89 protein-coding genes, 1 tRNA gene and 5 pseudogenes (1 of these 95 running past the window's edge) are annotated in these 115,343 nt (G+C 41.2%); 48 read left to right on the top strand and 47 right to left on the bottom strand.

Features of this window, described 5'->3' with window-relative positions:
- The 4 genes from H6G96_RS25280 to H6G96_RS25295 all read left to right on the top strand — a co-directional run.
- Positions 1-166, top strand: a 166-nt coding sequence (locus H6G96_RS25280; RefSeq protein ID WP_190914621.1) for an IS1 family transposase, incomplete at its 5' end; no start/stop codon positions are given.
- 869 nt (positions 167-1,035) lie between these two features.
- On the top strand, positions 1,036-1,539 hold the full coding sequence (locus H6G96_RS25285; RefSeq protein ID WP_190914623.1) for a hypothetical protein: 504 nt from the start codon (positions 1,036-1,038) through the stop codon (positions 1,537-1,539).
- A 508-nt stretch (positions 1,540-2,047) separates the two neighbouring features.
- Positions 2,048-2,947, top strand: coding sequence for a hypothetical protein (locus tag H6G96_RS25290; protein WP_190914625.1), 900 nt, complete (start codon positions 2,048-2,050; stop codon positions 2,945-2,947).
- A 98-nt stretch (positions 2,948-3,045) separates the two neighbouring features.
- A complete protein-coding gene (locus tag H6G96_RS25295; RefSeq protein ID WP_190914784.1) occupies positions 3,046-4,299 on the top strand; it encodes a glycoside hydrolase family 10 protein in 1,254 nt (417 codons plus the stop codon).
- A gap of 103 nt (positions 4,300-4,402) precedes the next feature.
- Here H6G96_RS25295 and H6G96_RS25300 read toward each other — a convergent pair whose 3' ends face one another.
- The 11 genes from H6G96_RS25300 to H6G96_RS25350 form a co-directional block, all read right to left on the bottom strand.
- Positions 4,403-5,884, bottom strand: coding sequence for a site-2 protease family protein (locus H6G96_RS25300; protein ID WP_190914627.1), 1,482 nt, complete (start codon positions 5,882-5,884; stop codon positions 4,403-4,405).
- 348 nt (positions 5,885-6,232) lie between these two features.
- Positions 6,233-7,255 (bottom strand): spore photoproduct lyase family protein, encoded by a 1,023-nt coding sequence (locus H6G96_RS25305; protein WP_190914786.1) that lies wholly within the window; start codon positions 7,253-7,255, stop codon positions 6,233-6,235.
- A gap of 103 nt (positions 7,256-7,358) precedes the next feature.
- Positions 7,359-7,715 carry a hypothetical protein gene (locus H6G96_RS25310; protein WP_190914629.1) on the bottom strand — a complete coding sequence of 119 codons (357 nt, stop codon included), beginning with the start codon at positions 7,713-7,715 and terminating at the stop codon, positions 7,359-7,361.
- 399 nt (positions 7,716-8,114) lie between these two features.
- Positions 8,115-11,216 carry an RNaseH domain-containing protein gene (locus tag H6G96_RS25315; RefSeq protein WP_190914631.1) on the bottom strand — a complete coding sequence of 1,034 codons (3,102 nt, stop codon included), beginning with the start codon at positions 11,214-11,216 and terminating at the stop codon, positions 8,115-8,117.
- 98 nt (positions 11,217-11,314) lie between these two features.
- Positions 11,315-14,740 (bottom strand): hypothetical protein, encoded by a 3,426-nt coding sequence (locus H6G96_RS25320; RefSeq protein WP_190914633.1) that lies wholly within the window; start codon positions 14,738-14,740, stop codon positions 11,315-11,317.
- Positions 14,724-16,244: a hypothetical protein gene (locus H6G96_RS25325; RefSeq protein WP_190914635.1), complete on the bottom strand. Its 1,521-nt coding sequence runs from the start codon at positions 16,242-16,244 to the stop codon at positions 14,724-14,726. Before H6G96_RS25325 ends, H6G96_RS25320 begins: the two co-directional genes overlap by 17 nt.
- A 147-nt stretch (positions 16,245-16,391) precedes the next feature.
- On the bottom strand, positions 16,392-17,597 hold the full coding sequence (gene coaBC / locus H6G96_RS25330) for a bifunctional phosphopantothenoylcysteine decarboxylase/phosphopantothenate--cysteine ligase CoaBC (RefSeq protein ID WP_190914637.1): 1,206 nt from the start codon (positions 17,595-17,597) through the stop codon (positions 16,392-16,394).
- 103 nt (positions 17,598-17,700) lie between these two features.
- Complete coding sequence (locus H6G96_RS25335) at positions 17,701-17,913, bottom strand: DUF2555 domain-containing protein (protein WP_100897932.1); 213 nt, start codon at positions 17,911-17,913, stop codon at positions 17,701-17,703.
- A gap of 154 nt (positions 17,914-18,067) precedes the next feature.
- The gene (locus H6G96_RS25340) at positions 18,068-18,688 is read right to left on the bottom strand and encodes an alpha/beta hydrolase (protein WP_190914788.1); all 621 of its coding nucleotides are present in this window, start codon (positions 18,686-18,688) and stop codon (positions 18,068-18,070) included.
- 163 nt (positions 18,689-18,851) lie between these two features.
- Positions 18,852-19,625, bottom strand: coding sequence for a LemA family protein (locus H6G96_RS25345; protein WP_190914790.1), 774 nt, complete (start codon positions 19,623-19,625; stop codon positions 18,852-18,854).
- An 87-nt stretch (positions 19,626-19,712) separates the two neighbouring features.
- Entirely contained in the window at positions 19,713-20,921 is a 1,209-nt protein-coding gene (locus H6G96_RS25350; protein ID WP_190914639.1) for a TPM domain-containing protein, read from the bottom strand.
- Between the two features lie 819 nt (positions 20,922-21,740).
- Here H6G96_RS25350 and H6G96_RS25360 point away from each other — a divergent pair.
- The 4 genes from H6G96_RS25360 (at position 21,741) to H6G96_RS25375 (ending at position 26,662) form a co-directional block, all read left to right on the top strand.
- The gene (locus H6G96_RS25360; protein ID WP_190914643.1) at positions 21,741-22,817 is read left to right on the top strand and encodes an iron ABC transporter substrate-binding protein; all 1,077 of its coding nucleotides are present in this window, start codon (positions 21,741-21,743) and stop codon (positions 22,815-22,817) included.
- 154 nt (positions 22,818-22,971) lie between these two features.
- Positions 22,972-23,982, top strand: coding sequence for an iron ABC transporter substrate-binding protein (locus H6G96_RS25365; RefSeq protein WP_242063389.1), 1,011 nt, complete (start codon positions 22,972-22,974; stop codon positions 23,980-23,982).
- A 3-nt stretch (positions 23,983-23,985) separates the two neighbouring features.
- Positions 23,986-25,602 carry an iron ABC transporter permease gene (locus tag H6G96_RS25370; RefSeq protein WP_190914645.1) on the top strand — a complete coding sequence of 539 codons (1,617 nt, stop codon included), beginning with the start codon at positions 23,986-23,988 and terminating at the stop codon, positions 25,600-25,602.
- Between the two features lie 22 nt (positions 25,603-25,624).
- Entirely contained in the window at positions 25,625-26,662 is a 1,038-nt protein-coding gene (locus H6G96_RS25375) for an ABC transporter ATP-binding protein (RefSeq protein ID WP_190914647.1), read from the top strand.
- Positions 26,663-26,674: 12 nt separating this feature from the next.
- On the opposite strand, the pseudogene H6G96_RS25380 reads toward H6G96_RS25375, so the two are convergent.
- The 5 genes and pseudogenes from H6G96_RS25380 to H6G96_RS25405 all read right to left on the bottom strand — a co-directional run.
- A pseudogene (locus tag H6G96_RS25380) lies at positions 26,675-26,827 on the bottom strand (ABC transporter); the annotation flags it as partial.
- Position 26,828: 1 nt separating this feature from the next.
- Complete coding sequence (locus tag H6G96_RS25385) at positions 26,829-27,905, bottom strand: iron-siderophore ABC transporter substrate-binding protein (protein ID WP_242063390.1); 1,077 nt, start codon at positions 27,903-27,905, stop codon at positions 26,829-26,831.
- Positions 27,906-28,056: 151 nt separating this feature from the next.
- Complete coding sequence (locus H6G96_RS25395) at positions 28,057-30,747, bottom strand: TonB-dependent siderophore receptor (protein WP_190914652.1); 2,691 nt, start codon at positions 30,745-30,747, stop codon at positions 28,057-28,059.
- 142 nt (positions 30,748-30,889) lie between these two features.
- Entirely contained in the window at positions 30,890-31,888 is a 999-nt protein-coding gene (locus H6G96_RS25400; RefSeq protein ID WP_190914654.1) for an AraC family transcriptional regulator, read from the bottom strand.
- Between the two features lie 220 nt (positions 31,889-32,108).
- Positions 32,109-32,312: pseudogene (locus H6G96_RS25405) on the bottom strand (helix-turn-helix transcriptional regulator); the annotation flags it as partial.
- A 222-nt stretch (positions 32,313-32,534) separates the two neighbouring features.
- Here H6G96_RS25405 and purH point away from each other — a divergent pair.
- Complete coding sequence (gene purH, locus H6G96_RS25410; protein ID WP_190914656.1) at positions 32,535-34,055, top strand: bifunctional phosphoribosylaminoimidazolecarboxamide formyltransferase/IMP cyclohydrolase; 1,521 nt, start codon at positions 32,535-32,537, stop codon at positions 34,053-34,055.
- Between the two features lie 561 nt (positions 34,056-34,616).
- Positions 34,617-35,249 carry an HD domain-containing protein gene (locus H6G96_RS25415; protein WP_190914658.1) on the top strand — a complete coding sequence of 211 codons (633 nt, stop codon included), beginning with the start codon at positions 34,617-34,619 and terminating at the stop codon, positions 35,247-35,249.
- Here the strand turns inward: H6G96_RS25415 and H6G96_RS25420 are convergent.
- The 3 genes from H6G96_RS25420 to H6G96_RS25430 all read right to left on the bottom strand — a co-directional run bounded on the left by H6G96_RS25420 (position 35,246) and on the right by H6G96_RS25430 (position 37,311).
- The gene (locus tag H6G96_RS25420; RefSeq protein ID WP_190914660.1) at positions 35,246-35,965 is read right to left on the bottom strand and encodes a peptidase E; all 720 of its coding nucleotides are present in this window, start codon (positions 35,963-35,965) and stop codon (positions 35,246-35,248) included. The genes H6G96_RS25415 and H6G96_RS25420 overlap by 4 nt on opposite strands.
- Positions 35,966-35,992: 27 nt before the next feature.
- On the bottom strand, positions 35,993-36,745 hold the full coding sequence (locus H6G96_RS25425) for a biotin/lipoate A/B protein ligase family protein (RefSeq protein ID WP_190914662.1): 753 nt from the start codon (positions 36,743-36,745) through the stop codon (positions 35,993-35,995).
- 86 nt (positions 36,746-36,831) lie between these two features.
- The gene (locus H6G96_RS25430; protein WP_190914664.1) at positions 36,832-37,311 is read right to left on the bottom strand and encodes a YbjN domain-containing protein; all 480 of its coding nucleotides are present in this window, start codon (positions 37,309-37,311) and stop codon (positions 36,832-36,834) included.
- A 370-nt stretch (positions 37,312-37,681) separates the two neighbouring features.
- Here H6G96_RS25430 and H6G96_RS25435 point away from each other — a divergent pair, with 370 nt between their 5' ends.
- Positions 37,682-38,722, top strand: a complete 1,041-nt coding sequence (locus H6G96_RS25435; RefSeq protein ID WP_190914667.1) for a J domain-containing protein — start codon at positions 37,682-37,684, stop codon at positions 38,720-38,722.
- Positions 38,723-38,902: 180 nt separating this feature from the next.
- On the opposite strand, the gene H6G96_RS25440 is transcribed toward H6G96_RS25435, so the two are convergent.
- The 4 genes from H6G96_RS25440 to H6G96_RS25455 all read right to left on the bottom strand — a co-directional run bounded on the left by H6G96_RS25440 (position 38,903) and on the right by H6G96_RS25455 (position 47,766).
- Entirely contained in the window at positions 38,903-40,027 is a 1,125-nt protein-coding gene (locus H6G96_RS25440; RefSeq protein ID WP_190914669.1) for a THUMP domain-containing protein, read from the bottom strand.
- Between the two features lie 293 nt (positions 40,028-40,320).
- Positions 40,321-42,036, bottom strand: a complete 1,716-nt coding sequence (locus H6G96_RS25445; protein ID WP_190914672.1) for a fasciclin domain-containing protein — start codon at positions 42,034-42,036, stop codon at positions 40,321-40,323.
- 987 nt (positions 42,037-43,023) lie between these two features.
- Complete coding sequence (locus H6G96_RS25450; protein WP_190914674.1) at positions 43,024-46,374, bottom strand: PAS domain-containing protein; 3,351 nt, start codon at positions 46,372-46,374, stop codon at positions 43,024-43,026.
- Between the two features lie 222 nt (positions 46,375-46,596).
- The gene (locus tag H6G96_RS25455; RefSeq protein ID WP_190914796.1) at positions 46,597-47,766 is read right to left on the bottom strand and encodes a TPR domain-containing glycosyltransferase; all 1,170 of its coding nucleotides are present in this window, start codon (positions 47,764-47,766) and stop codon (positions 46,597-46,599) included.
- Positions 47,767-48,067: 301 nt separating this feature from the next.
- On the opposite strand from H6G96_RS25455, the gene H6G96_RS25460 reads away from it, so the two are divergent.
- From H6G96_RS25460 to H6G96_RS25485, 6 genes and pseudogenes are all read left to right on the top strand, one after another.
- Positions 48,068-49,330 carry a proton extrusion protein PcxA gene (locus H6G96_RS25460; RefSeq protein ID WP_190914676.1) on the top strand — a complete coding sequence of 421 codons (1,263 nt, stop codon included), beginning with the start codon at positions 48,068-48,070 and terminating at the stop codon, positions 49,328-49,330.
- 163 nt (positions 49,331-49,493) lie between these two features.
- Positions 49,494-49,970 (top strand): hypothetical protein, encoded by a 477-nt coding sequence (locus H6G96_RS25465; RefSeq protein ID WP_190914678.1) that lies wholly within the window; start codon positions 49,494-49,496, stop codon positions 49,968-49,970.
- Positions 49,971-50,219: 249 nt separating this feature from the next.
- Positions 50,220-50,837: pseudogene (locus H6G96_RS25470) on the top strand (chemotaxis protein CheB).
- 528 nt (positions 50,838-51,365) lie between these two features.
- Positions 51,366-52,900: pseudogene (locus H6G96_RS25475) on the top strand (CheR family methyltransferase); the annotation flags it as partial.
- Between the two features lie 93 nt (positions 52,901-52,993).
- Positions 52,994-53,632 (top strand): tRNA isopentenyl-2-thiomethyl-A-37 hydroxylase MiaE, encoded by a 639-nt coding sequence (gene miaE / locus H6G96_RS25480; RefSeq protein ID WP_190914681.1) that lies wholly within the window; start codon positions 52,994-52,996, stop codon positions 53,630-53,632.
- Positions 53,633-53,650: 18 nt separating this feature from the next.
- Entirely contained in the window at positions 53,651-54,055 is a 405-nt protein-coding gene (locus H6G96_RS25485; protein ID WP_190914683.1) for a VOC family protein, read from the top strand.
- 213 nt (positions 54,056-54,268) lie between these two features.
- Here H6G96_RS25485 and H6G96_RS25490 read toward each other — a convergent pair whose 3' ends face one another.
- Positions 54,269-54,883: a PEP-CTERM sorting domain-containing protein gene (locus H6G96_RS25490; RefSeq protein WP_190914685.1), complete on the bottom strand. Its 615-nt coding sequence runs from the start codon at positions 54,881-54,883 to the stop codon at positions 54,269-54,271.
- 598 nt (positions 54,884-55,481) lie between these two features.
- On the opposite strand from H6G96_RS25490, the gene H6G96_RS25495 reads away from it, so the two are divergent.
- The 4 genes from H6G96_RS25495 (at position 55,482) to H6G96_RS25510 (ending at position 58,801) form a co-directional block, all read left to right on the top strand.
- Positions 55,482-56,792, top strand: coding sequence for an alkaline phosphatase PhoX (locus tag H6G96_RS25495; RefSeq protein WP_190914687.1), 1,311 nt, complete (start codon positions 55,482-55,484; stop codon positions 56,790-56,792).
- Positions 56,793-57,059: 267 nt separating this feature from the next.
- Positions 57,060-57,551 carry a GNAT family N-acetyltransferase gene (locus tag H6G96_RS25500; protein WP_190914689.1) on the top strand — a complete coding sequence of 164 codons (492 nt, stop codon included), beginning with the start codon at positions 57,060-57,062 and terminating at the stop codon, positions 57,549-57,551.
- Positions 57,552-57,581: 30 nt separating this feature from the next.
- Positions 57,582-58,259, top strand: coding sequence for a ComF family protein (locus H6G96_RS25505; RefSeq protein ID WP_190914691.1), 678 nt, complete (start codon positions 57,582-57,584; stop codon positions 58,257-58,259).
- A gap of 86 nt (positions 58,260-58,345) precedes the next feature.
- Entirely contained in the window at positions 58,346-58,801 is a 456-nt protein-coding gene (locus H6G96_RS25510) for a PPC domain-containing protein (RefSeq protein ID WP_190732592.1), read from the top strand.
- A 50-nt stretch (positions 58,802-58,851) separates the two neighbouring features.
- On the opposite strand, the gene cobS is transcribed toward H6G96_RS25510, so the two are convergent.
- Positions 58,852-59,625 carry an adenosylcobinamide-GDP ribazoletransferase gene (gene cobS, locus H6G96_RS25515; protein WP_190914693.1) on the bottom strand — a complete coding sequence of 258 codons (774 nt, stop codon included), beginning with the start codon at positions 59,623-59,625 and terminating at the stop codon, positions 58,852-58,854.
- Positions 59,626-60,000: 375 nt separating this feature from the next.
- Between cobS and H6G96_RS25520 the strand changes: the two genes are divergently transcribed.
- The 5 genes from H6G96_RS25520 to psbM all read left to right on the top strand — a co-directional run bounded on the left by H6G96_RS25520 (position 60,001) and on the right by psbM (position 62,714).
- Positions 60,001-60,453, top strand: a complete 453-nt coding sequence (locus tag H6G96_RS25520) for a hypothetical protein (RefSeq protein ID WP_190914695.1) — start codon at positions 60,001-60,003, stop codon at positions 60,451-60,453.
- A 130-nt stretch (positions 60,454-60,583) separates the two neighbouring features.
- Positions 60,584-61,729, top strand: a complete 1,146-nt coding sequence (gene tgt / locus H6G96_RS25525) for a tRNA guanosine(34) transglycosylase Tgt (RefSeq protein WP_190914697.1) — start codon at positions 60,584-60,586, stop codon at positions 61,727-61,729.
- Positions 61,730-61,817: 88 nt separating this feature from the next.
- A complete protein-coding gene (locus tag H6G96_RS25530) occupies positions 61,818-61,955 on the top strand; it encodes a photosystem II reaction center protein K (protein ID WP_006195022.1) in 138 nt (45 codons plus the stop codon).
- A gap of 185 nt (positions 61,956-62,140) precedes the next feature.
- Positions 62,141-62,437, top strand: coding sequence for a 2Fe-2S iron-sulfur cluster-binding protein (locus H6G96_RS25535; RefSeq protein ID WP_190732583.1), 297 nt, complete (start codon positions 62,141-62,143; stop codon positions 62,435-62,437).
- 160 nt (positions 62,438-62,597) lie between these two features.
- Complete coding sequence (psbM, locus tag H6G96_RS25540) at positions 62,598-62,714, top strand: photosystem II reaction center protein PsbM (RefSeq protein ID WP_096540882.1); 117 nt, start codon at positions 62,598-62,600, stop codon at positions 62,712-62,714.
- A 190-nt stretch (positions 62,715-62,904) separates the two neighbouring features.
- Here the strand turns inward: psbM and H6G96_RS25545 are convergent, their stop codons facing one another.
- The 7 genes from H6G96_RS25545 to psbZ all read right to left on the bottom strand — a co-directional run bounded on the left by H6G96_RS25545 (position 62,905) and on the right by psbZ (position 69,857).
- Positions 62,905-63,756, bottom strand: coding sequence for a universal stress protein (locus H6G96_RS25545; RefSeq protein ID WP_190914699.1), 852 nt, complete (start codon positions 63,754-63,756; stop codon positions 62,905-62,907).
- A gap of 522 nt (positions 63,757-64,278) precedes the next feature.
- Positions 64,279-65,850: an alkaline phosphatase gene (locus H6G96_RS25550; RefSeq protein WP_190914701.1), complete on the bottom strand. Its 1,572-nt coding sequence runs from the start codon at positions 65,848-65,850 to the stop codon at positions 64,279-64,281.
- Between the two features lie 479 nt (positions 65,851-66,329).
- Entirely contained in the window at positions 66,330-67,595 is a 1,266-nt protein-coding gene (locus H6G96_RS25555; RefSeq protein ID WP_190914703.1) for a glutamate-5-semialdehyde dehydrogenase, read from the bottom strand.
- Between the two features lie 4 nt (positions 67,596-67,599).
- Complete coding sequence (locus H6G96_RS25560) at positions 67,600-68,007, bottom strand: hypothetical protein (protein ID WP_094348002.1); 408 nt, start codon at positions 68,005-68,007, stop codon at positions 67,600-67,602.
- Positions 68,008-68,713: 706 nt separating this feature from the next.
- A tRNA-Gly gene (locus H6G96_RS25565) sits at positions 68,714-68,785 on the bottom strand.
- 115 nt (positions 68,786-68,900) lie between these two features.
- Entirely contained in the window at positions 68,901-69,479 is a 579-nt protein-coding gene (gene ribH / locus H6G96_RS25570; protein ID WP_094346524.1) for a 6,7-dimethyl-8-ribityllumazine synthase, read from the bottom strand.
- Positions 69,480-69,668: 189 nt separating this feature from the next.
- Positions 69,669-69,857 (bottom strand): photosystem II reaction center protein PsbZ, encoded by a 189-nt coding sequence (psbZ, locus tag H6G96_RS25575; protein ID WP_100901500.1) that lies wholly within the window; start codon positions 69,855-69,857, stop codon positions 69,669-69,671.
- A gap of 584 nt (positions 69,858-70,441) precedes the next feature.
- Between psbZ and H6G96_RS25580 the strand changes: the two genes are divergently transcribed.
- On the top strand, positions 70,442-73,168 hold the full coding sequence (locus H6G96_RS25580; RefSeq protein WP_190914712.1) for a CBS domain-containing protein: 2,727 nt from the start codon (positions 70,442-70,444) through the stop codon (positions 73,166-73,168).
- Positions 73,169-73,191: 23 nt separating this feature from the next.
- On the opposite strand, the gene H6G96_RS25585 is transcribed toward H6G96_RS25580, so the two are convergent.
- Both H6G96_RS25585 and H6G96_RS25590 read right to left on the bottom strand, forming a co-directional pair.
- Positions 73,192-73,893 carry a Uma2 family endonuclease gene (locus tag H6G96_RS25585; RefSeq protein ID WP_190914714.1) on the bottom strand — a complete coding sequence of 234 codons (702 nt, stop codon included), beginning with the start codon at positions 73,891-73,893 and terminating at the stop codon, positions 73,192-73,194.
- 99 nt (positions 73,894-73,992) lie between these two features.
- Positions 73,993-74,706 (bottom strand): annotated as a pseudogene (locus H6G96_RS25590) (Uma2 family endonuclease).
- Between the two features lie 571 nt (positions 74,707-75,277).
- On the opposite strand from H6G96_RS25590, the gene H6G96_RS25595 reads away from it, so the two are divergent.
- The 4 genes from H6G96_RS25595 to H6G96_RS25610 all read left to right on the top strand — a co-directional run bounded on the left by H6G96_RS25595 (position 75,278) and on the right by H6G96_RS25610 (position 79,026).
- The gene (locus H6G96_RS25595; protein WP_190914716.1) at positions 75,278-75,604 is read left to right on the top strand and encodes a DUF6825 family protein; all 327 of its coding nucleotides are present in this window, start codon (positions 75,278-75,280) and stop codon (positions 75,602-75,604) included.
- Positions 75,605-75,742: 138 nt separating this feature from the next.
- A complete protein-coding gene (locus H6G96_RS25600; protein WP_190914718.1) occupies positions 75,743-77,431 on the top strand; it encodes an AarF/ABC1/UbiB kinase family protein in 1,689 nt (562 codons plus the stop codon).
- A gap of 18 nt (positions 77,432-77,449) precedes the next feature.
- The gene (locus H6G96_RS25605) at positions 77,450-78,187 is read left to right on the top strand and encodes a Stp1/IreP family PP2C-type Ser/Thr phosphatase (RefSeq protein ID WP_190914720.1); all 738 of its coding nucleotides are present in this window, start codon (positions 77,450-77,452) and stop codon (positions 78,185-78,187) included.
- A 641-nt stretch (positions 78,188-78,828) separates the two neighbouring features.
- Entirely contained in the window at positions 78,829-79,026 is a 198-nt protein-coding gene (locus tag H6G96_RS25610) for an NblA/ycf18 family protein (RefSeq protein WP_190732564.1), read from the top strand.
- A gap of 474 nt (positions 79,027-79,500) precedes the next feature.
- Here the strand turns inward: H6G96_RS25610 and H6G96_RS25615 are convergent, their stop codons facing one another.
- The 4 genes from H6G96_RS25615 to H6G96_RS25630 all read right to left on the bottom strand — a co-directional run bounded on the left by H6G96_RS25615 (position 79,501) and on the right by H6G96_RS25630 (position 85,025).
- Positions 79,501-81,054 carry a serine/threonine-protein kinase gene (locus H6G96_RS25615; RefSeq protein WP_190914722.1) on the bottom strand — a complete coding sequence of 518 codons (1,554 nt, stop codon included), beginning with the start codon at positions 81,052-81,054 and terminating at the stop codon, positions 79,501-79,503.
- An 889-nt stretch (positions 81,055-81,943) separates the two neighbouring features.
- Positions 81,944-82,957 carry a glycosyltransferase family 2 protein gene (locus H6G96_RS25620; RefSeq protein WP_190914726.1) on the bottom strand — a complete coding sequence of 338 codons (1,014 nt, stop codon included), beginning with the start codon at positions 82,955-82,957 and terminating at the stop codon, positions 81,944-81,946.
- Positions 82,958-83,167: 210 nt separating this feature from the next.
- Positions 83,168-83,620: a hypothetical protein gene (locus H6G96_RS25625; protein ID WP_190914728.1), complete on the bottom strand. Its 453-nt coding sequence runs from the start codon at positions 83,618-83,620 to the stop codon at positions 83,168-83,170.
- A gap of 205 nt (positions 83,621-83,825) precedes the next feature.
- Positions 83,826-85,025, bottom strand: a complete 1,200-nt coding sequence (locus H6G96_RS25630; RefSeq protein WP_190914730.1) for an anhydro-N-acetylmuramic acid kinase — start codon at positions 85,023-85,025, stop codon at positions 83,826-83,828.
- 656 nt (positions 85,026-85,681) lie between these two features.
- Between H6G96_RS25630 and H6G96_RS25635 the strand changes: the two genes are divergently transcribed.
- From H6G96_RS25635 to H6G96_RS25655, 5 genes are all read left to right on the top strand, one after another.
- On the top strand, positions 85,682-86,485 hold the full coding sequence (locus H6G96_RS25635; protein ID WP_190914732.1) for a hypothetical protein: 804 nt from the start codon (positions 85,682-85,684) through the stop codon (positions 86,483-86,485).
- 594 nt (positions 86,486-87,079) lie between these two features.
- Positions 87,080-88,495: a folate/biopterin family MFS transporter gene (locus tag H6G96_RS25640; RefSeq protein ID WP_190914734.1), complete on the top strand. Its 1,416-nt coding sequence runs from the start codon at positions 87,080-87,082 to the stop codon at positions 88,493-88,495.
- Between the two features lie 196 nt (positions 88,496-88,691).
- A complete protein-coding gene (locus H6G96_RS25645) occupies positions 88,692-90,191 on the top strand; it encodes a carotenoid oxygenase family protein (protein ID WP_190914736.1) in 1,500 nt (499 codons plus the stop codon).
- Between the two features lie 595 nt (positions 90,192-90,786).
- The gene (locus tag H6G96_RS25650; protein ID WP_190914738.1) at positions 90,787-92,577 is read left to right on the top strand and encodes an FAD-dependent oxidoreductase; all 1,791 of its coding nucleotides are present in this window, start codon (positions 90,787-90,789) and stop codon (positions 92,575-92,577) included.
- 107 nt (positions 92,578-92,684) lie between these two features.
- Positions 92,685-92,912: a hypothetical protein gene (locus H6G96_RS25655; protein WP_190914740.1), complete on the top strand. Its 228-nt coding sequence runs from the start codon at positions 92,685-92,687 to the stop codon at positions 92,910-92,912.
- Between the two features lie 776 nt (positions 92,913-93,688).
- Here H6G96_RS25655 and H6G96_RS25660 read toward each other — a convergent pair.
- Positions 93,689-94,747, bottom strand: coding sequence for a class I SAM-dependent methyltransferase (locus H6G96_RS25660; RefSeq protein ID WP_190914742.1), 1,059 nt, complete (start codon positions 94,745-94,747; stop codon positions 93,689-93,691).
- A 289-nt stretch (positions 94,748-95,036) separates the two neighbouring features.
- On the opposite strand from H6G96_RS25660, the gene H6G96_RS25665 reads away from it, so the two are divergent.
- Positions 95,037-95,237: a hypothetical protein gene (locus H6G96_RS25665; RefSeq protein ID WP_190727574.1), complete on the top strand. Its 201-nt coding sequence runs from the start codon at positions 95,037-95,039 to the stop codon at positions 95,235-95,237.
- Between the two features lie 115 nt (positions 95,238-95,352).
- Here H6G96_RS25665 and glnA read toward each other — a convergent pair whose 3' ends face one another.
- Entirely contained in the window at positions 95,353-96,777 is a 1,425-nt protein-coding gene (glnA, locus tag H6G96_RS25670; protein WP_190914744.1) for a type I glutamate--ammonia ligase, read from the bottom strand.
- A 365-nt stretch (positions 96,778-97,142) separates the two neighbouring features.
- On the opposite strand from glnA, the gene apcB reads away from it, so the two are divergent.
- The 4 genes from apcB to H6G96_RS25690 all read left to right on the top strand — a co-directional run bounded on the left by apcB (position 97,143) and on the right by H6G96_RS25690 (position 99,683).
- Positions 97,143-97,652: an allophycocyanin subunit beta gene (apcB, locus tag H6G96_RS25675; RefSeq protein ID WP_190727572.1), complete on the top strand. Its 510-nt coding sequence runs from the start codon at positions 97,143-97,145 to the stop codon at positions 97,650-97,652.
- Positions 97,653-97,793: 141 nt separating this feature from the next.
- Positions 97,794-98,213: a XisH family protein gene (locus tag H6G96_RS25680; RefSeq protein WP_190914746.1), complete on the top strand. Its 420-nt coding sequence runs from the start codon at positions 97,794-97,796 to the stop codon at positions 98,211-98,213.
- Positions 98,201-98,536, top strand: coding sequence for a XisI protein (locus H6G96_RS25685; protein WP_190914749.1), 336 nt, complete (start codon positions 98,201-98,203; stop codon positions 98,534-98,536). Before H6G96_RS25680 ends, H6G96_RS25685 begins: the two co-directional genes overlap by 13 nt.
- A gap of 328 nt (positions 98,537-98,864) precedes the next feature.
- Complete coding sequence (locus H6G96_RS25690) at positions 98,865-99,683, top strand: TlyA family RNA methyltransferase (protein ID WP_190914751.1); 819 nt, start codon at positions 98,865-98,867, stop codon at positions 99,681-99,683.
- Here the strand turns inward: H6G96_RS25690 and H6G96_RS25695 are convergent.
- Both H6G96_RS25695 and H6G96_RS25700 read right to left on the bottom strand, forming a co-directional pair.
- Positions 99,680-99,940 carry a Calvin cycle protein CP12 gene (locus H6G96_RS25695; protein ID WP_190914752.1) on the bottom strand — a complete coding sequence of 87 codons (261 nt, stop codon included), beginning with the start codon at positions 99,938-99,940 and terminating at the stop codon, positions 99,680-99,682. The two genes, H6G96_RS25690 and H6G96_RS25695, sit on opposite strands and share 4 nt — an antisense overlap.
- A gap of 385 nt (positions 99,941-100,325) precedes the next feature.
- Positions 100,326-101,672 (bottom strand): DUF697 domain-containing protein, encoded by a 1,347-nt coding sequence (locus H6G96_RS25700; protein WP_190914798.1) that lies wholly within the window; start codon positions 101,670-101,672, stop codon positions 100,326-100,328.
- 112 nt (positions 101,673-101,784) lie between these two features.
- Between H6G96_RS25700 and H6G96_RS25705 the strand changes: the two genes are divergently transcribed.
- The gene (locus H6G96_RS25705; RefSeq protein WP_190914755.1) at positions 101,785-102,024 is read left to right on the top strand and encodes a hypothetical protein; all 240 of its coding nucleotides are present in this window, start codon (positions 101,785-101,787) and stop codon (positions 102,022-102,024) included.
- Positions 102,025-102,797: 773 nt separating this feature from the next.
- Here H6G96_RS25705 and H6G96_RS25710 read toward each other — a convergent pair.
- The 3 genes from H6G96_RS25710 to H6G96_RS25720 all read right to left on the bottom strand — a co-directional run bounded on the left by H6G96_RS25710 (position 102,798) and on the right by H6G96_RS25720 (position 104,462).
- On the bottom strand, positions 102,798-103,034 hold the full coding sequence (locus H6G96_RS25710; protein ID WP_190914757.1) for a hypothetical protein: 237 nt from the start codon (positions 103,032-103,034) through the stop codon (positions 102,798-102,800).
- A gap of 41 nt (positions 103,035-103,075) precedes the next feature.
- The gene (locus tag H6G96_RS25715; protein WP_190914759.1) at positions 103,076-103,411 is read right to left on the bottom strand and encodes a hypothetical protein; all 336 of its coding nucleotides are present in this window, start codon (positions 103,409-103,411) and stop codon (positions 103,076-103,078) included.
- Positions 103,412-103,541: 130 nt separating this feature from the next.
- Entirely contained in the window at positions 103,542-104,462 is a 921-nt protein-coding gene (locus H6G96_RS25720) for a metal ABC transporter substrate-binding protein (RefSeq protein ID WP_242063392.1), read from the bottom strand.
- Positions 104,463-104,647: 185 nt separating this feature from the next.
- Here H6G96_RS25720 and H6G96_RS25725 point away from each other — a divergent pair, with 185 nt between their 5' ends.
- Positions 104,648-105,475 (top strand): metal ABC transporter ATP-binding protein, encoded by an 828-nt coding sequence (locus H6G96_RS25725; protein ID WP_190914763.1) that lies wholly within the window; start codon positions 104,648-104,650, stop codon positions 105,473-105,475.
- A gap of 25 nt (positions 105,476-105,500) precedes the next feature.
- On the top strand, positions 105,501-106,352 hold the full coding sequence (locus H6G96_RS25730; RefSeq protein ID WP_190727565.1) for a metal ABC transporter permease: 852 nt from the start codon (positions 105,501-105,503) through the stop codon (positions 106,350-106,352).
- 125 nt (positions 106,353-106,477) lie between these two features.
- Here H6G96_RS25730 and H6G96_RS25735 read toward each other — a convergent pair whose 3' ends face one another.
- On the bottom strand, positions 106,478-108,148 hold the full coding sequence (locus tag H6G96_RS25735; protein ID WP_190914765.1) for a heme peroxidase family protein: 1,671 nt from the start codon (positions 108,146-108,148) through the stop codon (positions 106,478-106,480).
- A 406-nt stretch (positions 108,149-108,554) separates the two neighbouring features.
- Here H6G96_RS25735 and H6G96_RS25740 point away from each other — a divergent pair, with 406 nt between their 5' ends.
- On the top strand, positions 108,555-109,340 hold the full coding sequence (locus tag H6G96_RS25740; protein WP_190914767.1) for an HAD family hydrolase: 786 nt from the start codon (positions 108,555-108,557) through the stop codon (positions 109,338-109,340).
- A gap of 218 nt (positions 109,341-109,558) precedes the next feature.
- Here the strand turns inward: H6G96_RS25740 and H6G96_RS25745 are convergent, their stop codons facing one another.
- Complete coding sequence (locus H6G96_RS25745) at positions 109,559-109,807, bottom strand: hypothetical protein (protein WP_190914770.1); 249 nt, start codon at positions 109,805-109,807, stop codon at positions 109,559-109,561.
- A gap of 728 nt (positions 109,808-110,535) precedes the next feature.
- Between H6G96_RS25745 and H6G96_RS25750 the strand changes: the two genes are divergently transcribed.
- From H6G96_RS25750 to H6G96_RS25760, 3 genes are all read left to right on the top strand, one after another.
- Entirely contained in the window at positions 110,536-111,711 is a 1,176-nt protein-coding gene (locus tag H6G96_RS25750) for a DNA double-strand break repair nuclease NurA (RefSeq protein WP_190914772.1), read from the top strand.
- Positions 111,712-112,197: 486 nt separating this feature from the next.
- Complete coding sequence (locus H6G96_RS25755; protein WP_190914774.1) at positions 112,198-114,891, top strand: PAS domain S-box protein; 2,694 nt, start codon at positions 112,198-112,200, stop codon at positions 114,889-114,891.
- Positions 114,892-115,099: 208 nt separating this feature from the next.
- Positions 115,100-115,343, top strand: the 5' portion of a protein-coding gene (locus H6G96_RS25760) for a transposase family protein (protein WP_190914776.1). It continues 104 nt past the right edge of the window; only the first 244 of its 348 coding nucleotides appear in the window; the start codon lies at positions 115,100-115,102; the stop codon falls past the right edge of the window.

The following is a 115,343-nucleotide window of genomic DNA, read 5'->3' on the forward strand; positions in this document are numbered from 1 at the left end:
AACATATATGACCAGAGTAGAAGGTGAAAATACACGTTTACGTCATTATCTGGCACGCCTACATCGCAAAACATTATGCTATTCCAAGTCAGTAGATATGCTTAAATACTCAATTCGCTTGTTACTCCATTACTTGAAGTATAGAGAAATACCTGTATTTAGTTAATTCATCCCGCATTTATGCAACGCCAAAATTCGATGTCCTCTGACTAACGAGACGATATCTTCGTTCTACAGTTCTATCAAACGGATGAGTTATATCATGTCCGCTTAAAGACTGATCATGAAGATCACAGGAAGCAGGGAAATGACCCCATCAATAACGGACTTCCAAATAAAAAAATAATCAATCGCTTTGGTGAGCAAGTAAAGCAGAGGAAGTAGAGGAAGCAGGGCAAAAAGAAATCGGACAGTCCTATTGGACGCAGGAATTGAGTAATTTAATTTTTGGATGTCCCTAACGACTGTGGAATGAAGGGGGGGACATAACTTTGAGTTCCCCGATCCACTTGGGGTACGTTCACTGACCATCTGCTTTCTTGGCTCTTTTTCAATACTCTACACCCGTCCCGAAACGGTTTGGCAAGGGAAAATGATTTTTAGCTAGCTTCCTGTAGGCGGTGGGAAACCACTGGCCAGGTAAGTTTTCTCCCATTTCTCAATGTTTATTGATAAACTTAATACTGAGCATTTTTTTAACATTATATTAAGAAATAGCTACTTAAAGAATGGTAGATGCCAAAATCTATGAAAATAGCGTTTAATTAAATTGCTAATTTCTTACTTGCTTCCTTATGCTTGCATTATCTTTTGTTTACATGATTTTGTTACTACCTTTACATTATCCCTTAATTGTAAGTGTGGCATAATACACGATATATATACTTCTTAGTTAAAAATGCGTAGTATTATGCTTGGTATTTAGAGAAAAACTTCATCAAAATTACCTATTTAACACTTTTAAGTAAAAATTTATAGAGTAGAATAACTGAAATATTACTCAAATATTTTTAAAATTCAAACCAGGATTTTTTAATGATCAGCTTAAGTAATTCGGAAAACGGCACAGCTAGAAGCACAACAGCCACTAACAGGCTGGCAAGAGCGATGATGGTTTCTGCTGGGGAATTCTCGCTGATATTAGCCTGTTGTAACTGTGTTGAAAGGCAGCAGCACGTGCTGAATGTGCTAACAGAATTTTCATCAGCAGACATACACGAAATTATACTCTCACCTGCGGCAGACACTTTGTATACAGCTATTACAAATGGAATTGGTGCTACTCAACCCGAAGCTTTGATGGTACGAGGTTTAGAATCTGTAGCCGACATCAACCAACTCATCATCAGTACCAATATCATGCGAAATGAGTTTCGGAAACAGTTTCGGTTTCCGTTGGTATTGTGGGTAAATGATGAAATTCTGTGCAAACTAGTCTGGCTAGCACCCGATTTTAAAGACTGGGCAGCCACTACCATTAGATTTGATGTACCTAACAATCAGTTAGTTGAAGCTGAACAGCAAGCCATCAGCGCTTAATATTGGCTGAAATTACTTGCAAAATCTTGTACATACTAGGTTGAGTCAAGCAAAATTTAAGCTACATTCTGTCACATTATTTTATAAAATTTCTTTTATTGAACCCTCACTTACCAGAGTTACGCAAAAGCATTGTAAGCTTTCCTGGCAAGTTATTTTTCTAAACAGGGGTGTGGATTCTCTTCTCCAACAAACTGTTCATAATAATGAATTCTGATGAGCTTCTGAGTTCTTGCTTGATTGCCGTTGGGCTATAAAACGTTTTGATTGAGTGCATTTTCATCCAAAATTTCTATATAACGGTTCCCGCATAGGTAAAGTACAGAAAAAATCGCTATAAGGAACAAAAAATCACTACGTTAGCGTCTTGTCTTTATATCTGTGTCAGAAGACAAGTACTAAGTTAATTACAACCGGCCAATTTCTGGAATTATATACTTTATTGTCTATTAGTGACTAGATACTATTTATGAGTTATATAACTCTTAGCAAAGATTCCTATCTTACTATGAAATTCATGCTGAAAAACTACTTTAACGTTAATCAAACGCGAATTTTCGCTGCTTTGATTCTGACTGGAATTTTGTCTGTAGCTAGCGGTTTAACACTTGTCAAAGGTGCTACGGGCGCTTCTGCGAAATTATCGCTAGAAACAAGCAATGAAGTTCTCAAAGAGAGTATTAAACCAAACGGCTTACTACGTCCAGTAGCTAATGCGGTGTCAGATACATTACCCGCATCTGTAAAAAATGCTGTTTTACAAGCCGCCTCTAAACGTTTACAACAGCCAATTTCTCAGCTAACAATCATTGAGGCTCAACAGCAGACTTGGAGAGATGGCTGTTTAGAATTAGCTAATGCTGATGAATTCTGTACCCAAGCTTTGGTACCGGGTTGGCGGGTGGTTGTAGGAATTGGTGACCAAACCCTGGTTTATCATACCAATCAAACAGGTTCCGCACTCAGGCTGAATGAAAAGGCTAGCTCAAGTCCACTGTCCCCTGTGCAAATTCCAGTCAGTGAGTTACCACCACCGTTACCTGGATATATAGTATTTCGAGAAATTTCCAGTGGTGGTTTTATTGGCAGAACTTACGAGACTGTTTTGCTCAAAGATGGACAATTAATTCGGGTACGGATTGGTGATGCCAATGATTCTGAACGTAGTGTTCGCCGCGTTCCTGTGCAACAGGTGCAAAAATTTGTGCGATCGCTAAAACGTTCTCAATTTAGTCAATTCAAAAATCTGAGGTACCCAGCCCCCAGTGGTTCTGCTGATTTTATTACTTACACTCTTACTAGCCTTGAGGGTACGGTTGAGTATAACGATATTTCTCAAAATAACCTGCCAAAGAATTTACAAGCAGCAGTCAAAGCCTGGAATCAACTCATAGCCAGCGCCAAATAATAAACCTCAGCATGAATAGCGATTGTTTTAGCGCTTACAATCGAAACGATCGCTATTTATGCTGATTGTTCATACTTTGATGATGTTTGTAGCAAATGATGAAAAGGTTTGTAAAGTGGTGTGTTGAGTTTCCTTTTTGGTGGAATACTCCCCAAAGCAGAAAGTCTCTTTTGTTTGCCGTTATAGCTACCTTGAGTGTGGTAGCTACGGTGATGCTATCGTTCCCATTGAACGCTCAGATTACCCTGCCGCAAACGCCAGCATCTGAGTTAAGAGGAGTATGGTTAACAAATATTGATAGTGATGTACTATTTGAGCGCGATCGCCTCAAGGCATCTTTGCAACGACTTGACGAACTTAATTTTAACACCATATATCCGGCGGTTTGGAATTGGGGATATACATTGTATCCCAGCAAGGTTGCACAAAAAGTTATTGGGCGATCGCTTGATCCTACACCCGGTTTAAAAGGGCGAGATATCCTCAAAGAAATTGTTGATGTGGGACATCAAAAAGGGTTAACAGTGATTCCCTGGTTTGAATTTGGCTTCATGGCACCAGCAGATTCTCTATTAGCTAAAAATCGCCCCCAATGGCTCACCAGTCGCAGCGACGGGACTCGGATTGTTAAAGAAGGGACGCATAATCGTGTTTGGCTAAATCCTTTCCGTCCAGAAGTACAACAATTTATTCAAGATTTAATTGTTGAAATTGTCAGAAACTACAATATTGATGGTATTCAATTTGATGACCATTTTGGCTTACCATCAGAATTAGGGTACGATGCCTATACAGTGGCACTTTACAAAAAAGAACACCGTGGTAAAGCTCCCTCCAAAAACTCTAAAGATCCAGAATGGGTGCGCTGGAGAGCTAATAAAATTACTGAGTTTATGAAGCGGGTATTTACAACCATCAAAGCTACTAAAAAAAATTGCATAGTTTCTGTTGCTCCTAATCCTCAGCGTTTTTCCTACGAATACTTTTTAGCAGACTGGCAGAAGTGGGAACGGATGGGAATCATTGAAGACTTAGTTTTGCAGATATATCGGGATGATTTAAATGTTTTTGTTAGCGAATTGGAATATCCAGAAGTGAAAGCGGCAAAGGCCCATATTCCAGTGAGTGTGGGTATTCTGGCTGGGTTGAAAAATCGATCTGTACCGATGCAACAGATTCAGACACAAGTGCAAAAAGTACGCGATCGCAATTTTGCCGGAGTCTCTTTCTTTTTTTATGAAACCCTTTGGAACATGAGCAAAGAAAAGCCTCAAGAGCGTCAAACTGCCTTCCAGAAAATTTTCCCCACACCAACGGCTTACCCAAATTTGCTTGCAGGTTGGAAACCATAGAAATGTAGGAAGTAGAGAGTGGGGAGATGGGGAGAATTCTTCAAACTCTTGTAGAGACGCGATTAATCGCGTCTCTACTCCAAATGCGATTAATCGCGTCTCTCTATCCTATTCCCAAACGCCCAGCCAAGCCAGGAGTTAAGGGTAGAAGGGTACTAATCATCAAGAATAGAGCCAAAAGACCCAAAGCGGCTCTAGCGTCATCGGGTTCAGTGATTTCATTTAAGCTGGGGCGTTCTTGATCTCGTTGCAAGAAGAAAATCACGATCGCCCAGTACATAGCAAGAGTATTACCGAGAGACACTAGCGCCAGTAAAATTAAAGTTGCTACTGTTGCTCGTCCTGCGGTTTTGCGTCCATAAATCGCCTGAACAATACGCCCACCATCGAGTTGTCCTGCTGGCATTAAGTTCAAAGCGTTAATTACTAACCCCAGCCAACCAATTATCACTAAGGGATGAACACTTACCAGGGATGACTGCAACGCCGAACCAAGGACAACTCGCGCCAAACTTCCCACCAAAATCGACCCTTGGAAAAACTGATTGGGCAATTGAAATAAACTACCTGGGTGGGAAAGCAGCAAGCCCGTTACCAGCATTAACAAAGAGACAATACCACCTGCGGCTGGCCCTGCCAAGGCGATATCAAATAGTACCTTGCGGTTGGGTAACAAAGATTCAAAGCGGGTAATTGCACCAAAAGAACCAATTTGCACAGCTGGTAAAAAGAAGGGCCAGCTAAGGCGGATTTTGTGACGCTGGGCAAGTAACCAATGACCGATTTCGTGAACTACTAAAATCGCAAATATCCCAGCGCCTATGGGCAAAGCTTCTTGAAATCGCTCTGGATTGGCAAAGAAATCAAAATTCAGTAGTAATCCCGCAGCTTCTAAACTTGTGGCAATGGTCGCTATCAACAGAATACCTGCAAAAGCTTTTTGCGATAACAACATTGGCCGGGGATCATTGCGACTCGGCAGGACAATCACCACTGGTTTGCCGTCTGTATTTTCCACTAAAAACAAGCGATATTGATCGCCAAGGCGTTGCCGCAAACTTGCAGTTAGACGGTTGTGAGTCTCTTCTGGTTCGCCCCGCAAATTGCCTTTAAAAATGGCTCCATCTTGGTAAGCGATCGTTTCTGTAGCAAAAAACGTATCGATACCGAAAATACCTTTAACTACATTTAAGTCTTCTTCTGGTATCGGCGGTATCTCTGGTTTCAATTCTGCTGCTGTTGGTTGTGGGGATTTCGCTTCAAGTAAAGAATCAGCGGCGATTCTGTCTGTTGCGCGTTGCTTAAGGATGGCATCTTGCCCAGCTGCGCGTAACTGGCTGCCTAAGTAGATGTACAATCCTGCGGAAGTCACTACTAAGAACAATATACCCGCTATATTGATGTAAATCCCTGCGGCAAACAATCCAAAAAATAGGAGCCAGGGAGTCATCAACACCACAGACTGTAACCAGGCTAAGATTCCCAGTTTACCAAAAGGTCTGGCGCGATAAAAGCCCCAGCCCAAAATGCCTAAAGCTAACAGTAGGATTGCCGCCAGGATAGAAGTTTCTGATAAAGTAAACATCTCCAAACCTTTGCTATTGAGACTAAGCCAGAACAAGTCCGGTATTGCAGATACACTTATTAATGTATAACGCCGCCTGTAGTCTGCCCAAATTATCCCCCTTTGAGTGGACGTAGCCCAACCCAGGTATCGGGCAAGTCGAACTTGCAATAGCTCTTACAGTAGATTTTGACTTAATGCATTAGTAGGTTTCAAAGGTAAGAAAGTAAATCAAAAGTTAGGGTGTGTTATGGCTTTCCTAACGCACCAGCTTTTGAGCAATTGTAAAAAGAGCGATCGCATAATATATCAATCGCTCTCTTGCCCAATAATTAATTTGTTAAAACTGTTTTTGAGCGAAGTAGTCTTCTAAGTCCAATACAGAATTTCAGCATTTGGAAAGCGCCTACTAATCTCATTCTCAAAAAAGCTACGCAACGCCTTCATTGTGTCCTTCTCATAAACGTACTTCGTCCCACCAAACTTATTACGCTTGACGCTGCGTTTTGCCTCATCCATCTCTAATTTTGATTGTGGATACCAAGTTTGTAACACTTCTTTTGACCCAGGTGTGAACCGATGCGAGATTAACTCAAAGGTAAGGTCACACTCAAAATCCAGTGCCTCGTTTATCTGGTCAAACAAACGACTATAGTGCATCTGCCAATCGTCTATCGGCATAATTGGCGCGATCACCAAGCCTACTGGATAACCGCCACCGCCGCGCTCTTGTGGTAACGCCAGCCGTCGTAACGCATTCAGTCTGGATGCTACGGATGCTGTGCCACCTTCAAACTTACCAGAAATCGGTGCGGCATTAACACTTGTCCGACAGCGAGTATGCCCATTGTGTGGTAAATCGAGTAATCCATCCACAGCATCAAACTTCGATACCCAACGTAGATGTGCATCGCTACGAGTGCCAAAGTAACGGATACATTCAGCAAGACTTCCAGTTAAATGCTCAATACCCAATGGGTCTGTGTAACAGCTAACTTCAAAACTTGTGTTTTTACCCTGTTGCTCGTAGTTCGCTAAGTTCTCTAATATCTGCGGTAAGTTAGCAAAAGCGCGGATGACAGGTGGCCCCGATAAGCTACCTGCTAGGTAGCAGTATTGACAGTGAGCCGGACAACCTTCGGCAAGGTGAAACTGCCAATCCGCAGAAGGTGGAATGGGACTCAGTTTAAAAGAACTGGGTGGTGCAGTAACCACCGCTAAGGTACGCTTGGCGATGTTGTAAGTATCCCGCTCAGACTCACCACGTAGTCCCTTCAGACGGTTCTGTGATAGTTCTTCTATTGGTAAGTTGAGTGACTGCACACGTGTAAGAATCTGCTGCCCCCAATCTTCATCTAGGGCAGCAGGTGTAAACAGTACCCGTTCAGGTATCCACAACCTTGGCGATCTTGTTTGTGTCTCTGATACTGAAACTTGGTCTGTAATGGTATTCAGCAATATCTTTCTCCGTTATTTAGTTTGCTGACTTCTGCAATTAATTTTCAAGGACTTGCTTAATTCGTCGCTCTAACAAATCAAGATCCAAACTACCTTCATCACGGTTAATTCGGCGCACAGTCGAATTAACATTAGCTAAATTGACCAATAAATCTTGAAGAATTTCTTGCTGCTGACGGGCTTGGGTAACTTCGCGTGGTTCCTGTACCAAATCACGTATGATAGTATCTTCAGCGCGAGAGGCGATAATTGGATCACTTTGCCCTTGAATGTGAACAAAGGTTCGCCGTCCTGGGCCTCGCTCCTCTTCTATTGGTATAACTGCTGTTACTTGGTCAGAACGCACATATTTGCCAAATCCCAAATGGACTAGCTCTGATGAGAGTATTTTCATATAATTGAAGCGTTATTTTTATGTCTTACTTAATATTGTAAAATCTAGAAAAGTGACTTGAAGCCATAGAGCATACGGGTTATACCCAATTCAAGGTAGTAGTTTCCTTTCCCAGCTTTTGGGCTTGTTCTAAGGTTTCACCAAGCTCAATAGACTCAAGTTTTAGGTTAGAGTCCTAACTTTGGCTTGTTAAGTACAGCATTTTATTAATTTGTAGCAAATTAAATTTGGTAATACCTTACAATGCCAATGTATTGACCGCATTGTTAATGCATCCCCTTACAATTTCAATGCTTCGGGATGCATTCTAACAGTCATGTTTCTGCAAGTTTGATTGTGAATAATACCTGCTTCAAGTTGTAAATTTATTAGTAGCCTCTTTCTACACTGGCAGCATATTTAATCTTGCTCTGATTCAATGTCCTCATCTGCGATCGCAAAATCACTAATGTAGTCTCGCGCAACGCGTTCAAAAAATAACGGAGCAGGCAAAGCTGTCCAATCGCTGTAGTGACCAAAGCCGTAGCGCAGTGACTCCACAAAAGCTGCTAAGTCATCAGGATTATCTTCTGGCTGTCTCAAGGTAACAACAATCTCAAGGGGGTTGGGAGTAGGCCAGCGACCAGTAAAAGGAGCTTTTTTAGTGAGTTGATGTACCTTTAACCCAGCTTTGTTAGAAATTTGCTTTTTAGAATCATCCGTTTTTTTAACTAAAGTGTCGGTTGAGCGATAGCAACTTTGTCCACGAGTATATTGATGTGGTAATTCACGCGCCACAGATAGATAAGCTACGCATCCAGTTTGCTTAGTTGCACTGAGTCGGAATAACCCTTTTGCACTAGATGCTGAGGGAATTTCTAGCGCAGGTGGCAGGTTTTTTAGCTCCTCTTTAGTTCTGGTATCTTCTACAGAGGTTTCTATTAAGTGTCTGGCTTTTTTCTCAATAAAACCAGGGGCAAATCCTTGGCGAATGCGAATTATACGTGCGCCTTGCCAGTTAACCTGCATATCTTGATACGAACCAAGGTTAATTTGATTAGCATTAATTCTGCTATCAGCTAACCAAGGCCATAGCTGAACGCAGTTGGTATAATCAATCATCACTAACGGTTGCTTACCTGCTTCCACAGATTCAGAAATAATCTGTTTCACAAATTTCATGAATCGAGTCTGGCACACCTTTTTATCATTACCTAGTTTAATAGGCGTAAGTTGAGCAATAAAAGCTCGTGCATTAGCAAAACTTTCCCACGGACTGGTTTCTAAACTGTTCCCTTTCTCATAAGCACAGCGAAATTCACATTTTCCTGTATCTACATTGAGGCGCATTGCTATGGTTAAAAATGTATTTTCAATTTTGCCACGAACGCGACCTTTTTGTTTACGTTCGATTGTAATTGAAATAATTTCTTTTGGTCTAGCCTCTGGTGAAATATTTTGCAGATACTTATCAACTTTTTCTTTGATATCATCAATGCGACCAGAATGTGCAAAAATTAAATCTTTCAGTGCTGACTGCATCCGATGGAAAAAGTCTGCAAGTTTAAGACGCTTTGTTTTTCGTGTTTTGGCGATGGGTAATAGAAACTGGACACCAAAACCAGCCATTGCTAATGCTTTGCGGGTTGAGGGTTTATTAACCTTATCATCAGGTTTAACAGTGTTTTGACCATTAGGATTTGGATAAAACTGTCGCGCCATTATTAAGCATAAAGTTGGCTGATTGAGCTTTTTAATCTTTTGTGCAGTAGATTCCCATGCTTTAATTCGCTCAGTTGAACGCTCTTTAGCATTCAACTGTTTTCCTGGTAAACCTTCTCTTGGCCCGTGGGTATCTTTTGGCAAGCGACTAATTTTTATGTCAAGAGTATTTCCCCACAAAACTTGAGTAACCTTTTGCAACAGTTTCGCTTCTGTTTGTAAATGAGCTTCATAAAAGATAAATAATAAAGGCCGTTCATTGGGATACAATCGTTGCATCGCTGTTTGATTTGCTTGAATGATAACTTGAAGGTCATCAGTTTGATTCTTTGTGTAGTCGCTAAATTGAAGTGCTTTTCTTCCGCGATCAATTCCTTCTAAACGAATGTCAAAGTGTTTACTTAGCAAATCATCAATTTGTTTGTCGTTGACTTGATCGAGATATTTCGGGGTAAATTCCAAGTTAGTATCTGTTTCCAGAGCTTCCAAAACACCACCAAGCAGTGTAGGAAGATTAATCATGCGTGATGCTGTATCATCTGGTTTATGCTTAGATTTTACTTCTGTATAATCCTGAAATATTTCGATTCCTAATGGTTGAAGAATTTTAGCGATCGCCTCAAAAGCATCTAATTTATCAATCTCTGGTACACCTGTTTCGATACCATATTTTTCAGAAGTTTCTTCTTCGTCTTCTGAATTATCTTGAAGTCCATTACGGTAAGTTAGAAGTACCTTACAGCTATTAGTAGAAGCTGAACCTAAAGCAATTTCTTGACCATTACAAGATGTCCCCAGATTTAATTTACTCCGCAGTATTTCAAAAGCTGTATCTGTTTTCCAAACCGATTTTACTTTATCTTCTTTGTTACTTTCATCATTTTTGCTGTTTTTATCTCGCTCGCATTTGACTTGATAGCTAAAGGCTCTATCAGTATGCTCTTGAGAAAAGATGAAACCGTTAATATTATTGCGGTCATATTTAGGAGCCTTTAACTGAGTCAGCCAGCGACGTTTGGAAACTTCAATTTGTAATAAAGGTTGATGCAAAGATGGGTAATTAATAATTTTCAAACTTACTACAAAACTAAATTTTCCTTTTGTATCCTCCAAGCTAATCGGATCAGTAATTAGTTCTGCAACACCAGAAGTAAACGTACCATTGCTGAAAATAGTGCGTTTTATCGGCCCTAAACCTGGAAAAATAACTTTTCCAGCAATTTGTCGAGCTACATAATCTGCAAGCATTCGATAAGCATATTTATTGTTTGGGTCTTTTGGTTGAGTTGTACCTGTCTGTTTAGACCAACTCCAAGGTAATACTTGAGATTTGAGTTGAGAAATTTGTAATAACTCTCTCCTTGCGTGCAAATCTTCTAAGCGGTCAATAATGCCTACTGGTATATCTTCTTCTTCAGCAAAAGGTCTGAGATGATTTGTGAACCAATCGTTAATAATTGGGCGAAGTGCTTTATTTATTTTTTCTTCATTGCTACCAGTCAAGTAAACAAAAGGTTCTGGCACAGCATCAGATTTAAGATAATTCAAGTCATACTTGCTAAGACCCACATCCGGTTCAATTCGCGTAGCATCTTCTAATACTACTTGTAGAAAACCTCGCAATGATGCATAGGGGAGGTTTTTGACATTAGCTCCTTTTTGAATTTCTTTAAAACATTGCAAACCTAATTTTGTCCAACTAAGAGTATAACCCTCTACCATGATTGGAGAAAGATTATCTGGTACTGTGAAAGCTAAAGGAAATTCTTCAATTGATTTGAAGAATTGCTGAATATACAATGTATCTCATACGCAATCACCTTCAGTTTCTTCGTCTTCCTCTTCTGCTAATAAATCTTCTTCCAATTCAGTTTCATCAACAAAGTTATTAGTCATTTTTACATCTCCAATAGTGGTGAAAACTCGTCAAAACCTGCTTCTTCATCCGCCGATTCTTCTAAGGAATGTAATTCATCAGGATAAATTACTCCTTGAATGCGCTGTAAAGGTTCTAGAAATGCGCCATACAGTTCTTGATAAATTTCTCGAATCACGGGGTCTTCATGGTTCACACATTCTTCTAAAATAATTCGCATCTGAACTAGCATACTATCTCGTCCAGAGTCGGGTTTATCTTCTGTTGATTTTTTAGCCCAAGCTGCATCAACAAAGTAAACTGATACTGGGCATCCATTCCGCATTCCTCGACCAATTGTTTGCAGAATAGCTACCATTTGATTAGCCGTAAATGATTTGAATAGTTCAGGCCCCAAACGGCTTGCCATTAAGGGTTCACGTAACAATCTATTGGCAGTTAACCAGAGGTCTTTTCTTGATTGTCGCCAAGCTGTTGCTATGGCATTCAAATCTTCTGTTTCACTAAAAACTCGACTATCAAATTCTTGTGTTGCTCGTCCTGCCAAGCTGTACAAAAGCTGCATATCATTTTTGGTAGGGTGAGGACGAGTGAGGAAGTAAATAGAGCCAATTGCTGCATCTAGTTTTCTTTCTCCTTTGGTGAAAACTATGTTGACACCTCTACCAATTGCCAGCATGGGAAAGATTAAAATATCACAGTTTTCATCATCTCCTAATGCTTCACACTGAGCAGAAGTGACAAAATCCCTTGGTTGTTCCCCTTCTCTTAAGGAGTTAACAACTGCTTTTGTATATCTACCAATGTCAGGATAATAGTTATTGATGTATTTCTTAATCTGACGAGCTTGATCATAACTGTTCACAACTAAAGCGGCTTTGCGACGAATATCAGACTTGACATCAAATTTATTCATAGCTTTATAGATTTCAGATTTAGTAGTTCCTCCTTTGACAAGAGCATCTACCATCAGTTGAAGATTACGTTTTTGCAGTTCGGGATCGCCTGCGCCACTGTATAGTAGAGGTTGATCACCACGTTGACTATCTGGAAACCATTTGAAACGATAAATGCTTTTTGCTGATGTATGATTTTTTGGCTGACGTGCTTTGAGTAAATAATGTGGCCCGGCGTTAATATGATAGGCTGGACTGGCTTGTAAAAATGATGTAGCTGAGGTAATTAAAATAGCTGGGCTGGCTTGTCCATTATCTGCTTCTAACAACCGATGAAAGCGGTGCATTAACATTCGAGGCGCACCTACAAATGTAATGTAAGATAACTCCACATTTCTAGCAGCAGTGCGTGTTGTTTGTGCTTTGAAAAAACTGTATTGCACACCAGAAAATGAACCTAAAATGCTTTCTGGAATAAATTTTCTTAGTTCTGGTGATGCAGTGGATTCTACAATGGGTTCACGAATGAAGCCTTCTGCAACCATTGTTCTTGTTCCTGGGACAATTCGCTGATAACCCAAAATTACAAATGTAACAGTTATCAGTAATTTAATTAAATCCTCTGCTTCGATAGTTAATTGATGCTTGGGAAAACAGAGTTTGAAAAATAATTCGATAATTTTTTGGACAATCGCATCACGTTGTTTAATCAGATTTTCAGCTAAGTAGCGGCGAAAATGATAAATAAGATTTTTCCATTGCTGTTCTAAGGTTTCCTTGTTTATGCCTATGTAATGAGGCCAAAAATCTGCTTTAAAATCTTGAGGGTTATTAACACCTGTGCGGTCATAAAAAGCGTTGTATGCTGCTTTTTCCCAAAATTCAGCTAACGCTCTACTTCTGGTAACTTCTGTTTTTACCTCTTGTTCATCAATTTCATCTTGCTTAGTAGATTTTTTCACACTATTCAAGAGTTCGCTAACAATTCGTAATACAGTCAACAATTGATTTTCGTAGCGTTCTTTTACCCGCGACCCTGACATATTATGGATGGTGGTAATCAAAGAGGTATTGTGATTGCCAAATTCCGCTAAGTCGCGACTGTAAAGTTCTATATCCCGATCAAATAGTCGATAGTTTTCACCACGAGCAAAGCGGTGATGGATTTGTTCGAGAATGACTCTATGAATTGAGTGTTCTGAGCCAGAAATACTTAAAGTTGCAGCGCCATAATCATCTAAGACTTTCTGCACCATGTCGCCTTCATCGAAAACAACTAGGTCAAAGGTACGGGCAATTAATTCAAAATATCGTAATTGTTCATAAGTGGCATGGGGTGATATTTGAGTATCGAGCGATCGCACATGACCAACCCAAATATTCGCATCCAATAAATCTCGCTGTGCTTTATTACGACCACACATTGTCCAGAGGGGACACAGGCATTTTTTCATCTTTCCCTGTTTGCCTCCTCCTTGCAATATCTCGTTGCAAGGTGCGTAACCAAAGCCCCACAAAGACATATCCGCAGTTGAAAAGGCTGGTAGAACGCAGTTCAGTCCAAAAACTTCTGCCTGTTCTAAGGTGTAAGCAAAACCACCATTGTTTCCTGTAGCGGCGATCGCTTCTGCAATATTGTCTGCATGGCGACGACGAGTTTCATCACCTTGACCGACAAGCATTCCCACTTTAACTTGATGAAATGCCAAATCAGCCATGTACTGTCTAGCAACTTCAATAGAGGGAAAGACAAACATTGCTTTATAGTCATGTTGCCCCAACCAGACAGCTATCAACACCAGTAAAGTAGTTTTACCCGACCCTGGCAAACCAATCAAGTGTTTGATATCCTCTAATTCCAGCACATCATCTTCTTTCCGCAGTCCTTTTCCAGCCTTCGATACCATTAGGTCAAAGCGTTCAAAGCGCTCCGCCCAGTTCCCAGTCCGTCGTTCAGGATATTGCTGTTCACGCTCGTCCATTTCACGAGCCAAATCACGCAGTTCTTTTAGGGGAATGCGAATCTTTCCTCTTGGTTGGCGGTTGAGGGAATGGGTGCGATGTACAGCAATCGGGGCAGAGATACGCGGAATGTCTAACTTCACAGAGGTTGAGTCTTCACCTAACGCCACAGCCATTGGCTGACGAGGATCGGCAACTGTAAAACCATAGTTATCGTAGGGCAAAGGGGAACTGAGAATTTGCCGCGCCTTTGTAATTAACGAATCTTCTAAAGCGTCAGTCCTGTGAAAGTGAAGTGTTTCAATATCAATTTCATACGTTCCTTGAGTATTGTTGCAGTAATGATAATTGTTATAGAGAGCAATTGCGTGCTTAACTGACTGGTGCGTTACATAAGCCAGTGACATCTGCCGCATATTAAAAATAGCTTGACGAGCTTGTGCAAATGTAGGTGCATTTAAAATGCTGGCCATACCAGACATGACTACTGGGGTATGCTCCAATGAATTAGTGCCGATAAATTCTTCCATGAAGACGCAAAGCCAACAAATTCGCTCTGCACCTTTCCAAAAATCAGGTTTGGTTCGCATAGGGCATCTTCTTTAAAAACTCAATGACTGAGGAAACTGACATAATTTCTAGACTGGCTGGATCGCCTTTTTTATCAAGTGTTGATTTGAGCGTGGAAATGTAGCTTGGGTTATCCTCAATTAAGCGATCGCTCACAGCCAAAACCCGACGACGATAATAAATCAGTCCCCCAATACTACGATTGAGACGCAAAGCCAGAGTCACTGGACTTGTGTAAGATTTAGCATCAATGCCAATTGCTCGTTCATTAATCGCTATATCGCATAAATCCGACTCTGGATAAAGTTCAGCGTCTAGTCCGTTTTCTTTGGCTGTATCAAATATGGCTAATTCGTCAATTGCTGGGCCTGTCCAGTAGGTGAGAATTTGCGGCTTGGCAATGCGTAAAATGTCTTCGTTGGGATCTAGTTTCTCGGATACTTTTGGCAATTCATGACCAATACACTGGCGAATAGGACAGCACCCTTGTGCAAAAAGTTTATTGTTAGGATGAGGTCGCATGAGTGTGCCGCAGTATGCACAACAGTTTGCTAAACCATCAATTAGCCAGATATCCGGTACTAAATCGAAAAATCTATCAATAATCATTCCCTGTAAAGGAGTTAAGTCTTTTTCAACCAAGTAATCTAATAGTTGGCGTTGTCCTATCAGAGAATACCTACCAAAAAACTCTCGTAATGCAGTGTAAGCCTTATGTTGACGACGACCGCCCAACCTTTGAGTTGCGTCGCATAACTCAGTATAAAGACGATGTTCAATAACATTATTTTCTCCAAAACCCCCACTGAGGTTGGCAATCTCTGCACAGTCTGATGTGGGAACTCGCAAATCTGGATCGATGATGGTTGCGTTAGAAAAGCGAAAGTCTGATTTGTTAAAAATTCCTAACCCCCAAAGATTAGAACTAAGAGGGTAGCGTGCGTTATCCAAAACAGTGTGTACACAAGCCGCGCGATCGCTTTGTCCTTCTTCAATATATAGACGACCCAATTTGCACATTGCTTGATACAGTTCTGGTGGCAATGTACTATCCTCTTGACGGACAATTTGTTGCCCTGGCAGTACTCGTTCATATTGGCGAATAATTCCTTGCGCTAACAACACTACTGCATCTTCAGCCAGATCCATTGCTGGTCTGTGTCCAGTCGGTAACGGCAAAGCAGTTGCGGTGATTGCGGGTAGCCACGTGGGGTCTTGACCTTGTCCTTCTGCCAGAATTTGCATCTCCAAAGTATCGTCAGGGAAAGAAGGCAATACTTGAGTAATTGCTGCAAGTGTCCAACCTTTCTTCAATAGGAGAGCAGTTGCCAATCCCTCCAAAATCTGCCGAAAGCCAAATTCTTGTCCTTTGGGTTGTGATAAAAGTTGTTTCGTTCTCCACGACCGAACGGTACGCAAGGCAGGTGGTTCTATAGACAGTTCAAGCTGTTCAATCTGGCGTTTTAGCTCCTTTGCCAGAGCCTCCGCAGTTCCCTGCCACTGACGCACGTCCTCAAAGTACATAAGTGTAATCGAATATTTTTTACATCAATTGTTGTTTACATTAAATGATGTATTTTAGAATGTCAATATATCAACAAGACGCAAAAAGGAATTTTTGTGTCTTGGCGCGGTACTAATGATTTGAGAATTAGGGATTAGGGAACTTGGTCAAAAGAGGATAAAATCAAATAATTGATGTGCCATTTCCAATTTAGAACAAGGTGCGATCGCTAGCTGATTACCTTGACTATCTAAAAATATCGCTTGATTATTATCGCTCCCAAAACCACTATCAGGTTGATCGATAGGATTGGCAACAATAGCATCAAGTTTTTTACTCTGTAATTTTTCTAATGCAGGCTTGACAATATTTCCAGTTTGTGCTGCAAAACCAATTAATATCTGATGCGGCTGTTTGAGTTTTGCTAATTGGGCGACTATATCCGTTACTGGTTCCAGGGGTAAGGCTTGGGGGAGCGATCGCTTGGGTAATTTCTGTGTACTATAATCTTTTGGCTTCACATCTGCCACAGCTGCTGACATCACAATTAGATCAGCGTTGGGTAAATATTCCAACATGGCCTGCTGCATTTGCTCGGCACTAATGACGGGAATTGCTTGCACTCCTAATGGTACATCCCAATTGGCTGGGCCATGTACTAGGGTGACACTTGCGCCTCGGTGAAGTGCGGCTTGCGCTAAAGCTAATCCCATTTTACCTGTTGAAGGATTGCCGATAAATCTAACTGGGTCAAGATACTCTCGCGTTCCCCCAGCACTAATTAACACTCGTTTACCAGATAAATCTCGTTTACCTTGAGTGTGTAACAGCGATTGGATATGAGCCAAAATTTCTGGAGGTTCTGCTAATCTACCAGCACCGATGCGATCGCACGCTAATAAACCCGATCCTGTATTCATTCCATGATATCGGCTATCTATCAATAGCTGTTGCCAATTTCGTTGCACCGATAGCTGTTCCCACATATCTGTATTCATTGCAGGTGCCAACAGCACGGGACAAGTAGAAGCCAGCACGGTATTGGTGAGTAAATTATCAGCCATGCCGTAGGCTAACTTTGCTAATGTATTAGCCGTCAAGGGGGCAATTACCATGACATCTGCCCATTCACCCAACTCAATGTGTAAAGGACGAGAGTGGGTTGGTTTCCAGAAATCATCATCTGTGTAGGCGGGATGACGAGATAAGGTGGCTATTGTTAGAGGCGTAATAAATTCTTGCGCTGAACGGGTGAGAATAACTCGGATTTCCACCCCAGTTTTAAACAGCGTCGAAACCAACTCACAGATTTTGTAGGCGGCGATACCGCCACCTACACCAATTAGAACTTTGTTCGATTTTGGATTAGTCATGGTAAAAAGTTAGAAGTAAGTAGGAATTTAGGAGCAAGTAGTTACGAATATTAATTTCCAACTCCTAACTCCTAACTCCTAACTCCTAACTCCTAACTCTCAACTACGCTTCATCGTAAGGTTCCAAGTCTAAGAGATAGATATAGGGTTCAACTAACTCTGGACGCTGAAATGCGATCGCTCGCAATAAATGCCAATCATTTAAACCCTCAAAAGCATTACTATAATTATCTAGCTCCAGACGTGTAGCCAGTTCTTCTACTTCTGCCACAGTCATGGCAGCAATTTCTTTCCTGGAAATGCTTAGAGTTGTCATAATGCTTGCCCCTCCCTTATGCAGCACTCGCCTTCAGCATGGGTTAAGTTGCGCCCAACGCAGCCACCCTATATATATTACTCATTAGAGAGCATTGATTTCGTGAAAATTTTCAGCATTTATACCAGAATTTATAAAAAATTCGTAATTCTGACTAGCCAATTACATTTACAACAAAATTCCGTAGCACCTCTAACGTTTGTGGATTTATTTCATGCCCCATGTCAAATTCGTGGTATTTTACCGCCACTCCTAGAGACTCTACAGTTTCTCGTACCTTCCAGGCAGCTTGTATTGGAACAACTTCATCATATTTACCGTGGGTAATTAAAGTTGGCGGAATCCCTTTTTGATCAGCCGTTACCGCGTCAGGGTGTAAATACCCACTCATGACAGCTAAACCTGCTAAGGGCAATTTTGAGCCAACATCTAAAGTCATTGCCCCGCCTTGAGAAAATCCACTTAAGATGGTACGTGATAAAGGTACGCCAGTGGTACTTTCTAAAGATTGCAAAAAGTCTATTAACAGTTGCCGACTTTCTGCTAATCCTTGATACATATTTTCCACCCGCAGGTCATACCATGCCTTCCCTACAGGGGAATAAGGATAAGGATAAGGTGCGTTGGGTAATACAAACTGATAATCAGGTAAGTTGAGCAAGGGTAACAAAGATGCTACATCCTCAGCATTAGCCCCCCAACCATGCAAAGTGACAATTAAGCCTGCGGGGGATTGATAAGTTTCAGGGGGAACGGTAATAAATTGTAAAGACAGAGGTTTACTCCTAAAATTTTATTTTTCTAAATAGATCCTATCTCTTCAAGCAGACTTATTATCCAGCAATGGTTTCAGAAATCCCGTGCGTTTGCCTTGCCCCAAGTTTTTTTAATTGGTAAGCTTCATTATCAAAAGAGAAAGGAGCCGATAGAACCGCTATTTATTCTCTTGGAATCTTGGGAACATCAGTATTTGTAGCTTGGAAGAATTCCTTTTTCTGAAATCCAAAAATATTAGTTACAAGCGAGTTGGGAAAACTGGAAATTTTTTGGTTATGAGCTTGCACCGCTTGGTTGTAACGCATTCGCTCTACAGCTAGGCGATTTTCAGTACCCGCTAGCTCATACTGAAGATTGATAAACATTTGGCTAGATTGCAATTGGGGATTAGCGGCTGCATAATTGCGGAAGCCGTTGATTGCTTGATTGATTTGTACCGTAGCAACAGCTTTTTCATTGGGAGTAACTGCTTGCAAATAAGCTTCACGCGATCGCACCAACAAAGAGACTAACTCTTTTTCTTGTTTGGCATAAGCTTGTGTCACATTCACAAGGTTGGGGATTAAATCGGCACGTCGCTGGAGTTGATTTTCTAGTTGCGCCCGAGCTGCTTCAGTTCTGATGCTACTGCTTTGTATAGAGTTATAAGTCCAGCTAGTCCAGATAGCCAATGCAGTTACTATACCTGCACCAAAAAACAGTAATCTTTGGTGCAGATGCTTTAAGTGGTTTTGTTCGTCAAGTTGTTGCTTGTGCCTTGCCTCTACATCTCGGATGGCTTGCTGAATAAACTCAGCCGGAATATCAACTTCCTCTGCTGCTGCCACCAACTCAGAAGCCGAGTAACTTTGGGTGTGATTGGCATAGTAGCGCGATGCTAACTCTAGCACCTCTGGAGCAATCTCTTCTGGAATTCTCTTTTCTTGATTATTCATAGTATTCATAAGTTACAAATTGCAGCCAAGCAAATGCTGAAAAACTAGATAGGATAAGGCTCTCCCCTTATGCCCTCTGTCTTTTGCTTACCAGCTACCGCCAGCACCACCACCACCACTACTGCCACCGCCAAAGTCACCACCGCTACTACCGCCACCGCTACCGCCACCCCACGAACTACTGGGAGGAGGAGGTGGGGGAGGCGGTGGCAAGCGAGGAATTATTTCTTCACTCTGGTGGTGATAAGAACAACTGTGACACTCATCAATAATTAGTCGTCTACCCGAACTATATTCAGTAGCTGATTGGACAGTCTTCTCAGTATGAATGACAGTCAATTCTTGACAGTGAGGGCATTCCCGAAATTTAGATTCATGGGACTGTTGAGCGACAATGTGGAAACCACTACCAGTTAGCTTCTGGCTGCAATTGGCACATCTCCAGCCTTCAAATTTAACACTACCTATATTTTGTGCTGTTTTTTGCGATTTGCTCAGAGATGAATCAACTGTGGCTTCGTCTACTTTTTCCATCGGTTGTTGGCAATCAGCACACAAAAAAGTGTAATTGCCCTGACTTCGGCGCGTATACCCTTCCGGTTCAATGAAAATTTTCCGAGGACGTGCCAGATAAACACCACCTCCGATCACCACTGCCAATATTCCACCCGCAGTTACAAACCATAATGTAGCGTTATCTTTATTTGTTTCTACATTTGGGGAAGCTAACTGGTTTGGAGTTGTTATCGGGTTTGCAGACGATACACCATCAGACTCTAAGACAAATATTACTGCTTTGGTTCCCGCCAGCGTACCACCTTCAAAGTCTCCTTTTTTGAATCGCGGGATGATTTCAGTATCAATAATGTTGCCCACTTTGGCATCGGGCAAAATTGCTTCCACACGGTAACCAGTCTCAATTTCTACGCGGCGATCGCCTACTGAAATTAAAAACAATATGCCATTATCTTTTCCTTTCTTGCCAATTCCCCAATAATTAAATAGTTCCGTTGCAAATTTTTTGACAGAATCAGCAGGGGCAGTTGCTGGAACAGTTACTACCGCTATCTCTGTGCCATTTTTCGCCTCTAACTGAGAAATTCTTTGATTGATTTGAGTTTCTGTTTCTTCGCTGAGGATACCTGCCATATCAGTTACCCATCCACCGTATTCCTTTCGGGGGTTAGGAACTTCTTGGACAGTCAAAGCCAGCGCAGAAACCGGAAAAAGAAATATAGTATAGGAAAATAAACTCACCCAAAAAACGTTTTTTGGTTTACTAAAACTTAATTTCATAATGTTTTGTGTAGGCGTAAAGTAAGATAACCCTCTTTCGTCACTTTCGGCAACGGAAAATTTGAAATTTTTATTTAACAAGGTTTTTAGCGATTTATTAAGTTTTCAAAATATTCGCTATATTTTGTTAGTCATCAAATATTCAAATTTTTAACATATCTGGATTTGAAAATTAGGAAATTATTGTTATAATTCCCCATTTGACGGAAGAGGGTGAAAGCGATTGTCAAAATCCCATTCGTCACAGCCCAAAAATTCACCCTAAGCTGCCCTGCGGGTTAGACATGAGGCAACTTATTGTTTTAGCTAAAATCTGAAAGTTGTCCGCACAACTCCTACCCAAAAGGCGTTGTTACTATTATCGTGTTCTAAATTTAAAATGACCAGTAAATCGGGAGTAAGATCAATGTTGTTTGCGGCTCGATAGCGATAGAAACCTTTCAAATTATAAGAAGGTTAATTTTTTTAACGTAGATGCAAAGTGGTGAAGCAGCGCTAGCTTCTCCCAAAGGGAGACAACTCGCAGCCACGCTACGCGAACGTAGAGAAGGACGGAAAGAGAAGAAAGAAATACTTAGTTAGGTAGTGTTATTTTATATTTAACTTTACAGCTACTTTGCGGGTTAGGCTATTTATGACTTTGACTTCAATGGCCTTTGCTGTTTGTCCGTAAAGATTCAGTTCACAGAAGGTAATAGCCAAAAAAAATGTCGTTTGACAACAGAGTGGCAATAGCAGTTTATGATGTTATTGAAATATTTAATCAATAAAATTATTGATTATTCCGAGTAATAGTTTTATTTCTGGTGGATGAAAATTATGAAGCGCCGTAAATTTGTCTATATAGTGGGGCTAGCAACTGTTAGCGGGGGATTAGCGATCGCTTGTAATGCTAATCAAACTCCCACCGATACTGCTCAATCGCCATCAGGGCAGGCTACACCGACTACGGCTGCTAGCGGTACATTAGAAAAAGAGCTAGTAGTCTACTCAGGACGTAACGAAAAGCTCATTGGCGATCTGATCAAACAATTTGAGCAACAAACTAATACTAAGGTAAAAGTCCGCTACGGCGATACTGCTGAGTTAGCATCAGCAATTTTGGAAGAAGGGACAAACAGCCCCGCAGATGTCTTCTTTGCCCAAGATGCTAGCGCCCTTGGAGCTATGCAAAAAGCAAATAGAGCAGTACAACTACCAACATCTCTTCTCAATCAGGTAGATAGTACCTACCGTTCACCAGAGGGGAAATGGCTAGGTATTTCGGGAAGAGTACGTACAGTAGATTACAACACTAAATTAGTAAAACCTGGGGAATTACCATCGTCTATTTTTGGCTTTACTGAACCGAAGTGGAAAGGTAAAATTGGCTGGGCACCCACAAATGGTTCCTTTCAATCTTTTGTCACCGCCTTGCGAGTTGCAGAAGGAGAAGACAAAGCTAGGCAATGGTTAGAAGGTATTAAAGCTAACAATCCTAAAGTTTATCCTAATAATAGTGCGATCGTGGAAGCCTTATCTCGCGGCGAAATTGCTGTGGGATTTGTCAATCATTATTATCTAGAACGAGTCAAACAAGATAATCCTCAAGTTCCAGTGGAGCATCATTTTACCGATGATGTGGGTTCCTTGGTAAATGTTGCAGGCGTAGCAATTCTTAACAGCGCCAAACATCCCAATATTGCTCAAAAGTTTGTCGAATTCATGTTGAATGAAAATGCCCAAAACTATTTTGCTAATCAAACCTATGAGTATCCTCTAACTTCGGCTGTTTCGCCCAAAGGTAAACTGAAATCTCTCCAAGAAATTAAAAAAGAAGCTCAAAAAATCGACTTGAGTAATCTTAACGATTTAGAGGCAACACTCAAACTGATGCAGCAAGTACAAGTCATATAACCTGCAATAGATTGGAATGCATCTGGCAAAAGTAGGAAAAGTCTAAATTTCCGATAAACTTTCTTGCTTATCAGCATAGGTTAATGGTAAAGGTTGAGAATACCAAAATTATTGCAAAAACTTCCTGGTAAGTATTAGGGTGGAGGATTAGAGATTGAAAACTTTAACATTGCTGAAAGTTACAGGATTAGCTCTAGCTGTAACGCTCGGTTGGGGAATTGGGGTAGCTGTAGATGCTCAAACAAAAACCCTCGTGATTTACTCAGGCAGAGACGAGAAATTAATTGGCCCCTTAATTGAGAAAGCAAAAAAAGATTTAAATAAGGATATTCAAGTGCGTTATGGCGATACTGCTGAGTTAGCGATCGCACTTTTGGAAGAAGGCAAAAATAGCCGTGCAGACTTGTTTTTCGCTCAAGACGCTGGTGCTTTAGGTACTTTGGAGAAAAAACAGGTAACACAGCCGATTGCCTCGAAATTACTCAACAAGGTTGATTCTCGCTTTCGTTCTGCTAAAGGGCATTGGCTAGGAATCTCTGGACGCGCTCGTGTAATTGACTACAATACTAAATTAGTTAAGCCAGGGGAACTACCGAAATCAATTTCGCAATTAACAGATCCGAAATGGCGCGGTAAAGTCGGCTGGGCACCAACTAACGGCTCATTTCAGTCATTTATCACCGCAATGCGAGTCTTAGATGGAGATGAAAAAACTCTCCAATGGCTCAAAGCAATGAAAGCTAATGGTGTCAAAGATTACGGTAAAAACTCTGCGATTGTTGAAGCTTTAGGACGCGGAGAAGTTCATCTTGGTTTAGTGAATAATTACTACTTGTATCGCTTCAAAAAAGATGATCCTAACTTTCCTGTTGCCCACCATTACACAAACAAAGACGCAGGATCAATGATTAACGTGGCAGGAGTAGCAATTACGAATACCACAGATCAAAAAGCTGATGTGGAGGCTTTAATTAATTATCTGCTCAACCAGAGTTCACAAAATTACTTTGCTAAAGAAACTAATGAGTATCCTTTAGTAAAAGGAATTCCAGCGCCATCAAAACAAATACCAATCAGTAAGCTTAATCCACCCAATGTTAACTTGACAGACTTAGATGATTTGCCAGCAACTTTGAATTTACTACAGCAGGCAGGAGTTTTGTAACAGTTGAAAGCGGTTCGCCCTCCATTATTTCTTACATTAGCGGCAGGGGTAGTGGCAGTTGCCATTGCCCTGCCATTACTATATTTAGTGATTCGCACCGCAGGTATTGGCGGGGAAGAGTTACAAAAATTGATTTCTCGTCCCCGCAATATCATGGTTTTTTTCAATAGTGCGGCGATGGCGGCAACGGTGACGTTATTTTCCACATTAATTGCTGTACCGTTGGCATTTTTAACTGTGCGGACAGACTTACCAGGAAGACGTTTTTGGTTAGTGGCGACAACATTACCCTTAGCGGTTCCTAGCTACGTAGGCAGTTTTGCGCTGATTGCAACTTTGGCTCCACGCGGTAGTTTTTTGCAACTGTTGCTTCAACCATTAGGAGTAGAAGAATTACCTTCCATTTATGGTTTTCCTGGGACAGTTTTGGCAATTACTTTGTTTACCTATCCTTATATGCTGCTGAGTGTGCGTTCTGGATTACAAGGTATTGATCCATCTCTAGAAGAAGCATCTCGCAGTTTGGGTTATGGCAGCAGAGAAACCTTTTTTAAAGTAGTTTTGCCACAGTTGAAACCATCATTAATTGCTGGGGGATTATTAGTAGCTTTGTATGCTTTACGCGACTTTGGTACACCTTCACTGATGCAATTTGATGCTTTTACACGGGCAATTTTTTTACAATATAAAACTAGCTTTAATCGGAACTCAGCCGCAGCTTTGTCTTTGATGTTGGTGACATTGGTGCTGCTGATTTTGTGGTTGGAATATCGAATGCGATCGCGTGCAGCTTATTATAGTCGTGGTTCTGCTTCTCTACGTCCACCGAAAATTGTCAAGTTGGGTATTTGGAAATGGCCCGCTTTCGGCTTTTGTCTGCTAATTACTAGCTTCGGTGTAGTTTTGCCCGTAGGTATCACATTATTTTGGTTAATTCGTGGACTTAACACTGGCTACACTTTCCCCAACTTATTCCCCACTATTATCAACTCCATTAGCGCGGCTGGACTGGCAGCTTTAGCTACCACCATCTTTGCCCTGCCAGTAGCAATTTTAGCAGTGAGGTTTCCGAGTAAAATCACTGCCATAATTGAACGTTGTTCTTACATCGGTTTTGGAGTTCCCGGAATTGTGGTTGCTTTATCTTTAGTATTTTTTGGTGCCAACTATTTGCCAGCACTGTACCAAACTCTGCCGATGCTGATATTTGCTTATTTAGTTTTATTTTTACCGCAATCGGTGGGAACAGTCCGCAGTTCGCTTTTACAAGTCAATCCCCAGTTAGAAGAATCAGCTCGTAGCTTAGGTAGGAATGCTTGGCAAACTTTAAGAGAAGTTACCCTACCTTTAGTACAATCAGGTGTGTTGAGTGGTGCAGTGCTGGTATTTTTGACAGCGATTAAAGAACTACCCGCCACCATGCTGTTAGCGCCTATTGGCTTTGGAACATTAGCAACGCAAATTTGGCAAGCTACAGAAAATGTAGATTTTGCCGATGCGGCGGCGGCATCATTAGCTATGCTACTAGTTTCTATGGGTTCAACTTTATTGGTGCTATCTCAAGAGAACGTCAAAAAAGATAAAGTCATAAGTAACGCGCAAGTGCAAACAAAGTTCTAACCAGCCTTCTGTTATCTACCTTATGCAACAAGTAATTCTCCACTTACAGAATGTCACCAAGCAGTTTGCAGAAACTACCTTTCCTGCTGTAGATAACGTATCTTTAACGTTGCAACAAGGAGATATCTTGGGATTGCTCGGCCCATCTGGTTGTGGTAAAACTACGCTGTTGCGAATGATTGCTGGTTTTGAGCGATCGCAAGCAGGAGAAATTAAAATTGGTGAACAGGTAGTTTGTGATCGTTCTACTTGCATCCCAGCCGAACAGCGCGACATCGGTGTTGTTTTTCAAGATTATGCACTGTTTCCCCATCTAAATGTGGCAGAAAATGTGGCCTTTGGGTTGAAAAATTTCAGTAAACAGCAAATCCAAAAACGGATAGCCGAAGTCATTACTTTGGTGAGACTTGAAGGCTTAGAAAAACGTTACCCTTACGAACTCTCAGGTGGACAGCAGCAACGGGTTGCACTTGCCCGTGCTTTAGCACCCCAACCCCAACTCATGCTTTTAGATGAACCCTTAAGCAATCTTGATATTCAAGTTAGGTTAAGGTTGCGAGAAGAAATACGAGACATTCTCAAAGCTGCGGGAACTTCAGCAATTTTTGTTACCCACGACCAAGAAGAAGCATTAGCTATTTCAGATATAGTGGGTGTCATGCGCCAAGGATATTTAGAACAAATAGGCACACCAGAAGAAATTTATACTCATCCAGCATCAAGATTCGTCGCCGAATTTGTCACTCAGGCTAATTTCCTTCCTGCGCGTCGTCAAGGTAATTTATGGGAAACAGAAATCGGCAGTTTTGAGTTAACAGCGAATCACACCGAAGATACTGGTGAAATCATGATCCGTCAAGAAGATTTTATCTTAAAGCCTAGTACTGATGCGCCTGTAGTTGTTCGCACCCGACGGTTTTTAGGGCGTGAGTATCAATATTGTTTACAAACTGCCTCTGGTAAAGAAATTCATGCGCGGACATTGAAAGATATGGCGTTACCTATAGGTACAAGGGTGGAGTTATCCATAGCCAATGATACTGTAAAGGTTTTTACGTAGTATATTTTACTATTAAGTCCCAGATTGTACGCACCACAGAAGAGCATAAATACCATTGAGTACGAGTAAATCCTCGTGCTTACCCTGTTCTACAATTTGACCATCATCCATCACATATATGCAATGACTATGGCAAATTGTGGAAAGACGATGAGCGATCGCAAGTTTAAGGTGTGTTGACGAGGTATTTGTAGAGATCATCAAGGACAGCATTTGCCGCAGTTAAACTTGAACCAGTCCAGGTTGAGGGATCAACTAAATAAACATGATTTTTCTGAACTGCATTAAGGCGTTTCCAAAGGGGGTTTTTCTGAATTTTTGCAAAAGCTTCTTTGGCGTTATTTCTAATAATAGAAACAAATACCACGTCTCCATCAGCCTTCTCTAATTCCTCTTCAGAAATACTGATGCTTCCATAGTAAGCATTAATATTCTGTGCTGTTGGACGCTGTAAACCAACAGCATCTAGAATAGAACCAGCAAACGAGTTTTTCACATCACTCTCAACACCACGATTACCAGAATGTATGTGGATAAATGAAATTTTTTGTCCCTGGTAGCCATTCTCCTTTAGAGAAGCCGCGTCAATGCCCAAAGTTATTTTCAAGGTTTCAATTTTTTTGTAGTAATTCTGCCACGCTTCTTTAGCTTCTTTTTCCTTGTCTAAAACCTGAGCGACAAAATCAAAGTGCTTTGACCAATCCAGAGGTTCTTTAAACTTTCCCAACACGGTAGGAGCAATTTTTGAAAGTAAGGGGTAAACACTCTTGTCAATGTTTTCCCAGCCCAAAATTAAATCTGGCTTAAGCAAGGATATCTTCTCTAGATTAGGTTGAGAAGGCCCCAAATATTCTATGCCATTGCTGATAAGTAACTTATGATCGTCTAGAAAATGAGTGCTGCCAAGGGGCTTTACTCCCAGAAGAAGGGCATTATTAAGAGTTAAGGCAGATAATGTAATGATACGTTTCGGGGCAGTAGGAATACAAGTTTCACCCATAACATGCTGAAACGAATGGCACTCTGCAATGCCCGATTCAATAGGTGTTTGAATGTTATGGCGATCTTTAGGAGTACAGGCTGTGACAAGCAAAAGTCCCATCATGCCCAAAGACAGCCAAGTGACGAAACGGCTTATGTATCTTCGTCTCTTCCCTTGGCTGTTAGAATTGCCAAGAAATCGTACCTTGAATGGTAAGGTCTTCTCCAGCAAAAAGCCGATTTCGATTGCAAGAACTTTCAAAGTAGTCTACCCCGAATAGATTCCTGACATTGAGCGATGTTCTCCACTTATCTTGTTTGTAAAATATGGCGGCATCTGTCCGTAAATAGTTAGGTACGTGGCTCTTTCTGGAAACATCCTTCGATGAAAACCATGTCAATTGTCTCAATTATTAAAATTGCCAGGAAACTGTTCCTTGAAGTGTAAAAGGCTGTCCGTAGTAAACACGATTAGAATTAAGCGCACTTTCAAAATAGTTTACGTCAAATAGATTTTTGAAGTTGAGTGCAACTCGGAATCTCTCTCGGTTATAGAAAATCGCTGCATCAGTGCGAACATAACTAGGCACATCATAAGTATTGGTCAAATCTCCAGCGCGATCGCCTACAAAAAACAAGCCTAGTCCCGCCCCTAAACCTTGTAATTGCCCTTGTTGAATTTCGTACCTTGTCCATAAGTTGAAAGAATGCGTTGCGGTATCTGGTAGGCGCTTTCCAACCAATTCAAGATTAGTATCTTCCGTAGTACGTGCATCGATATAACCATAGCCTGCATAAATATTCCAGCCCGGCAAAATTTCACCTGCAATATTCAGTTCAATACCTTGACTATTTTGCTCACCTACTTGGATAAAAAAACCTTCACGATTGGGGTCTGCTGTAGAGACATTAGTACGGGTCAAATCAAAGAATGCGAGTGTTGCCGAAAGTCGATCGCTCAAATCTGCCTTTACCCCAACCTCATACTGATTGCCGCGTTCTGGCTGCAAGGTAGAGTCTATACCGAAAAAGACTGTACCGTCTGGTGGGGTAAATGAACTTGTGTAACTTGCATAGAGTGAGATGGCAGGTATGGGTTGATAGACAATCCCAAAACGAGGACTGAATGCACTATCCGAGCCACTGCTTTCCGTGTTAGTGATGAAATCTGTATATTTACGATCAAAAGTATCAAACCGCACGCCTAACAACAACTTTAAGCCTTCTGAGAGTGTAACTTGGTCTTGAAGATAAATTCCCCATGAGTTGGTGAGCGAGCGATCGCTACTTTCAAAAAGAACGGCCGCTCCCGGTCTTTTTGCTTGACCATAAACAGGATTAAAGATATCAATCGGGTTCGCTTCCCGTTCAGCATATATTGGTGACAAGTTTTCTGAACTATTAAAATCAACTCCAAATAGTAGCTGATGCTGAATTGAACCAGTGGAGAACTTGCCAACCAAATTTGTGGTCAGAGCATAATATGTATTTTCAAGCTCGTATTCTCGATCTACACGATTAAAAGTTCGATTGTCTGCATCCAATCTTCCCGGAAGCGTAATTAAGTCAGTGTAATCACGATACACAAACCGAAATGCATTACGTAACGACCAGTTATCGCTAAACTTGTGTTCTAGTTGGTATCCAAGCCTTGTAATTGCCAGTTCAATTTTGTCAGAAGGTTCACCAAAGTTGCGGTTACGAGACACTTCACCGATGGGGTTAGATAATATACTACCAATAACAGGTACACCAGATGGGTAGGACTCTCTTGCCTTGATGTATTCTCCCTCTAATATGAGGTTAGTTCTTTCGCCAATGTCCACACTGATAACAGGCGATATGTTTAAGCTTTCACCACCATTAAAGAAATCAGCAAAACTATCTGAATTTCTATAGGCTACGTTGAGACGATATAAAGCCGTCTTCGAGTCATCTAACGGCCCTGAGAAATCAATCGCACCTCGATAATAACTATAAGTTCCAACGGTTGCGTCAATAGCATAAAAGGGTTCGCTTAAGGGACGTTTAGATACTAGGTTGATACTTCCCCCTGGACTACCTAAACCAAATAGCACTGATGCAGGCCCTTTGAGAACTTCGACTCGCTCAATACTGGAAAGTTCAGTCACTTGTCCAGCCATTGTGTCAATCAGTCCATCTCTGAGAACATTCGTTTCTGTTACAGTGAATCCGCGAATGGTAAAAGCGGTGATTGGCCCAAAGTTAAAGCTCTGATTAACACCAGGAACATTTCTAACCGCATCTTCTAAGCGAGTCACCTGTTGGTCACGCAACACTTCTTGAGGCACGACCTGAATCGATTGGGGAATATCACGCAAAGGTGTATCGGTTCTTGTCCCAGTTGTAGTATTTGTTACGCGATACCCATCTTGCTCGCCTGTCACCACTAACTCAATCGGCTCATCCGGCTGCGCTGCTGGTTGCTCTTGTGGTGTCTCACTTGCTGGCTGTTGTGCTTGTGGTGTTTGGGGCTGCTGTGATGGCTGCGTCGCTGTTGCCGCAGAATTTATCCCAAAAACCAGCCCTGCATTATCATCAAATAACTCCACAACGGGCAATCCCACCTCACCCGCTACTGTCACTCGGATAGTATTGGCATCCAGATTTATGACAGTTATCTCAGTAATTCCCTCAACTGGTTTTTGGGAACGGAATGTGAAACCATCACCATTGGGTAAACGCAATTGAGCATTAGGGATATCAGCGATAAAGTTATTCTCAGTACTGCGATCGCTAATTTTCAGTTGTTCCCCCTGAGTCGTCTGTAAAATCACCTCCACACCTTTGTCTGTGGGATTAGCTTGCACCCCTGTCACCTGTACAATTTCTGATGAGGGGACTGTTTGGGGTGCTGGCGACTGTACTAGGATAATTGCGCTAGTGCTGGGACGCTCTATTTCACTCAATTGCCGAATTTTTCGAGTCAGCAGAGTTTTATTTTCCTGACTTTGGACTTCCTGCTTCTCACCCGTTGGTTTAATTTCTGCCCATCCCGGCCCAATAGCAACAGCATTCAAGCATCCCGATAGAGTCAGTAAAAACCACAACCGCACACTAACAGACAAACACCAACGCTTCATCACAACTCCTGATACACCAGCTTCTTGCAGAATTGATTGAATTAATCTGCTTTACCAAAACTCGGTGACTGCAAATAGTTCCTAATTCAATGAAGCTGAGTATAGAGAATTAATAGCAACTAAGTCTATGACAAAAATGGCATCATAGCTCTAAAACGGACTTCTTACCCGATAAACATTCACCTGGTGTAATCATAAACCTACGCTTAAAGGTTTCAGCAAAGCGTCCTTGATGGGAATAACCTACTCGGTGAGCAACCTCACCAATAGTTATGTTTCCCTGACGCAATAACTGTTCTGCCCATTCCATCCGTTTCTCTGTCAGGTAGCGAAATACTGTTGTTCCAAACAATTCTTGAAATCCACGCCGGAGAGTGCGATCGCTCACCCCGACAATTTGTGCTAATTCTAATAAAGTCGGCGGATTCTCTAAATGTGCCAATAAAATTTCCCTAGCCAGATGAATCCGGGCGATGGTATCAGGCTTTAGTCGCGGCGATCGCTGTAGTTGATCTTGAGCAGATAAGATGGGAGCTAACTGCAACGCCATTAGTTCTAATACCTTCGCCTGTAAATACATCCGCTTTGTCATTCCCTGAAAAGGACAATTGACAATTTGCTGTGCTACTCCTTGAATAGCCGGTGTAGTTTTCGGGTAGAGTAAAGTTTGCCAATTATTACCCTTTGCCAACAAACGCAACTGCTGGGGAATGTCTCCTGTTTCATCGGGGAAAAAAGTTGCCAGCAAATCAGGAGGCATGTGAATGTCAACGGCCAAACGTGGAGATTTGGGAGATTCTGAAAGCATTTGGCGTTGAACACCACTACCAGAAATACACGTATATCCTTCCCCTAACTGCCCCCCGGATTCGTCTATGACTTTGCCAGAAAGGAGGACACAAAATTGCAGTGGGTGATCCCATTCAGAGATTTTAAGCAACACATCATCGTGATATTCACAATCCCAAATCGTCACCCAGAGATCAGGATGCACCTCAATATCCCGTAGATAGCCTTTACCCAGTTGCTTGGGCATTTCACTGATGATTTCAAATGGCTCTTTTTCTGGTGCTTGGTGGCTATTTTGGTTGGCTTCCGCCCACAGTTCCCAATTCTCTTTTTGGGTCAGGGTGATGGTCATAACTGAATAATAATTTAATAGTATTTATTCTCAATAATGTACCGCGAATGCTTGATAAAAAAGCAAATTACCATAGATTTCCTGATTTGCAGACAAGCTTATTTTCATTAAAATTAAAAGCAAATATTAATGAATCCTAGACTGTACCCGCCACAAACTGGCATAAATTCCATCAAGACGTAATTCATGCTGTTATTTACATGGTTTTAAGATGTTTTTACTAGATATTTGAAAAAGCAAAGGCAAAGTAGCTGCGACTATCAAAACCCAGCCTAAATGCTACTTCTTCAACCTTCATTTCTCCTAATACTAGAAGTTGTCTGGCTTTTTTTAGTCGATAGCCGTGCAAATATTTAAACGCAGATGTTCCAAAAACTTGACGGAACCCATGCTTCAATTTGAAGTTATTTAGCCCTATTTGTCGTCTTCCAGCGAGCTTGTTGTCAAATAGTGAAAGTCATAGCGATCGCTCTGAGGTTAACTAGCTCCCCAAAGTTCACACTCATAATAGTTCACTTCTACTTTTTGCACAAGCAGCATTGAAAAGTTAATTTATTTGCTGGTATTAGCGGTATTGAAGTAAACCAAGGCTTATGTAAAACTTGAGATCCTTTGCTTCACAACCTAACATCTGAGGAATTGATCAATGGCGCGTCTAGCCCTGCTGAGTGTATCTAATAAAACTGGTTTAATTGACCTAGCCCGTAGCTTGGTTGAAGAATTCGACTTTGATTTAATCAGCAGTGGGGGAACAGCCCAAGCCCTCAAAGATGCGGGACTCCCAGTTACTAAAGTTGCAGATTACACAGGTTCACCAGAAATTTTAGGTGGTCGAGTCAAAACGCTACATCCCCGAATTCATGGCGGGATTTTGGCGCGGCGAGATGTTCCCCAAGATATTATAGACTTAGAAAATAACCAAATTCGCCCGATTGATTTAGTGGTGGTGAATTTATATCCCTTTGAGGAAACGATCGCTAAATCAGGGGTGACATTAGCTGAAGCGGTTGAACAGATTGATATCGGTGGGCCAGCAATGCTACGGGCATCATCGAAAAACTTCGCCCATCTGGCTGTATTATGCGATCCAGCGCAATATGACGAGTATTTACAGGAATTGCGGCAAAATAACGGCGTAGCATCCCTAGAGTTTCGGCAAAAGGCGGCATTAAAAGGATTTTCGCACACTGCTAGTTACGATCAAGTGATCGCATCTTACCTCGCAGAAGCACAACAGTACACTCTTAGCGGCACACAATTGCAATCTCTGCGTTACGGTGAAAATCCACATCAACCCGCTACATGGTATCAAACTGGTACTACCCCAACAGGATGGACAGCCGCGACGAAACTGCAAGGCAAAGAACTTAGTTACAATAACTTAGTTGATTTAGAAGCCGCACGCCGAATCATTGCTGAATTCACCGATACCCCAGCAGCAACGATTATCAAACATACAAATCCCTGTGGTACTGCACTAGGAAGCACTATTTCAGAAGCCTATCAAAAAGCTTTCAATGCTGATTCTACTTCTGCTTTCGGTGGAATTGTCGCACTCAACCGCCCGATTGATGCGGCTACAGCTAGCGAGTTAACTAAAACATTTTTAGAATGTGTGGTTGCACCAAGTTGTGATGCGGAAGCTCAAGAAATCCTGGCAAAGAAATCTAACGTGCGGGTTTTGACTCTAGCTGATTTGAGTAGCGGCCCCAAGGATACAGTGAAAGCGATCGCAGGTGGTTTTCTTGTCCAAACCGCCGATGATATTGTTGCAGACACCACTCAATGGCAAATAGTCACCGAACGTCAACCCACCGACAGCGAATTAGCCGAATTGCTGTTTGCTTGGAAAGTTTGCAAACATGTTAAATCTAATGCAATTGTTGTAACTAGCGATCGCACTACACTAGGAGTAGGTGCTGGTCAAATGAACCGCGTCGGCTCGGTTAAAATTGCCCTAGAACAAGCTGGAGATAAAGCCAAAGGTGCAACTCTAGCCAGCGATGGATTCTTCCCCTTCGATGATTCAGTCAAAACAGCCGCAGCCGCAGGAATTACAGCCATTGTCCAACCAGGGGGAAGTGTACGTGATAAGGATTCAATCAAAGCTGCCAACGAACTGGGTTTACTGATGGTCTTAACTGGTGTACGTCACTTTTTACACTAAATCATTGCTTCTTAGGTGTGCAGTTTACAAAGTGTCACACTAAATACTTTCTTTATAATTGAAGCAATGATATTATCTAATCGTGTGTGAGGAGCAAGTTAAAAATAAAAAGCGTTTGGGGTGGAAACACGGCAACACTCCCAAGCGCTTTTTAATTTATCAAAAATTGGATTGCTTGTGCAGTTTTGAAAATGTCACTCAATATACTTGCCATTTAATAGAAGTAGTGATATTGTCTATTTGTGTGTGAGGAGCAAGTTGAGAATAAAAAATGTCTGGGGTGGAAACACGGCAACACTCCCAGGCATTTTTTAATTTGTATATAAGAATTGGATTACTGGTGCAGTTTTGAAAGTGTCACTCACTATAATCGCCTTTTAATTGAATCAGTGATAGTATTTAGCTGTGTGAGGAGCAAGTTAAAAATAAAGAGCGTCTGGGGTGGAAACACGGCAACACTCCCAGGCGCTTTTTAATTGGTATGCAGAAACAAGACCTCGCAAATGTCTTAGAGTTCAAAATCGAAAATCCAGTAAAATTTATTCACAATTAGAAATTCAGGTGCAAATCAATCGACTGACTCAACAAATTCAATTCATCATTGAAATTGATCGATTGAAACACGTGATGCGCCAAACCCTACTCACTGATGGGTCACGGCGGGAAAATAGTGCTGAACACTCTTGGCATTTAGCGGTGATGGCAAGTGTATTAGCAGAATATGCCCCAGAGGGTGTTGATATATTCCATGCCATCAAAATGCTGCTAATTCACGATTTGGTAGAAATTGATGCAGGTGACACCTTTTGTTACGATGTGCAGGGTAATGACAGCAAAGCAGAACGAGAAGCACAAGCAGCATTGCGCTTATTCGGACTTTTACCAGCAGACCAAGGTAGCGAATTGCGTTTACTTTGGGATGAGTTTGAAGCAGGAAAAACACCCACCGCCAAATTTGCCGCAGCCCTAGACCGTATACAGCCCTTGTTGCATAATCAGCAAACTCAGGGCGGGACTTGGCGGATTTATGGCATTAGGCGTGACCAGGTGATGAAACGGGTAGCGCCAGTAGAAACAGGTGCGCCGGAACTGTGGCCCTTTGTTTTGCAATTGATTGATGATTGTGTGACAGCAGGGTATCTTAAAGATGATACTGCCTTAATTACTCAAGAGTTTCGCACTGAAAATTCTTAGCTATTTCCCAAGTATATAGGTTCTAAAATCGTTTCTTTAACTGTCTTATCTACTCTTTCTAAACAATAAGCTTTGGGTTGCAGACGTGAACTCACAACTTTTTTCAACTGTTCGCCAACAAAATGGAGAGCAACCCCATCGTCTACAGCATATCCAGAGCTAATAAGTCCTTCTGATAAAAGTTGATGGTAAGCAGGTTTTCTTCTTGGCTCACCGTCGTAATGAGGACAGTTACTACCTTTTAGAAAGCCAAGGCACTGTAATACGCTCATTTTCCCAGGAATAGAGTCTGTCAGACCCTCTTCAAACCAACAAATAGAGCCTGCACTTAAGCCAGAAAGAATAACGCCACTTTCCCAAGCTTCTCTCAAAACATGGTCAATTCCCCACTCTTTCCAAAGAGCAATTAGGTTTTTAGTGTTTCCACCTCCTACATAAATAATGTCCTGCTCAAGAACAAAAGACCGAAAGTCCGATGTAAATGGGTTAAACAAGGATAAATGAGATGGTTGACATAGAAGTTGCACAAAAGCTGAGTAGAATTTAACAATATATTTGTCAGAATCACCACTTGCTGTAGGGATAAAACAAATCTTCGGTCTTTCCTTTTTACATAATCCCAAAATATATCGATCAAGTAGAGGATTTTCAGGTTCCATTGAAAAGCCTCCACCGCCCATTGCAATGATTTGTTTAGGAACTGAATTTGTACTCATTTTAAATCTTGTTCTATTTCTATCCCATCAAATTACCTGAGAACCAGCCTCCGAAATCGGTTTCGCCAAAATTTCTTCCCACTCAGACTGCGAGAGTGGTTTCAACTCTATCTGCATATCAAAACAATTACTAGCTGCGGCAACTAAATCTGCAATAATCTTTTCCATACTCAGACTTTGAGGCAGTTGTACAGTCGTAAAAGATTCTGCACCAAATACTTGAGCAAACAGTTCAGCATCCGGTTGCAAACGGATGGAACCATGTTGCAAAATTACCCCACCACGTCGCAATTGAGCGCTACCAATGAGTTTGGTAGCATCTGGTAAAACTAAATCTGCACTGGTTGCTGTACCAAAACAGTTAGGATTGTGGATGTAACCTCGCCCTTCTGTACCGTAATATAATTCTACGCCGAGCGATCGCCACCCTTGAATCAAAAACTCACAAATTTTTTCGTACACTTGGAAGCGACTACCCGTAAATCCAGATGTGACTACAGCGTAAGTTAAATCACCTTGGTGTAACACAGCCCGTCCACCGGTAGGACGCCGCACTAAATCCAGTTTTTGCCCTTGCCAAATTAAATGTTGCCAATGCTCAGGGAATTGGCGTTGATGATAGCCGAGAGAAATGGCAGGTGGCGACCAAGTATAAAAGCGCAGAGTTGGCGGATGCTTTCTTGAATAGTGCTGTTCTAGCAACCATCGGTCAATCGCCATCTGCACATTGCCGTCTGCCTCTAGCAAAGGAATTAGTCGCCAAACCTGATTACTATGCATCCTATACAGCAAAAGCCCAATCTAAAATCCAAGTTGCGCTAGAAGCACACCAAAGGTACGACCTAAAATCCAAAATCCAAAATTCCTTAAGTTGCACCAAATTCGGTTTGTAAAGCTTCATCATTATTATCAGCGATCGTTGCCACAATGGTAATCAGCCGAGATACTTCACCAGGAGATAACTCCGCTAAAGTGCGTGTTGATATCACAACCACCCGGTTTTCAATAATACCGAAACGCGCTTCAAAAGTACTAGAGCAGTTTAACTCCAAAAGATACCGCATTAACTTAGGTTCATCTTTGGCAGGTAAATTTAGCACCGCAGACCAAACCGTAATGGTGTCTTCATCGGTTGTCCCGTTGAGTTGGACAAATACTTGCACACTTCCGTACTTAAACTTCCAGAGATAACCACCCTCTGGAGTGTGGCTAACCATCGCACTGTCATCTTGTTCCAAGGAATCGATGACATTCTCAATTACCTCTACATGATTAATGCTTGCCGTTTCGGCGATTAGCTCATTAATGGATTCGTTACTAGGTATGGTTTCTTGGTAGCTTGTCATAGAGATTTTTCCTCAACATATTTGCTGTCTTATCTACACATACTTTATAACTTGTGGACGCAATTGGTTTGAGCTTGCTTTTGCGTTTACTTTCCAAATGCTCAAAGTGTGGGGCTGCGATCGCATCTGGAGAGATTGCCTGCACTTGACCATTGAGAGTATCATAATCGTCTCGCAGGAGTATAATTAATGGCGATGTCTACGACGGGCTACGCCTACGCGAAAACATTTCCTTAGTATGGTTAAACCGTACTCACCTGCGCCCACAGTGAAATTTGTGGATGAATACTATCTGTTGTATTAAAACCTATTTCCAGAAGTTAGAAGCATTGAAATTATATTCTAAACCTTAAACTTATATACGTATTTCATGCCTAGAACCACCTCATCTCCATCCCACTCTCCTCTTGAAACTCCACTCGCTCTCTCCGAATTACATATCCGCTTAGAATTTTTAGAAAAAGAACACAAATCGCTACTTAAACAAATTAAGAGAAAGCGAACGGAATTAAATAATTTTGTTGAACAGATGCGAACTTTGTCCACAGAAATATTTCATCAAGCTAATCCCCACTTCCAAAAAATGGCTGAGTTAGACCGGGATATTCATGCTTTATTTGATGAAATCTTTACTACCAGAAAGTTTGGTAAACAAACCATCAAAAATATAGAAGCAGTTTACCTTAACCTCCAGTTGACAGGTGTCATTAGTCGGAAACAATTTAATCTAGAGTTAGACGAAGTATTTAATAATTCCGAACCCAAATCAAATTTTTCAGAGGAAGCTGCTGAAGATCGGCATCAACATTGGCAAGCACAACAGTCTGTAGAATCTCCGTCTGTAGTTAGAACAGAGGATAAGAGAAAAATTCGGGAAACATTTCTCAGATTAGCTGAAATTTTTCACCCTGATAAGGTAAAAGACAGCGAGACACAGAGATATCATACAGAAGTTATGAAATCAATCAATAAAGCCTACCAAGAAGGAGATTTGGCAAGACTTTTAGAAATTGAGCGAGTTCAGCAAGTAGGAGAAGTTATTGATTATAATAGCGAGGATGATTTAACTAGAAAATGCCGAACTATAGAACAGCAGAATCAAATTCTCCTCGCTCAGTATGAAAACTTGAAACAGGAACTGCGTTTAGTAAAAAATACTCCAGAAGGAACTATGGTTTCTGATTCTCGCAAAGCTGCTAAAAAAGGCATTGACTCTATGGCTTTGATGGTAGAAACGATAGAATCTCAAATTAAGGTTATTGTTCAGATCCGGGATTTTGTCAAGGACTTTAGAGAGCAGAAAATCACTATCAAAGAGTTCCTCGGTGGGCCACCAACTCTGCACTCTTTAGATGAGGAAATCATGGAAGATTTGCTTGAGCAAATGTTGTCAGAATTAATGAGATATTAATTGATTATTAAAAATTGGGTTGTTTCGGAAATGGCTAAGGGACTTCCAAATATAAAAATATACCATCGCTATAGAGGCAGGGAGCAGGAGCAGGGGAAGGGAAAGCGATGTCTACGATGGGCTACGCCTACGCTAAACCATAACACAAACCGGAAATCACAAAATCTGATCGATTCGGTCTTAGTACAGCTCGTATTTCATTAACTGACAGGGCAACGTTCCGTTGTACACTGCAATTCGCTTAGATGATTTCAATCCAATCGATTGAGACAGTTCCTTGTTGCCACTCAGCACAAACGCAGTCCAGCCTTTAAAGCGTTGTTTCAACACATCACCCAAAAGTTTGTAAAATGCCCCCAAGTCACTATCTCGCCCCAGCCGTTCGCCATAGGGCGGATTGCACAATAAGATTCCACTGTCTGCGGGGGCGACAACATCAGCAAGCTCCATTTGAGAAAACCATACATGGTTATCAACACCACAGTTTTGAGCATTGTTAATCGCCTGCTCAATCACATTTTCATCGCGATCACTTCCCCAAATCGGCGCGGGAAGGGTATCTAGTTGGCTATCCTTAGCTTCTTGGAGCAACTTTTCTAAAAGGGACAGATCAAAATCGAGCCAAGTTTCAAATCCAAAGCGCTCGCGAAATAGCCCTGGTGCTATATTAAGTGCCTTTAAGCTAGCTTCTAGAGGTAAGGTGCCAGACCCGCACAGAGGGTCGTAGAACATCTGGTCTGGCTGCCAGCCGGAAAGTTGAATGAGGGCAGCAGCTAGAGATTCCTTTAGTGGGGCTGCTCCAACCGCAGGGCGGTAGCCTCGGCGATGTAGACTATTTCCAGAACTGTCGAGCTTAACGGTACAAAAGTCGCGCTCAATATGAACATTGATCCGCACATCTGGTTCATAAAGCTCTACATTTGAACGCTCACCCAGATTTTCTTGCTGTTGGTCAACAATCGCATTTTTGATTTGCAGAGATGTGAAGTGGCTGTGGTTGAGGTGATCATTTTTGCCTGTGGTATTCACCGCCAGCGTCATGTCTGGCGTGAGATAGTTTACCCAATCGATAGTCTGAATGCCGCGATAGAGATCCTTTGCATCTTGACAAGGAAACTCATGGATGTTCATCAAAATTCGGAACGGCAGCCTAGCCCAGAGGTTGACGCGATAAAGCAAAGTGCGATCGCCCTCAAAGGCTACACCGCAAAACCCTGGCTCCACGGAATGGGCACCCAGCTCCTCTAACTCTTGAGCGGCGAGGGTTTCTAATCCACGAGCAACCGTTGCAAAATACTGATTCATTCTCTAATCCAAAGCATTGTCTTTATTGCTGACCCATTGACATTCTCTCTCGTTATACCAATTCACGAAAACCCTGATATATAAAGATTTATCGTAGGGGCATCAAAACCTGTTTGGATTAGTTAAAACAAGGCGTAAGCGCCATCGACTGATTGACGCTTACACCCAACAAATTTGGGCTTTATCTTCTTAAGTTAACACCTATGAGCAATGCTATGCTCTTATGAAAGATTAGGAGCAATACCCTGTGGGAAGCCTTCGGCTACATGAATTACCCCTACTTCTATCTTCAATTAGAAGTTGTAGCCAAGTCCTAATTGTAGCCCTACATCAGTTTCGTCCATAAAAGCAGCATTAACAGCACCATTTAACGTAAATCGAGTACCGAGAGGAACGTCTACACCACCAGTTAGCAGTAATCCAAAATCAGTGTCGAGATTAGCTTCTATGGCTACGCCAGCACCTATATAAGGAGATATAGAGAAGGTTCTTGCACCCACTTCAGCAGCTCGACGAGGAGCAAAATCCAAAGTTAAAGGAACCATAAACAATGTATCATCCCCAAAGATCACTGATGGTCGCACTGAGATATTGCGTGTCAGACCAATTTTGCTGAACACTGAAAAGTTACTGTCGCCCAAAGCTGTGTCGTTGCCGCTCAAACCAATGTTACCACCACCCCCGATATAGCTAGGGCCACCAAGAGTAGTTCTACCTGCGTTAACATTAGGCGTTGTGCCATCTGTATTTCCTGTTGGCGGCTGATTTAACTGGCTGATATTAACATCAGGCGGAACGAGGACTTGGTTAACTGCATGGATAACACCATTGCTAGCTTGGACATCGGCTTGGATAACTCTGGCATTATTCACCGAGACTTGATTATTAGCGCGATCAATTTGAATATTTACAGCGCTTTCTTCATAGGTTTTCAGTTCTCCAGCTGAGAGCTGACTAGCGGTTACTGCACCAGGAACCACATGATATCTCAAAATCTTAATCAATGTTTCTCTGTTCTCTGGTTGCTGTAACTGCTGTAGGGTAGCAGCAGGCAAAGCAGCAAACGCTTGATCGGTGGGAGCGAAGACTGTATAAGGGCCAGGCTGTTGAAGAATATCTGCTAAACCAGCTGTCTTTAATAAAGAAGTCAGAGTTGTAAAAGAATTACTGGATGCAGCAAGAGAAACAATATCAGTACCGGTTTGAGTACCGCCAGCAGTTCCACCAACAATATATTGAGCAGCTGGAAGATTGCTAGCAATGGGTTGCACTCTTCCCTGTCTAGCCAAAGCTTGATATAAGAGTGCCGCAGCTTCAGCACGAGTCAGAGGCTGTTGTGGATTGAGTTGTTTTACATCTGGATAATTAACAACAATATTAGATTGTGTTGCTGCTACCACACTATTAACAGCATACTGCGGGATAGCTGAGGCATCGGTGTAGTAGGTGCTGAGGTCAGTACTGGTTCCAGTGGTGCTACCAGCTATACCCAAACCATTTGTTAAAGCAACGATCGCCTGTACCTTGGGTATTTGTTGATTTGGCGAAAACACGTTCCCAGGATAGCCTGCCACAAATCCAGTTTCGTAGGCGTACTGAATTGCAGAAGCCGCCCAATAGCCAGCAGGAACATCACCAAATCCACCTGCGCTTAATTGCCGAACTCGATTTTGGTTAGGAAAAGCTTTTTGAATTAGGGCAGCAAACTCGGCACGAGTCACAGCTTGGTTCGGTCTAAAGCTGCCATCAGGAAAGCCAGTAATTACGTTGTTGTCAGCTAGGACTTGAATGAAGGGACGCGCCCAATAATCTGAAGAAACATCAGACAAGTTAACTGATGAAGCAGGTGATGGTGTTGCAGATGGTGTTGCAGGCGATGGTGTCGTCGATGGAACAGTATTTTGAGATGAAGCTGGGGTAGAAATTACGATGGGAGTTATTGTAGCAGCTGTCATTCCCAGAACTAGTAAAGCAACCCTTGCTGATGACCCACGGAAAAAACTAAACATGGAAATATCCTCTTTTCAAATTCTTGGATTGACTATTGGAAAATACTAGATGCAAGGTTCGGTGAATACAAATATCGAGATGATTGCTTGGTTTGCCTCGATATGGAAACCACAAATACAACCACTAACTCTGAAAAATTAAAATGTTAGATTTAGATATTAAAAGCATCTATCTTGACATTTCATAACAATTATTCAAATGTTCCCCACACATAGTACAGAATCCCTATTTGATTTTTAAAGAACCGCAGATAACAATAAGTGGCGATACTGTAGCATATGGTATGTTGCAACAATATAAGGCACTTAATGCAAATAGGCGATTTTATCAGTTATAAAATCGCAGCCAAGCAGTAGGATAATTGGCTTTTAATTAGCCATTTCTTTATAATTGCTGAAGATGGTTCATGCCGTCAAGCTAAATGCATCATCATCTTGAGCAATATTTAAGAAATAGAAGGTATCTTGGTGATATCCCGTATTATTCACCTTTTGGCCAAGTTATACAACTAACTAATGGCTGGGTTTCGAGACAAAACTTTCTCTCTTTAGATAGTTGTCTGTAATGGTGAATTTTCAAATACTAGGCTGAGAATTAGCGATCGCAATCAAAATTTTGGGGCATGATTGCACCAATATTTTTTACTAGGAATTATTTTTTTTCAAAAGAGAATTTTATAAAAATGAGCTACGGAGAAACTAGAGTTTTTGAAAGGTGTCTAATTTATAACAATCTTGCTGATAATTTCTCTGGAGGTGGGGCAAGAAATCCGGTTTCACTCCACCAATAAAAGGGACTGGGGATTAGGTTATAAAACGAAAAATTATGATGGTTGCTCTGACCCCTTCCAAATTTTGGGATGTTTCCCAGTCCCCATTCCCCAGTTCCCAGTACCGGAGTGGCGAGGAGTTGAACCCAGCGTTTTCATATAAGTGCAACGCTTTTTCACGTTTTGAGTCAGCCAGAAGCATTACTATAAAAAAGTTTTAGTTATACCTTTGCCTTAGCAAATCTGCAATTGAGGTTAGTAATTCAGTTGGTTGTACTGGTTTGGCAACGTGTTTTTGAAACCCAGCCGCTAAGACTCGATCGCGATCGCTGTCTCTAGCATAGGCTGTAAGGGCAATGGCAGGAATTTCCCCTCCCATTGCTCTGAGTACTCTAATCAGGCTATAGCCATCCATCTCTGGCATTCCTAAATCACTGATTAATAAATCAGGTACAGTCTTTACTATGACAGCCAGTGCCTCAGTTGCTGATGCTGCAAGAGTTGTCAGCGCCCCATTCTGTTGTAGCAAAAAGTGTAAAAACTCCCGTGTATCTGCATCATCATCAACAATCAATACCCGTAGTCCAAACAGAAGTGACGAGTCAAATTCCTCCCCTGCCTCCTCTGCTTCCTCTGCTCCCCCTGCCTCCCCTACTCCCTCACTCTCCTTCATCACGGGCAGCTTGACAGTAAAAGTTGCTCCCTGTCCAATTCCTGGGCTAGCTGCTGTTATAGTTCCACCATGCAACTCTACCAGGTGGCGAACTATTGCCAATCCCAACCCCAGCCCGCCAAATTTTCTGGTTGTGCTGCTATCGGCTTGACGAAAATATTCAAATATATAGGGTAGAAATTCAGGGGAAATACCTTGACCTGTGTCTTTAACTTGAATCAGTGCCGAGTTGGAATTCAATTCCCAACTCAATGATAGCCTGACTTCCACAGATCCATTACGGGGAGTGAACTTGACTGCGTTCGATAGTAAATTCCCCACAACTTGCTGTAAGCGATAATAATCGCCTAACACTCTACCAACATTGGGGTCAAGCTGTACGCTTATTTGGATGGATTTGCTTTGGGCGATTAACCTGACTGTTTCTAATGCAGCATCAATTACAGCTACCAGATTAACAGTGGCAAAAGTCAGGTTTAACTTACCGCGAATAATTCGGGATACATCCAGCAACTCATCAATTAATTCAATCTGCAATTGAGCATTTCTTTCGATGGTTTCCAAAGCACGATTTGTAGTAGCTTCATCAAATTTGCGGCTTTTGAGTAGCGATGACCAGCCTAAAATGGGGTTGAGGGGCGATCGCAATTCATGGGAAAGAATAGCGAGAAACTCATCTTTGTTCCGGTTTGCCTGTTTGAGTTCCTCTGCTTGTTGCCTAAGTGCCTGTTCTAATTGCTTCCTGGGGGTTAGGTCAAGAATAAAACAGATCCAAGACACTGGATCTTGCTCCACTAAAGCACCACCGATTAGTATGGGAATACGGGAACCATCTTTGCGGATGTATTCTTTTTCATAGGGAGTACATACTCCAACCGTTAAAAGTTGCTCTAGCCCCAGATCATCAAAAGTGTGATATTCAGGCGGGGTGATGTGTTGTCTGCATATCTTACCTGCCAAGAGTTCCTCTCGGCTATAACCCACCATTTCTAAAAAAGCCTCGTTTGCCTCAGTAATGCAGTCAGGAGTGGCGAAGATAATGCCAATAATATTGGAATCAACTAACCGCCTTAATTGAGTTTCGCGCTGGCGCAAATCATTTTCTGCTTGTTTGCGCTGGGTAATATCCTGGGTAGTACCCATCATTCGGACTGGCTTCTCAGTATCGTAAAAGACACGACCTTTGGTAGCAATCCAATGAATGCTACCATCAGGCCAAACGCTGCGGTATTCAATGTCACACTCAACCTTTTCCTGAAAAGAGCGGGCGATCGCTTCATTAATGCGTTGACAGTCATCTGGATGTATGCAGTTAAGGAAAAGCTCATAGTCCATTTCGACTTCTGGAGCCAGTCCAAACAACTGTTTACATTTCTCTGTCCAAATTAACTCGTTGGTGGTGATATTCCAAAACCACATACCCAGTTCAGCAGCCGTAGTGGCTAACCGAATCCGTTCTTCGCTCTCGCGCAAGTTTGCTTCAACTCGCTGGCGTTCGCGCAACGCAACTTGCTGTTCAGTAATATCAGTACTAGCACCAACTACCCTAACTACTTGACCATTTGCATCCCGGACAGCAAACCCCTGGTCTATCACCCACAAATAGCGGCCATCTTTGTGACGAACTCGGTACTCGATGTTATAACGGTTACTACTGCCCATACTAGCGATGAACTGGTCATGAACTCTTTGTTGGTCATCAGGGTGAATGAGTTGTTGCCACCACTCGAAGGTAGGTTCAGCTTCTTGTTGTGTGTAGCCAAAAACCTCGGTTAGACCCTGGGTTCTTTCCACACTACCTCTGTGAATCTCCCAGTCGTAAATTAGACAATTAACCGCCGCTGCTGCTAGCTCAAACCTTTCGTTACTTTGCCGCAAAGAAATTTCTATGTGTCGTCGCTCTGTAATATCACAAGCGATCCCCAAAAGATATTGCGGCAATCCTTCAGCAGTTTTGCTGTACACAGTGTCATAGCTACAAAACCAGCGCCACTCTCCATTACCATGTCGAATTCGGTACTCAAAGGTGAGGACTTCGCCCTGAGCAGCAGAATTAAATTTTTCAAAATAGCTAGAAAGTCTAGCCAAATCTTCAGGGTGTAGAAGTTGGGTAAATAAATCTTTTCCCATTGCCTGGATTTCTGCTGGTGTGTAGCCCCAACCTTGAGCAATTTCGTAATTAACATAAGAATTTCGCTGCTCAATTAGGTCATAAATGTAGAGTATCCCCGGAAGAGTGCCAGCAATTTTTTGAAACAGACGTTGAGCATCCCACTGTGGCTTAAATTCATCTGTATCAACGAAGAGGCAGGGGGAAGGAAGCAGGGGGATAGAATTCTTCCCTTTTCTCTCTGCTCCACTTCGGCTACGCTCAGTGATCACCTGCTCCCTTGCCTCTTTTTCAACTCGTTGAGTATCTTGATCGCAGGTAGAGTTTTCCTCAAGCTGTGCGTGCTTAGATTCAGTAATATCCGAAAAAGTTGTAACGATCGCGTAGGGAGTGCTGACTCCAGCTTGGAATAGAGGTTGTGAAGACAACAATAACCAAACTAGCTCACCATTTGGTTTATGGAAGCCACAGACAACATTCAAACAAGGTTTACCTGTTTTACGGGCAGCGATCGCTGGGTGAGACTCGCTGGGCAAAAAAGAGCCATCTTCATGAATAAATTGCCACTTGGGATTGAGCCAATTTTGCCCTACAAGCTGCTCTGTGGTCAGTCCCAAAATCCGATCGCAAGCCGCATTACAAGCCTGGATAGTGCCATCAGCCAACTGAAGCACCATTCCCTCTTCTTTACAAGCTACCAGCAAATAATTTGCTTTTTTACTAGCTTGTGAGTGCAGCAGCTTCTCATTAGCCAGTTGGTTTTGGAAATTTTCCGCGTCTGGCATTCTAAAAAGTTAAATAAGTTTAAAGTTAATCTCAGATTTAGTGGCTCATATTTACATAAATTTTAGGGCAATTTGTTCCAAAATATTATCGGTCTTTTAATCTTTCTCTTAATCAGCGATCGCCTAAAATTTTTCTCATTCGTACCTATCCACTTATTGCCTACTTTGTCAATACGTAAGTTTAAATTTATTTGCATTTTCAATCCCCAATGCCCCAGACATTTACATTAACTCCATCTCTTGTAAACCCTGGCGTAGTCTCTTCGCCTCTTCGGGATTATACCTTTCATGAAGGGCGATCGCTTTTCTAAAAGCTGTTAAACTATCTTGATGATTGCCAACTTTGAGCAACACTACCCCTAGATTTTGATACGCTTCGGCATAGTTGGGATTTAACGCGATTGCATTTTGATAATATGCGATCGCATCTGTAAATAAACCCAAAGCTTTAAATATCATCGCCAAATTATAATGTCCAAAAACAAAATTAGGGTCAATTTTTAAAGTTGTGGCGTAAGCAGTTTTCGCACCGTTAAAATCTCCTGCTGCTTTGAGTAAATTACCTAAGTTGTTGTATGCGCCTAGTTTGAGTATGGGATAAATTGGCAATTTGATGGCAGCTTGATAATGAGAAATAGCCTGTGGAAGTTTTTGCAAGCGACTGTAAGCAATGCCTAAATGATAATGGAGTTCATATAAAATATCGTAGTTTTCTTCAGCACTAATAACTCCTCGTCTAAGCAACTCCATACCTTGGGTAATCTTCCCGGTTTCCACATACAATGCCCCTAATTTACTGCAAACATAGGGGTCATCAGGATGAGTAGCAAGAAACCCTTCCATCGCTGTAGCTGCTTTGGCATGTTTGTTATTTTGAGCGATCACACTTTTTTGATATCCTACGTGTAAAAGTGCCACTCCTGGTAAATAGCCTACTTGCCAATGGGGTTCTTTGGTTAAAATTGCTGACACGCTATCATCCACTAAGGCATGGTAAGGACGGTCAAAATGGATGTCTGGATGATTGCGAAACAGTCTGGAAACCAGAGAATAAGGAGATTGTTCTGCACCAACTTCCTGGCGGACAAGGTTGATGAGCAAGTATTCGTCTCTTGCGATCGCCTCTCGCAACTGCGGTACAATTGCTGGAGTCAGAGTTTCATCAGCATCTAATACCAGAATCCAATCACTAGTGACATATTTTAGAGCTGCATTGCGAGCAGCGCTGAAATCATTACACCATTTGAAATGATGGACTTTTGCACCGAGTTGTTGGGCAATATAGGGAGTGCGATCAATTGAGCCTGTATCCAAGACTACCATTTCATCCACCACTTTTCTGACACTGTCTAGGCATCTAGGCAGTGTTGCGGCTTCATTTTTCACAATCATGCACAGACTTAAACTCATAAGGGATTTTCAGTTAAAAAAACATCTAATTCTAAGGACGCAAGGTCTTGCACTCTTACAAATATACAAATAATTTAAGCTCATCCCACCCCTAAAAGGGGATGGAATAACATGAAAGACTCTACCCGGATTTCTCACCAAATTTATGAAACCCAAGTCCAGAGGCTGTAGGGGCGGGTTCACGAGATATTCGTGAATGATTGAAGCATATTTGTGAACCCGCCCCTACCGTTTTGTGAGAAATGTGGGTCTAGACTACACATTATATAGAGAGTCATATGCAATGAAAAATCCATTTGTTAAAACCGCAAATTTACTTCGCAGAAATATCAAAAAATATTTGCGATCGCTGAACGTTTGGTTTTTAGATACACCAGAAAGGGCACTCTTAGAAGCTCAACAAGCGGCTCAGAGAATTAAAAGCATTGAGAGAGAACATTTTAACGGCAAGAAAATTTCTTCAAAATCAGTAGATTATACTGAAAACGTGATGTCTTATTGGCAAGTATATCTTGATAAAAATTTAACTATTATTAAAGTAAGACTGATAGAGTTTCGGCTTAGTCGTAAAATTTTTAATTTATCTAATTCTGATTTATTAGAAAAATTGAAGGTGATTGATGAAGTTTTAGAGAAGTACCTTATCAAGGATGAACTAATTCAGAACAGCGCGTTAGTCTCAAATTCTCAATCACTACAAATTAACCAGAGCGAAATTAACAAACAGCCAGATTCATATAAGGTTAATGATATTCCCGCCACACCTAAATCTAGGTCTATTGGTAAAAGACTTAATAGAATTAAAACAGAATTTTCCCCGCAGGCAGAAGAAGAATTTATAAGAAATTACCGAATTTCTCGAAATAAAACAAGGATTGCTTTGAGATTTTTAATATCTCTAATCATTATACCCATTTTAACTCAGCGTTTCTTTAAAGAAATTTTAATAATTCCTATATTAGAAAAAAATATAAAAGAAAATTCAACTCAAGTTTTTATCAACTCTGATGTAGAAAAAGAAGCTCTTCATGAATTATATAATTTTCAAGCAGAGATGAGATTTGAATATTTACTTAATCAAGCGCCTCCACTTTCTTCAAATGTAGCCAAAGACAAAATAAGAAATAAAGCAATTGAAATAGCTCAAAAATCTCATATTCAAACTATTAATGATATTAGCAATATTGTTGCAGATTTAATTTCACTAATTTCTTTTAGCATAATCATCGTTCTAAGCAAAAGAGAAATTGTAATTGTGAAGTCTTTTATGGATACTATTGTCTTTGGCCTTAGTGATAGTGCCAAAGCTTTTTTAATTATTCTCTTGACAGATATTTTCGTAGGGTTTCACTCACCACATGGGTGGGAAATTATTCTTGAAGGTTTGGCAGGACATTTGGGTTTGCCAGCTACTAGAAATGCAATATTTTTATTTATTGCGACATTCCCTGTAATTTTAAACACTATCTTCAAATACTGGATATTCCGCTATCTCAGCCGCTTGTCTCCGTCGGCATTAGCTACATTAAAAGAAATGGACGAGTAATTTGTAATTTAGGAAACTCCAAAAATTGAAGGAGACAGGGCCTCACTGAGCATCTGGTCCCTAAATGCGATAGGATATTTTTTTAGTTGGAAGTCTCTTATTTTGCTGCATTTGTCTCCTGATTCGCTAGGCTATGTATATCCTGGTTCTTCCAAAGCGTACTATGGATTTTGAAAGCAAAGCTAATGCCCCAACTCCCACAGACAACATAGAGTTTGCTCAACCAACTACTACTCGTAAGCCATTAGAATTGCTGCGAGATACAGAGGCTTTACTACGCCGCCCAACCGTAGCTGTACTGTCGCCGATTTTACCACCAAAATTGAGCAATAGATTCCAAGCAACCTCAGTTTTGGCAGATGATTCTTTTCAGGAATTAGCAGAAATTGACCTAGACACTATTAATGATTTTGAACTGCAACCTGCACGAATTTGTGTTGGCTTAACCTTTGTTGGTTTTGGGGCGCTGATGATATTAGTGCTGCTGCTGTACTTAAACACGTTGCGTCCAGAACTCAGTACGGGTGAGCAGATTCGGCAATACTGGTATCAATATGTTTGGTTTGTCAGTTTGGGTGTTACGGGGATGTTTATGCTGGGTCGTGAAGCGATGCGTCCTATCCCAAAGCGAAGGAAATAATTCGTAATTCAGTTTTATAAGGTAAGGGAGATTTAAAAATAGCCACAAAACTTTCCGATGCAGGCAAAACGCATTCTAGAGTAGGGAGATTAGCCTATATAACTTAATAAATAAAAGTAAAAGAATGCTGGAGTAGTTCAAATATACTGTATAATTTATTTAAATAAAGATAAAAATTGTAACTTGAATTAATGTTATTCGTAACGAAAGAGATTACGTAGATATTTAAAGCTGCAAAATATTATTAAAATGGCAAAAAATGCCAACGTTCATCTCCCTCACTTTACTAATGCTGCCTTTGATATTGTCGCGATCGCAGCCTCAGCAGGCGGTGTACCTGCTTTAATTAAAGTACTATCGACTCTACCTCCAGAATTTACAGCTGCGATCGCCATTGTGCAACATCTCGCTCCCAAATATCCGTCCCTGATGGCAGAAATTCTCACACGGCACACAGCTTTTACTGTCAAAAAGGCAAAGGAAGGAGATTGCCTTACCCCAGGGATGGCTTACATCGCTCCACCTAATCATCACTTGTTGGTTAAGAGTGACGGCACTCTTTCCTTATCACAGTCAAAATTAGTAAATTTTTTACGTCCTTTAGCTGACCTGTTATTTGAATCGGTTGGAGCCAATTACAAAGATAGAGCGATCGGCCTTGTGCTAACTGGAACGGGTAGTGATGGTGCGATGGGAGTATAAGCAATTAAAAAAATGGGCAGTATCATCATTGTCCAAGACATAAAAACTGCCGAATTTTCCGGGATGCCCTCTGCTGCAATTCAAACTGGTAATGTAGATTTTATTCTTCCCCTCTATGAAATCTCCAACGCTCTGGTAAATTTAGTTATGAGAAAATCTTACTAAGCTGAGGGGCTGAGGAAATATATTTTAAAATGCAACTTAGTCTCAACATGGTTTAAATTATATCTTTCACCTGCCCACTTTCCTTCCAGAGAATAAATTCTCTGGCTAATAGCATAAGTCTACTAAGCGTGGACTTCAATGCTTCCTAATACGGTTTTAATAAGACTTGATCTCCCCAACCCCCCTTAAAAAGGCTTACTCATAATGGCTCTATTTCCCCCTTTTTAAGGGTGACTAAGGGGGATCTTTAAGGACTATGCACCTAAACCGAACCGTATTGCAATCCTTCCTTATTCAGTCTTCAATAGATAGACTTTAGCTATAAGCCTTAGAATTCATTCTGAGGCGGTTGTTGGACTGGTGCAAGTTCTGAGTTAACGTCATTAATGAGGCTTAGAACTTCTTTAATCAGCCTTTGATACTCATTAATGAAGCTTAGAACTCCTTTAATGAGTCTTTTTTACTCGTGGACGAGTCTTTGATACTCGCAGACACAGTTTATAACTCCACTCCTTTGCCCCCAGCCTTATGACTTCCCCAGAAAAAGACCCCGAATTTGAAAATTTACTAGTTTATCTCAGACAAAGCCGGGGATTTGATTTCACAGGCTATAAGCGCTCAACTTTGATGCGTCGCGTATGCAAGCGAATGCAGTCATTGAACATAGAGAGCTTTGGAGATTATTTAGACTATCTAGAAGTTGATCCAGAAGAATTTAATTATCTTTTTAACACTATCCTAATTAACGTCACCGATTTTTTTCGAGATTCATCAGCTTGGGAATATCTAGCAGAGCAAGTGTTGCCTAATCTGATTAAAAATAAAAAAAGTTCTGACCAAATTCGTATTTGGAGCGCTGGATGTGCTTCTGGAGAAGAAGCTTATACGCTGGTAATATTGATGGCTGAAATATTGGGAGCAGAAGAATTTCGTCAACGAGTGAAAATCTACGCCACAGATGTAGATGAAGAAGCTCTCAATCAGGCACGTCTTGCTGTATATTCAGCAAAACAAATCCAGACTGTACCAGACGAACTGCGGCAGAAATACTTTGAGATTGTCGGGAACCGCTATATCTTCCGCCAAGACTTACGCCGCTCAGTAATTTTTGGTCGTCACGATTTGCTTCAAGATGCACCCATTTCGCGCTTAGACTTACTGGTTAGTCGCAATGCGATAATGTATTTTAATTCTGAGACTCAAGGGCTAATTCTGGCCCGGTTTCATTTTGCACTCAACGATGCAGGCTATCTGTTTTTAGGAAAAGCAGAGATGTTATCGATGCATTCAAGTCTGTTTACGCCACTGGACTTGAAAAATCGGATATTTACTAAGGTATCCCCGATAAATACCCGCAATCGCCTCTTAGTTATGGCAAATTCAGTAGATGATAAATCTAGCAGCCGACTGTCTCGAAACCTCCGGTTGCGAGATATGGGTTTTGACACAGCACCAATCGCCCAAGTAGTTATTGATAACAATGGAACTCTAGTGCTGGTGAACGAGCAGGCGCGGAATTTGTTTGCCCTTTCCCCCAAAGATTTGGCTCGTCCCTTCCAGGATTTGGAACTTTCCTATCGACCAATTGAGTTGCGATCGCTAATTGAACGGGCTTATACTGAACGCCGTCCCATCACCTTGACAAATGTAGAGCGCTATTTGTCCAATAGAGAAATCCAATATCTAGATGTGCGAATTACGCCTTTGCAAGACACCGACACCAGTTTCTTAGGTGTAAGCATCGCTTTTCATGATGTCACCCGTTACATTCAACTCCAAGAGGCACTGCAACGCTCCCGACAGGAATTAGAAACTACCAACGAAGAACTCCAATCCACCAACGAAGAATTAGAAATTACCAATGAAGAACTCCAATCCACCAACGAAGAATTAGAAACTATCAACGAAGAACTCCAATCGACTAACGAAGAATTGGAGACGATGAATGAAGAATTACAATCTACTAATGAAGAATTACAAACAATTAATAGCGAGTTGAGCGATCGCACCACAGAACTTAATCGCACTAAGTTTTCCTAATCTCTATTCTCAGAAGTCTAGAGGAACAGCAGCGGCAGGGGGCAGGGGGAGAAAGAAATTTGATTTTCTGACGATAAACTCCGCAAAGTTTCTTTGGTGGACTATTATTTTAAACTATGGAAAAATCCAAAATTCAAAATCCAAAATTGATTGACTCTGTGCTTACTTATTTACCGACTATTAACGCCCTGAAACAACCCACTAGCTATGCTTGGGTTGAACAAGCGATCGCTAATTTAGACATTATCTTACTTGACCACTCACACTGTGAACGTAAAGCAGCAGGCGTAGCCTTGAACATGATGTTTCGCTACCCTTCTAATACTAAAATGGTTCGGGAACTAACTGCGATCGCCCGCGAAGAACTAGAACACTTTGAGCTAGTTAATCAATGGTTAGAACGCCGGAATATTCCCCTAGCTCCCCTACCACCGCCACCCTACGGCGCAGGTTTGAAAGCTCAAGTCCGCCCCAAAGAACCTGAGCGATTCCTAGATTCCTTACTAGTCACTGGTTTAATAGAAGCTCGCTCTCACGAACGCCTGGGACTATTAGCTGCTCACTGTCCAGAGCCAGAATTAGCAAAATTTTATCGTGGGCTAATGGCATCCGAAGCGCGTCACTACGGTATATATTGGGTATTAGCTGCTACTTACTTCGACAAAGAAATTGTCATGCAACGGCTTGATGAATTGGCAATTGTCGAAAGTGAGTTACTGGCGACTTTACACCCAGAACCTAGAATTCACAGTTAGTAGACTAACCCAACAGATATGAAGCTTCAGTTAACACACCTGAGACTGCTTGTATCCAACTACAAAGATTCTTTTCTGTTCTATCGGGATCTGCTGAAATTTGATGTCGATTGGGGCGATGAAGATAGCGGATATGCTGAGTTTAATACCGGATATCTCAAGCTGGGTTTGTTCAAAAAAGAATTAATGGCAGAAGTAGTCCCAAGAATTGAACAGCCTTCGTATGTTGTCAATCGAGATAAAATTGTCTTAATTTTCGCAGTCGATAACGTGGATGAGGTCTATGAGCAAGTAAAAGATCAGAATGCGATCGTTGTGACTCCACCACAAGATCGCCCAGACTGGGGAATCCGCACGGCTCATTTTCGCGATCCTGATGGCAATCTCATCGAAGTCTATAACAATCTCGGAATTGTTAGTTAAAAATTTGCTGCCAATACAACTATCCAATATCTGAATTACAAACTTAGCTCTAATACCAAGCTCGTATAAACTACAAATAGGGGACATATTTGCAATATGTCCTCCTAAAAATTTTATGTATTTCTAGCCTGACAAATGTCTTGGTCATTAAAGCTAGAATAATATTTAATTACTGTTCTAATCAGCCTAGCTTAGACTATTTAAGTTCACTGTCTATATAGATGCTGGCTTTTTCTTGAGAACTTTATTCATCAAACCAAGTACCAACAGACCAAAAATTGCGCTAGGTTCAGGAATAGCAGTTGCTGTCAACTCACCACCAAGATCCAATCTACAGTTTGGGTATGTGTCACACACTTCTGGTGAGAGATCATCCTTCAAGAATATCTTAGCCGTTGGCAATCCTTGCTCGGTATTTAGGTAAGTATAAAAATTTAACCCTGTCACATCTCTTGCAAAGTCAATTCCCAAATCAAAACCATTAGATGTGTCAAAATTGCCAGTTTGTAGAATAGTCTCTGTTACTGTATCAAAATTGAAATTGAAAGTACTGTCCGATTGGGGAAAATCGTAGTTAAAGTTTTGCAATAAACTTCCCTCTGGATTGAAGAAAGAAATTGCAAAATCAGTCAGTTGATCCTTTGTGACGATGCTTCCAAGAAAATTATCATCATAGCTGAACTGCCCCTTAGCTGAATAACCTTGATCTCCTAGCCAATCAATCTGATAAGAAGCAGCATCAGCACTGGAAACGTTTATTAAAGTAGCTATAGAACTGAAAGCAGCAACAGCTACAGTAGCTTTGATTTGGTTACGAATGCTTTTCATTTTCTTGATAAAAGTAATAGATTCTGATGTTGTGTTCGTCTGCAAACTTTTCATTAGTATGGAACTCAATACTGATTATTCTTTAAAAGATGAACTATATAAAGTGAATTCATCTACCTAAATAGTGAGATTAAACACAGCATTAATCACTGTAATTAGGTTAGAAAGATTGTATCACTTACAGTCAAAAATCTGCTCACATCTGTTGATTGTTTTTTGTAAGATAAGCCATAAATATATAATTTATATTAATAGTATTAAATAATAAAATTTAAGAAACTCTTTAACTCGTCTTAAACAAATAATGTTTCATTTACGCTGAGTTTCATTACATTATTCCAATAATTACTTGTGCTGAATTAAGATATTAAAACTCAACAAGTCATAAAGTCTATTCTTTGTATTTACTTGTTTGTATATAGCCCTAAACCTTAGATAGCTGGTTTTTTGAATACATCAATTTGCCAAAAATCAGGCAGATTTCATATAAATTTACCTTTTATTTACTAACCCTAAATTAAATAAAGCATTACCCAAATTTAATCAAGATCAAATATTTTTGCTTCAGCATTCTTTTTTAAGTAACCAAACCATCCTCATGACATTCTCAAGACGTAAATTCTTTGCAGTAGCAGGTACAACTGCTGTCGGCACCTTGATGGTGTCTCCTATGGAAGGTCTTCTAGCCAGACAAGGCTTTGGTCGAAAACTTGGTAAAGGATATGGACCACTTGTACCAGATCCCAATGGTTTGTTAGATTTACCAGCCGGATTTCAGTATCGAACTTTCTCTCTAACAGGCGAACTCATGAGCGATGGCAATTTAGTGCCTGGCGGTCATGATGGCATGGCGGCTTTTCCCGGCCCCAGAAACACAGTTATTCTGGTTCGCAATCATGAACTTAGCCCTGATTCAGATACACAAGTTATCGGGCCAAGGCCCTATGATCCACTTTGTAAAGGTGGTACAACAAACTTAGTTGTTGGGTCTAATTGTCAGTTAATCAAACACTTCACTTCCATAAGTGGAACCTATCGTAACTGTGCAGGTGGGCCAACTCCTTGGGGTTCATGGATTACCTGTGAAGAAAACACCTCCACTGTGGCTACAAATGATCCAAAAGATCCCGCCAATAATGTCTCAACTTCCCACGGTTATAATTTTGAAGTTCCAGCCAGTACCACTACTCCTGTGAAGCCTGAGCCTCTAATAGCTATGGGAAGATTTAACCATGAAGCTGTTGCCGTAGACCCCAAAACGGGAATTGTCTATGAGACAGAAGACCGGGGAGATAGTCTCTTTTACCGTTTCATTCCAAAAGAACGTGGCAAGTTAGAAAAAGGAGGCACTCTTCAAGCTTTAAAATTCAAAGATATTTTTCAAGCACAAACCTTTGCTGGTTTCCCCAAACGGAAGCCCATGAAAGTAGAATGGGTGACCATTACTGATCCCAATCCGCCTGAAGATACTGTACGAGAAGAAGGTTTCGCAAAAGGAGCAGCTCAGTTTGCTCGTGGGGAAGGTATCTGGTATGGTAACGGTGAAATTTACTTTTGCTGTACAAGTGGCGGTGCTTTAGAGCTTGGTCAAGTCTGGCGCTATATTCCCGCTAAAGAGACAATTGAACTGTTTGTAGAGTCTACATCTGCTGCCGAACTTGAAAATCCAGATAACATAGTTGTTTCACCTTATGGTGATCTCATTCTTTGTGAAGATGGAGATGATCAGCAATTCTTAGTAGGTGTTACTCCAAAGGGTGAACTCTATCAATTCGCCCGTAATGCTATCAATGACAAAGAGTTTGCTGGTGCTTGCTTCTCACCTGATGGTAAGACTTTGTTTGTCAACATCCAAACACCTGGTATTACTTTCGCAATTTGGGGTCCTTGGACAAGTCATAGAGGCTAATATCAAGTTGTAATATCAATGCCAGCGACGTTGAATAGCCCGCACTTCTACTTAGCTCAGTGACCACCGTAGGCATCGCTACTATATCGTGAATTATCTTAGGCAAGCAAACAAGGGGAGGAGAAGACAAATTCTCCTCCCCTTGTCTTTTGATTGACACCTTGAGAGTAGCGCCTGAAGTCAACTCTGCAAGAATTGCTATTTGCTGAGTAAATTGGGATATAGAACCAGAAAAATTTTCTGTGTAAACTTGACCAGCAAATGGTAATGAAAAACTATTATCAAGATTTTGTAATTCGTGATTGGGTGCAAAGCGATCGCACCAGAGCCGCCCAAGTCATCAGCTATGTATTATCAGAATACGGTCTGGGTTGGGAACCGAAGGGCGCTGACCGAGATGTGCTGGGAGTAGAGGAATATTACTTAGCTACTGGGGGAGAGTTTTGGGTAATTGAACACCAAAGTCAGTTGGTAGGTACTGGGGCATACTACCCCATACACCGAGGTCAAAAAGCCGTAGAAATCCGCAAAATGTATCTTTTACCCAGCATTAGGGGTTTAGGATTAGGGAAATATTTGTTACAACAGCTAGAAGCAGCGATCGCAGAGCGTGGTTTTGAGCAAATTTGGATTGAAACTGCCAGCGTTTTAGTGGAAGCAGTCAAGCTGTACGAGAGCAACGGCTACACTCCAGCAACAGGAGTAGAAACAACAAGGTGCGATCGCGTGTATTTTAAGTCATTGGTCAAAGACAAATGACTAATGACTAATGACAAAGGACTATTCTAAATGCACACTTGGATTAAAAATTTTACAGGTTTACTCGATCTTTTTCTCCAATCCCATTGCCCTCTGTGCCAACGTGCAACCTCGCAAGAATTTTGTCAGAACTGCACCAGACAACTGCAAAAATGTCAACATAAAGACCCAATTTCTCTGTGGCAAGAGCCAATACCAGTATTTGGCTGGGGGGAGTATGGTGGCCCGGTGAAACGAGCGATCGCGGCGATGAAATACGAAAATCAACCCCAAATAGCTCGTCCCTTGGGTCAATGGTTAGGAGAAGCATGGTTGTTAAATTCTCCAAAGCAACATAGGCAACCTGTGGTGGTTCCCATCCCAATGCATCCTAGCAAGCAAAAGCAACGTAAATACAATCAAGCCGCACTGATAGCACAAAGCTTCTGCGAAATAACTGGATTAAAATTGAAACTAAACGGTTTAGCAAGAGTGCGAGAAACTGAAGCGCAATTTGGTTTATCGATATCTAAACGAGAAAAAAATTTGGCTCAAGCTTTTGCTGTTGGCCAAGAATTTCGCCATCGTCCCCCAAATGTCCCAGTGCTATTAGTGGACGATATTTATACTACTGGTGCTACTGCTAGGTCTGCTGTGCAAACACTTCGTCAGGATGGAATTGTAGTCTTAGGACTAGTAGCAGTAGCTACTGCCGTCAAAGATGGATAAATTAAGAATTAATGGGCAAGCTTTGACATATCAATGCATCAATCGACCTAATTACCCTATTTTTGTGGAATAATTACTTGAAATGTATGAATAAAGTTTTTGCGGCAGGTTTAAAACAACTCATCATCATTCCTGCCACATTGCTGGCAATAGGCATAAGTACAAGTGCAGCTTTTGCTCAAAATAAATTGTATAGTCCAATTCCTTTATCTAACACTACTGAATTTTCCGATCGCCTTTCAGACAAAGATATTCCCACAGGTCAAGGTGGGTTTGCCCGTGATTACACAGTGAAGTTAGAGAAGGGCGATAATTTAGCAGTTGACCTGTCATCCGAAAACTTTGACAGCATCATCACCCTGTTAGCACCTGATGGATCGACTTTGGCAGAAAATGATGATGGCCCTGATGGTAGTAGCAATTCCCTGCTATTTACTCGCATCGTGGAGACAGGGAATTATGTGATTCGTGTCCGGTCTTTTGGGGAAACTGGGGTTGGCGCTTTTAAACTCAAGATGACAAAGCTGCAACCAATTAAATGAAGTAGTCATTTGTCATTGGGCAATTAATTATTCTCCTTTGCTCCCTCATCTTAAAAGACGGTCAGTACACACAGAAATAAGGCTTCAGTCCACTCGACGACTGCGCCGTAGGTATCTCCTGTGTGTCCGCCTAATTTGTGGTTGAACCACGCACTAGTTAAAGTGGCGATCGCACTTCCAGCAATTATCATTGCTAGTGCGAGAAATAGTTGCTGTTTATCTATCAGCACAAGTAAAGCACTCAAACCAAACAGCAACAACAATCCTGGTAACAAATCTTTGTAAGAACGAATGGCTTGTTTGTGAAATGCACCTTTACCAGTTGGTTTCAGGTAAGGATATCGCGCGATCGCTACCTGTTGTCCCCAACGTCCCCAGCCACAAGCAGCCATCAGCAGCAACCAACGGTTTTCTGGCATATCCGTCAAAGCTGCTATTTTTAGTAACACTAAGGCGATCGCGGCCATTGCCCCAAATGCACCTGTGGCACTATCTGCCATCACCTTCAGCCGCCGATCAGGGTCACCCACTGCTAAACCATCAGCAGTATCCATTGCCCCATCTAAGTGCAGCCCTCCAGTTATGGCAATCCAAACACTGACTACCAAAGCGCTGCGAGTTAGGACTGGCATACCCAGATAATTCATCCCCGTATCCAGTAATCCTAAAATTCCCCCAATTATGAACCCTACAACCAAAGCAAGACGTGCTACTCCCCGAAAGTCTAAGCCATGCAAATATGGTAGTGGAATACTAGTGTAAAATATAATACTAGCTGCCAGCTTTAACAGCAGCTTTTTCCACCACTGTTGCTGTTTCGTCATCTTAGGTACATTAATATTTGGCTAATTGCTAGATAATAGGCTTGATTTCGGTACAATCGACATAAGCAGACTTTAAAATTTTAGATAAGATTTACTTCTATTAGAGATCCTCTTTGGAAGTTTTGTTATGCTAGCCTAAGTGGCACGTAAATAATTTGAGTGGTTTTTATACATAAAACGAATGATTCAGGAAATTAAAATTCCATCAGAAATCAAAATTTGTGTTTTGTATTCGTTAACTAAAAACTTACTCCAAATTATTAGACGATTGCCCCACAAAATTGATATTTTTTTAAATGTAGGAAGTAAACAAGCTATTCAATTATGAAAGTTTAGCTATGTTGTCGCTCTCCTTAGCTCAATCGCTATTTTCCTATGAGTCACCATCTACCCGACACCAGGATACCAGCTCCGTGCATTATTAACACGGGCATCATTGTGAATAAGCTCGACATCCGGCGATTGCTGGCAGATTTAGGCCGAGTCCACTACATCTACACCCAAGAAGATAAGGTACTGAGCGAGGGTGAGGGGGATGTGATGGAAGTTTTTGCCAATCCACAAAGGTCTACCTTGGTGGCTAACCATGCACTATATCTAAATGTTTGTAGTTTTGATTACTTAGAACTCAAACAGTCGTCGCAACAAGAAACCTATTTTGATTTGATGCAAGAAGGAGTGTGTCTGCGGTTAATTCCCCGCTCAACCCCTCTACAAGAGCGACGAGAGCGAACCTTCAATGTCAGCGCTATAGAAGCGATGATGGAGCAAGTCCTCTCAGCTAGATGGGATGCAGAAATTGACGATGACTGTTCTGATTCTTTTTAAAATAGCGACTGTTATACCAAATTTATGTGAAGCTGCGATTTATTGATGTAGGGGCAATTATATAGATTGCCTCTACATCGTATAGTTTTGCGTAAGTCGTATAGGCGCATCTTCAAAAATATAAAATGGTATGAGTGCGAATTTTTCCTTTGAATGTCTTGCTTGCTGTAGTCAGACAAAAGCTAGAGCCGGAGTGTTTTTTACTCCTCACGGTATTGTAGAAACCCCCAGATTTATGCCAGTGGGAACGCTGGCTAATGTCAAAACTATCACCCCAGCCCAGCTACGAGATACTGGGGCGCAAATGATCTTATCCAATACTTATCATCTTCACCTACAACCAGGAGAAGCGATCGTGGCTGGAGGTGGTGGATTGCACAAATTTATGGGTTGGGATGGGCCAATGCTCACAGATTCGGGTGGGTTTCAAGTCTTCAGCTTAAGCGAGATGCGGAAAATTACTGAAGAAGGCGTTACTTTCCGCTCACCCCATGATGGACAAATTATTAACTTGACTCCAGAGCTATCCATTCAGATTCAAAATACTTTGGGGGCCGATGTGATTATGGCCTTTGATGAGTGTCCGCCTTACCCAGCGACTCGCCAAGAGGTTGAAACTGCAACTGAGCGCACTTATCGGTGGTTACAACGCTGCATAACAGCTCATCAAAGCAGCGAGCAGGCGTTGTTTGGGATTGTGCAAGGGGGCGTATATTTGGATTTGCGTTGTCGTGCTGCGGAAGCTTTGGCTAAGTTAGATTTGCCTGGATATGCCATTGGCGGCGTGAGTGTGGGAGAACCACCAGAAATGATGGCTGAGATTGTGAAAGTGACAGCACCGCTTTTACCGCCTGAAAAGCCACGTTATTTGATGGGTGTCGGTACTTATCGGGAAATGGCGATCGCGATCGCATCTGGTGTAGATTTATTTGATTGCGTAATTCCCACTCGTTGGGCAAGACATGGAACGGCAATAGTCCAGGGCGGACGCTGGAATTTAAAAAATGCTAAGTTTCGTGAAGATTTTACGCCATTAGATGAAACTTGTCCTTGCTACACTTGCCAAAATTTTAGCAGGGCTTACATATCTCATTTAGTGCGATCGCAGGAAATTTTAGCTTATACATTGTTAAGCATTCACAACATTACCGAACTAATTCGCTTTACGCAGCATATTAGAGAAGCAATATTAAGCGATCGCTTTGTCACAGAATTTGGTCACTGGCTAAACTCATCTGAATCAGCACCAGATGAAGAGGAAATTACAAATGACTAATAATTATTGACCAATGACCAAGACTCAAACCATGTTAAGATATTTCTCAATTATGAACGCTGTGTTGGATAGTTGGATTTAAACAAACATGGAAGCAGCACTTTTATTAGCAAAACTGCCTGAAGCATACCAAATCTTTGATCCTTTGGTGGACGTTCTCCCAGTCATCCCCGTATTCTTCTTGTTGCTCGCCTTTGTTTGGCAAGCAGCCGTGGGATTTAGGTAAGTTAATCTATTTTTCAATTTATAGAACAGGTACTATACCTGTTCTATTTTTTTGTGAGGCTATATTTGATAAAGTTAATATTTATTAATATATTGTAATGATTTAATATAATAAATAAGATGTGAATCAAGCCATGTCAATATGAAGCCTTAAAAGCCAAGCTTAGAGTCAAAGAGAAATCAGTTATGGGTAATATCAAATTCGTTAAAGAGAATAAAGAAGTAGTGGCGGCAGATGGTGCTAATCTCCGGCTCAAAGCGATGCAAAATGACATTGATATATATAAGTTCATTGGCAAGATGACCAATTGCGCTGGGAATGGTCAGTGTGGTACTTGCGTTGTCGAGATAGTCGAAGGACTAGAAAATCTTTCCCCCCGCACAGACGTAGAAAACCGCAAATTCAAAAAAAAGCCGGAAAATTACCGCCTTGCCTGTCAAACTTTAGTGAATGGCTCAGTCAGTGTGGTTACGAAGCCTTAAGTTCTCAAATCTGCCACTGCTTCAATTTGTATCCAGTCATTAGTCAAAATACTTACCAAAATTAAGTTTCCTGATTTTGAATTTTGAATTGGTATAACTCTGTCGTCGATGATGCTATCCTAATGTTGTTGACTGGAAATTTAAGAGAGGTTTTCTTGCCATGCAAGTTAATGACCTGGGGTTCGTAGCGAGCATTTTGTTCGTACTAGTTCCCTCTGTGTTTTTACTAATTCTGTACATCCAAACTGCTAGCCGCGAAGGTGGAAAAGATAGTTAAGAGTTTGTGTATCAAATAAAGAACCCCTGCACCAGTAGTGTAGGGGTTTTTATTTATCAACCACTAAGCTGATGCGCGTCTAAACTATATAAACACTTTTAATGTTGTTAACTGATGACTGTTGGGGGGTTTTCAGTCATCAGATAAATGTACAATATTATTTGCGTAACAGCTTAACTCTATTTTGACTTTAAGCGATCGTCCGCGCCAACAATACCGGACAAGTGGCATTGACTCGAACATAGTCAGACAAGGAAGATCCGATAAGTCGGTCTATATCAACAAAACTCTTAGCGATGGATGGACGACGATCTGGTGAACCGAGCAATAATAAGTCTATATTTAACTCCTCTGCCAACCGACAAATTTCTTCACCAGGTTTGCCACTGCTGATATAAGAACGAGATTGGATGCCCTGTTTTTCAGCTTCTGCAACTGCGGCTGCTAAAACTGGATTTTTATTTGAACTAACTTCAGTGATTTCCGATTTTTTCCCGCCTAAATCTGTGGCAACATTTGCCAAAATTAACTCGCCCCCCTGAATATCTCGCAGTAAAAATAGTGCCAATTTCAAGCAGTTTTTTGCGGAATCAGAGCTGTCTATTGCTACCATAATGCGCTTAATTCTTTTGACATAAATATCATCTTTTACCAGCAACATTGGGCGAGAAGATAGCTGGAAAACATATTGACTGACTGAGTTGGATAAAATGGATTGCAACCGTTTAAGTCCGCGTGAACCCATAATAATCAAGTCAGCGTCGATTTCATCAGCTACTTGGCAAACAACATCTTTAGGGTCGCCTTCGCGCAAAATTGAAGAAACTTGGCTAGGATCTAAGTTCAAAGTTTGAATGGCATTAGCTAAAATTTTACCGCCATTTTCCCATTTAGCTGTCATGGTAGCAGCAGTATTTTGTGCCTGAACAACATGCAAGATTGTTATTTTTGCAGATTGAATTGAAGGAATTTCTCTCAGGGTTTTGAGCATTTCTTCTGCATGTCCCAATCCCGATACAGCCAGCAAAATCTTTTCTATCATTTTACGTGATTGTTGTTAAATTTACTTTAGTTGTCGCTGTTATTACTTGGCTAAGGTCAGATTTTTACTGCCTTGCTCAACAATCTAGTTAGTAACTTGGCACAAATAAACTTTCTTTTTTAGTATTTAACACTCAAACAAATGACAAAGTACAAAAAGCTCAACAAATATTTAAGTTCATTTGCACCTATTTACTTAAAAATGATCAACTAAACTTCAATTATTAAGCATAGTCTCAATTTAGCTTGGATAACTTAATCAATTATGATGTTAGTTATCATTTTTTATCTATATTCACTTTTTTTAATTAGAAATTAGTTAAGTATTGCAAAGAAATGCCAAAATAACTCTTCAAAAAGATTTATTTACTGTAAGCCGATACGCTTGGATTAAGAAAATTTATTTGTTGAGGTACTATAAAGACCTCTCCCCGGTTTTACTACGTAAAACCGTCCCTCTTCGAGTCGGAGAGGGAAAGATTTAAACTTTAGTTGGACTCAGGGAGGGTTTATCGAACTTCCCTTAACTTAGATGCGCTCCTGGTTGTCCGTTTTGGACTACAAAGGAAGCTAGGGTTTTGATAGAGGCATTCAAGTCAATAATGCTTGATACAACACGGTAGTCACTTTGCCAGCGTTGTGGGGTAAGGTTGCACCGGACGTATCCCCGAAAGGCTCCATCAAAAAACTTAGTATGGGGATTGTTGGGTAGAGAAGCTTGAACTGGAGCGATGAATTGGGCGGGAAAGTCAGAGGAAATTGAGGTTCCTACAAACTCTGTGCCTACCGTCGGTGAGTTTGGATTATTAAAATCAAGCTTCAAGTCATGTACCCAACTAGAATGGATGTCTCCGGTAATCACCACTGGATTAGAAGGTTGGCGCTGGTTTAGAAAACTCAAGAGCCGATTTCGTTCAGCTACGTAGCCGTCCCATTGATCTAAATTGAAGACACCCGAACCTGGACTACTATTAAAATTGTACTCGGCTAGCATGGTCTGTTGAGCAATCACATTCCAGCGCGATCGCGACTGATCTAACCCTTTTCGTAGCCACTGCTCTTGTTCTGAGCCAGTCATCGTAGCATTTGGATCAAAAGCTTGGGAGCAGCGAGGCTTAAGTCCATCATCACAAGGTTGGTTAGTGCGGTATTGCCTCGTGTCTAGTACATTAAACTCAGCTAAATTACCGAAAGTGAACCGTCGATAAAGCAACATATCTGGGCCCTTGGGCAATGAAGACTGACGTAGGGGCATATGTTCGTAGTAAGCTTGGTATGCATTGGCTCGTCGCTTCCTAAAAGCCTCTTGGGTTTGGTTATCTTCGGGGATTAAGTCGGCATAATTATTATCAACTTCATGATCATCCCAAGTGACAATCCAGGGAAAAGCAGCATGAGCAGCTTGGAGATTCGGGTCAGTTTTGTACAGGGCGTGGCGATCGCGGTAGTCTGCAAGAGTGATAATTTCTGGACTATTATGCTGGCGTGGTCCACCAGATTCTGGCCCGTATTCGTAAATATAATCACCTAGATGAACCACAAGGTCGAGATTTTCATCAGCCAAATGCCGATAAGCTGTATAGTAGCCATTTTGCCAGTCTTGACAGGAGACAAAAGCAAAATTAAGTTGTGAGATAGAGCCATAAAATGCTGGTGCTGTGCGAGTCCGCCCAATGGGGCTAACTTCCCTACCTGTTTGAAATTGATACCAGTACCAACGGTTAGGGTCTAACCCACGTACATCAACGTGGACTGAGTGGGCTAACTCTGGTGTTGCCAGCACTGTTCCTCGCCGCACTACCTGTCTCATGTTTTCATCAAGGGCAACTTGCCACCGTACTGGGACATTTACCAATGGCATTCCACCTCCAGAGAGTGGATTTGGAGCCAGTCGTGTCCAGATAACAACACCATCTGGCAAAGGATCACCAGAGGCAACACCAAGACTGAACGGATAGTCAGAAAACCTTGAGTTAGCCAATACCGGATGCCATTGGGTAGCGACTGTTAACCCCGTTAAGAATCCTGCACCCAACAAAAAACTCCGCCGTCTGCAACGATTTGCTAGCAGGTGCTTACCATCCATAAGTTCCATATTCACCCCTACCTAGATGTAACTACAGTTGGCATTCAGGAGGGTCAGTTGTGAAAAGCACAAATATAGCGGTTCTCAGTTGTATGCAATATACTTTGATCTCACTTCCATTCCTCTCTCCTAAAAAGAGAGAGGTTTTGAATCATACTCCCCAACGCTCGCTTTTAAGGGGCTGGGGGTTAGGTCTGTATTTAACTCAACCCAGAAGCGCTATAGTGGCTTGATTTGACTTGTCTCCTAATTGCTGCTCAACCAAACACAAGGAAGCTACCAAACTAGGATCAAGCAGAAATTAAGATTTTGTTAAGTTTAAAATTTGGATTGGGGTATTAGGACTGAGAGAATTTTGTGAGGGATTTAGACCCCAACTGAAACAGAATTGCCGCTACAGCACTCTTGTGAAACCCTCTTCTAATTACGAATTACGAATTACGTAGCTTGCTTCTCGCCGGAGGCGAGTATTACGAATTACAAATTATTTAAAATCTGCCATTTCCCTGAACAATATGCTTAACGGTAGTCAAGGTTTCTAGGCTGATAAATCCCCGACGATGACCTTTTTGGTTAGACATACCGAGAAACACTGAATCTCCCCGCGAGGGATTACGGGAAAAACGCGGGGAAGTGTTGATGTAGGTAGAGGCACTGTTAACTCCTAAAGCAAACTGCCGACTTTCCTGATAGGATTCAGTAACGATAGAGTCGGCATGACCACTACTGTGTTCATTAATCCAGGCGATCGCACCCTCTAAGCTATCCACCAATTTAAAAGCTACTGTTTTAGTTAAATAAGGGTTTCCCCATTCGTTTTCCTTTACGAGCTGCAACTGGGGAAAGGCTTCTACTAATTCTGCATCTCCTTTAATTTCAAAGCCTTTTTCCATTAAGCTGTTCCACAGAACTGCCAAGGAGGATGGTAAAGCTTGGCGATGAATAAGTACTTTTTCAATGGCATTAACTTGGTCTGGTTCGCTCTGATGGCTATCAAGAATTATCCAGCGCACCATTTCTAAGCTGCTATTGAGCGACCAGTAGAGATAACAATTACCCATTGCTGACTTTAAGACTGGGCAAGTAGACTGCCGTACTACCTGCTGTACCAAGCTGGAACGTCCGTAGGGAATCACTAGATTCAGGTACTGGTCTTGGGTAACTAAATCCCGAATTGAAGCACCATGTTCTGCTGTGATCAGTTCTAGACAGCCTGTAGGTAAACCAACTTGGGCGATCGCACTTTGGATTACTTCAGCAATAACCGCGTTGGAATGGCTGGCTTCAGTACTGCCTTTGAGAATAATACTATTGCCAGTTTTGATACAAAAACCTGCTGCGATCGCCCCTAAATCTGGGAACGCTTCATAAATAAATCCAATCACTCCCAAAGGCATTAGCTGGGTGTAACTTTGGGAATCTTCCAGTTGATAATCAGCAGTTCTGACGCGCCGTAGCGGATCTGATAATTCCCCTAACCGTTGTAAGATATCTACGGTCATCTCTAGCCTTGTGGGAGTCAGCTTTAGCCAGTCTAGTATCAACTCTGGCACTGCCATTTCCCGACTGGTTTCTAAATCCAAGGTATTGGCTTCTAGAATGTCGTCAAATGAGCGCTCAATGGCTTGTGCCATCGCCAGTACTGCACGGCTCCGGTCTGCTCCCTTTGTGATCCCCAGCTTTAGGGAAGCTTGATAGGCTCGTTGGGCGCTAGTAATCGGTTCGGGGTGGTCATCTAAAACTTCAACAGTCATTGAGTTAACGTCTGTAGGTAAGCCAGACCATGAGTGCTGGCAGAATAGCTAATAGCACCGCTACCATTGCCCAAGCAATGATGCTAGAACCATTTGCTAATCGCAGCGCTAATGGCAGCCATATAATCACTAGCACGAAAATAATGCCAAGTGCTATAGGCAGATAGCTTTCTCCCAAGCGGGGATGGACAACATGCCAACTATTCCCCATCCAACGCCAAGCCCGTTTGTAGGGATAGGTGGTAGAAAGTTGTTCTAGGACATGACCATTATCTTCTACTACAAAGATTTGCTGACAGCGATCGCAACCAAATGCTTCTGTCAACGTAATCGGAATTAACTGACCCCGACGACGACAGGGACAGGGGTATTCAGTATTGAAATCTATTTTTTCGGGTTTTTGAGATTGCACAAGCGTTATAGTAACTTGAGCGTGTTTTACACGAACTACGACAGTTAATCTTTATGGTAAATGCCTTAGAGGCTTCTGCTATTAAAGATTGCTCTCTTTATAAAGATGGATTAGCCATGCAAACATCACCATGATTGCAATCAGTAGATGCAGCAAACTCTAAGTATCCTAATTTTCAATCAGTACGGGGCTTTCTGTTTGTAGTCTTTCCCCAAATCTGACAATCTTATTTAAAATTTCCTTCTACTAAATAAAATCTAGACAAAGCTAGATATTAGTTGACATTTCAATGGGAGCATGGGAGTAGTTATCCCTTAACGCCCAGACATGACTGAACTATCCGTGCATATGAATTCCCCCATAATTTGAACAAGTTTTCCTAGATGGGTAAAATCTATCTACGAATACGATAGTTCCACCATATCTAAATTACTTTATATTTTACCTGTCTATGAAATTCATAAAAGTTGGCATTACTAACAATATTGATAACAATTCACAGGAGTACAGCGTGAATCGCCAAAAAGTTCAATCGACCAACCCAAAAAATGATGGGTGAAGGCAAGCAAGGGGATTAGGAAAAGCATGGGAAGTAGGGCAAGAAAAGAGCTTGATTTTCTTACCATAAACTCAGCAAAGTTGCCTTGCCAGACCATTAAAAACATTAAACCTCTTGAACTTAAAATTTCAAGAGGTTTTACTTGGAAGCGGGTGACGCGATTCGAACGCGCGACATTCACCTTGGCAAGGTGACGCTCTACCACTGAGCTACACCCGCAATCAATTGCCATATATCAATATCTCAGATTTATCCCTAATTGTCAACTCCTTTTTTTGGTCATTAGTCATTAATCATTAGTGAATAACAAAGGACAAATGACTAATGACACGCCCTAGCCTAGTTCTTCTGACTCCGCAGTTAAATTGCCTATGCTGGCGCTTTGAAAAGAAGCTGGCAAAGACTGGCTATTACGAGAATATGGCTCTGCTAGGTTAGAACGCAGTTGCCGCATGAGGCTTGCCATTTCTAGGGCATTCAGGGCATAATCCCAGCCATGATTACCTTTGATGCCTGCCCGTTCTAAAGCTTGCTGCATAGTATCTACCGTCAAAATGCCAAAAATTACTGGCACTCCAGTTTGAAAACTAGCGGCGGCAATGCCTTTAGAAACTTCTGCGGATACATAATCAAAATGGGGTGTTTGTCCTCGAATGACTGCACCTAGACAAATTACAGCATCATAACGATGGGAAAGTGCTAGTTGGCGAGCTACTAAAGGTACCTCAAAACTTCCCGGAACCCAAACATAGTCTACCTGATTACCTTGGGGGTTAGGATCTACACCGTGGCGTTTCAAGCAATCTTGACATCCCTCTAGCAGCTTTCCGGTAACTAGGTCATTAAATCGACCAATCACCACTGCAAACCGCAAAGGCTCCGTTTGGGTAAAAGTTCCCTCGAAAACTGCCATGACTGCCTCTTAATCAACTATAGTTCTGGCCAATATACATTTCTTATTTAAATGTAGAGGAGCAGGAAAGCACAGTTAGAAAGAAGGAAATCGGAAAAAATCTTTCCTTTTTTCCTTTGGTCTTTGACCTTGGCTTTTCTGCTCCTCTAGTTCTTATATTATGTGCCTGCGCCAGAGCGAAGCCGTCGCTTACACGACAAAAAAGTTTAACAAACCAACTAAAAATACCAAACCAATCCAGGCAGCAGAACCAACCCAGAGCAGTTTTTTAGATTCAACCCAATTTTGGGGAGTAGCATAAGCTACGGGAACGCCAACAACCAGGACGAAAGACAATAGAACTAGGCTGATCAAAGCGAATTGGAATATTATGGTCATTTTTGCTTCTCCCAATACAGCGAAATAGTTATATGTCCTACACTAACAGTAAGGTGTACAGTGTAGGCAACGAGCGTGACTCCTGCTATTGCATAGGACATTTCCAGAAGCTTTAGCCAGAAGCTCTGATTTTATGTCCTCGTGATCCCCCACGGTCAACAGTTTGATTTTTTCTTCCTTTCGTACCCCACAAATTTTACGACACAGGATGAATTGCTTATGACTTTTACACTGATGTGTCAACCAATGGTAAATTTGCATTCTTTGAAAGGACGCTTACTCGTTTCCCGTTTTCCAACGTTTTACGTAGGTTTCCCAGAGGGCAGTAAGCGAGGTGTATCAATGACCGTGGCGGCGAGTAATCACTTAAATCATACAACGCCCTGATCATCTATTTTAGAATATTTGACAATTAGGGTGCTGACTCTGAGGGTTAAAAGGTGAGGCTTTTGCCTATTTTATCTAAAGGGTGGTACTGAAACTTTTCTCTTGTTTTAGAGTTACCGAAAATTACAACATTTTAGCCATTTGTCCCTTGTCTAAGTACTAATAGCCAATGACCAATGACTAATGACTTTTAGATTATGGATTTAATTCTTTGCCACACAACAGCAGATTTTGACGCACTAGGGGCTGCGGTAGGGTTAACGCGTCTACTACCGGGAAGTAAGATTGTGCTGAGTGGCGGTTCTCACCCTCCTGTAAGGGATTTTTTAGCATTGCACCGGGATGAATATCCGCTAATTGAACGCCGTTCGGTGAATCCAGAAAAAATTCGTTCTCTGACTGTGGTGGATACGCAACAGCGCGATCGCTTGGGTAAAGCTGCTGAGTGGTTAGATTTACCCCATATTAAAGAGATTATAATTTATGACCATCACTTAGGACAAGAATCAAATATTCCGGCTACGGAATCATATATTTCTTCAGTAGGAGCAACCACAACTTTAATCGTTGAGCAATTGCAACAACAGGAAATTTCCTTGACTTCTGCCGAAGCCACAGTAATGGCTTTGGGTATCCACGTTGACACTGGCTCTTTGACTTATGACCAGTCCACACCAAGGGATGCTCTAGCTTTGGCTTGGTTGATGCAACAAGGTGCGAGTTTATCAGTAATTTCCACCTACCGTGACCCTGGTTTGTCTGTACAATTGCAGCAGTTATTAACTGAATCGCTGGAAAATTTAGAATATTTTTCTCTACATGGATATACCGTTGGTTGGGTAACTCTAAGAACTAAAAATTTTGTGCCTGGGTTATCGAGTTTGGCATCGGAACTTGTGGAATTAACTGAAATTGATGCCCTACTGTTGGCTAATGAATATGCTTTAGATGAAAGTGATTCACGCTTAACTGTAATTGGGCGATCGCAAATTCCCAAAACGAATCTTAACTTATTATTCCAACTTCTAGGTGGCGGCGGTCATTCACAAGCCGCATCGCTAAACTTAAGGGGAGTTGATTCACAGGCAATATTAAAACAACTTCTTGACGGGGTAAAAGCACAAATTCCCCATCCCCTCACCGCTAGGGATTTGATGTCCTCTCCTGTTCGCACAATTCTCCCTGAAACCACAATTGCCGAAGCCCAGCGCATTTTATTACGCTATGGACACTCTGGTTTATCTGTAGTCGATGCCCAAGCGCAACTAGTAGGTATTATTTCGCGACGGGATATTGATATTGCCCTGCACCACGGATTTAGTCATGCGCCAGTCAAGGGCTATATGACTACGAATCTCAAAACGATTACACCAGATACAACACTGCCACAAATTGAAGCGCTGATGGTGACTTATGATATCGGACGCTTACCAGTATTAGAGAATGAACAGTTAGTTGGTCTGGTTACTCGTACTGATGTCTTGCGGGAATTACATCAAGAAAGGGATGAAGACGAAGAAGGACAAGAATTCAAAATTCAAAATGACGCTAATACTACGCTAACAAAATTCAAAATTCCTCTCAGCACTGAGTTGCAAAATCGCCTTGCTTCGCAATTGTGGCAATTACTCACCACAGCATCGCAAGAGGCAGAAAAACGGGGTTGGCATCTTTATCTTGTCGGAGGTGCGGTGCGGGATTTACTGCTAGCTGATGCAACATCAGGCACTTTGATGATTAAAGATATTGATCTTGTGGTTGATGGCTTTCACAAATCAGCAGATGTTGGTGCTGGTGTGGAATTAGCAAAGGCACTCCAACAACTTTACCCTGCTGCCCGCTTAGAAATCCACGGAGCTTTTCAAACTGCGGCTTTGCTGTGGCACAAAGACCCAGAATTAGATTCTCTTTGGGTAGATATTGCCACCGCTAGAACAGAATTCTATCCTTATCCAGCAGCGAATCCAGAAGTTGAGGCGAGTTCTATTCGTCAAGACTTGTATCGTAGAGATTTTAGCATCAATGCCCTTGCTTTGCGCCTCACTACTCCGCGTGCTGGTGAATTACTCGATTTTTTTGGTGGATTATTAGATTTACAAGCTAGGCAAATTCGGGTTTTACACCCCAACAGCTTTATCGAAGACCCCACCCGAATTTATCGTGGCGTGCGCTTTGCCGTGCGCTTCGGATTTCAAATTGAACCGCAAACTGAAGAGTTTATTCGCTATGCCATCAACAGTGGCGTTTACGATCGCACTTCCCAAGAGAATAGCAAAACTCCAGCCCTGCAAACTCGGCTGAAAACAGAATTAAAACACATTTTAGAAGCCCCCTACTGGAAATCGGCTTTGCAGTTACTCGATAATTTAGGGGCATTGCAATGTATCCATCCTACCCTCAACCTAGACGCAGAACTCCTACGACAATTACGTTTGCTAGAACGCTGCATGCGGCGATTTGATACTGAACAAACTCTCATTCACTGGCAAATGCGTTTAGAAACGTTAATCGTCAACCTAGCACCACAATACCGGGCAAAAGTAGCAAAAAATCTGCAATTGCAAGAGGATAGCATTGCTAGGTTGAACAACTTAGCTCAAGCGCAAAGTGAGGTGATGACACTATTACCCACTTTGCAACGCCCCAGTCAAGTAGTGCAGTTGCTGCGACAGTACGATTTACCAATGCTGATTTTAATTGCTTTGCAAAATCCGCGAGAGATTAGACATCAAATTTGGAAATATTTAACTTTTTGGACTAATGTGCAGCCACTATTAAATGGCAATGATTTAAAGAAACTTGGTTATAAACCAGGGCCTCAGTATCGGCAAATATTAGATGATGTAGTTGCTGCTACCTTGGATGGAGTGATTAAAGATAGGACAGAAGCTGAGGAGTTTTTAGCACAATACTATCCTAAATGAATTAGTAAAGCGATCGCAGTAATCTAAATTATATCTGGATCGATATTTAACTCGCGCAGTTTTGCTGCCAAACGTTCTGCCTTTTGTTCTGCTTGTTCTGTCTTTTGTTCTGCCTGTTCTGCCATTTCTTCAGGTGTTGGTACTAGTTGACCATCTCGTGTAAAAAACCGCAATAATCCCTGATAAATTCCCAAATATAACCCTAGTTGTTGACTCCACAAATATCCTTGTTCACTTGCTTGTAGAGGTTGATATTCTCCATCTACTAAATGAAATCCGGCAAGTTCTTGTGTGTAAGGGTCGAACCAAAAATAATCGGGTGTGCGGAAGGTATCTTGATAAATTGTTTTCTTTAAACCTTTGTCAGTATTAGCTGTTGAATCAGAGAGAATTTCTACAATTAAATTGGGATATTTGCCATCTTCTTCCCAAACTACCCAACTTTTTCGGGTTTTGCGTTCAGTTCCCAACACTACAAAAAAGTCTGGTCCCCGAAAGAATTCTGATTTTCGTTGGTGCGGACTGTAGTAAACAGTCAAGTTTCCCGCCGCATAAAAATCATTCCTGTCTCGCCACAGCCATTCCAGACATTGCAAAAATAGGATTATTTGCCGTAGATGCAGTTCGCTTTCCAAGGGAGGCTCATCACTATATAAATCACCAGGGGGAAATATAACATCTTGACAGATGCCTTCTTGAGAATCTAATTCTTGAGCTATGGTCATAGAACGGATATAGCATCAACTAGTTATGGATTTATTTTAGCAATGTTGTAGTTAGCGATCGCGTAGCATACCGTAACTAATACCACTCCTTCAAATTGTCTAAATTGTATCTGGATTGATATTCAACTCTCGCAATTTTGCTGATAAACTTTCTGTTTTTTCTTGTGCTTGTGCGGCGATTTTTTGTGCTTGTGCAGTAGTTTCCTCTAGTGTCGGTACTAATTCTCTATCAGGTGTAAACCAACGCAATAAATCCCGATAAATTCCCAAATATAACCCTAATTTTTGACTCCATAAATATCTTTCTGCATTCGCTTGTAGAGGCTGATATTCTCCATCTAGTAAATGGAATCCCGCGAATTCTAATGTATATGGATCTGTATATGGATCAAACCAAAAATAATCGGATGTTCGGAAAGTATCTTGATAAATTGTTTTCTTTTAACCTTTGTCTGTCTTCGCTGTTGACTCCGACAAAATTTCGATAATTACGTTGGGATATTTGCCTTCTTCTTACCAAACTACCCAACTTTTTCGGGTTTTGCGTTCGCATCCCAATACAACAAAAAAGTCTGGCCCGCGAAAGTACTCTGATTTTTTTTGGTGTGAACTGTAGTAGATAGTTAGATTCCCTGCTGCATAAAAATCATTTCTACCTGACCACAGCCATTCCAGGCATTGTCAAAGTAACATTATTTATCGTAGATGCAGTTCTGTTTCCAAAGGAGGTTCGTCGCTATATAAATCACTTGGTGGAAATATCACATCTTTCAAGATGTCTCCTTGAGATTCTAATTCTTGGGTGATAGTCATAGAATCAATCCAGCATCAATTTATAGGTTAATTTTAACATAGCTTAATTTGATTTATATAGGATTAACATTTTCATAAATCAGATATTGCAATGTAATGCTTACTATTTAGCTTGTATTTCAATTCGGATTTGGCGCAGTTTTTCTGAAACTTTCTCTTTAAATATGATGATGTTCACAAAAGCGCCTCTGCGTTGAGTGGGGGTGAATTGGCAAGATTAGCGTAGGCGTAGCCCGCCGCAGGCATGCTATGTGATCAATATTTTAGAAATCGAAACTGCTGATTCTCGATGAGCCAACTAATAACCTGGATATTGAAAGAGTAAGCCTTGCAAATGACAACCTATTTACCCAATACACCAAAGCAATATTATCGAAACTTGCTGGAATGTCACGATATATGTTATTTCAACTCGATTTAGCTCTGGTTTGTCTGCCCGCAAACTCTGCCAATGCTATTCGCCAGGGCTGAAGTCGCACATTAAGTCATGTAAATCTCTAACTCCCCAGCAGAAGCCGTAAAGCATACAGGCAAGTTATAATTCTCTTGCGGATCAACGTAACAAAAATTTATGAGTAACCCACTAGTACAAGCCTTTTTCGTAGGCAGAGCAGTAGCCGAAGTAGTTAATGAGCGTTTAGAGGTCGCCTTGACCGATGCTTTGAGCGATCTGGGCAAATTTGATGCAGAAGCTAGAGAACAGTTGCGCCAGTTTACAGAAGAAGTCATAGAGCGCGCAAATCGGTCAGCAGAAACAGCTAATGCTGGTCAATCTACCACAGGTACTCGGCAAGCCAGTTCTGATTCAGGTGACTTACAAGCAGATATTGATGAATTACGAGCAGAAATTGCCCTGTTACGTACAGAATTGCAACATTATCGCAGAACTTCTGCATAAATCTTAGTCATTAGTCATTGGTCATTCGTCAAAAATTTTGCACAAGTGACAAATGACACTTAAAAAAACAGTTTAGGAATCAGAGTGTCTTTTCTTCCAAGTGATTCGGTTGCAAACCAACGGTACACAAAGTAATTTATGGAACAAGGTTATTCAGATAAAGCATACCGTTGGAATCGGGAACAATACTCTAGCAGACGGCGTTTTGTGGACATTTGGTCTTTTGTATTGACCTTATTGTTCAAACTTTGGCGATACAACAAATCTTGGAGTTATCCGGGTGGTGTGACTGAGGCAAAGCAAGCTGCAAGACGCAAAACCCAAGCGGTTTGGATTCGCAATACCCTACTAGATTTAGGGCCAACCTTCATCAAAGTAGGGCAGCTGTTTTCTACCCGCGCTGATATATTCCCTGTTGAATATGTAGACGAACTAGCCAAGTTACAAGACAAAGTACCAGCATTTAGCTATGAGCAAGTAGAAGCGACCATTGAGAAAGAACTAGGCAAAAAAATTCCTGAACTCTTCCATAATTTTGAACCGATTCCTTTGGCTGCTGCTAGCTTGGGGCAAGTACACAAAGCTGTACTGCATAGTGGAGAATCGGTTGTTGTCAAGGTGCAACGTCCTGGACTAAAAAAATTATTTGAAATAGATTTACAAATTCTCAAGGGAATTACCCGCTATTTTCAAAACCATCCCAAATGGGGACGAGGGCGAGATTGGTTAGGTATTTATGAAGAATGTTGTCGAATTCTTTGGGAAGAAATTGATTATCTCAATGAAGGTCGTAATGCTGATACCTTTCGCCGGAACTTTCGCGGCTACGATTGGGTGAATGTCCCAAAAGTTTACTGGCGTTATGCTTCTTCTAGAGTCTTAACCTTAGAATATCTCCCTGGAATTAAAATTAGCCAATACGAAGCTTTAGAAGCAGCAGGTTTGGATCGAAAGGCGATCGCTCGTCAAGGCGCTCAAGCCTACTTACTACAGTTGCTTAACAGTGGCTTTTTTCACGCCGATCCTCACCCAGGCAATATTGCCATTAGTGCAACTGGTGCTTTGATATTCTACGATTTTGGCATGATGGGGCGGATTAAGTCTAACGTTCGCGAAGGACTAATGCAAACACTGTTTGGTATTGCCCAAAAAGATGGCGATCGCGTTGTTCAGTCTCTGATCGAATTAGGCGCGATCGCACCAACCGATGACATGGGCCCAGTCCGGCGTTCCGTCCAGTATATGCTGGATCATTTCATGGATAAGCCTTTTGAAAACCAATCAGTGGCAGCAATTAGTGACGACCTTTACGAAATAGCTTATAATCAGCCATTTAGATTTCCAGCAACCTTCACTTTTGTGATGCGAGCCTTTTCTACCTTAGAAGGGGTAGGTAAAGGTTTAGATCCAGAGTTTAACTTTATGGAAGTTGCCAAACCATATGCAATGCAGCTTATGACCGATATGAATGGTTCTGAGGGAAATAGCTTTATTAACGAATTAAGTCGTCAAGCAGCTCAAGTAAGTAGTACTGCCTTTGGTCTACCACGTAGGTTAGAGGACACGCTAGAAAAGTTAGAACGGGGAGATATGCGCCTCCGGGTTCGGTCTATAGAAACTGAACGGCTGTTGCGACGGCAAAGCAGTATTCAGCTCTCAATGAGCTATGCTCTGTTAATCAGTGGTTTCACACTTTCAGCTACGATTTTAGTGGTTACCACCAAATATCTATGGTGGGCGCTAGTACCTGGTTTAATTGCAGCAGGGCTTTCAGTGATTCTAATCCGACTACTTTTACGCCTTGACCGTTACGATCGTATGTATTAATTGTTGTATGAAAAAATTATGAAACTTAATTTCACGGGTTTTAGCGATCCGGGACTTATTCGTTCTAATAATCAGGATGCTTACTATATCGACCCAGAGGGGCGGTTTTTCGTTGTTGCTGATGGTATGGGTGGTCATGCCGGAGGTGAGGAGGCAAGTCGGATTGCCACTAAAGAAATTCAGGACTATTTGGTAGCAAATTGGCAATCTCCTAAATCTTCCCAAGAATTGCTAGAGCAAGCTTTGTGGGGTGCCAATGAAGCGATTTTGCAGGATCAGCAAAATCATCCCGAACGCGCCGATATGGGTACAACGGTTGTAGCTGTGCTTTTTCGCTCCCCAGAGACACCCTGGTGCGGTCATGTTGGCGATTCCCGACTGTATCGCTTCCGAGAGTCGCAATTAGAACAAGTAACAGAAGACCACACTTGGGTAGCACGGGCAATCAAAATCGGTGACATTACTTTAGATGAAGCGCGATCGCATCCTTTTCGTCATGTATTATCGCGCTGTTTGGGGCGTGAAGACTTGCATCAGATTGATTTGCAACCACTAGATGTCAAAATTGGCGATCGCTTGCTGTTATGTAGTGATGGTCTAACAGAAGAACTTGTCGAACAAAAGATTGCTAGCTGCCTCCAAGACACCCCTTGGCTTGATAAAGCCGCCATCTCTCTAATTGAGGCTGCCAAAGACCACGGAGGGCACGATAACATCACAGTTGTCATCGTCTCACTCGAAGAAAATAGTCATTAGTCATAGGTCATTGCCCAATAGCAAAGGACAACTGACAAATGACTAATCCGGTAAATATACTCAGCAATTTGTTCAGCGTGAGCATTTTTCATTTTTACAATTTGATACAAATACTTTTAGCCTCAAAATTAACTAAATGAGGCTAAATTTGCATAAATTGATAAGTTGACATCTTGCACGTAATCAGGTAAAGCGACTATAATTCACGCTTATTACCATTTGTCCCCCAACATCCTTAAAATTCCTACCCTCCAAAGCTTTCTTCATACTAGGGGAGACAGCATCTTAGTTTTTCTGTTTAAGAAAAACTATCGAGGGCTAAGAATCACACCTCAGCTTCTCCCCAAAGGAGAGTTGTGCAAAGCAAAAAGGACTCAGGGAGATATTTATACTTACCTTAGGCAAAATAAAGCTTATTTTCCGGAATATGGCTTAACTGACTTGGGTGGTATATCAGTAGGATTAGGTGCGAGATATCAGAGCAGAAAAAGTCCACACTTTGGATGTGGGCAATGTGTCAAACAATTGTTATCTTTCGTAATACGGAGGAAAAAATGTTGGACAGTTATAAGCCCAATTATTATCCCATTTAGACTTCTGTAAACGATATCACCTTTACACGTTGTTTTTCGGAGTTAACTATGAACCAGCCAACGAAACTATCCTTGGAACAGCAATTCAGCATCTGCTCATTTGCTACTCAGGTGCAAAACATGAGCCACGATCAAGCTAAAGACTTTTTGGTTAAGCTCTATGAGCAAATGGTAGTGCGCGAGGCAACTTATCAAGAACTTCTTAAGCACCAGTGGGGCTTAGATTCCGGTTCCACTATGGCATAGAGTCGTTCTACTGTCGCAGTGGGCGACCTCCTTCTCTTGCTTGGTTCCAAGGAGGAAAAGAGCTGGGGATGTCGGGGCGTCAACTTCGATCACAAATCACGTAAAAGTTGGGCAAAAATTCAACTCAAAAAATTAGCTAACAATAAGTAAGCTTTTCGACGACACATCTTCTACAGCCTAGACTCAGTCTAATCATGTAGTAAAAATTTACTCTTTACCTTAGCCAGACTTGCTTTTGGTTCACTCTACCGTGCAAATTAACCTGCGTAAACTTCCAGTCTACCAAAATTATTATATACACAGTAAGATTGAGAGATAATTTAGATAGCCGTGATTCGGCAGCTAGTTTTTTCACTCTTTATACATTCAACTAGAAGTTACATCTTTATACATATTTTGTTTATAAAAGTTTACATACTTTGAGTGACTACCCCTTATTTACATCTTTATAGATGTAACATTAAGGAATTGTTCCTAGTTAGAAAGATCGTATGGAGAATCTGTATCAATACTTTCCAATTTTGCGAGAATTTGAGGCTTAATCTTTTCATACTCCTTTTTGAGTAGGCTCTTACTAATTTGTGGATCGGCAGAGGACATCAATGTGTTGCTCATTGTGATCCACTCTTGCAGCCGTTGGCTTTGGGCAGAAGCAACGCTAGAAAGTAAGATATGGGTACAGCGATTTGGTGTTTCTCGTGCAAAGAACAACAAGCGATAGTAACCTGTGTGCTGTAGTAACCGAGTAATTTCTTTACCAAGACTGGTTTTGAGATCAAGGTAGTAAGGTAACCATTTAGCGCCATGTTTGCGGTTATAGATGACAGTAATCCATAAGAGCATGGGATGGGGGATAGAAATGAAAAGAAATTGGTTATAGCGGGTACAGAGTAAGCGCTTTTGAATTTCCTCTTGCGGTAGCATCACCCACAGAGCTGGTAAAACCTCTCCATTGGTATGAATGGCCTGGGGAAACACAATATCGGCAACTGGTTTATTTTGAGGCCAAGAAATCGTCCTGGCAATTTCTTCGTTTGACCAGGAGACCTGCAAATCGGCTTTTGCCTTTTGTTCAAGCTCATTGTTTACTGTAATAGCAGGAACTAGGGCATGGCTGTTTTGCTTAATTTTGTGTGTATGGTCAGGCTTTTCTAGAGATACTAAAACTCTAAGGATTTCAGCGATATTTTGCGGGCGATCGCGTGCTACTTTAGCTAGACAACTCATCACCAAATTTTCAATTTCTTTTGGTAGTTCTAATCCAGGTGCAACCTCACTAAAAGAACGTGGTTTTTGATAGTGATGTGTTTTATACCATGCTCCAAAAGAGTGAGTTGGTGCCACCAGTGGCATTTTGCCTGTGAGCATCTCAAACATCATGACGCCCAAACTATAAATATCAGCACGGTTGTCTAATTCTTTACCCTCCATCTGTTCGGGAGAAGAATAAGCCAATGTCCCCAAATAGAATTTTGTATGGTCGCCATCTGACTGTAATAACTTAGCAATACCAAAATCTAGAACCTTAACCAATTCTCCGAAACTGGGATCTTGAATCACCAGCATATTGCTTGGCTTGACATCACGATGGATAATTGGGCAAATATTGCCCTCAACTGGAATGCCGTCATGAGCGCACTGTAAGCCCAGGCTGAGTTGACGTGCCATACTTAGAAATCTTGGTAAAGGCAGTCGTTGCTTGCGAATAATATTGTTTAGGCTTTGTCCTTGTAGGTATTCCATGACATAGAACGGGGTGTTATTGTCATCTACGCCATAGTCCATGACTCGGACAATATGAATGCTTTTTTGCCCTAGCAAAGCACAGGTTTTTGCTTCTCGTTCAAAGCGGTCTTGCAATCGCATCTTTTCATTTTGGATTGATAGCGCTAGAAACTTAACCGCAACGGGTACACCTCCCAACAAAGTATCTTTAGCACGATAAACCCGACCCATTGCTCCAGTACCGATTAACTCCTGGAGTTGGTAGCGTTTGCTTAATAAGCGACCAATGTTGGGGTCTGACATAGAGAATTTGAATCCAAAAGCAGGTTGTAAGTGTTTAGGAGGAAAAGTGCATTCAAACTGATATCTGAATTATTGCGCCCTGAAATGATTTTCTAGGCTCATACCACAAGGCAGAAATGGAAGCTAAAAGGTAAAAAACTTATATACTAGGCTTTTTGCGATTTTGAATCGTTGGTCTATTTACGCGGTGCTGTACTAGCTTGTTTCAGCCCTATTTTAGAATATTGAAAGCATTATCTAGCAGTTTGCAACCGGGACATTTATTACAACTGGTGCAATATGTCAGATTAAACAAGCAGAAAGGGTAAATTTATAATGACGCTTTAGACCATTTTGCACTTTCATTGTGGTGTAATTTTAGTTTGCCCAATTTTGACTAAATAGATAACTTTAGGATCTGCCAAAAACCTTTATTAGGGAACACCACACTCGCCACAGAGTTCTAAGAGGTTGTTTGAAAAGTCCTCTTGGGGGTATCAAAAGTTCTAGATACCTTTAAAATCCCCCGATAAATCAGGGGACTTTGATTTCTGTTCCCCTCTTTTTAAGGCTAGAGGGGATCTAAAAGTGCTTAAAGTTACAGCAAAGCACTTTTCAAACAACTTCTAAGAAGTTTTATTACTTAAAACCGTCCCTCTCTGAGTGGGAGAGGGACAGACTTGAATTTTAGTTTAAGGCAAAGAAAGGTTCGTTAAACTCAGATTATTTTAGTGAGCAATGACCCACAGCTTAATTAATACTTTCCTTTTACCTCCAACAAGGCTGTTCTCTGCGTTTATTTTGTTAGTAAGGATAATTAGAGATACTTATTGCCTTACCAGTTTTTTAACCTTCAGGCTCATTGTGACTACGTACAGATGGATTATTTATTGAGAAAACTATGATAACACTAATTGGTGGTTTTTCGTTCTCTCTGTATGTTATAAGTAATGTCAAAAACTGATTTATTACCCATCACATAGTATTGAATTCGACGGGCGATAATATTGTTCAATCGGGAAATAAAATCATAAAAGAAGCGCGGATTTTTACCCATTTCTGTCAATGCTATTAACCATTTTCCTTGCTTTAGAGGCTCTACAACTTGTAAATAAGCTAAATGTTTTTTATAGACTGTAATATTATAAGACATAGCACGCATTAAAGCTGGATTTTTCTTCACCACCTCTTGTTGCATGAAAGAATCACTAGCATTCAGATATTGATTTAAACGTGGCAATTGGCTTTTATGTACAAGAGATCCAGGACGTGAACGGTAGAAATAATAGGGTTTTGGCTCAAGGAAAAAGCGTGCCCCTTTTATTAAACATTTCATATCAATCCAAAAATCTTGACCCATCCTAATGGCATCATCGTACTCGATGCCGTGCTTAACCAAAAATTCTCGTTTGAATAGAGGCTTGCTTATACCAAGATGCAAACCTGGTTCTCCATAGGCATCAGTTTCTACAAAATAAACGATATCAATTTGGATAATTTTATCTATATGTTCTTCACTTTCTTGAATCAATGTACTCCAAGGAGATGTTTCGCCATCTTTGATTAAATAAAGATCGTCAGCAATCATGTCTGCATTTTTTTCATTTGCCAGTGACACGAGCTTTTCTAATCTTTCAGGAGCATACCAGTCATCTGAATCAAGCACAGCAATCCATTCTCCTTGGGCTGCTCTCAGGGCACGATTACGCGCAGCAGCAGCCCCAAGGTTTTGTTGATTCACTATTACTTTAAGACGTGGGTCAGTAAAACTTTTAACGACTTCTACAGTTTTATCACTTGAAGCATCATCAACTATAATAACTTCAATATCTGTGAGCGTTTGCTCTAAAACTGACTCTATTGCCTTCCCAATATAAGCTTCAGTATTGTAAGCAGGGATAATGACAGAGACTTTAGGATTCATGAAACTGGACTCCAGACTACACGGTTCGGTAAAAATACTAAAAGTCTAACAATAATTTGATAATTTCTTATTTAGTATACAACTCAGTAGGTTAGTCAGAAGAAACGATGACTCCTTGAGGTCAAGTATGAGACATTAATCCTTAAGCAAGCAGTGAGTGCATTGGCATTGTTTCGGTCGGCTCCTAACTTAGACGCACAGCAGGCAGCACTATCCTTTGGTTGGCTGACGTTCTAGGCTAGCTTCCATTGTGTTAGTTAAAAAATGACCAGCCAAAATACCACTACTGAGGTAGTATCTATCTTCCGAAATTCGGTGTAGGGTTTCAAAGCCACTACGACGCTGACGATCGCCTATTACCCAGTAACGCTGCACAATAGTATCTAAACCAATCCAGCCTTCACCTTCAACCTGCCCTAAAATATTATGCTGGAGTAAAAAAGTATACTGACGCTCTCCCTCATGCAACCGCCCCTTGTATTGCAGAGAGATTTCTGAGTGGTCGCTACCTGGAAATACCAACTTTGTAGCCATAGTAAACCAGTTATCTCGATTCCAAGCGACCAAGGTCATACCCTTGACGCTGATTGGCATACCATTACGTTCTAGCCAATTACCTTGCATTGCCCAGCGTCCTGGTTCTAATAAAAAAGTATGAGCCACCTTCTATATTCCCTGTCTTGATCGAGTGCCGCCAAGACTACAGTTATAGTCTGTCTTTTATTTTGTAACTTAGTTACAAAAATCTGTCTTAATCGAGTGCCGCCAAGACTACAGTTATAGCAATGTTAAGTTACGTTAGCGATAGCGAAGCTTTGAGCCAGTCCTGAATGAAGAAATTTTTTATCTTGTTTATTGTTCCTATGATTCAGGAGTGACTTTGGTGAATTTCTCCCAAAAGCACTTCTTCAGGTGCCCCAGTTGCAGTAGGTAGGTTCCCAGGAATACCCAAATGTCGCCAGTAGGCTAAAACTGCAAAGGCGATCGCTTCTTTAAAATCTGCACTCAAACCGACTTCATCTGTAGTCAAGACTGGTATTGATGTTAACAATAACTCTAACCGACGTTTTAAATATAGATTGCGACTACCGCCGCCACATAATAATATCCTCTGTGGCATTTCCGGCAAAAAAGTGCGGTAACTATGAACAATTGAAGCAGCTGTAAGTTCTGTGAGAGTTGCCAGTATGTCGGCAGGATTGAGTTTATATGCTTGGGCATCTTTTAAACACTGATGCAGGTAAGTCACACCAAATAACTCTCGACCAGTAGATTTGGGTGGTGGCAGATGAAAATAGTCTTGGTTGAGCCATTGTTCTACCAATGGATGGCAAGGAGTACCAGTAGCTGCCCAATCGCCATTTTCATCGTAAGTTTTAGCACCAGCGCTTAAATGTTCCACCGCTAGATCCAACAGACTATTTCCTGGGCCAGTATCCCAAGCGCGAATTTTTGAAAGCCAGTCGCCATGCCGAGGCGGAATATAAGCAACATTACCAATACCACCAATGTTTTGAATACAGCGCCCCTCCTGGGGATGACTAAGTATATAGGCATCTACTCTGGGCACGAGAGGCGCACCATGACCACCAATATTGATATCAGCAGCACGGAAGTTACTCACAGTTGTAATGCCTGTAAGATGAGCAATTAAGGCACCGCGCCCTAGTTGCAGACTGTAACCTAGTAGGGAGTGGGGAGCGGTTTTCTTCTCTATTCCACTATCTGTAGGTGGTCGATGATAAACTGTCTGACCGTGGGAGCCAATGAGAGTAGCTGGCTGATGACCAATTTGAATATTTTGGGCAGCTTGGGCAAAGACTTGAGCGATCGCATCATCTATTTCTGCCAATTCTGCCATTGAGATGGCAACGCCAGCACCAACTGCCAATATTCTTTCTCTAAGTTCGGTTGGATAAGGATATGTTGCCCCAGCTAGCAACGCAATCTTGAGATCCAATTCTGTACCGGAAATCTCTACCAAAGCAGCATCTATACCATCTACGGATGTGCCACTAATTAAACCAATAACGCGAGTAGAAACAGCAACTTCTTCAGTCGGATGCATTGATAAAAATTCTTTTGTTGATTGTAAGAGGTAGTTCAATTCATGTTACTACGCATTTCAAAAAAACTAAGGTGGCGTAGTTGGCTGGATAAAGATGAGTAGGCAGAGCAAGGGAAGAATGGCAAAACTAATACAATGACCACTAATTTATTTCTATTTATCAGTAAATAGGGTCATCTAAAACTGTCCATTATCTTTATTATTGTTTAATGAAAACAACAATAAAATATAAATATTATTAATATACATAGTTTAGCTATATAACTTATTTCTATTTAAATAAAGAACAGATGTTCTATCGACTTTTTTGGAAATACCTAAGGGATAAGCACAGCCTTTCAAAAGATTGGGCACAGCACGATATCTATTATTTTTTAAAAACCTAAAAAAATTAACAGCCTGCAAATGATAACACCTTTTATAAATAAAGCTTGTTTATAATTTAGCACTGATAACTTTGCGGTTTCTACATAAAGCTATAGACATCAACGAAAATAATATCAGTGATTTTCCTCTAAATAAATTCAATAACTTACATTTTTGTCTGAGTGGAATCAAATTGAAAAAGTAGTAATCCTTCTGATGTTGGAATCTAGAAGCACATAGCACAATGAGGCTATGAACACGAAAGATTAAAAAACGAAAAGAATTGCCAGATGAAAAGTATTTTAATTAAGTCCGCGATCGCTTCTAGTGTTGTTTTATCTTTAGCTACTGTTACCCGCCCTGTAATGGCTGCATCTTTTACGGTATCAATAGAAAACCCAGGCGTACAAAATGCACAATTATCAAATCTTGTTAATGCTCATGTACAAAATTTTGATACACAAACAAAAGGCTATAGTGCAACAGGCTTTCAATGGAATGAGGGAACAACAAATATTGGTAGCTATAAGAATACTCTGATCATGAATCCAGACCAATATGGTGCTGCTGGTGGAACAGGTAAGTATTTTGATGTAGACACAAATAGATCGGGTAATGGTCAAAAGGTTTCAACACTCAATTTGACATCCCCACAAAGCTACTTTGGACTTTGGTGGTCTGCGGGAGATAGTAGCAACGTACTCACATTTCTTTCACAAGGTAAGGTTGTAGAAACTATGACCACTGCTGATGTGGTTAGTTATATCGCAAAACAACCAAATAAAGCCAGCTACTACGGTAATCCTAATTCGGCATTCAAAGGTCAGAACTCTTCAGAACCTTATGCGTTCATCAACTTCTACAGTGTTGGCGGAACTTTTGATCAGGTTCAATTCACCAATATTGGCGGAACTGGTTTTGAATCAGATAATCACACGATCGCCACTGGCTACAAGAGTATCACTGGTAATATCGTTACAGTAGCAGTTCCTGAATCTTCTTCTGTATTAGGAGTTTTTGTGATTGGTTTTGTGGGTGCTACTTCAGTTCTGACTCGTCGAGTCAAGAAAAAGTCAGTTTTGCAATTGTCATAAGTGTCGCGGCTTGCAAGCAAAACAATTTCTGGCTCACATTTAAGAGTTTTCTAAACTTCTAATGTCACCTCAGTAAGATTTGCCTGATTTTCTATATATCTTACTTCCAGGCTGCACTCGTGTAGCACGCCGGAAGTAGGATTTCAAAAGTTCTAATGAAAAGTCAACATTAAACATTAAATACAAGTTAGGGCGAGTTTATTTAGGTAAACTCGCCCCAATTGTTTTGCCATTTATTTGATAAGCAGCCACTCTACAACACTTAGACAATGCTCGGATTGCCTCAGCTTGGAGATACCGATATTACTCAGCCTACAGGCTTAACTTGGGATAGATCTGATCTTCGATCTTCAACAAAGAGGTGGGGGGAAATGCTCCCGGAATCCTGCCGTGTAGCGGAGCGTAACACGGGTCTGAGTCCCCACTTCTCTACCAGTGGTTCTCGTACCCTTACGGGGAAGCAAGCTACAGCTGGGGATTCAACCCCACCTGAACTATCCCCCTTGCTCCCTGCTCGCTTGCCTCTTCTTCAAGCCCACATCTTAAGAATCGATATGATAGAAAAGTAGATAAAACTTAAAAAATATTTATCGAATGGTGCTTCAATCATCTGGCTTGTCCAAGGTCAAAGACTCATTAACACAAAAAATCTTCTTGGGTAACGAACCCAATGCTGAGTTAATTGCAATTCTCACGGTTTATTTTGTCCAAGGAATTTTAGGGTTATCGCGTCTAGCCGTTAGCTTTTTCCTCAAAGATGAACTGCTGCTGAGTCCAGTCGAGGTGTCGGCGCTATTGGGAATCGTCTTCCTACCTTGGATGATCAAGCCAGTGTTTGGTTTTATCTCTGATGGCTTGCCTATATTTGGCTATCGTCGGCGTCCTTACTTGATTTTATCTGGGATATTAGGAACTGTTTCCTGGGTGAGTCTGGCCACAATAGTTCATAGTAGCTGGGCAGCTACGTTAGCGATCGCTCTTGGTTCTCTTAGTGTCGCCATGAGTGATGTGATAGTTGACTCGTTGGTTGTGGAACGAGTTAGAGGCGAATCGCAAGCGAAAGCCGGTTCATTACAATCTTTGTGCTGGGGTACTTCTGCGATCGGAGGTTTAATAACAGCATACTTTAGCGGTCTGCTGCTCCAATACTTTACTACCCGTACTGTCTTTGGAATTACCGCCTTATTCCCTCTCATCGTCTCAGGGGTAGCTTGGTTAATTGCTGAGTCCCCTGTTAGCAAAGATATTCAAGATAGTAACCACACCAACTCTTTATCAATCAAACATCAACTGGGACAGCTACGCCAAGCCATTACCCAAAAAAGAATTTGGCTACCAACGGCGTTTATCTTCATCTGGCAAGCTACCCCAAATGCTGAATCAGCCTTTTTCTACTTCTCTACCAACGAACTTCACTTTGAACCAGAATTTTTGGGGCGGGTAAACTTGGTTACAAGTTTCGCTTCTTTAGCAGGTGTTTGGATTTTTCAGCGCTTCCTCAAAAGCATCCCTTTTCGCGTAATTTTTGCTTGGAGTACCGTCCTTTCTTCACTTTTAGGGATGACAATGCTGTTGTTAGTGACTCACACAAACAGACTCTTAGGTATAGATGACCACTGGTTTAGTTTGGGTGATAGCCTAATTCTCTCTGTGATGGGAAAAATTGCCTTTATGCAAGTAATGGTTCTAGCAGCAAGGCTTTGTCCCTCTGGAGTGGAAGCAACGTTATTTGCCTTGTTGATGTCGATATTTAATTCAGCAGGAACGGTTTCCCAAGCATTGGGGGCATTAATCACCTATTGGCTGGGGATTACTGCAACTAACTTTGAGTCACTTTGGCTATTGGTGCTAATTACTAACCTCAGCACATTGCTACCCTTACCATTTATCAACTGGCTACCTGCGGCTGAAGAACAAGCTGAGATATCAAAGGATAAAGAACAAACGTTTTCGCCTGATTTCATGTCTGAGTTAGTGCTGAGAGAGTCAGAGTCGAAAGTAGTTGATTAACAAAGAAATGATTTTGTATACAGATGCAAAGCTCCCAAGATATTGGAATCTAGCCAAAGTCATGGTTTCTTCTAATCAACCATAAATCAACATTGTCTTATAAAGCTCTGGACGAAAACTTTATCAGAACTTGGGTTTTTCAAAAAATCTCATTTCTGAACATCTTTACCATATTTGAAAAGCAGATATCAAGTATATGCAAAATTCAAAAGTTCAAGAAATCCCAGTTGCAGAAAAATCCTACACTCGTGCAGACTGGCAAGGAGGATATCAATCTCTCACCCAAGAGTTTGATTATTGGATTGATGATATAGAAGGGCAAATTCCCGCAGAATTAGAAGGTACGCTGTTTAGAAATGGCCCCGGTTTGCTCGATGTAAATGGGCAACTTTTTCATCACCCATTTGATGGAGATGGGATGATTAGTAAAATTACCTTTACGAACGGCCGTGCCCATTTTCGCAATCGCTTTGTGCGCACAACTGGCTATCTAGCAGAGCAAAAGGCGGGAAAAATTCTTTATCGCGGTACTTTTGGCACTCAAAAACCTGGCGGTTGGCTAGCTAATATTTTTGACTTCAAACTCAAAAATATCGCTAATACAAATGTTATCTATTGGGGTGGTAAACTGCTAGCGCTGTGGGAAGCTTCTGAAGCATATCACCTCGATCCCTACACTCTTGAAACCTTGGGGAATGAATATTTTAATGGTGCTTTGTCAGTAGGTGAATCTTTCGCTGCACATCCCCGCGTTGAAAAGAGTTTCGACCAAGATGAGGACGCACCTTGTCTAGTAAACTTCTCGATTAAGCCGGGATTATCTACCACCATTACTATTTTTGAGCTAAACTCAGCAGGTGAAATTGTCAAGAAGCACGCTCATCAAGTTCCTGGTTTCTGTTTCATTCATGATTTTGTTATTACTCCCAATTACTGCATCTTCTTTCAAAATCCTGTCACCTTCAATCCCATACCTTTCGCCTTGGGAATACGTGCGGCGGGAGAATGTATAAAATTTCAACCAAATCAGCCAACTCAAATTATAATTATTCCCCGCACCCCCAAAGAAGGACAAGAAGAGATAAAATTTCTGGAAACTCAGTCTGGTTTCGTTTTCCACCACGTTAATGCTTTTGAGGTAGGAGGCGAAGTTTTGATTGACTCCATTTGCTACGAATCTTTACCAGAAGTTGAACCCAAAAGCGATTTTCGACAAGTTGATTTTGAAGCGTCTTCACCTGGGCAACTTTGGCGATTTTGTCTGAATCTAAAAGATGGGACAGTCCGGCGGGAATTGATTGATGGCCGTTGTTGTGAATTTCCCAGCATACATCCGGCAAATGTAGCACACCCTTATCGATATCTATATATAGGTGCGGCTCATGCAGAGACTGGTAATGCTCCTTTGCAAGCATTGCTGAAAATTGATTTAGAGTCTGGAGAAAGACAATTTTGGAGTGCTGCACCCCGTGGTTTTGTGGGTGAACCAATTTTTGTCCCACGCCCAGGTTCCGAAAAGGAAGATGATGGTTGGGTATTAGCTTTGGTTTATGATGCTGCTCATCACCGCTCAAATGTGATAATTTTAGATGCTAGTGATTTCTCTAAAGGAACAATCGCGCGGCTACATCTCAAGCATCATATCCCCTATGGTCTGCATGGAAGCTTTACTTCTGAGGTTTTCGAGGAAATTTGATCCCCTATTTGGATGAAACAATTTTTTCGCTGCCAATAATATAGCAGTTCCCATTCATATGTGGTACAAGCTTATACTCCGAAGTCTAAGGTCACGGCAGTGCCGTGCCCCTACGGGTGTGCCTTACGTAAACGAGAAACGCTATATGCAAATCTATATTTTTGAGCCGCACCAAATTTTGGGTTAATGATTCTTTAAAGAGTATTTGCCAGTGCGTTAGCAAAGCGTCTCCGAAGGAGGTTGGCTGACTCTCTGCAATTACAATTTGAGTAAGAGTAATTAGGAGGGCGTGAAAAAATCAAACTATGTAAATATAAATAGGATTTCTATATCTACCGAGATAATTAAGATATAGATGCTTATCTATCAAAAGAGTATCTTTCACTTGTCAACAAGACAAAATCCTATCAAATCTCAAAATTGCGGACATAGTACAAAAAAACTAATCAGGAATTATAATTTGTTCTTTGTTAACGCTCCTACTACTTTTGTGTGAGAACTTTTAATACCTAGTATCCAAAAAATAAAATAATTTATCTTGTTTGATGCCAAGCTATCTGGGGAGAGTATATCGAAACTCCAGTGAGGTAAAGCAATGGTTAATCAGACATACACAGCTGATGTGTTAGTTGTCGGTGGGGGAACCGGAGGTACTGCTGCTGCTATCCAAGCGGCGCGACGGGGAGCCAAAACGATTCTGGTGAGTGAATTTACTTGGTTGGGGGGAATGCTGACTTCGGCTGGAGTATCCGCACCCGATGGTAACGAATTAGAAGCGTTTCAAACGGGGTTATGGGGTGCGTTTTTGCAAGAATTGCGACAACGACAGTCAGGTGGATTAGATAACAGTTGGGTAAGCTTTTTTAGTTATGATCCTCAAATTGGGGCAGAAATTTTTGCAGATTGGGTACAGGAATTGCCAAATTTGCACTGGATTTCTGGAGATGTGCCAATAGATGTGTTTCGCCAAGGTGATTCTATTACAGGTGTGCGCTTTGCTGATTTCGCTGTCACAGCCAAGATTATTCTTGATGGCACAGAATTAGGAAATGTGTTGGCTTTAGCTGAGATACCTTATCGGTGGGGCTGGGAATTGCAATCTGAGTGGGGAGAACCCAGCGCCCCGGTGTCTTTTAACTCTTTAACTGAGAGATATCCGGTGCAAGCGCCCACTTATGTAGTGATTATGCAAGATTTTGGTGAAGCGATGTCTACGGCGGGCGTAGCTGCGGCACCAGAAATTCCGGCTGCCCCTAACTATAATCCATCTCAGTTTACAGGTGCTTGGGATGGCTATGGAGCAGAGACATTTTTGAATTATGGACGTTTGCCTGGTGGCCGATTCATGATTAATTGGCCAATCTGTGGCAATGACTACGGCCAAGGAGTAGAGCGGTTGATAGAGTCAGATGTATCCAGAGGTGAATTCATCCAAGAATCTCGCTGGCACAGCCAAAATTTTGCCCATTTTATCCAAAATCAGTTTGGTCGCCGCTATGGTTTAGCAGAAAAAGTATTTCCTCACGCCTCTACAGCTTTTGCACTGCATCCCTATTACCGGGAAAGCCGCCGCTTAGTGGGGCTAACTACTATCCGAGAACAGGATATTTTGCCGATCGCTGGAGGGAGAGTTGCATCTATATTTAATGATGCAATCGCAGTTGGTAACTACGCCAATGACCATCATTATCCTGGTGTTAAATTCCCACTGCAACCAAAATCTATCTTTTGGGGGGGACGCTGGACTGGGACTCCCTTTACAATTCCCTACAGTTCCCTCATTCCAGCCACAACAGATGGCTTCTTGGTTTGTGAAAAAAATATTTCTGTCTCACACATTGCCAACGGTGCCACTAGATTACAACCTGTAGTTATGGGCATTGGTCAAGCAGCAGGTATGGCAGCAGCAATGTGTGTTGAGTTAGACTGCCAACCAAGGGATTTATCTGTTAAGGCGCTGCAAATGGCTTTATTAGAAGATAATCGCTCAAAAACAGCAATTATTCCTTTATTTAATCTTCCACCCAATCATTCGGATTGGCTCCACTGGCAACTGTATTATTTAAATAACCCACAAGCCTATCCAGGTAGTGGTGATTGTCCTTGCCAATCGTGGAATGAGTCCTCTGACTCTGCTGTTGGCAAGGCATTAATTCGGAAAAGTAACTGTTTTAAAGGCATTTTCTATCGCTTGGATCAGCAGGAATATAAATTCACTGTCACAGCACCAGCAGCATATCAAGGACAAAACTGGCAGCTTGTGACTTTGCGATCGCATATCGACAAGCAATTACGCGCTTACCCTCACGAACAATTAGTTACATTGTGGGGTCAAATAAACCACTTTGGTAATTGGTTATTAGTCGAACATTTAAACGGAGGCTAAGAAGAGTTTATTTTCAGTAAAACACAATACTTTTTGGTGAATTGTCCGGATATTAATCAAAAAGCTAAGTATCAGTGAAGTGGAGAGTTCCAAAATAGACATCTGCTATGCGTGCAGCCATTTCACTTTTAGTATCGAGTCTGGTGTTCGGCCCCTTAGCTTCTAACTGCCAAGTAATGGTCAATCACTTATCCTATGGGTTGTCTTCCACGCCTACTTCGGAACAGTGGCTCTCGGCGGCATCTGAACAAGCCTCAGATGATACGCCACGTCATCGCGGTAGTGGGCGCAGAGAAGTGACACAAAAATCCGGAAATATCTATGTTGTGGTTTAACTTCCCTAAGGTAATGCTTTTTTTCCAAAAGAAACAAAGTACCAGAAAACACAGTGTTGTGCTAACATCGGTTACACAGCTTTTCTGGCAGATATATACAGTTGACACACGAAAATCTTCAGCGATCGCTTAGTATTTCAACTGCAAGCTTTGTATATATAGTTGGCATCAATCTTGGCAATCAAAACGCAAATTAAATTAAGTGCCTTGATCAACAGCATCACCAACTTCTCAAAAGGCACACAACTGTTGCTCATATTCGGTGGGAAGCTTTGCGTCTCAATCATCAAGCGTTCTAGAAATAGATGTTACTTAGGCTATCAGTTAATCTAAAGCACATCTAATTCAGACACTTTGCTTGTTGAGAAAACAGTCTCTTAAGGTAAATCCACTTTATTCCCAAATAGGTTTCTCATACATTGAGTATCTGACTATTTACATCAAGAAATAATTGATCTTCACTCAGCGTTTGTTTAGCGTCCTTTGCCGAAGTATAAAATCTTTTTCGTTGCATCTGAGCTTATCTAGGGCATAGATTCGCATAAGTAGTATAGGTTTATTGCACTTCGCCACGAATCTTACTATTTTTGACCTACTCTTGCACCCTGGTTCCTCCTCCTCGCAGATGGCTCCTGACGAAACAAATATTAAGAAGGATCTGCTAGCTCCTCTTAAGTCCTTTTAATTATTCTACACCCAAGGGCAGATGCAAAATTTTGCATTTGCCCTTTTTAGGTAAAGTTTATTTAAAGAAAAGGAAATGAGAAGGTTTTATCTCAAGCTGGCTTATGAGCAATGAAATACTTGCTCATAAAATGGACTTGCATCTCAATATTCTCAAAGCCTACTTTCTGTAAACGTTCTAGCAAGTTATCAGTAGTGTAATGCTTGTAATAGGGTTCATGGAAAGTTTCAGGGAAAGAGTCCATCATGTATTCCAAGTCAGGTGAATCACTCAACTGAATTGAGTCACAGATAATAAAGACTCCTCCTGGTTTTGTTACCCGGAAGCATTGCTCAATGACTGTCTGACGTACAGCTGCTGGTAACTCATGGAAGAGAAAAACAGAAGTTACAGTATGAAAATAGTTATCTAAATAGGGTAACTCTTCAGCATTGGCTTGTAAAAGTTGCGGCAGTTCCCCTGGAATTTGGGACAGTAGTTCATTTGCTTTACGCAAATAAGCTGGTGACAAATCTGTACCAAACAAAGATGCTTGAGGCAAAGCTGCCCGAATCAACTTCAAAGTCCGCCCTGTTCCACAAGCTACATCTAAAATACGGGTTTGCCGTGGTGCAACTGACTCAAAAGCTTTCAGTCCTTGCTTGAGGGGAGCGAGAATCCGCCGTCGCATTGGATCAGCTGCCCCACCAAAAAGAATTTCTACTTGTAAGTCATATAAATTGGCTGACAAGTCACTCAAGTAGCCATTGCTTTGGTGATGGAAGTTCTGCACGTAGTAGCTAGGATAACCATCTGTGTCAATTTCGGGCGAAAAATTTTGGTAATTCTGTTGTTGAACCCGCTCCCAGGTTTCAGGTAAATCTAGACATACCAAGGGATAGTAGCGGAAAAAGTCATCCCAAGGGTTGTCAAACAATAGACTTTCCGGGTATATACCTTTTTGGGCATCTTGCCAGTCTGTTTCCAGCAACTGGTTCAGTCTCTGTTGAAGTTTGAGTAAAAGCTCATTCGGGATGGGTTTGGTCTTTTGTTCAAGTGTCGGATACACCAGGTTCCTCAACCGTGAACTTAATATTTTGTGAGCCAGACCAAAGTAATTTTTGCCCTGCTGAAAGGTTTGATAAGTCAGCTTCGTTAAACTCTCAGGCATAAAAATAGCTCAAGTTTTGATTACTTAATATGTAAATAATTGTAACTAAAAAATTATCTACTGTTAGAAAGGTAAAGGCTCCCAAGTAATACAAATCTGAAGCCAGATGATTTTAGCCATCAAAGGTATATTAGGGAAGATTTTCCAGCTTTGGGGAAAAATATCTAATATTGTCAGCAAAGGCAAATATAAATTTATATAAAAAGTAGCTTATGTTACAGAATTTTTGCTATAGTGGTTTATAGAGAAAGCAAAATTATATATTCACAAAATAGAGAGGACTATGGTTATGTCTATTGCAGATAAATCTCGTGCGTTAATGGTGCGTGAACATCAACAAGTCAAGAATCGTCAACAATCCATGCTGATGCGGGCTGCACAAGAACTTGGTCTTCCAGAAGAAGCATCCCACTACTGGAATCCAATTCAAGGGAAGGTAGATGCTAGCACTCGGATGATTTATGGGCCCAGCCACGCTTCCATGAGCTAAGTTTGAAGAGTTTTAAAGTTGATTTTTTGAGTGAGTGTTTCAACTGACAACTCTAGAAAAAAAGCCACCCTCTGGGGTGGCAAAACTTATACATTTAGTTAGATACGGTACTTAATTAAGCATCGTAGTAGAGGTAAAACTCGTAGGGATGAGGACGCAGTTGCAACTGCTTGACTTCGTTACCTAGCTTGTAGTCAATCCAATTTTCGATAAAGTCTTCCGTGAAAACGCCTGATTCTGTCAAGAAGGCGTGATCTTCTTCTAGTGCTTGCAACGCCAATTCCAAAGAACTGGGAGTTGAAGGAACCTTTGCCAGTTCTTCTGGAGAGAGTTCATAGATATTCTTATCTAAGGGTTCACCAGGATGGATTTTGTTCTTGATGCCATCGATACCAGCACAAAGCATTGCAGCAAATGCCAAGTAGGGGTTAGATGTAGCATCTGGACAACGGAATTCTAAACGCTTGGCTTTGGGGTTCTTACCAGATAGAGGAATACGGATAGAAGCAGAACGGTTCCCTTCGGAATAAGCTAAGTTCACTGGCGCTTCATAACCAGGTACTAGGCGCTTGTATGAGTTGGTGCTGGGGTTGGTAATTGCTAACAGTGCTGGTGCGTGTTTGAGAAGACCACCAATGTAGTACAACGCCATTTCACTCAAACCAGCATACTTATCACCTGCAAACAACGGTTGTCCATCTTTCCAGATGGATTGGTGACAGTGCATTCCAGAACCGTTATCGCCAAAAATTGGTTTTGGCATGAAGGTAACGGTTTTGCCATATTTCTTAGCAACGTTCTTGATGACATATTTGTAAATCATCAACCAATCAGCCGCTTCGATCAACTTACCAAAGCGGAAACCTAGTTCGCACTGACCACCAGTAGCAACTTCATGGTGATGCTTTTCAATGGGTACACCTAATTCTGCCATTTTCAACAGCATCTCTGTACGGATATCTTGGAAAGAATCCGTTGGTGAAACTGGGAAGTAACCTTCTTTGAAGCGTGGTTTGTAGCCCAAGTTGGGTTTGTTCTCTGTACCAGCTTTACCAGAATTCCAAGCACCTTCTTCGGAGTCTAAGAAGTAGTAGCCTTCGTTAGCAGTTTGTGCAAACCTAGCACTGTCAAAAATAAAGAACTCAGCTTCAGGTCCAAAAAAGGCTGTGTCACCAAGACCAGTGGAAATCAGGTAATCTATTGCTTTTTGGGCAATAACTCGTGGACAACGGTTGTAGGGTTCACCCGTGCGGGGGTCTTTAATACTACAAATTATACTTAGCGTTGGGACTTCCATAAATGGGTCGATCCAAGCAGTGTTGGGGTCGAGTACCATCGTCATATCCGATTCGTTGATCGCTTTCCAACCCCGGATGCTGGAACCGTCAAAAGCTACGCCATCAGTGAATGCAGTCTCATCGATTTGGTTTTGGTACAGTGTAAGGTGCTGCCAAGTCCCTACTGTATCAATGAATTTGAGATCAATCAGCTGAATATTTTCATCTTGAATTTTCTTCAAGACTTCTTGTGGTGTCGTCATTGTTACTCCTTCTCTACCAATTTCCTAAAGTAAACCAGAATCTTAGAATCTTACATTGCATCCTAACCCTGCGAATCTCAATCAGGCCGTGACACACCAGAAATATCTTAAATACTAGACATTAGCCGATTTTGTAGTTTGTGTTACAGATATCTGGATTATCAGGTTATATTAACCTTTCAGGGATCATCTGTACAAAACTGGAAAGTTCATCATATAGGGGTCAACTTTGGCATAGAATCCATAGATAGTGGATAAATTGTTTTTGTGCCGAATCTATTTTTAATAGCACAAAAATTTACTGGTGCATAAGTGCAGCCAAATAAATATCAAACCATAAATAGTAATGATTGGGAGAAGAAGGAATGCGCGATGCGGTAACAAGTTTAATTAAGAATTATGACTTAGCTGGTCGGTATTTTGACCGGAATGCGATCGATAGCCTGAAGTCTTACTTTGACAGTGGTACAGCACGAGTACAAGCGGCGGCGGCAATAAATACTAATGCGGCTGCACTTGTCAAGCAAGCTGGTTTGAGGTTATTTGAAGAACTGCCAGAATTGATTCGCCCTGGTGGAAATGCTTATACAACTCGTCGTTATGCAGCTTGTCTGCGGGATATGGATTACTATCTGCGCTATGCCACCTATGCGCTGGTTGCTGGAAATACCAATGTGTTGGATGAGCGAGTGCTACAAGGACTGCGGGAAACTTACAATTCTTTAGGAGTACCTATTGGCCCGACGGTTCGCGGTATCCAGATTCTTAAGGATCTGATCAAGGAACAAGTAGCAGCAGCAGGTGTGGGTAATACTGCTTTTGTGGATGAACCATTTGATCACATCACACGCGAGTTGAGCGAACAGGATATTTAGTCATTCAATAACAAGTATAAAATATAGCGATCGCACTTTTGTCTTTGTTGGGAAAGAGCGATCGCTTTTTTATCCAAGTTTTCACTGCCAAAAAATAATTTTACTAGATTAAAGCTGTAGTTTTGGAGCTATCTTCGACTAATGCCAGCCAGAGATATCTATCATGCCGCAGTCATTAAAGCACTTGTAACAGATGGCTGGACAATAACCAACGATCCCTTATACCTTGCTTATGGGGGTAGAGAACTTTACGTAGATATTGGAGCAGAAAGAGTTACCATTGCTGCTGAGAGGGATAATCAAAAAATAGCTGTTGAAATCAAAAGTTTTCTGAGTCCTTCTCCAGTGAGCGACCTCCAGGAAGCTGTGGGACAGTATGAAATTTATCGCAGCGTGCTAAAAGAACTACAACCAAAACGCCAACTTTATTTAGCGGTTCCCAAGCGAGTCTATGAAGGTATATTTTCCGAACGCTTTGGTCAGCTAATTCTTAATAGCATAGGAATAAACCTAATTGTCTTTGACGAGCAACTAGAAAGGATTATCAAATGGATAAGCTAGCTCGGTATCGTGAAATTATTCGTCAGTTAATATTTGATTATGCTACTCACAAGCCTGCTAATGGTCAAATAGAGACAGAACCCGTCATTGACTCGGAACGAGACCACTACGAAGTGTTACATATCGGTTGGGATGGAGTGCGCCGCATACATGGTTCGGTGGTACATATAGATATTATTAATGATAAAGTGTGGATTCAATATGATGGTACTTCCCAGCCAGTAGCAGAGGCATTATTAGAAGCTGGTATTTTGCGCGAAGATATTGTCTTGGGTTTCCATCCTGCTGAACTACGGCAATACACGGATTTTGCTGTATCTTAATTATCTTGATGTCGTGCTTTCCTAAAGAATAATATATTAAGTAGCGATCGCTCCGAATCCCTTATTTACTCATTGGACTGATCGCAATTTCTCAAGTTTTATAAGACTTGACTTTTCACGGTATCTGGAAAACCTCTTTTCTATTTCTCTCTTCCTAAAAGGAGAGAGACTTTTAATTTTCCCCTTCCCGCATCGGGAAGGGGGTTAGGGGGATAGGTTTTTGGTGGACTTTTCCACATAATGTGAAAAGTCAGTTCGATATTTGAGGCGCTAATTATGAATTATCAATCGTGTTTTGGTTTTAATTTTACCAGGAGAGTCTAATTAATTGGCTAAACAGCGACTCGACACACTATTAGTAGAGTTAAATTTATGTTCTTCTCGCGCCTTAGCACAGAGGTTAATTCAGGCGGGGGAAGTTACTGTTAATCAGCAGTTAGTTGATAAACCTGGTACAGAAGTTGATATTACTGCTCAAATAAATATTAAAGAGCGATCGCCTTTTGTTTCTAGAGGCGGTGAAAAACTCTCCAAAGCTTTGTCAGTATTTGCCATTCCGGTAGCAGAACGTATTTGTTTAGATGGTGGAATTTCTACTGGTGGTTTTACTGATTGTCTCTTGCAAGCTGGAGCAAAACAGGTTTACGGCATTGATGTCGGTTATGGACAAGTTGATTGGCGGTTGCGAAATGATTCGCGGGTGATCTTGCGAGAACGCACCAATTTACGGCAACTACGACCAGATGAGTTATATGGCGAAAATGACCCGATTCCTGATTTGGCGGTGGTCGATGTATCGTTTATTTCTCTAACAAAAATTCTGCCTGCTTTGTGGCAACTAACTCAAGCTAACCGAGAAACTGTATTGTTAGTCAAGCCACAGTTTGAAGTCGGCAGATCCCGTGTGGGTAAAAAAGGTGTTGTGCGAGATCCAAACGACCAAGCTGATGCCATTTTTCAGGTGCTGCAAGCAGCCCACGAATTAGGATGGAAATACAAAGGCTTAACTTGGTCGCCGATCACTGGCCCTGCTGGAAATATTGAATATCTTTTGTGGTTGGGAATGGAAAGTGAAACGCCACCACCTGATTTAGAGGCAATTAAGCAAATAACGCAATCAGCAACAACTGATTTACGGAAGAATTAAAGGTCGTAGATTAGACACTCTACGGATTCAGGATGGCGATCGCAATAATTATCCAAAGAAGTTTTCTTTGATTTTGCTTGCTGTTGATCGGCTTTCTCAGCTTGTAATTCTTCCACAATATCCCAAGCTACGGCACAACCAGCAGAATCACTGCCATTTAGCTCACAAGTTGTACGCGCTTCAGTAATGGCTTCAATAATGGCTTCTTCAAGATTTGCCGCCCCAGCAGTTTCAAATGAATTTAGGGTAGTTGTCATGATCCTTTTACCTTTAAGTTACAGAGATAGATATTAACTATGAGCTTTCAATGACCCCAGTAAGCTCACCCTGCGGTTTTGCCAGTCCTTCTTTGTTGGCGCAACAAGACCGGGTTGGCTCACATTTCCAGTTTAGATAAGCTTCCTACAAGAAGTGGTGGTAAACACCGCCATCTTTTGAGCAAATTTGAGTGGGAATTACCCTCTTATCATCTTTGCTTCAAAAAGCTAGGGGAATTCCACTAGTTAAAGTAACTAACAGAGATGGTCATGTTCTCAGTTTTGCATCCCAAATTCGGAATATCAGTCAATTGTCAGAAGAGTTTGATAGAAGTTGATAAACACTTATAAACGATCACAAAAGAGAAACAATTTTTATTTATTCTCAATACTTTATGCCTAATTCTTGTCGCAAACGATACAGAATTGTATTTTGGTCAACTTGAGAGAGAATTTCTTGAATGACACTGCTTGCGCCCAATTGTCCCCAAGTGCAGCCTTTTTCGAGATACACCTGAGCGGCTTTACCAACGGAGTATGCACCATAACCAGCGATACCAGCTTGAGCGATCGCACTGCCAGCAAAGGCAGTAATATTGCTGGGATTGTCACCACTGGTTATTGCAGCAGTAGTTTTACCCAAACCCAAAAGCAAACTGCTGCCTAATTCCCCCAGTAGCAAGCCACCAGAACTAAATAAAATCGTTTTTAAAATTTTCCCGGCTTCATAGCTAGTCATCGGCAAACCATACAATCTAGCTAGGGCGCGAATTAAAGCCAAATCCGCAACAGTGCCGCCAAGGATATCTAAAAAAGCAATAGGATTGAGCATTACTGCCAAAGCTTTGTATTTGGTAAATTGCCAAATGATATCTTCAGCTTCTTGTTCGCGTAAGTCGATGGTTTTTTGAGCGATCGCGGCTTCTGCATCTCGTGCTTGAATGAGTGCATTTAAAGCCAGAAGCGATCGCCCTTCCCGATTGAGAATATTTAGAATTGTCTCCTTTAGTTCATCTACTTGCGGTGGCGGTGTCTCCCATTCATAACTGACACGCCCATCAGGCCACTCAACCCGCACTTCTATTGCTGCTGGTTCCGCCGCCACCATAACAATTTCATCAGGTAATAGAGGCTTCGCGTCGGAATGTCCAGCGCCGAGTTGTTGCAAATTTTGGTAAATAACTCCTTGGTCTGTATCTGGGTAAAGGTCTATTTTGTTAAATACTAAAATTAGGGGTTTTTGCGATCGCCGCAATTCGAGCAGTGCTTGATACTCAGTGCGTGTGATATCACCAGACACGATAAACAAAATCAAATCAGCTTGATGTACAACTCCTCGCGCCATGTCCGCCCGTGACTCACCCTCAATTTCATCTAATCCAGGGGTATCAATTAACTCTACTACTACCTTACCCCCTGGCTGCCAACGGACGGAACGGGGCCATTGAGTGACACCATTCAGGGGCCCAGTTTGCAGAATCTTCTCTCCCAGCAAGGCATTTAAAACTGCTGACTTACCACGACTCACCAAACCAAAAGCAGCAATTCTAATGACGTTAGAATCCAGTTTATTGAGTGTGGAATTCAAAGCTTCCAATTCTGGTTTCAACAAACCTGCCAATTCTGGATTGGATGAAAACTGTCCTGATTTGCGAAGATATCCATACCAAGACAGCGCTTGTCTGAGACTGGCGCGGGCACGATTCAAATGAGTTTCTTGCAGATTTCGCACGAAGTTAGGTTGATTCAAGGTTGGACAAACAACAGGCTACATATCTATTTTGATCTAATTCCAAGCTTGTTAGCCTGTTTTGTCACTGATAATTGGTATAGCTTTTAATGCAATGTTCATTCAGAACGTAGGATCATGTTCATTATCCCAACACTTGCGATCGCCCCAGTTTCTCCCAGTATGTTCACATTCAGATGCATTATCTATCCAAGGAACCGATGTAGAGTGGTGCGAAGTTCCAATGGAAGCCAAGAAGCTAGCAGTTAATAAAGGCAATAGTAGGGATAAAGTTATTGATGTACAAATCGATAAAGTTATTAAATATCCAGCAAGCAGCGCAATATTAGTATAAGTCCAAAGAAATTTGCATATTTTGTTATTTTTTTGATGAATTTTTAAATTCTTTTTTGAATTCGAGAAAAGCATAATGCAACCCTATTAATGCAAGTTTATATAGCAATCTCATTTGATTTTTCAAAGCAAAGCTGACTGAGAGTTAGCCGGATCAGGTTTTAGCTCTCAGCATATTTAGCAAAAATCAAATAGGAGTCCTATATGTATGAGTACGGATTTTTACGTAACAATATTATTGAAGTTCTATACTCTGATGTCAAAGGTGCAAGTGACGACTTTTTATAAATTTTAATTTTTGAGTGCTAAAAAATATTTTTAATGAAAATATGTTGAAGTTTTAGCAATCGCCTTTGTGTGAATCCCGATGAATTTAACTTATAGCTTTCTACCGCCGATGCTGAATTATTGTATTGCGATCGCACTAGAAATTTTATTTCCCGCCACAGCCTTTCAGCCTTGCTGCTCAGTTTATCCCTAATTTGGTTAGCAAAATTTTGCGTGATCCTGGCAGTATAGAAATAGCGCCAATTCTTTTTTATGCCTAAACACGAGATATCAGAAGCTGCACTTTGTGAAGCTTCTGCGATCGCTGGTTATGAAGAGTTATTTAAGTAAATTAAAAAGCCGAGTTTCTAGCGCTCAATTACGGGCAGTAGTTGCAGTCAATAAAGAGTTAAAAACACCAGACAAGTTGTAAATATAGTTCAAAAGATTTAAAATACTGCCTTCTCCCGCTAATGCTGTAAAAACCACTCATACAACTCTGGATTGTTATATGTCTGTGTCCACGAGTCGTGAGTAGCTTCTAGATTTTAACGGTTCTACATTATGACCCTTAGTAAGTTCTAAAATTTGATTTTTAATCTCTGGGGTACTCCAATATGCCAACTCTCTGGTAATTGTGACATCTGCCATTTCGATGTACCCTGAGACAATTTCCAGATTTTGATTGCGTCTTAATAAACTAACTCCATCAAAGAAAACAGATACAGGGACGCAAAGAAACAACTCTTCCTGTCCCTGTATCCCCGTGTCTCTTCAATGAAGGGCTACCACCATATTCGATTCCCATTTTCGTCAACTCGTGCTTCCCGAATCATGTCAGAAATTTCTTCAGCATCTTTAACGTGGTGGAGTGCTTTCTTTTCGCCGTCGGGTTCATCTACAACGAAGTAAGTTGGAACTGTGATTTTGTCGCCTGTAATGTCTGGTACATCATCTACAGCTACCTGTTTAGCCTTTTCTTCAACAGATTCAGACTTATCAGCAATTTTATCTCCTGGATTTGCTGTTAAGTTTCTTTCATTGACATTCGGTTCTTCGCGTAAATGTGTATCTTCACTTACTGGTTGATTAATTCGATTTTCTTGATTGTTATCAGTCATGGCTTTTTCAGGTATTGAAAAATGTAACTTCACTGAATGACATTCTAAAAAATCAAGGGTACAAAGAGTTCTTTCTCTGGAGAGACTTTGAAAAGAACACCTCTTAGGTTAGATATTTCTGATGATGAATTTACTTCTTTAGTTGAAACGGGGTATATTTTCCCCCTAATGCTTCTACAATTGTACGAGTATTGGCTTCCATCATTTTGATGTAAGAATCCCCTGGACTTCCCTTAGCGCCAATTGAATCAGAATAGAGTTGATTTGGTGCTAATTTTACCCTTGCTTCTTGAGCAACAGTTTTAATTAAAGCCGGGTTAATTGTAGTTTCAGCAAAAATCGCAGAAACGCCGATTTTTTTAATTGACTCTACCAATCGCTGGACTGTTTGAGCGCTTGGTTGTTCTTCGGTACTAATACCAATTAAAGTACCTGCGATCGCAATCCCATAAGTACGTCCATAATATTGAAATGCATCATGGGTTGTCACCAGTTTACGCTGGGGTGCGGGGATAGTTTGAATCTGTTGATTAATCCAGCTATGCAATTGTTTTAATTCATTATTAAGTTGCGATGCATTTTGAGTAAATTTTTCTCTATCTTCAGGTGATTGCTCAATCAAAGCATCTCGTATTACATTCGTCATTGCGATCGCATTTTCTGCACTACCCCAAACGTGCGGATCTGGCACAACTTCTCCTTTGCCTTTTTCAAGCTGCAAAGGTTTAACAGCTTCCCCCACAGCTAACTTTTTTGCCTTACCACCAGAAGCATTCATTAATTTAATCAGTCCCGGTTCCAGGTTGTAGCCGTTATACAAAATCAAATCAGCTTCTTCCAAAACCCTGCTGTCTGTTGGTACTGGTTCGTAAACATGGGGATCAGTACCCGGTTTCAGAATTCCACTTAGTTGAATTTCGTCTCCTGCAACCTCTTGTGTCAAATCAGCAATGATGGTACTAGTTGCAACCACTCGCGGCTTATCTCCCTTGGCAGTGTTGGAGTTAGAGTCATTCTGTGTACAACTGAGTAAAGCCAAAGACACAAGCATTCCCAAACAAAACCGGAAAAGAATTTTTCCCTTCACCCTGCTGATTATTCCTTTGCCGTAAGGATTACTGCCGTCTGTCTCTAGTATTAGTTTCATTTATCTTAGATATTACATCTAATTATAGATTTTTTCATATTTCTCTCATTTTTATAGTAAGCTCAAGAAATAAATATTTAAACTAGATTATGAAAAACGTCTCTTTTCCTGCCAAATTCTGGCTATCACAGACAAAAATAGAGGAAATGCCTGCAAAAAGTATCAAAGCTTTTGATATGTGTTCCACAGCAGCAATAAGCATTGCTCATCTAGGGGTATATTACCGGACACAAGAAGCCTTAAGAGACGTTAGCTGTATTATCAAACCGGGAAAACTGACAGGTATTTTTGGCCCCAACGGTGCTGGCAAAAGTACGCTGATGAAAGCAATATTAGGCTTGGTTCCTGTTAGTAGTGGTACGGCGCTATGTGAAGGCAAACCCTTAATGCAACAACTAGAGAAAGTTGCCTATGTACCACAACGTAGCCAAATTGATTGGACTTACCCCGCCACAGTTTGGGATGTAGTCATGATGGGACGGGTAAAGAAAACAGGCTGGTTGCGTAGCTTCTCGGCAGTTAGTCGCCAAGTAGCAAAAAATGCCATAGAAAGAGTTGGAATGAGCGAATATTGCGATCGCCCCATCGGACAATTATCAGGAGGACAACAACAGCGGGTATTTTTAGCTCGTGCTTTAACACAGCAAGCAGAGATTTTCTGCTTTGATGAACCTCTAGTAGGCATCGATCAAAAAACCCAGTCAGTGATTTTTGAAGTCTTCCACGAACTCGCCGCCGATAATAAAATCGTGCTAGTAGTTAACCACGACTTAGGGGAATCAATCACCCACTTTGATGATTTAATATTACTAAATCGTGAATTAATTGCCACAGGTTCACGGCAACAAGTACTTACACAAGAGAATCTGCATCGTGCTTATGGTGGTCAAGTAATGTACTTTTCAGATGCTGCCTAAATACTTCGTAATTAAAGACAGTTTTATGTTAGAAGCATTAATTGAGCCGTTGCAATACGGCTTTATGCAGCGATCGCTCGTGATTGCAATTTTAGTTGGAATGTTGTGTGCAGTTGTAGGCAGCTACTTGATGGTGCAACGACTAGCATTGCTGGGTGATGCCATCAGTCACTCAGTTTTGCCTGGACTAGCGATCGCTTTTATGATCGGAGCAAATATATATGTTGGAGCATTTATTGCCGGAGTTTTGAGTACAATGGCGATCGCTTGGATTAGAGTGCGATCGCCAATCAAAGAAGACGCGGCAATGGGCATAGTTTTTTCAGCATTCTTTGCCTTTGGTATCACCCTAATTACTACTATTCAAAAAGATAACAAAATCGATTTAAATCACTTTCTTTTCGGTAATATTCTCGGCGTTACTATTGATGAAGTGCGGGACACTGCTATTATTGCCACTATTGTTTTAATAGTAGTTGTTTTATTATATAAAGAACTTTTATTTTACACCTTTGATCCTTTAGGCGCTCAAGCCGCAGGTTTGCCCATCCATCGGCTGAACTTTGGGCTTATGGTGCTAATAGCTTTAACAATTGTCGCTAGCATGAAAGCTGTTGGTGTAATTTTAGTATTAGCACTTTTAATTACACCAGGAGCCACCGCCTATTTATTAGTTAAACGCCTTAATCATGTAATGATTTTGGGTGCGGTAATTGGCGTAGTTTCTAGTATTAGCGGGATGTACCTCAGCTACTTTTATAACTTGCCCTCTGGCCCTGCGATCGTATTAGTAGTATCGGGATTTTTTATTTTGGCGTTATTATTTAGTCCTAGATACGGTATTTTTACCTTGAGCAGCAAAAAGCTCACACCATAATCTTTGAAATAGAGTAATTTTATTTTCTGGCGTGTAGATACTTTATATTCTAAAGTATCTACACGCGTTTGCTAACCGTATTAAGCCGTTGGTTGTTCAGTAGTAACTACTATTACTTAACAAGACTATTCTGGCAACACTCCGGCAAACTTCAGAAAATCACGAATCGAGCGAATTTCACCACCATTTGGCAGCTTCACACCTTTGGAGGGGTTCCAAAGATGATCGTCGTCACTATCATGTTCATGCTCGTTGAGGTATGAGGATGGGTCATTCTGCATTAAACCAATGATGGTTTCAGCAACAATGCGGCTACCAACTTCGCCCAAAGAGTCGCCATTAGCACGCACTTCAGATTCCTTGAGGACGTAATACCACGCTGGAGTCTTTTCTAAAAAAGGTTCAAGGGCTTGATTCAATTCTGGTGAATTGTCTTGTTGAAGTTCCTCAACTGTCAGTTTTTTGATACCTAGTTTGTCAGCTAGGCTCTGTCCGGTGGGAATACTGAGGAAATATCCACGCAGTAGATTCCGTTTAGCAAGGTGCTTCAGAAGTTCTTGAATAGGAGGTTGGGCATCGTTGCCTTCATTAATCAGATCCGACAAAGGAAATGCAAGATGCGTGTCGATTTTTCGCGCAGAATTTTTCTGCCTTTTGGCAGCGTTTTCTTCGTCAACAAAGCGATCCCACTCAATAATCCAGTTAAAAGGAAGAGTGTTAAACGGGCTAGGGGCTGGTGGGCTGCCTAGATTACCTCTTCCTGTAAACTGAAAAAGTAACCTGAACGTTGAGTTTGGAAAGTTGCGGTTGTAGTCATAAAAAGCTCGCACCATACTGTGTCCAAAACGGTAAGCTGCAACGGAGAATTCTAGAGGCATGAAAAGATTTCCATTCCGGGGATGGTAGAATTTCAGCCCGTCGCTGAGGATGCTGTCCACTGTCCCGCTTACAGTCACTGTTTTAAGGAAATCATTGACGACAAGCCACTGGTAGTGCCAACGAACCAGAGTCTGTGCCCGAACAAATAGTGTTTTATTGTCTTGGGCATTCTGCGGTTCGTTCTGCCGCACCCAGTCAGCTACTGCGTTGTGGAAACGTAGGAAGGCAGTGTGGAACTGTGCCACGATTAGATTTTCATCGTTGCGACTGTCGCCGATCACAGCTATTCTGTTATTGCGTGGCAAGTCGCGCAATAAATCGTTTTCTGGCGGAATTTTATCTCCAGGAGTCGGGACGCCATCAGCATCCTGTTCAGCATTTCCCCCAACTTTCAGTTTTACTGGGTCGTCTTCCTGATAAAAGTCTTTTGCTTGCGTGGGATTTTGAGGGTCTAGAGTTGGTCCGTCACCATAAACACTATCAAGATCGAAAGTGGGGTGACGCAGATTCTTGAGTTTATCGGTTACAAAGTCAGGTGACAGAGGTGTGAAATCGTCTTTGGTAATATCAGTTTGAAGGTCTGTGACCGCCTGATCAGTGTTTGCAGTAATATCATGATCGATAAACTGTCCCCAGTAAGTATAAACCGGAGGTATTATTGAGTTAGTATCTTCAGATTCAGGGCCTTGTCTGTCAATTATTGCCTCACCTAAAGCTTTGAGTTTCTCAATAATATCTTTGTTGTTCTCTGCTGGAAGTAGACTGTTTGGATCTCTGGCACTATCTGGGAAGAGATAATCGAAATCTGTTCCCCCATCATTCGCCTCAGTCGTTGACTGACGTAAGCCAATTCTCTGTTGTGGGGCATTTTGCTTAATATATCCACCGTGACTAAATTCAAAAGGGAGCTTTTGCATCGTTTTTTCCTCTACAGTTGATTCATGTGTTGCAAAGATTTTTGGATATGATATGACCTCAAGTCAGGTACATAGCAGGCGATCGTTAAGCATGAAATAAAGCATTTCCCTTGCTTTCTTAGGAGTTCGGTAAACCCCTCTGATATGTCAGTGGAGTTACACCGCGAGCAATTCATACTCAAATAATGACATTTGGGATTTAACGTAACAGTACCCCTGTGGGTACTATTGGCAAGCAAAAGGTCGAGGCGGTTTGGAATTATGAATGCAATGAAGGGTTACTTCCTTGGGAGCCGTAAAGCGATCGCCTGCAATCATCCAGATTATTTTTCCTGCGTACAGTTGTGATACAACAAATCATTGCTAGTTCAGTTAAGCTGGCAACAGCAGTTTCATCCTCAAAACAATGACAGCAAGTAGTCCCACAATTTTAGCCCTAGACTTTGATGGAGTCATATGCGACGGACTAATTGAATATTTTGAGGTAGCATGGCATACCTACTGTAAAATTTGGTCTACTGCTAACGACACACCACCAGATGATTTAGCTTTAAGATTCTATCGCCTGCGACCTGTAATTGAAACGGGTTGGGAAATGCCTGTTTTAATCAAAGCCTTGGTAGATGGAATTCTTGATGAGAAAATCCTTCATGAGTGGGCAAGCATCGCCCCAAAACTTTTGTTAAATGACAAGCTACAAGCAAAGGAAATTGCTGCGAAACTAGATAATCAACGAGATGAATGGATTACCACCGATTTAGATGGTTGGCTAAGTCTGCATAGATTTTATCCGGGTGTAATAGAAAAAATCAAATTAACTCTCGACGGTGGAGTTAAGCTATATATTGTGACAACTAAAGAAGGGCGTTTTGTACAGCAGTTGTTGCAACAAGAAGGAGTTAATTTGCCAGCAGCATCAATTTTTGGTAAGGAAGTCAAGCGTCCTAAATACGAAATTTTGCGAGAACTAAAGCAGGAAGCAGAAAACAAACCAGTTAGTCTCTGGTTTGTAGAAGATAGACTCAAGACATTGCAGTTAGTCCAACAGCAAACAGACCTTGAAGATGTGAAACTCTTCCTTGCAGACTGGGGTTATAATACCCAAGCTGAACGCGAAACTGCCCAAAATGATCCGCGAATTCAGTTGTTATCCCTGTCTCAATTTGCCAAAGATTTCTCTGCTTGGCTTTAATATATTAAATATGTTGCAATGGGTGGAAGGATACAACAGAAATAATTAGCGAATGTAGTAGTTAAACAGTAAGAGAACTCAATGCCTTTTGGGGCAGCGTCCACCAAAGCGATGTTGTCACGAGTAGGTGAAAATGTCGTTTAATCTCTATAAACCGACATTTTCACCCACGGGCAACAGCTTCGAGAACACTGCCGTTCCCAGCTAGAATTATTCAGCTAGTTTTTATCATCTGTTTGTAGCGCCTCAAAGCTCTGTGCTAACTTCTGCAATAGTGACTCAATTTCCTCATAGCACTCCTGTGAAGAAAGTTTTCCCAAAGTCTGTAGATTGCACAGATAACAGACACGTTGAGAAAATTCTTGAAGATTAGCATTGAATAAAAAGTTTTGAGGCGTAAACTTACCAAGATATTGATAGCGCTCGTGGAGGAAATTGTTTTTAGTTATCTGATTGTAATCATCCATATAAAAACCTTCTTAGCGAAAATTGAGGCTTGATTTTTTCAGGTTGTTTTTAAAATTATATCTAGATTACCTGAGGTGTTCATCACTCTGAGCAGGAAACAGAAAAGTTTCTCTTACTTGGATAAAAAAAAACCGCTAAAGATAGGTCTTTTAGCGGAATTTGAAAAGCACATTGTTTTTTTATAATCTTAATTCTCTGTGAGTCAACTTGCTATCCTCTTGCTGGATGATTGCTTTAGTATCTAAAGGCTGAAAAAATTACGAACGCCCTTAGCCAAACTACATTAAGAAAGGCTGAAAGCAATATAGGACAAGCTTTACCAGCATCAAAGCCATAAACCTCCCCTTTTTTTCGTGTTCTTGACTGGCTGAGAATCAGCGATGTCTACGACGAGCTACGCCTACGCCACGTTAGACTGTCTGGAACGTCCTAAATTGTGGACCCACAGATTATTTGTCATTATGGTCAAATAATTTGTCAAGTTCTTCACGCTTGTAAGCTTCGCTCCAGAGGAATCTGATTTTTAACATTTCTGATATGAAACACTAGAAATCACATGAACAATCGATGTAAAAGAATTTGGATTGTTGACAATGGCTCTGCCATTTTTTCCAAATAATTTATCGCTATAGAATATAGTAAAGATGAGAAAACAGAAACTTACGTTTTTCAATTTAGGTGAAATAATAACTCATAACTATTCACTCCTCACTTAACACTTACTTTTATGCTTGACCTGACAAAACTGGCGCGACAAATGCAGGGTTTAAGTCAGCATCTTACTTTAGAAGCTGCTGCCAGTCGCCAGCGTTTAGAATTGGCGCAACAACATCTTAAAAATGCTTACGAGTGTCAACAAGATTTAATCGATCGCCAGGAAAAATGGCGCGATCGCATTCTCTTTGCTAATGCTACCCCAATTGAGCCGTTAAAAACCTGCATTGATATCCCAGTTCCCCCAAAAATTCATACTGTCATCGCTACCGATGGTTCGCAAATTGCCCCCAACCATCACGAAATTGCTTATTGCTATCTCCTAAATATCGGCAGAGTCGTCTTACACTACGGGCAAAATCGTCATCCGTTACTCGATAGTTTGCCAGAGGTATTTTATCGCCCTGAAGATTTATATATGTCTCGGCAGTGGGGAATTAGAACCGAAGAATGGATGAGTTTTCGCCGCACTGCTTCAGAAACAACGGTATTGGCAGAACTTGCGTGTGCAGCGAAAGGGGAAGCACCAGCATTGGCGATGGTAGATGGTTCCTTAATTTACTGGTTCTTAGAACAATTGCCGATGGATGCACGCGATCGCATTTTACCCCCTATCCTAGAAGCTTGGCAGCAGATGCGTGATGCTCAAATTCCGTTGATGGGCTATCTTAGCGCCTCTCGCAGCATCGAAACAATGAACTTTTTACGGTTGTTAGCTTGTCCTCATCAAGTGCCAGACTGTAAAACTTATTGCCCAAATCAGCTAGAAAAAGTAGCTTGTAAAATTTTTGAACAGTTGCGAGATACTTCTGTTTGGGCAACCCGACTCAAGCCAGGACAACGCAGTACCCTGTGGCGCAGTAATTCCCCAATTATCGAACTCTACGGAGATCAAAGCATTTATTTTTGCTACGTCCACGTTGGTACGGAAATCGCCCGAATCGAAGTTCCGGCATGGGTAGCGGATAACACAACCATGCTAGACCAAGCATTGGGGCTAATGTTAGCACAAGTCCAAAAAGGATATGGCTACCCTGTAGCGATCGCAGAAGCCCATAATCAAGCAGTGGTAAAAGGTGGCGATAGAACGCGTTTCTTTGCCCTCCTAGAACAACAAATGATTAAAGCTGGTCTGAAAAATGTGGGAACTTCCTACAAAGAAGCCAGAAAGCGCGGCAGTATCGCTTAGGAATTTCCAGAGTTATCTACGGGTCTTGAAATTGGCGATCGCAGCCATCCAAATTCATGGTGTTTACATTTATTTCTATTAGTAGCACTGACACGCTAGCCGAGCTAGAGATAGCAAAACAGACATAATACCCTGGCAAACAATCTTAAACAGATTAAAGAATTGATGCTGTTAAGCAACAGGTGCTACCTTTATGTAACACTTCTTATCTTTAATTCAAAATATAAATGTTTACTTTACACCTTTTTTGGGAAACCTTTATTTAGTAGGGAATTAAGTTAAAACTAGCTTTTTCAGTAAAAACTAGTAGAAATTTATGGACTCTACTATTAAGTTTATTACGTATTTCCTCGTAAATTAAACACTCTTTAGAGGAACTGATACTAGATAGTTTTTAGCTCGATAGTATCTTATTAAGATGATTATTAAATTTACGAAAAACGTATTAAATTATTTTACCTAAAAATATTTATACCTGAGCAACTGATGCAATTAGTAGAATCTGAGTACAAACAATCTGAAGAAAAATACTCTCGATTTTTCTCACTTTCTATAGATTTATTGTGTATTGCTAATTTTGATGGTTATTTTAACTATTTAAACCCAAAATGGGCACAAACATTAGGTTGGTCAGATGAAGAGCTTATTAGCAAACCCTTTATCGAATTTGTTCACCCTGAAGACCGTGAATCCACTATTATTGCAGCCCAAAAAATTACACAATCTGTAGATGCAATCAGCTTTGAGAATCGGTATCTTTGTCGGGATGGTTCTTACAAATGGCTGTCGTGGAATGCAACTGGCTTCAGTGAAGAAAACTTGATTTATGCAGTAGCTCGTGACATTACTCTTAATAAACAGAATGAGATAGAGTTACAGAAATCTATACGAGAGCTAGAAGCTTTTAAATTTGCCTTAAATGCCCATTCACTGGTAGCTATTACTGATAAGACTGGAAGAATAACTTATGTTAATAACCAATTTTGTGAAATTTCTAAATATTCTAAAGAAGAACTTTTAGGGCAAGATCATCGTATTATCAATTCTGGACATCATACAAAAGAATTTTTTGCAAATTTATGGAAAACTATTGCTCAAGGAAAAATATGGAAAGGAGAAATTAAAAATAAAGCCAAGGATGGCAGTTTTTATTGGGTAGATACTTTGATCGCCCCAATGTTGAACCCAGATGGAAAACCCTATCAATATGTATCTATTCGTACAGATATTACACAGCGTAAGCTTTCAGAGTTAGCTTTATTGGAGCGATCGCGCTTGTCAGTTTTGAGTGCAGAAGTCAGTTTAGCCTTATCTCAAAGTGGTACGCTTCCAGAAATCCTGCAAAACTGTACAAATACTATTTCCCAATATCTTGATATCGCCTTTGTTTGTATCTGGACATTTGAAAGACAGACAAACCAGCTACAGTTGCAGGCTGGTGTTCATTGTACAGATGTTGCTTGTAGTGCTTTGAGTGATACCCAAGATTTCCCAAATCACATGGTTTTAGCTAATAATATTATTGGCTTAATGAGTCAAAACCATCAAGCTATTTTTAACGAAGAGCTATCAATTAATAACTCAAAAAACCTTCTTGATTCTACATCTTCAATTGTTCGATTTTCTGCTTATCCCCTGATAGTCGAGCAGCAGTTAATTGGTATAATAGCTTTATTCAGCAAGCAATTATTTACTGAACCAACTCATAATCTATTAAATTGGATTGCCAATAATATTGCTGTAGCTATTGACCGCATCTTGGCACGAGAAGAACTCCTCAGCCGTCGCGAGGCCCTATTACTGCGTCTAGCTAGTCAAATCCGCAGTTCTCTTAACCTAGATATGATCCTAGAAACTGCTGTTAATGAAATTCGCAGCTTATTACAAATTGATCGTTGCTACTTTCTTTGTTACTTACCGCACCCATCCCAACCAAGCCTGACTATTACCTATGAAGCACGAAATCTTAATTTACCAACGATGTTAGGCAGTATTCCACTGCAAAAAAGTACTTTTTTAACAAAAGTACTTCTCTCTCAAGAGCCAATTTGTATCGACAATATTAATAGTAATTCACATCTTGATTATGATATGCAAGAACTTTTAACTGAGTTTGGCATTACATCTCAACTAATGCTACCAGTTAAGAGTAATTCCGGAGAGATTGGGGCAATTGTGTGTAGTCATTGCAGCGGCGATCGCATTTGGACTAACAGTGAAATTAACCTATTAGAAGCTGTTTGTGATCAACTAGCGATCGCCATCGATCATGCACAACTTTATACCCAAAGTCGCTCTGCTACTTTAGCTGCTCAAACTCAAGCCACAAAACTCACCGAAACATTGCATAAATTGCAGCAAACTCAATCTCAACTGATCCAAAATGAAAAAATGTCTAGCTTAGGACAGTTAGTAGCTGGAGTTGCTCATGAAATCAACAATCCAGTTAACTTTATTCACGGCAACTTAACCTATGCTAACGAATACTTTCAAGAGATGTTAACCCTATTGCACCTTTATCAGCAACACTATCCCAACCCCCAGGCAGAAATTCAGGATTTTGCTGAAAAAATTGATTTAGGATTTATTACCGATGACCTTTCTAAACTCTTATCTTCAATGAATATGGGTACTAATCGTATCCGTGAAATTGTTTTAGGATTGCGAAATTTTTCCCGTCACGATGAAGCAGAGAAAAAACTAGTTGACATTCATGAAGGAATTGAAAATACACTATTAATTTTGCATCATCGCTGGAAAAACAACGGTATTGGATTGGATATATCTATTGTTAAAGAATATGGTACTTTACCCTTAGTTGATTGTTATCCTGGACAGCTTAATCAAGTATTTATGAATGTTTTGACTAATGCAATTGATGCTTTAGAAGAGTCAATGTCCAATTTAAAAACAACTGATAAACCGCAAATTATAATTCGGACTGAAATTTTAGATAATAAATTTGTTGTAATCCGAATTGCTGATAACGGATTAGGAATGGAGGAAAACGTTAGAAAACGGTTATTTGATCCCTTCTTCACAACAAAACAGGTAGGTAAGGGAACAGGACTAGGACTATCAATTAGCTACCAAATTGTAGTAGAAAAACATGGTGGAATTTTGAATTGTCTATCAGAACCGGGAAAAGGCACAGAATTCTGGATTGAAATTCCAATTTAAACAGGATTGAATAAGCCCATCAGAAAAATTCTGGCGACTTTACTTTCATTGTTTTAGACTTTGAACCTCTAAAAATGCGATATAGCCTAATCACGTGAGGTATATCATAGCCCCCTCCTCGCTTGCGGGGAGCAGGGTGGTTTCATACAAACAGAGAAAAATAATAATGATTTATAGGGGGTAATGAAACATTTACAACAGGCGAAGTATGAATCTGATCGAGCAGTTGCAACAAGTTCCAGACTATCGGCATATCCGAGGAGGAAGACACGAACTATGGTTAGTTTTGTTACTGATATTACTAGGAGCAATGACGGGGTATTGGGGTTATCGACCACTAGAGGACTTTACTAACGTAAATCGGCAAAGCTTGATTCAAATGTTAGAACTGACACCTGATATGAAGTTTCCTTCATACTCGACATTCCGACGGGTACTAAAAACCATCGATT

Source organism: Nostoc sp. FACHB-892, assembly GCF_014698795.1.
Taxonomy (GTDB): Bacteria; Cyanobacteriota; Cyanobacteriia; order Cyanobacteriales; family Nostocaceae; genus Nostoc.

What these genes read in the sequence shown, in the direction of transcription:
- H6G96_RS25350 (WP_190914639.1), bottom strand. Translation starts at nt 20,921, where the DNA reads ATGAAATTAAGTTTTAGTAAACCAAAAAACGTTTTTTGGGTGAGTTTA.
- H6G96_RS25300 (WP_190914627.1), bottom strand. Translation starts at nt 5,884, where the DNA reads ATGTTTACTTTATCAGAAACTTCTATCCTGGCGGCAATCCTACTGTTA.
- H6G96_RS25465 (WP_190914678.1), top strand. Translation starts at nt 49,494, where the DNA reads ATGGATTTTGAAAGCAAAGCTAATGCCCCAACTCCCACAGACAACATA.
- H6G96_RS25360 (WP_190914643.1), top strand. Translation starts at nt 21,741, where the DNA reads ATGAAGCGCCGTAAATTTGTCTATATAGTGGGGCTAGCAACTGTTAGC.
- H6G96_RS25430 (WP_190914664.1), bottom strand. Translation starts at nt 37,311, where the DNA reads ATGACAAGCTACCAAGAAACCATACCTAGTAACGAATCCATTAATGAG.
- H6G96_RS25335 (WP_100897932.1), bottom strand. Translation starts at nt 17,913, where the DNA reads ATGACAACTCTAAGCATTTCCAGGAAAGAAATTGCTGCCATGACTGTG.
- H6G96_RS25730 (WP_190727565.1), top strand. Translation starts at nt 105,501, where the DNA reads ATGTTAGAAGCATTAATTGAGCCGTTGCAATACGGCTTTATGCAGCGA.
- H6G96_RS25295 (WP_190914784.1), top strand. Translation starts at nt 3,046, where the DNA reads ATGAAAAGGTTTGTAAAGTGGTGTGTTGAGTTTCCTTTTTGGTGGAAT.
- H6G96_RS25325 (WP_190914635.1), bottom strand. Translation starts at nt 16,244, where the DNA reads ATGTACTTTGAGGACGTGCGTCAGTGGCAGGGAACTGCGGAGGCTCTG.
- H6G96_RS25500 (WP_190914689.1), top strand. Translation starts at nt 57,060, where the DNA reads ATGAAAAACTATTATCAAGATTTTGTAATTCGTGATTGGGTGCAAAGC.
- miaE (WP_190914681.1), top strand. Translation starts at nt 52,994, where the DNA reads ATGGAAAAATCCAAAATTCAAAATCCAAAATTGATTGACTCTGTGCTT.
- tgt (WP_190914697.1), top strand. Translation starts at nt 60,584, where the DNA reads ATGAGTGCGAATTTTTCCTTTGAATGTCTTGCTTGCTGTAGTCAGACA.
- H6G96_RS25640 (WP_190914734.1), top strand. Translation starts at nt 87,080, where the DNA reads ATGGTGCTTCAATCATCTGGCTTGTCCAAGGTCAAAGACTCATTAACA.
- H6G96_RS25665 (WP_190727574.1), top strand. Translation starts at nt 95,037, where the DNA reads ATGTCTATTGCAGATAAATCTCGTGCGTTAATGGTGCGTGAACATCAA.
- glnA (WP_190914744.1), bottom strand. Translation starts at nt 96,777, where the DNA reads ATGACGACACCACAAGAAGTCTTGAAGAAAATTCAAGATGAAAATATT.
- H6G96_RS25655 (WP_190914740.1), top strand. Translation starts at nt 92,685, where the DNA reads ATGCGTGCAGCCATTTCACTTTTAGTATCGAGTCTGGTGTTCGGCCCC.
- H6G96_RS25450 (WP_190914674.1), bottom strand. Translation starts at nt 46,374, where the DNA reads ATGCCAGACGCGGAAAATTTCCAAAACCAACTGGCTAATGAGAAGCTG.
- H6G96_RS25460 (WP_190914676.1), top strand. Translation starts at nt 48,068, where the DNA reads ATGAAAAATCCATTTGTTAAAACCGCAAATTTACTTCGCAGAAATATC.
- H6G96_RS25285 (WP_190914623.1), top strand. Translation starts at nt 1,036, where the DNA reads ATGATCAGCTTAAGTAATTCGGAAAACGGCACAGCTAGAAGCACAACA.
- H6G96_RS25545 (WP_190914699.1), bottom strand. Translation starts at nt 63,756, where the DNA reads ATGATAGAAAAGATTTTGCTGGCTGTATCGGGATTGGGACATGCAGAA.
- H6G96_RS25505 (WP_190914691.1), top strand. Translation starts at nt 57,582, where the DNA reads ATGCACACTTGGATTAAAAATTTTACAGGTTTACTCGATCTTTTTCTC.
- H6G96_RS25650 (WP_190914738.1), top strand. Translation starts at nt 90,787, where the DNA reads ATGGTTAATCAGACATACACAGCTGATGTGTTAGTTGTCGGTGGGGGA.
- H6G96_RS25715 (WP_190914759.1), bottom strand. Translation starts at nt 103,411, where the DNA reads ATGACTGATAACAATCAAGAAAATCGAATTAATCAACCAGTAAGTGAA.
- H6G96_RS25550 (WP_190914701.1), bottom strand. Translation starts at nt 65,850, where the DNA reads ATGGAACTTATGGATGGTAAGCACCTGCTAGCAAATCGTTGCAGACGG.
- ribH (WP_094346524.1), bottom strand. Translation starts at nt 69,479, where the DNA reads ATGGCAGTTTTCGAGGGAACTTTTACCCAAACGGAGCCTTTGCGGTTT.
- H6G96_RS25320 (WP_190914633.1), bottom strand. Translation starts at nt 14,740, where the DNA reads ATGCGAACCAAACCTGATTTTTGGAAAGGTGCAGAGCGAATTTGTTGG.
- H6G96_RS25555 (WP_190914703.1), bottom strand. Translation starts at nt 67,595, where the DNA reads ATGACTGTTGAAGTTTTAGATGACCACCCCGAACCGATTACTAGCGCC.
- H6G96_RS25455 (WP_190914796.1), bottom strand. Translation starts at nt 47,766, where the DNA reads ATGATTGTGAAAAATGAAGCCGCAACACTGCCTAGATGCCTAGACAGT.
- H6G96_RS25535 (WP_190732583.1), top strand. Translation starts at nt 62,141, where the DNA reads ATGGGTAATATCAAATTCGTTAAAGAGAATAAAGAAGTAGTGGCGGCA.
- H6G96_RS25400 (WP_190914654.1), bottom strand. Translation starts at nt 31,888, where the DNA reads ATGACCATCACCCTGACCCAAAAAGAGAATTGGGAACTGTGGGCGGAA.
- H6G96_RS25600 (WP_190914718.1), top strand. Translation starts at nt 75,743, where the DNA reads ATGGAACAAGGTTATTCAGATAAAGCATACCGTTGGAATCGGGAACAA.
- cobS (WP_190914693.1), bottom strand. Translation starts at nt 59,625, where the DNA reads ATGACGAAACAGCAACAGTGGTGGAAAAAGCTGCTGTTAAAGCTGGCA.
- psbM (WP_096540882.1), top strand. Translation starts at nt 62,598, where the DNA reads ATGCAAGTTAATGACCTGGGGTTCGTAGCGAGCATTTTGTTCGTACTA.
- H6G96_RS25620 (WP_190914726.1), bottom strand. Translation starts at nt 82,957, where the DNA reads ATGAATCCTAAAGTCTCTGTCATTATCCCTGCTTACAATACTGAAGCT.
- H6G96_RS25725 (WP_190914763.1), top strand. Translation starts at nt 104,648, where the DNA reads ATGAAAAACGTCTCTTTTCCTGCCAAATTCTGGCTATCACAGACAAAA.
- H6G96_RS25680 (WP_190914746.1), top strand. Translation starts at nt 97,794, where the DNA reads ATGCCAGCCAGAGATATCTATCATGCCGCAGTCATTAAAGCACTTGTA.
- H6G96_RS25585 (WP_190914714.1), bottom strand. Translation starts at nt 73,893, where the DNA reads ATGACCATAGCTCAAGAATTAGATTCTCAAGAAGGCATCTGTCAAGAT.
- H6G96_RS25485 (WP_190914683.1), top strand. Translation starts at nt 53,651, where the DNA reads ATGAAGCTTCAGTTAACACACCTGAGACTGCTTGTATCCAACTACAAA.
- H6G96_RS25630 (WP_190914730.1), bottom strand. Translation starts at nt 85,025, where the DNA reads ATGCATCCGACTGAAGAAGTTGCTGTTTCTACTCGCGTTATTGGTTTA.
- H6G96_RS25310 (WP_190914629.1), bottom strand. Translation starts at nt 7,715, where the DNA reads ATGAAAATACTCTCATCAGAGCTAGTCCATTTGGGATTTGGCAAATAT.
- H6G96_RS25445 (WP_190914672.1), bottom strand. Translation starts at nt 42,036, where the DNA reads ATGTTTAGTTTTTTCCGTGGGTCATCAGCAAGGGTTGCTTTACTAGTT.
- H6G96_RS25645 (WP_190914736.1), top strand. Translation starts at nt 88,692, where the DNA reads ATGCAAAATTCAAAAGTTCAAGAAATCCCAGTTGCAGAAAAATCCTAC.
- H6G96_RS25580 (WP_190914712.1), top strand. Translation starts at nt 70,442, where the DNA reads ATGGATTTAATTCTTTGCCACACAACAGCAGATTTTGACGCACTAGGG.
- H6G96_RS25420 (WP_190914660.1), bottom strand. Translation starts at nt 35,965, where the DNA reads ATGAGTACAAATTCAGTTCCTAAACAAATCATTGCAATGGGCGGTGGA.
- purH (WP_190914656.1), top strand. Translation starts at nt 32,535, where the DNA reads ATGGCGCGTCTAGCCCTGCTGAGTGTATCTAATAAAACTGGTTTAATT.
- H6G96_RS25610 (WP_190732564.1), top strand. Translation starts at nt 78,829, where the DNA reads ATGAACCAGCCAACGAAACTATCCTTGGAACAGCAATTCAGCATCTGC.
- H6G96_RS25375 (WP_190914647.1), top strand. Translation starts at nt 25,625, where the DNA reads ATGCAACAAGTAATTCTCCACTTACAGAATGTCACCAAGCAGTTTGCA.
- H6G96_RS25290 (WP_190914625.1), top strand. Translation starts at nt 2,048, where the DNA reads ATGAAATTCATGCTGAAAAACTACTTTAACGTTAATCAAACGCGAATT.
- coaBC (WP_190914637.1), bottom strand. Translation starts at nt 17,597, where the DNA reads ATGACTAATCCAAAATCGAACAAAGTTCTAATTGGTGTAGGTGGCGGT.
- H6G96_RS25685 (WP_190914749.1), top strand. Translation starts at nt 98,201, where the DNA reads ATGGATAAGCTAGCTCGGTATCGTGAAATTATTCGTCAGTTAATATTT.
- H6G96_RS25435 (WP_190914667.1), top strand. Translation starts at nt 37,682, where the DNA reads ATGCCTAGAACCACCTCATCTCCATCCCACTCTCCTCTTGAAACTCCA.
- apcB (WP_190727572.1), top strand. Translation starts at nt 97,143, where the DNA reads ATGCGCGATGCGGTAACAAGTTTAATTAAGAATTATGACTTAGCTGGT.
- H6G96_RS25745 (WP_190914770.1), bottom strand. Translation starts at nt 109,807, where the DNA reads ATGGATGATTACAATCAGATAACTAAAAACAATTTCCTCCACGAGCGC.
- H6G96_RS25605 (WP_190914720.1), top strand. Translation starts at nt 77,450, where the DNA reads ATGAAACTTAATTTCACGGGTTTTAGCGATCCGGGACTTATTCGTTCT.
- H6G96_RS25660 (WP_190914742.1), bottom strand. Translation starts at nt 94,747, where the DNA reads ATGCCTGAGAGTTTAACGAAGCTGACTTATCAAACCTTTCAGCAGGGC.
- H6G96_RS25615 (WP_190914722.1), bottom strand. Translation starts at nt 81,054, where the DNA reads ATGTCAGACCCCAACATTGGTCGCTTATTAAGCAAACGCTACCAACTC.
- H6G96_RS25705 (WP_190914755.1), top strand. Translation starts at nt 101,785, where the DNA reads ATGTTCATTCAGAACGTAGGATCATGTTCATTATCCCAACACTTGCGA.
- H6G96_RS25510 (WP_190732592.1), top strand. Translation starts at nt 58,346, where the DNA reads ATGAATAAAGTTTTTGCGGCAGGTTTAAAACAACTCATCATCATTCCT.
- H6G96_RS25595 (WP_190914716.1), top strand. Translation starts at nt 75,278, where the DNA reads ATGAGTAACCCACTAGTACAAGCCTTTTTCGTAGGCAGAGCAGTAGCC.
- H6G96_RS25520 (WP_190914695.1), top strand. Translation starts at nt 60,001, where the DNA reads ATGAGTCACCATCTACCCGACACCAGGATACCAGCTCCGTGCATTATT.
- psbZ (WP_100901500.1), bottom strand. Translation starts at nt 69,857, where the DNA reads ATGACCATAATATTCCAATTCGCTTTGATCAGCCTAGTTCTATTGTCT.
- H6G96_RS25530 (WP_006195022.1), top strand. Translation starts at nt 61,818, where the DNA reads ATGGAAGCAGCACTTTTATTAGCAAAACTGCCTGAAGCATACCAAATC.
- H6G96_RS25720 (WP_242063392.1), bottom strand. Translation starts at nt 104,462, where the DNA reads ATGCTTGTGTCTTTGGCTTTACTCAGTTGTACACAGAATGACTCTAAC.
- H6G96_RS25440 (WP_190914669.1), bottom strand. Translation starts at nt 40,027, where the DNA reads ATGAATCAGTATTTTGCAACGGTTGCTCGTGGATTAGAAACCCTCGCC.
- H6G96_RS25750 (WP_190914772.1), top strand. Translation starts at nt 110,536, where the DNA reads ATGCTTGACCTGACAAAACTGGCGCGACAAATGCAGGGTTTAAGTCAG.
- H6G96_RS25345 (WP_190914790.1), bottom strand. Translation starts at nt 19,625, where the DNA reads ATGAATAATCAAGAAAAGAGAATTCCAGAAGAGATTGCTCCAGAGGTG.
- H6G96_RS25495 (WP_190914687.1), top strand. Translation starts at nt 55,482, where the DNA reads ATGACATTCTCAAGACGTAAATTCTTTGCAGTAGCAGGTACAACTGCT.
- H6G96_RS25635 (WP_190914732.1), top strand. Translation starts at nt 85,682, where the DNA reads ATGAAAAGTATTTTAATTAAGTCCGCGATCGCTTCTAGTGTTGTTTTA.
- H6G96_RS25695 (WP_190914752.1), bottom strand. Translation starts at nt 99,940, where the DNA reads ATGACAACTACCCTAAATTCATTTGAAACTGCTGGGGCGGCAAATCTT.
- H6G96_RS25395 (WP_190914652.1), bottom strand. Translation starts at nt 30,747, where the DNA reads ATGAAGCGTTGGTGTTTGTCTGTTAGTGTGCGGTTGTGGTTTTTACTG.
- H6G96_RS25740 (WP_190914767.1), top strand. Translation starts at nt 108,555, where the DNA reads ATGACAGCAAGTAGTCCCACAATTTTAGCCCTAGACTTTGATGGAGTC.
- H6G96_RS25490 (WP_190914685.1), bottom strand. Translation starts at nt 54,883, where the DNA reads ATGAAAAGCATTCGTAACCAAATCAAAGCTACTGTAGCTGTTGCTGCT.
- H6G96_RS25425 (WP_190914662.1), bottom strand. Translation starts at nt 36,745, where the DNA reads ATGCATAGTAATCAGGTTTGGCGACTAATTCCTTTGCTAGAGGCAGAC.
- H6G96_RS25755 (WP_190914774.1), top strand. Translation starts at nt 112,198, where the DNA reads ATGCAATTAGTAGAATCTGAGTACAAACAATCTGAAGAAAAATACTCT.
- H6G96_RS25735 (WP_190914765.1), bottom strand. Translation starts at nt 108,148, where the DNA reads ATGCAAAAGCTCCCTTTTGAATTTAGTCACGGTGGATATATTAAGCAA.